Raw genomic sequence first — 94,936 nt, forward strand, 5'->3', positions numbered from 1 at the left:
TCCACCTGCTGTCGCTGTTGTCGATCGACCAACAAAAGCACAGGGCGCGGATATACCGGCCCAGTTGACGGAAAAAAGCGAAAAGTGGGACGTAATAAACAACCAAACTATTTCCAGTTTCCCGAGTCTGTTTTGGGAAATCAACAATTTATCTAAAATTTCCTATTCGCAATTGCTCGAAGTGCTCGCCAGAGGAGCCGACTCAGACAATACCGCGAGAGAAAATGCTGCACAACCCGAAGATATAGCACGTTTTGAAAAGATTGTACAGTATGCAAAACAACAAAATTTGCCCGATCGCGCGATCGGAGAAATCCTACAGGCGATCGCCGACAATTTCCTAGGAAAACCCTACGCCGAGAATTTGCTTGACAATTCCGGCGAAGAAAAGTTGATCGTAACTTTAAATAAATTTGATTGCGTTTTATTTGTAGAAACCGTTTTAGCGATTTCGCGAGGCTTATCCGTCAAAGATTACGACTATCAAAACTTTGTAAATCGCCTAGAACAACAGCGGTATGTAAACGGTAAAATAAACGGTTATTGCAGCCGCCTGCACTATTTTTCCGAGTGGATTAACGACAATCAAAAACGGAAAACAGTAGAAAACATCACCGCTCAATTAGGCGGAGTGCCCATGAATAAAACACTAAATTTCATGAGCCAGCACCGCAGCAGTTACCCGCAAATGGTGAAAGACGAAGCAACTTATCAGTGCATAGTCAACCAAGAAGCAGACTTAGCCAAAACGATTGTTAATTACATCCCGACAAATCGGATAAAAAGTATTTATTCTCAGTTAAAACCGGGGGATATTGTGGCGGTAGCCACGGGTATTAAAGGATTGGATGTCACCCATACGGGTTTTGTGTACAGGAATGCAGACGGGAATCTGGGTTTAATTCACGCTTCGCCGGCTGGGGCTGTGACAGTTGCTTACGACTTGCAAAGATATATTAGCAGAGTCGAAAGCGCGATCGGCATTGTAGTCGTTAGGGCGATCGATCCCAGATAAAGATGATAGGGAGCATCTCACTTTTGCAGCCAAGCTAGAAATTGGAGGTAGGAGGCAGGAGACAGGAGACAGGAGGAAAGAGGAAGAAAGAAGGAGTCAAAAGAAGTATTTTTACAAATATGAGATGCTCCCAGATGATATCTGAGGTTATCAACAGAAAAAACTAAAGCCCTTACTAAAAACCTGTTATAACTTTTGGTATTTTTGCATGATTTTATGCTTCAGACAAACCACCAAAACCCACTCCACAATACACCCCAAAATATAGCCGATAAAATTCTCGCAAGCAAAGCTGCTAAGCTGTCGCGCAAATAAACATTGCATATTCAGGGTGATGCTCAGAGCAACGGCCCACTCATTGTTTTATTGTTTTTTACATAAAATTTAAATACCGCAACAGCTTAATTGCCTCTTTCTTCTGAAAAGGAGATAATTTCATGCTTTGCAGCGATCGGCATTTCATGCTGATTTCATAATTGCGTGTAATTCTAGAGAAGTAAACCAATTTGGAGTATCTCAGGTAGCAACATTTTCTTTCGCTACTCTATCTCTAGTCTCAATGAAGTGAGCGTTCTTCAACTTCTTGGCAAAGAGAGGATTTTCATTTCTTCTATTTAAAGTCCTTGCTATTAGCCGGTTCCAAAAAGTTTTTTCGACCGCTCTTCAAAACTATGTAATTTGGTTCCACTGCTATGCTGCTGACGCAAGAATTATAAGTGAAGTCATCCATTCTCTAAACCACTATTCACAATTTCATCTAGTAAACGACATGGACAATACTTTCATTGCAACTTATTTTGATTGGGATCACCGGACTCCACGCAAACGCCATCGCTTGGCTAATCGGGTATTGAATAAATTGCAATTGAACGGTCAAGTTATTCCAAAAACGCCTGGTATGGCAAGTATAGAAGCTCGAATGAATATTTTTCATTTGGCGAGCCAAACAGCAGCATACAAAGTAGATGGTGATGTTGTCGAAGTGGGTTGTAATGCGGGCGAAAGCTCCATTGTGATCCAAAAAATTCTGAATGAGTATGCGCCGGAGAAACAATTTCATGTGTTTGACAGCTTTGAAGGGCTTCCAAAACTACAAGAAGACGATATAAAAGATGGAATATACGCTCAAGGTTCGATGACAGCTAAACTCGACAAATTCAAAAAGAATTTTTCCGATGTTGGACTGGATCTACCACATATTCATAAAGGATGGTTCGAGGATACTGTTCCTTCATGTCTTCCCGATCGGATAAGCTTTGCAATTGTGGACGGCGATATATATAGCTCTACTAAATATGTACTGCCCTATGTGTACGAGCGTCTAACGCCAGGAGCTATTTGCTTATTTGGCATTTATTATGATGAAAAGGTGTTTTCACGTCCATATACTGCTGAGCCATTCAAATCGCCTGGTGTAAAACGTGCTTGTGACGAGTTTTTTAAAGACAAGCCTGAAAAAGTCTCTGTACTCTATGCTTGTGAGTATTCCAACGGCTATTTTCGCAAGTTGTAGAGACAGAGCAGTTTTATGGGGATAATAATCGGGTGTTTCTATCGTTAGAGTGTTTCATCACCTTCGTGAATAGGGAACTCCTCGGAATTGGGCGATCGGTAATAAATCTGGTTTATTGCCGATCGCCAACACCTAATAATGACGCAAATCCGTCCATTGCATCCCTAAGCGGGCTAGGTGCTTGTGGCTAACCTTACGCTACTTAACAATCAAGGACGAAACTCCTGACTACAAACCAAATTAATTGATAATTTCGTTGCGAGATACCTTACTCTTTCTAGCAGGATTTGGCGTTAATTCCGCCGGTGAGGCTTGAACAGTTCCCCAATCCTTCAAAAAGCTTTTCAGCAAAACCTCTTGCTGAGTGCGGAATTCCTCGACATTTGCCCCTCGATTCATAATAACAAACCATACTGTTTCCTGTTTTTGAGTTGGCAGCGCTCCGCCCAAAGCGCTAACATTGTCCAACGTGCCAGATTTGACTACTGCTAATTTTGGCAACGGTCGTTCAGAAAGGATTCCTTCATCTTTTCCAACTACAGTTAAGACATCGGCAACTGTCATGCTGTAAGGTTTAAGATAGCCTTCTAAAGCTATAAACAATGCACAAGCAGCGCGGGGAGAAATACGGTTATCTTCGCTCAATCCCGAACCGTTGACGAGTTGAATTTCGGCGGGAGGAACTCCAGTTGCTGCTGCTGCTTTTTGTGCAACTATTTTCGCGCCGCCGACACTATCGGCGAGCATATCTGCCATGAGATTATTGCTGTACTGATTCATTTTTTTGATCAGTTCGGTGAGGGGCAAAGAATAATGTTTGACTAAAGGCACGCTGGTGGGAGGTGCTGGCACAACTTTGACAGTACCATCAATTACTATTTGAGGTTTTGGGGTATTTGGAGCTAGTGTTTGATACTGGACGGCGGCTTCGCTGGGCCAGTTTTGACTGTTGAATGCTTGTTTGAGCAATTCTCCTGATTTGAGGGGATTTAATTCAAAGTTCATGTAAAATTTATCGACAATTATCAAATTACCAGTGATGCGCTTGATGCCTTTTTGATTTAAGGTGTTACCGAGGGCGATCGCCTCTTCCCAAACAAACAAAGGATCTTCGCTACCCTGAATAATTAAATCGCCTTTTAATACGCCGTTTTCGATCGTCCCGTCGGTACTAATTAAAGTAATAAATTGATGTTCCGGCCCGAATTCTTGCAGGGCTACCAGAGATGTTGCTACTTTGGTAATGGAAGCTGCTGACAGAGGAACAGTACCTTGATGGTTGGCTAACAAAGTATTGCCAGATTGCATCCAGATTCCTTGGTCTTCTTTGGCAGAACCTTGGGCTGTCAATCCGTTGAGATATTGCTGAATTTTGGTATTTGTGGCGGTTTCAGGATTGTTGACAGAGACTGTTAACGGCTGACTCGGTTTAACCGGCGGCGGGGAAGATTCGGCTACAGGAGAGGGAGTTGCAAGTTGGGGTGATTCCGTAGCGGCGCATCCGGTAATAATTGTGAGAATGGCGATCGAACTTACAGCAGTCAAGTAGCGGTTTTTCAGCATTACCTTAATTTTTTCCATCAAATTGACCATTCATCTTGCGGCACACCCGATGGAAAGTTTAGCATTAGCTGCACCTCTTCCTTCTCTTATCTTCCTTCGCGCACTTCGCGTCTTCTTGCTTTCGTTAAATAGATATTCCCCCAATGCTTCGGGATTGGATATTCAGCGCCTGGGGCCTTCACCCCAGGCCGGGCAAATTCAAGGGTAAACTGGTTTATCCAGCCATACTTCCCATACTCAGCGGCACCATTTCCCCGTGCATCGTCAGGCCTAATAACATCGGCTCATTAACTCGGATTGCTTCTCCTGTAAGCGCGCAGCGTTCCTCTTGCTGTGCTGTGGCATTAATACTGGCTCGAATATCCTCTCTGCAAAACATCTGGCGATACTCTCCAGACTTCTGCTGGACGTAATTCCAGAGCAAATCTCGAATCAAAGCTTGATAGCCTTGATTCCCGGCGAGCTCTTTGAGTCTCTCCTTGAGTTCTCTTTCTAGTCGAATGCTGGTGACTTCCATTTCGGTGGTTGACGTTCTAGGTAAGGTATGCATTATTTTTCTCCGTGACAGGTAGACATATGTGTAATATCAGTGTAGTATGTTTAAAGCTAGATTTAAAGGTCTCCGATCGCTTTGTGCTTACTGTGATATTTCTCTCCACCAATTCCACCTATCAACCGCAGCGCGGCGATCGCCCTTGGGGTTGCAGCGACTCGTCACTGCGCGTCTTGATGGCGAGTTTTGTCACCGTCACAGCAATCTCGCGGGCCCGTATCAGCCCAATTAAACCCGGTTATAGTGGATTAAGACAAAATGCAGAAATTAATTACAACCAGGTAGACCGGGACGGTCTGGGAGTGGCACAGCCAGAGAAAGATACGCGAAGCGGGAGGTACAGCTAAAAAAACTGTACCGATACAGGATGAAAATTTGCATGAAAGCAGTTTTTTTGGCCCCCGCTTCTGTACGACAGAAGCGGGGGCATTTGATTGGATATTTGAGAAATTGGGAAAGGCTTGGGAAACTGGCAAAAAACCAGATTCAGCCAATGCTGGTGCAATACCCAAAATCCTAAATCTAAAACTTGTTTTGAGCGAAGTCGAAAAATTTTAAATTCTTCAATCTCACAATGCTGGTGAAACATCCACAAATCCCAAATCTAAAATCTAATCATGCTGGTAAAAAACCCAAAATCCCAAATCTAAAACTTGTTTTGAGCGAAGTCAAAAAAATTTAAATTCTTCAATCTAAAATCCTAATGAAGAGGAGGCAGCCGTGACCGTACTAACTGATGTATTGAGGCAATCTGTGGTGGTGTTTTCCCAGAATTACCTACCGATGAGCCGTGTCAACATCAAACGGGCGATCGTACTTTTGGTAACAGGCAAGGCCCAAGCTCTGGATTATAGCACCGGCAATGGCTGGCTGGTGCGATCGCCCACTACCAGCATCCACGTACCCGAACACATCCGCTTGACTTTTGCCAACAGCGAACGCCTTTGGAAAGTGCCACCGGTCAATCGCCGGGAAGTCCTGCGCCGCGACGCTCATTCTTGTCAATACTGCGGCAGCAACCGACAGTTGACGCTGGATCACGTCATGCCTCGCTCGAAGGGCGGGCTGCATACTTGGGACAACGTGGTGACTGCTTGCGAAGGATGCAACTCTCGTAAGGGCGATCGAACTCCCATAGAAGCTCAAATGCCTTTGCGAACTAAACCGAAGTCTCCTATGCACCCCACTGTGGCTTTTTCCGAAATGTTTTGGCACGAATACCAAATTGGGGAATAGGAAATTTGTCATTAGTCATTAGTCATTAGTCATTGGTCATTGGTCATTAGTCAATCAAAAACAACTGACAACTAACAACTGTATTTCGCGATCGCATTTGCGACCCCAGAAACGAGGTTTCTTAGTACATTGCTGGTGAGTCGTCCCAAAATTCGTGTATAAACCAGGTTTCTCACTGCCCATGCGTAATGCGCGAACCAATGACTAATGACTAATGACTAATGACTAACAACTAACAACTAATGACTAATGACTACTGACTACTGACTACTGACCAACTTTCAATTTCAAATTTAGGGCTGTCAATATGCTGAAGTTGACTTACACTGAAACGGGCTTTAATCTAGAGCGTTTGGCTCAATCTCCCGAACAGTTAGTGGCGCTGCGAGTTGTGCTGGCTATGCGAGTTGGTCAAAGCATCAGCGTCGAACCGAGCACTGCGGCATTTTTGCTGCCGGCGAATTTGCCGGCGCTGTCTCTGCTGGAATCTGAGGCCCGCCGAAATGATAGCGAGGCGATCGATCTTTGTGTTGCTGATGCTGATTTTGTGGAAGTGACTCTGCGCGGTACGTGGATTTATGACGCGTCTGAGGGGGCCCAGGGCGTGTTTGCGACTGTTTTGGGCGATCGGGCCGAGCGATTGCTGCTCAAACTCTGGCTGGAAACTCAGGCTGCTGCGGAGGTTGTCGGGGAAGTTGGCGATTAATATCGGATAGATGAAGTCATTAGTCATTAGTCATTAGTCATTAGTCATTAGTTATTAGTCATTAGTCATTGGTCATTAGTTATTAGTGATTTGTTATTAGTGATTGGTCAGATGATGAAGTCATTAGTCATTAGTCATTGGTCATTAGTCATTAGTCATTGGTCATTAGTGATTTGTTATTAGTGATTGGTGATTAGTGATTGGTCAGATGTTGATTGGTCAGATGTTGAAATCAATATTTTTGGAGCATCTGAATATTTGTAAAAACACTTCTTTTGACTCCTTCTTTCTTCCTCTTTCCTCCTGTCTCCTGTCTCCTCTTTCCTCCTGTCTCCTGTCTCCAATTTCTAGCTGGGCTGTTTTCCGACAGAGATGCTCCCGCTGCGATCATGGCGTATAAATTAGGTTGAAGTAAATGCCGTTATCTTGCAAATTGTCGCCTTTATCGCTAATTCTCACCAAAGGAAAAGCGTAATCTACGCGCAGGTTCACCTGCGGTATCGGTTGCCAAATTACCCCCAAACCCACACCACCTAAAAATCTCTGATTCGTTAATTTATTAGGATTGTTGGGATTATTCCACACCGTACCCGCATCCAAAAAAGGCGCTAATTGAAGTTTGGGATTTCCCGAAGCATCGCGCTGCAAAGCAATCCGATCCTCGACAGACACTCGGAAGCCGTTATCGCCAGAACGGGCATTTTGGCGGTAGCCGCGCAAAGATTGCCCGCCACCAATTACAAATTGCTGGGAAGGTAACAAACTATTAGCAGACAACTGTAAATCTGATTGCAAAATTAATAAATGTTTGTCGTTCAATCGCTGTACTCGCTGCACTTGACCAAGCCAACTCAAAAATTGTCCGTCAGGGACAGAACCTTCGTTTTGAGTAGCATCAAACAAGCTAGTGCCGATCGTAAATTGCGATCGCAAGGCCCAAGCACCCTGCGGGTCGCGCCGAATGTAGTCCTGTCCCAGCTTAATTGCAGTGGTAGTGCTGACACCCTTGGAGTCCGGGCCGATGCCAAAAGGAAACGGTTCGCCGGCGAGAAAAGTTCTGCTTGTCTGATAAGTAACACCGGCAGATAAGGCAAATTCTTCCCTCGGCGTTCTCCGCAGCGGCTGGCGGTAACTTAATTCAAATAAATGCGATTTTCCTGAAATATCAAAAGCGTCAAAAGGTGCTTGTACAATACTGTTGCGGTTCGGTGCCGCCCTCAGTTGCAAAGTGCCGTTCATGGCATTTAGCGGGATGCGGTAACTGAAATCGAACAAGTCTGAATCGCCTAGCGATCGGTAATAAGCCGCCGCCAGTTCGTCGCCATTTCCTGTGATATTGCGATGCCGCACACTTACCCCCAATCTTTCGGAACCGACGCTGGGAGGCGAGTAGTTGTCAAAGCTGAAACTAGATTGAAACGGATTAGCTTCGGTCACTCTGACGATCAGAATGCTCTCGGCTGCATTATCTCCAGCCCGCAGACTGGCTTCTACATTGTCGAATAAAGGATCGACTCGCAGCAGCCGGAGTTGGTTTTCTAATGAAGATGTGCTTAAAGGTATTCCGGCACCGAGTCGAATTCGGCTGCGGATGTAACTTTTATGCACTCTTTTATTTCCTTCTACCTCAATTCGGGCTAGCTTGCCTTCGATCGCTTGAATTTTGACTACCCCTGCGGTGATAGTTTGGGGTGGCAAGACTGCTCTGGAAGTGATGTACCCGCGACTGAGGTAAATTTCGGTAATTTTGTCGGCGATTTGTTGGATCTGTTCTAGGGTGGCAGAACGGCCCTCAAACGGCTTGATTAAGGCGTTAATTTCGTCTTCACTTAATATGGTGCTGCCAACTACTTCAATTTTCTGCACCTGAATTATCGTATTCGGCAGCGGCTGCGGAACTGGTGACGGGGGTTGGGGCGCAACTGTTGGTGGTGTTTGGGGAGGTTGTGGGGAAGGCTGCGGGACTGGTTGCAGAAATCGATCGCGATTTGGATCTGGTTGAGTCGGGGGCGGTGGCAGGTTTGGAGGTGTCTGGGGTTGGTTTTGGGCTAAAACATTGCAATCTAGGGGGTTATGACATTTTGGTTGGTTGTCTGCGAAATTTTTGGCTTCGGGCGACGGGCGCGTATCACAATCTGTTTGATTAATTGTAGAACAGCGATCGGGCTGATTCTCGATCGGGCTGCTTTCGGGAAAATCGGGGAGTTGATTTAAGTTGGTTGCAGTTTCATATTGTTGGATTTCCAGTTTTTGGAGTGCTAATGCTTCGTTGTCCGTATTTGCTGAGTTGTCAGTGGCCGAAAACTGAGAAATATCATTTATTTGGGATATAGCTTTATTGGCATAAAAGCAAGCGATAGGAAGGGCTGTTAGAAGTGAAATCCCCAACCGAAATATTGCAATATTTGCTCTCGGGCGCATAATTAATGTGTTTTGTAAAATAAGTTTGTCTTCTGCTTGACTCTGCAAGTTTACCATTTAGTATTGGGCGCAATTTTACTATAAAAATTTGAACAGTCCGGCTTTCAAGAGGCAAGCGAAGCTGAAATGCTCATGAACACAAAAATTTGAATTTATTCAGGACGATCGACAAACAAACCCCCAACACCCCCAAAATCATCTGTGGCGCTGGCAGATACCGCCCTCGAAACCGAGTTTTTGGTACGCCGCGCACAAATAGAATTATTTTTTGGTTATGGGTGTTAACTCACTGGCGACTAATGGTGCTTGGGCGATTTTGCCGAGTTCGACCGAGCTTAACACTTCTGACCACTTGGTGGCTAAACTGGTATCGCTGGGAGACTCTAGGCGCAGTTGAGCTAGAGTTGCCAGGTACTCGTACCAGAGACCTTGTTGGGCGAAGATGCTGAGCTTGGCGTGACTGTCGGGCGATCGATCCAACTGTGTTTTCACTGTTGGGGCGAGTGCGGTGCGGTTGATCCACCCGGACACGAGAACATCATCTGTATAGCTTTGCGGGCTACATTTGATAGTAAAGTACCATTGATAGTTTTTGCCCACTTCCAGGGCTGGCGAGTTGCCGTCGGAGCCGAGGCTGACGCTAACGATACCGCCACGGCTAGTTACCATCCGAAAACTTTTTTTGTATACTGTTTTGTCACTTTCGTCTGCTAACTCAAACTGAACTGTTTTGTCAACGGCTGCGGGAATGTAGTAGAAAAATGTCGGCTTTCCTGATATGGTTTGCCCCATAGTTGATTGGGGAATCAAGGCTGTTATCGGAGTGGGGCAGACTAAGCCCCTAGTTCCTCCCCCTTCCCGCCTTCCGGGTACTCCCTGTTCCGGCGGTTGAAAGTTATTCCAAGCGGCTCCGGGTTGCTTGCTGTTGGTTCTGTTTCCCGTCTGTCCGGGGGGTTGAGCTGTTTGCAAGTTGAGGGGTAGCTGCGGTGTTGAGGGGCGGTGGACGCTGTTTGCGGGGCTGTTGATAGCCTCGGCTGGTATAAAGAAACTACCGGTGCCAACTGCCTGTAAAGACAGAATTAAGGAAAGGGCGCTGGTGTTGAGAGCAGACTTCCAAGCCATGATGAACCTGCCTTCTGATGAACCTAAGAACTCGATCGCACATTTTTATTCTACCCAAGGTTTTGGCGGATATAGTAATCTGTTGTACTTAATTTATATCTTGAGCCAGATACGATTAGTTTGGCTGCTGTGACGGAAATAGAATTCTGTGTAGCGTTTTGGCGCGGTGGTTTAGTGGTTATACTTAGCTGCATTCACAGCAGCAAGTTGGGTTGACCTTGTTACGCCCAATTTTGACAATGACTAATATTCCGGGTTTGTTAACTGCGACGACAGGCTAAAACTCGTATTTTCGCAAACAAACCCGGTTGATGCGTTAGTTTTGGAGACCGGGAATCTCGGTAATGAAGATCGGTGGATCTCAAGCGATCGGCTACAAGTCAAAAGTCAAGTTTTCTGTACAATACCGACAAGAAATTTAGCATGAACCTCGATTCACCAGTTATCTCGGACAAACAGCCTTCGGGGCTGCGAATGGTCAGACCGATCGGTGTATCTGCACTGCACGGCATTGCTTTTTTGGGAAATCGGTTGTTCGGTGTCGATCGCGCCGAAGGGCTGCTATTGGAGATCGATCGAGAAACTGACAACACTACTGTTTTGAATCCTTATCAAACGGTTAAGTTTGCGGGCGCAACCGGGCTGGCTATTTGGGAAGATACTCTCTGGTTTGCGCGAGGTCAGGATATTTGTTGCTGTCCGGGTGCAATTCGCGATGGGGCGATCGCACAACTCAAACCGGAACATTTTGTTTCCCTTTCTTATCCAGTTGACGGGATTGCGATTTGGCAATCTACGCTTTACGTGACTTGCCAGAGATTGGGCTATATTCTGGTTTTTGACGGGAAAACTGGTCGGGAAATTACTCGATTTTTTGCTCCGGGTATCGGAGTAGAAAATATCACAATCCGGGATGAGGAAATTTGGATTTGCGACAAAACCGAGCAAACTGTTTACTGTTTGGAACGGGCCACAGGAGAAATTAAATTTAGCATTTTGACTCCCTTTGAATATCCTTCTGGCTTGGCTTTTCACAAGGATTCAGAGACGGGAGAAGAGGTTCTCTACGTGGCTTATGCGGGCGATGAGCTTTATATCCGGGATGACCCGAATTCGGAAGATCCTTTTCAGTTGACGAAGCGCGATCGCACTTTTATTCACCCTTTGTCTTTTCACTACAATGAGGCAGAATGCTACGCTTTGTCAAACGGTTTTTTGATAGAAATGTCCTATGTGGAGGAACTGTCTCCTCTGGATGAGGTAGAAATCGACAATTTGGAGTGGCGGATTGCTTTACCTTCGGAAACTCACCGGCAAAAGGTGAGGAAAATTACGCCAGTCGGGATGCCTTTTACTGAGGAAATTCAGGAAGGGGAACGGGTGGCGGTGTTTAAGTTCGATCGCCTGATGAAGGGGGAACGGCGAATTTTTGGCTGGAAGGCTTTGTTGGAAGTGCGATCGATTAAGTATCAATTGTCGCCTCGGGATGTGGAAAAAATTCCAAAACTGTCGCCGGAGTTTGAAGCTAAGTATTTGGTGGATAATGATAATTTGGCGATGGATACGGAGATTGTGCGATCGGCTGCGGTGGCCTCAATTGGCACAGAAACTAACATTCTCAGGCAATTGTTGAGCATTCGCAATTTTGTTTACGACCAACTTTCTTACGGAATCAGGCCTCACATAGACACACCCGATATTGTACTGCGGCGCGGCATCGGTTCTTGTGGCGAGTACGTAGGGTTGTTGTTGGCTTTGGCAAGGTTAAACGGGATTGCTTGCCGCACAATTGGGCGTTACAAGTGTCCGGCTTTTGCTGACAGAAAAGGTGTGCCGCTGGAACCAGATTTCAATCATGTTTGGCTGGAGTTTTACATTCCGGGCTTTGGCTGGGTACCGATGGAATCTAATCCCGATGATATTCAAGATAGAGGCCCTTATCCTTTGAGATTTTTTATGGGCTTAGCTTGGTACCACGTAGAAATTGGTAAGGGAATTCGGTTTCAAAGTCTCACCAGCGGGGGCGTTCCTCTGAAGAAGGAGGATGTTTCCGTGGGGACTTTGGCAATTAATCATGTCCGGTTTACAATTTTGGAAGAGTTGTTGTAAGGTTTGTACTGAGGAATGCGAGTCTGCAGAGTTTGATGAGGACTTATATTCCTCGTTACAAGCCAATTTGATTGCGGTTGTGCGATCGCACATAATCTCAAATCTAAGCCAAGCAGGAGGGGTTGTGGAATTTTCTATTGCTAATTTTCTCGTTTTAGTGGCCTTTGTACTGCTGGTGACTGTCACTGGCGGGGTTGCATATTTGACTTCGGTTGAGTGGCGCGATCGCAGGCGGTTAGATAAGGCTAAACGGAAAAAATAGTCGCTGTTTGCTATTGACAAATTGCATTTTTTATTAAATAAAATAAGACGACCCCAATAGGTCGTCTTGTTTTTTGGTTGAGGTATTTTTACCGCAGATTAACGGAGATTAACAGAGTTGATGCCGATCTATTGGTTAATTATCCATCCGCGAATCAGTTCGTTTACCTGTTCCGGTACTTCATCGTGGGGACAGTGACCGGCTTTGATAAAGTGTTCTGTCAACTGCGGATAGTGTTGGCGAAATTTGGCGCTTCTGTCTGCAGAATTCATCCACGGATCGCCTTCTCCCCACAGCATCAGCAGCGGAGAGGTTAATTGACTCAGCAATAGGTCGATTTTTTCGCCTTGGGGTGTTCGGAATACGGAGGCGAATACTTTGGGGGCACCGGGATCGCAGGAGGGAAGGTAAATTTCTTCTACTAATTGGTCTGTGACGGCGCTTTGGTCGAGATACACTTTTTCTAGGGTTTTCCGAATTGTCGATCGCTGGCGCGCGTACTGGAACAGCAGAAAACTTGCCCAATCTTGCTGAAATAAGGTTTTAGCTACCACAGATATAGCTTTTTGCACGGGCGGGGCTTCGGGTGCCGGTTGGGGTTCGCTGAAGGGGCCGGCGCTGTTGATTAAGATCAGTCCGGTGGCTGATTCGGGACGCTGGGCGGCGACACACAAGGCGGCGTAGCCTCCGAGGGAGTTGCCGGCGAGGACGGCGGGCCGGCCGATGACGTTGGTGATGAAGTCGTGGAGTTGGTCGCGCCAGAGGTCGCCGCTGTACTGGATTTCGGGTTTTGCCGATCGCCCAAATCCGATCAGGTCGATCGCCCAGACTTCAAAGTCTTTGCTCAGGCCGCTGATATTTTTGCGCCAATGGTCTGTGGACGCGCCAAAACCGTGAATTAACAGCAGGGGAGGGCGTTCGGGATGTCGATCGCCGGAGCGGACGTAGTATACTGAATGGCCCTGCCACTGCCAGTAAGTGCCGGCTATAGGGGCTGTGGTGATCGTTGGGGTCGTTTGCATAATGTAAAGAAATAATTATTTACTTTAACTATTGTATCGCGACGTTCAGATTTATAAAGTTCGGTAAACGCGCATGAGATTCGCCAGCAAAGGATTTGTCAATTTTGGCCGTCTGGGCGATCGCGGGCAATCTCACTCATTTGCCATAAGTTTTGTAACAAATATTGATTTAATCAAGATTACTGCAGTGCGATTTTTTTTCGCCGACCGGCATTGGAGAAATAGATCGGGTCTTGATGGCAACACACCTAGGTATGATGTTCGTGTCCTAAGGCGGCCCGATCGCTCTGTGGGGTGAGAGAGTCTGGCGCGATCGGCGATGGTTCTAGGGAGCGATGTTTTAATAGATATTTTAGATTGTTTATGGCTGGGGATCGTTTCGTGCCGCGACTGTTTACGGCTTGGGAGATGTCGCGGCGATCGCCCGCGAGTTGCCTCGCTCCGACATCAAAAATCTGGTGCAAGTGAAACTGATAAGTAAAAATTACTGAGGGTTGCCACTATTCGTTTCTGAGAATCCCAGAATATTTTGTGACGTTGTTTGCTTTGCTTAAATGCCTAAATACTCTAAGATAGAAATAGAGTGGCGCAGCTCAATTAATTAGCATTTTGAATACTAGGGAGCCAACTTATGCAGGGTGTGAAGTTCATCCACCTGAAAGTTAGGGAGTTTTCTGAGTGATTGCTATTTCAACCCGTCCGACCGGACGCAATTGGATTACGATTAGCTTCGCTTCTACCCTATACCTTTGTCCTGTTTTGGATCTGCTCCTAGCAGAGGTTCCACAGCGGTGGCAAGCGGAATTGCGGTTAGGGCTTCAAGAAGCTTTGGTAAATGCGGCTAAGCATGGAAACAAGTTAGACCCCGGTAAAACAGTTGGAGTCCGTTTTTCGATCGTCCAAAACCAATACTGGTGGGTGATATCCGATGAAGGTGCTGGCTTTAAAGCTCCTTGCGGTTGCGATCTTGATACCGATAATTTCGACAGTCTCATAGCAGAGGATGTTGCAGATAACTCTGCACTCCCCCATGTGGAACAAGAATGTGGTAGGGGGCTGTTTATTCTTTACCAAATATTCGATCGGGTAGAGTGGAATTCTCAAGGTACAGAGTTACGGCTGTGCAAAGAAGTTTCCAGTCGCTACCGGCTGCCTCGTTTGCACTAAAAATGATATTTTGCAGCAGTTTTAGGTTCGGCTAGACTGGCAAATTTTTTCGTTTCCCCGCTGAAGCAGGGATTGAAAATTTGGATTATCTGGCTATTGATACTAGATGATAATGCAAAATTTGAGTTTTGAGTTAGAAAAGTATAAAATCTTTTTTAACTCGCAATCGCGCTGCTCGATCGAGCGGCGCGATCGTCTGATTTTTTAGCAACAAATCCGCTGTTCACCTCAAGACTCAGCGACTCACAATTATTTGCCGTGGGTGGGACAGGGAGGAGCAGAGATCGATCGATCCAGCCATCCTGCGGCTTGTTGTAAGCGCGGGAGAGCTTCTTCTGGCTGTTTTTTGAGCAAAAACACCAAAGCGGCCGCAGCTTGCTCGCCCGCCCGCGCAGAACGGTTGGCTTTGAGACGGTGCCAATCTTTTTCGGAGATGGCGAGGCGCGCTGCTAGAGCTTGAGCTAGTTCTACCGTGCTAAGCTCGTTGAGGTTGACAGTTTGGGTTGTTTGTGCGGTTTCAAGCATAGGTGGCAATTATAGGGATTTGGCTAGGGTTTCTGAATTTTTTAAATAACTGCACATAATAATAACAATTTAATTGGGAATCGGTTTTTTTTATTCTCGTCAGGTTTGCAGATCGAAATGCCTCAACAGCCGTCAGAGTTAAGTCAAAAAGAGCAAGAAGACGAGTTTGTGCAGGCGATCGCAGCAGTGGAGCGATCGCTCGCAGCCGTCAAAGAGCGTTACACTCAAATTCAGGTCGATCGACAGCGCCAAGACGAACTCGGGCACCGGCGCGAAGACGTGCGCCAGTCTCTGCGCCAAAATCCATTGCCGCAACTCAAGCAAGAATTGCGGAAAATTGAGCAAGAATTGGAAACGATCGAGTTAAATTTAGAAAGCAGCCTGTTTTCTTGGGGAAGCATAAAACAACCTTTTTGGCAAGCAGTTCGCTTTGGGGGACTCGGCATTTTGATCGGTTGGATTTTGAAATCCTACGCGGGTTGAATTATGTTGGGATTTATGATTTTTTTTACCGCAGAGGGCGCAGAGGGCGCAGAGGAAGAGAAAAGAGAGAATTTTGGTGCAAAATATTAAATAAATAGGAGTGGATATTATGACAAGTCAACGAATTGCAGCAATTTTGCGCGGTGGTGAACCGGGCGAAACTGTCACTGTTCAAGGTTGGGTGCGTACTAAGCGCGAATTGAAAGAATTTGCCTTTGTGGAAGTTAACGACGGTTCGGCGATGGCTAATTTGCAGGTAGTCATCAATGCTGATTTGCCGGATTTTGAAAATATACTCAAACAACTTAATACAGGTGCATCTTTAGAGGTGTCGGGAGTGCTGGTAGCGTCACCTGCGAAAGGACAGCGAATTGAGTTAAAAGCCTCGCAAGTACAAGTTTACGGCGAAGCAGACCCGCAAACTTATCCGCTGCAAAAAAAGCGCCATTCCTTGGAATTTTTGCGGACAATCGCCCATTTGCGGCCGCGCACAAACACCCACGGCGCTGTGTTTAGAGTCCGCAATGCTTGTTCGGCGGCGGTACACCAATTTTTTCAGGAACGCGGCTTTTTGTGGGTTCACACTCCAATTCTCGCTGCTAGCGACTGCGAAGGTGCGGGGGAAATGTTCGCCGTTACTAACTTTGATTTAAAGAATGTGCCGCGCACGGATTCGCAAGAGGTTGATTATGCGAAGGACTTTTTTGGCAAGCGCGCTTATTTAACAGTTAGCGGCCAGTTGGAAGCGGAAGTTATGGCGATGGCTTTCGGCAATGTTTACACTTTTGGCCCGACTTTTCGAGCGGAAAATTCTAATACTTCGCGACATTTGGCTGAGTTTTGGATGATTGAACCGGAGATGGCTTTCTGCGATTTGCAGGGTGATATGGATTTGGCTGAGGCGTTTTTAAAGTACATTTTTAAGTACGTTTTGGAGCATTGCCCGGAGGATATGGAGTTTTTCAACGAGCGGATTGATAAGACGGTTTTGGCTACTGCTGAAAATATTATTAACAATCAGTTTGAGCGGATTACTTACACGGAGGCGATCGCACTTTTGGAAAAAGCCGACAAAAAATTTGATTTTCCCGTAAGCTGGGGCTTAGATTTGCAGTCGGAACACGAGCGCTATTTGGCTGAGGATTTGTTTAAGAAGCCGACAATTGTCAGCGATTATCCGGTCGGAATTAAAGCATTTTATATGCGTTTAAATGAAGACGAGAAAACCGTGCGAGCTATGGATGTTTTGGCTCCGAATATTGGGGAAATTATCGGCGGTTCCCAGCGGGAAGAACGGCTGGATGTGTTGGAGCGGCGCATGGAAGCGCAGGGGATGAATAAGGAGGAGTTGTGGTGGTATTTGGATTTGCGCCGCTACGGTACTGTGCCTCACGCTGGCTTTGGTTTGGGGTTTGAACGGTTGGTGCAATTCATGACGGGAATGGGGAATATTCGCGATGTAATTCCGTTTCCGAGAGCGCCTTTGACTATTGATTTTTAGTTGCAGACGGCGGTTGAAACCGCACCTACAAAAACAAAGTCCGCCTCTGCGGACTGAAGACAATAACATAATCTTCACAGCGTGTTCTTTAACCCGCAGAGGCGGGTTTGGTCTGTATAGACGCGGTTACTGGTTCCCAGGCTCCAGCCTGGGAACCTATATCCAGAGGCTCTGCCTCGCTTGGTAAAATGGAGGCAGAACCTCCCGGCGTTACCAGGCTGGAGCCTGGTAACGAGTAATCTAAAATATAAAATCTCAAATGGTATGAGTTAATGGTTCTTAAAATCTTATCAAGTTCCACAACACCAAATGTCACTTGGGAAGCCCTACCAGCCGACTTTGTATTACCGGACGATCCTGTGGAAAATATTCAACAACCGCCGCTTGCTGCTGCTCTCACCGATGCTCTGGGAGCCGCTGGACGCATTGAACAGATCGCCCTGATCGGTTCCAATTTTGGACTGGTAGCGACGGTAAATAAGCAGACTGTCGTTAAAGCACCGGATTGGTTTTTCGTGCCGCAAGTGCATGGAGTTGCAGAGGGCACGATTCGCCGCAGCTACACGCCGAATCTGGAGGGTGCGCCGGTATCGGTGGTGATGGAGTTTTTGTCTAATGAAGATTACAGCGAATTGTCCGTGCGATCGACTCCTCCCTACGGCAAGCTCTACTTCTACGAACAGATTCTGCAAGTGCCAACCTATGTGACTTACGACCCCTACGAACCCAAGCTGGAAGTGCGGTATTTGCTCAATGGAGCCTATGAAACGCAGGCTGCTGATGCGTCAGGGCGGGTGCGGATTCCAGAGTTTGATTTGTGGCTGGGGATTTGGTCGGGGGAACGGCTGGGCCAAACTATGAATTGGCTGCGCTGGTGGGATGAAGCTGGAAATTTGCTGCTGTGGAGTTCGGAACAGGCGGAATATGAACGGTTGCGGGCGGAACATGAACGTCTGCGGGCGGATTTATTGGCGGCTAAGTTGCGGGAGTTGGGTGTTGATATCGATCGGCTGGCCTGACTCGGGCGATCGGGGAAATCGCTACTCAATCCAAATTGACCATAGGGCGCTTCAAACCCAGCATTACTGCTTGAATGCGATCGGGTTCAAATTGGTATTATAGCGCGATCGCTTACCAACTAAGCATTAATTAGATCGGCCAGATCGGGGGAAAGAAAGAAGTGGGGAAATAGTAAAGTCTCTAAATAGTGAAAGTTTATTCCATAAAGTTTTTTAATTTCCTTAATCTGTCCAATAATCTGCTCCTTATTGATACTATGATTGCTTTTAATTCCCACAATCATTATATTTTTACTCGTATGTTCAGCAGCTATAAACTCAAAAACCTTAGTCTTATAGCCAGACAATTCAAGTAAAAGCGCTCTCAATCCATCAGTCACTATTTCCGATTGCCTCTCCAGCAAAATACCAGACTTTAGGAGATCCTTCAAAACCATATTCGGATGAATTTGTTTCCTAACTTGCTTGTGGCAGCATGGTGCTAGGATGATCAAAGAAGAATCAGACTGTATCCCTTTATAAATTGCATCATCTGTTGCAGTATCGCAGGCATGAAGTGCGATGGTTATGTCTGATTTTTCTGCGCTATAGTTACTGATGTTTCCTTGGTTAAAATATAACCTTTCAAAATTAACTGATTGGGCAACAGAGTTACAAAAATCCACTAAATGTATTCTGCTTTCTATACCAATCACCGATGCTTCCTTGTCTAAAATATTGTTCAGAAAATCATATATTGCGAAGGTTAAGTATCCCTTGCCTGAACCCATGTCAACTACAGAAATATGACTTTTTTCTGCCAATCCTGATGATTCAACTAAGCCATGTATGATTTCCACAAACTTATTTATCTGTCTGAACTTATCTTCCATCGTTCTTACGACATTACCTTGACTATTGGTAATGCCTAATGCTCTGAGATATACATTATTTTCTGATTCAATATACCGTTTCTTCCTGCGGTCGTGTTGCTGCGGAGTCGTATCAACAGGATTGGTAAAAGTGGGCTTGATAAAATTAATTTTAGGGTTTTTATTTTTGCCATACTCAAGTTGAACATCTTGCTCGATCGAGAATAATCTAATACTCATAAATTCACTGCCAATCAGGGTTTTGATTAAATCTAATCCCTCTTCGATTGGGTGATTTTTGACTATTTCCTTAGTTTTGTAACTATAGGTGAAAGAAAGCTTTATGCTTGCTTTTAATTGTACAATTCTCACAATAATTTTAGTTAAACCGTCTTCTCCTCCTCTATACTTTCCTAAAGTTAATCTGATGAATTCTTGACTTTCTATACTAGAACCTAGGATTAACTCGAATTGCTCTTGTGTGGTTATATTCATTATATTATTCATTAGCCGTAAGGTTCGCACTCGAAAATTTATATCAAATTCGTTAGCATCGGAATCGTAAATTCACAGTTAACAGTTAACAGTTAACAGTTAACAGCTAACAGTTAACATCATGTATGAGTGCAACCGGAATTGATATTACAAATTAGATTCACAATCTCACAGTGACGCACCACACAATAGTCTGGTGCGTCACAGGAATCATCGATTAAGTCGCGGACGGAATTGTGATATCAACAGATTGCACTTTTACCGCAGTTCCCAAACTCGATAGTGGCGGTTGAATTGCCGCAGTATTTCCCACTACTAATGTTACCAGATTCTCCGGTTTCAAGTAAGTCTTGGCTACGCGCTGCACGTCGGCAATTGTGGCTGCTTCGATGCTGCGGCGGTAGCTAAAAATGAAATCTTCGGGATAACCGTAGTATTCGTAGCGCATTAATCGCGACAATGTTTGACTCGGATTTTCAAATTTGAAGATGAAAGAATTGAGGGTGGAATCTTTAGCAAAAGCTAATTCTTCGGCGGTAATTGGTTCGGTGCGAATACGATCGATCTCAGCGCGAATTGCCTTGATAAACGGTACTGTCGCGTCCGATCGCGTTTGGCCACCAGCGACAAACACTCCCGGATAGTCATATCTCGGACTCCAAGCGGCGTAAACTGTGTAAGCTAAACCTTGGCGCGATCGCACATTATTGAACAAACGCCCGCCAAAACCGTTCAAAACCCCATTCATCACGTCCAAAGCACCGTAATCTGGACTGTTGAGCATTCCGCCCAAATGTCCCATCTGCACGTAACTTTGACTCAATTGTGGCTGGTTTACAAAAAATACGCCGCTCTCCTTTGCGGGCGATACCGTTGGTAGCGCTGGCACTTCTGCATTTTGAGTCGGTTGCCAATTCCCGAATTTTTGCTCCACGAGCGATCGCATTTTAGCAGTATCAAAGTCACCCGAAATACCCAAAATCATATTCTTGGGGTGGAAATACTTCTGGTAGAAACTCACCAAATCGTCGCGAGAAATATTTGCGATAGTCTTGTATTCTACCGTGCGGGCGTAGGGACTGCGATCGCCATAAATTAACTTTTCAAACTCGCGCCCGGTAATATCGTTAGGATCGTCATTGCGGCGGGCGATCGCACCTTGAGTTTGATTCTTCGCTAAATCCAACTTTTCCTCTTCAAAAATTGGCTCTTGAATCACCTCCGCAAACAAGTCAAACACCGATTCCAAATCTTCAGCTAAAGCACTAAAATTAGCGCTACCAGAAGTAACATCAATCCCCGTTTCTACCGCAGCCGCTTGCTGTTCTAGCAACTGATTTAATTCATCAGCCGTATGCCGGCCCGTGCCGCCAGTTCGCATCACTTCTCCCGTCAAACCTCCCAATCCAATTTTATCTGCAGGTTCAAAGCGATCGCCCGTGCGAAATAGCGCCGTTCCCCCGACTAACGGGAGTTCCCTGTCTTCCATCAGATAAACTCGGATGCCATTTTTTAGCTCGAAGCGAGTGTATTTAGGCAGTTTAATTTCTGGCACCGCCGGGAATGTTAATTCGTCATAGTGTTTGGGCCCTGCCGCGAAGGAAGGTAACAAATTAAACGTGCCCAATGAAACAGTAAAAATGCAAAGTGATAGCAGAAATAACTTTACTTTTTTTAGTTTCAATTTAGTCCTTTTCATTCTTTCTCCTAAGTTTAATCTGTTGACAATTCGACGAGGCAGAGCCTCGGGATCTGCATTTCCAGGCAGAGCCTGGAAACGAGTTTTTTTTACCTTTTTAACTGGTTTAACTGGTTCCCGGGCTATGCCTGGGAACCGATATCTAGAGGCTCTGCCTCGCTGATTTGAAATGAAGGATGTTGCTCGCTGATCTGCGTTTATCTGCGTTCCCAGGCAGAGCCTGAAAACGAGCTAATGACTGATGACTGATGACTGATGACTGATGACTGATGACTGATGACTAATGACTGATGACTAATGACTGATGACTGATGACTTCTTAAAGCGACAAAAGCTTACCAATCGTGCGGTTTTCCGGGCGGAAAGTTGCCTGAGAAACTCGCTGAATGTCAGCAGGCGAAACAGCCGCGATCGCATCCAATTCCTTAAACAAATTTTTCCACGAACCAGTTTTTACTTGATAGTCCAGCAGCGAAAAAGCCATGCCCATATTAGAATTGAGCGATCGCAATAAACCCGCTCTCGCCTGAGTTTTCACCCGCTCCAATTCCATAGCAGAAACCGGCTCATTTTTCAGGCGATCGATTTCCTTACTCAAAGCCGCAGCTACTTCATCAACCGTCTTGCCCGGAGCAGTTTGAGCATAAAATAACATCAAATTCGGGTACTTTTCCCCCGGATAGCCACTGAAACCTTGAGCCGCTAGCGCCAGTTGCTGCTGCTCTACCAAAGACTTGTAAAGCCTAGAAGTGCGGCCGTTGCTGAGCAAAGAACCAATAATTTCATAAATCGCATTGTCGGGATGATTCATCGCCGGCCTGTGATATCCTTCCAAATACCAAGGTTGAGTTTTTAACTTCAGCGTGACTTCCTTGGTTTGCGTTTGCGGAGGCTCCACAATTTCCAATTCAGAAGGCGCTGGTTTCGCTTTGTAGCGACCGAAATAAATTTGAGCGAGCCGCTTCACTTCCGAGGCTTTCACGTCTCCTACCACCGCTGCTGTTAGCTTGCTGGGGATGTAGTGAGTCTCAAAAAACTTCTGCACGTCTTCTCGTGTCAGGTTTTTAATGTCTTCGGTGTAGCCAATTACGGGGCGGCGGTAGGGATGAACCGAGAAGGCTGTGCTGGCAAAAGCTTCAACCATTTGTCCGATCGCAGAATTCTCAGTTCGCAGCCTCCGTTCTTCTAAAATTACCTGTTTTTCCTTGTAAAATTCCCGAAATACAGGTTCTAGAAATCGCTCTGATTCCAGCGACATCCACAGTTCTAATTTGTTAGCTGGGAGGCTGTAAAAATACATTGTCGAGTCGGTAGAAGTAGCGGCATTTAGTCCGACTCCGCCTGCTTGTTCGACTATTTTGCCGAATTCGTTGCGCTTGACAAATTGCCCTGCTTCTGCTTCAACTTTGTCCAATTCTGCTCTAAACTTGGCGACTTCTTCGGTTTTGCCGATCGCCTTGGCGGATTGCATTTGCTCGAAGAGTTCGTCTTGTTTTTCTAGCAGCGGCTTTTCGGCTTTGTAGTCGGTAGTGCCGATTTTTGGCGTACCCTTAAAAGCTAAATGTTCGAGATAGTGGGCGACTCCGGTTTGACCGTCGGGTTCGTTTGCGCCTCCTACGTCAGCGTGAATTAAAAACGATGCTACGGGCGATCGGGGCCTTTCGAGCACCACGAATGTCATGCCGTTGTCGAGCTTGAATTCGGTGACTTGCTCGATTACTCGATCGAGCGACGGTTGAACAGACATTGCTGGAGAGCCGTTAGCGGGCATCTCGCGGGCGGAGGCGATTTGAGGGCAAATTCCCCACCACAGCATTACAGCAGCCAGCAGGGAGGCGATGAATCGAGTTGGGCGGGGCGATTCCCTAGGGGATAGCTTCGCCGCGCGTGGTTTTTGGAACTGCGGGGTCATTCGATTTTAGATTTTAGATTGGGGATTTTGGATTGTCAAACAAATAAATGTTGGCGATCGATGCCAGGGATGCTTTTCTAAGGATAAAGATTTTTGGAGGCATAAGCGATCTGTTGCGCCGCAGATGTTAGGCTGATACAGCCAATCTCAAAAAGAATCTGGATCTCGGCGAGGAGTTTGAAGTTTAAGATTAAAGCCGCGCACAACTTAAAACTTAACATTATTTCGCCCGTCCGTCCCAAACCCGCAATTCCAAGTCACCAATTACCGATTAAGCCATGCGAATTTTTAATCAGTCTCCTCCTTCAGAAACAGAAACCAAAAAGCGGATTTTACAAGCGGCTGTGCGGTTGTTTGCCCGCAGCGGATACGACGGTACGACAACTCGCGATTTAGCAGCGGCGGCAGGGGTGGCGGAGGGTACGCTATTTCGGCATTTTGATAATAAAAAAGCAATTTTGATTCAGGTAGCGACGGAAGGATGGGTGGAAATATTGACGGATTTGCTGACAGAATTGAGCGAGATGGGCAGTTACAAAGCAGTGGCTCAGGTGATGCGCCGACGGATGCTGAATATCCGCGAAAATAGCGATATGATGCGGGTGTGTTTTTTGGAGGCTCAGTTTCACCCGGATTTGCGCGATCGCATTCAGTTAGAAGTCATCGGAAAAATGAGCGTTGTGGCTGAGGCTTTTTTTGAAACGGCGATGGAAAAAGGAGTTTATCGGAAGATGAATCCGAAGATTGTCGCTCAGGTATTTTTGGGAATGTTTGCAGTAGCGGGTTTCAGTCAAAATACGATTGGGGAACCAAATGCTTCTCCGCAAGAAATGCAGGAAATGGCCGAAGGATTAGCAGATATTTTTCTGAACGGCGTTTTAGTTAAAGATTAGTCAGTAGTCAGTAGTCAGTAGTCAGTAGTCCTATCAAATCCTCTCTTCATTGGAATAGTAAATTCACTGTTGACTGTTGACTGTTGACTGTTGACTGTTAACCGTTAACAGTTAACATCATGTATGAGTGCAACCGGAATTAATATCATTAGTCATTAGTCATTAGTCATTAGTCATTGAAGAGCGAATTTGTCGATCGCTCTTTGGGGACGCTCCCACTATATAATTCCGATGCTACCGGATTTAATATCAGGCGCTGGGGAGCGGGCATCTAAGTCAACACTAACCGAAATGCACACCTAAATGCTGAGATGCTCCCATAAGTTATTTAGTCCTATGCAAGAAGACTTTCGCTTTTAGACAGGGGTTTAAAACCCATACTAACAAAGCTCTACCTCGCTGACACTACTCGTCGTTAAACTCGTACACTTGCTGCACCCAATTCTCCCGAATATCCTGCCATTCATCGGACAATACTTCCCAAGTTGTATTGCTTTCTAGTTCCAGCAATAAACTTGATACTTCTTCCATAGTCGATGCTGAATGACAGTCTTCTACCCAACTTTTCCGGTAAATCTTCCAGTAATTTTGTACCGCTTCCCACTCGATTTCTGATTCCAATTCAATTAGATATTCTGCTAGCTGTGACGGTTCTACGGCTGCTTGCACTTTACTCTCCCAACTGTCGCGACGTTCTTTCCATTCTTTCGTCACAGCTTCCCATGTGAGGTTGCTTTCAAACTCTAACAGTAACTGGTTCAGTTCTACCATATTAAATGTTTTCTTGTTTGCAGTTTTTGCTATTTTATTACAAATTTTATTGATTTAGACTGTTTGTTTTTTATAATGAGCGATGTGGCTGAGGCTTTTTGGGAAACGGCGATGCAAAAACAAGTTTATCCAAAGATGAATCCGAAGATTATCGCTCAGGTATTTGTGGGAATGTTTGCAGTCGCGTGCTTCAGTCAAAATACGATGATGGAGCCGAATGCTTTAGTCATGAGTCCTTAGGAAAATTTAGAGCCTGAAAACGCATATTTACAGGCTCTGAATTGTCGAAACTACTCCTTAAACTTGTGCATTTGCTGTACCCAATTATCGCGATTATCCGGCCATTCATCAGCCATAGCTTCCGAATTTGTCTGGGTTTCTAGTTCCAGCAATAAACTTGATACTTCTTGAACAATGGATGCTCCCAGACATTCTTCTACCCAACTGTTCCGACGCTCTTTCCACTGAATATCAACCGATTCCCCCTGCAAGTTGGATTCAAATTCAACTAGCAATTTTGCTAGATATGTCAGGTTAACTGATGCTGCCACATCGCTAACCCAACTTTCCCGGCGCTCTTTCCATTCTTTTGTGACTTGTTCCGATTTGACGTTTCTTTCAAACTCTAACAGTAACTGATTTAGTTCTACCATCTTAAATGTTGGATTTTTTGTAGTTTATGCTACAATTATACCAAAATTTTCAATAAACAAAGTGTTAATTTTTTTTAAGATTGCGGTCGCAGTGAAACTACATAAGAAATAACTGAATATTGACACTCAAGCGGGCTTAAGCCACTGAGATTCTGCGGACAAAGCAGCTTTAGGTAACACCCAAAGTTTTACTCTCGCTACGGTAGTCAAACACCGTCTACACAGTCGATCAAGTTTTACACCTAACTTACTGGCTACTTTTCTTAGAATGTTGGCCGCGCCGTTCAGATCTGCATTGATTACAGTTCCATCGGCAGAGCGATACAAACCACGTTTAATTCGTTTTCCAGATGCTTTCCACCCTTCCGGCTTTTCACCGTACTTGGGTAGGGAGTCTCCATCAAGAAAACTACTCTTGGAAGTATATGCTTCTTCCGTTTCAGTGAACTTAACGCCGTGTAAGTTACACAGTTGTTTTAATCGGTCTTTCAATTTACCCAGAGGCATCTGAATAAACTTTTGATTGTTCAGTTTGCCCATATCAACATTAGATTTAAAACCTTGGTTCCATCCAATTACTAGATTACCGATACCGTGCTTCAAACAATGATCGACGATTAACTTTGCAGCTTTGTTGACACCATCGCGCATCTGGTGGTTGCGCTTACGGGTTACGCGGTCTAGCCAGCTATCCCAGTAACCTACGGGCTTTCCTTCCTTTCTAGTTGCTACTTTCTTGTTCCAAAGCTGATTCATCGCTTTTATGGTGCGAGCATCAATCAAGAAGGAATTTCCGAGCGTATCAACGCAAGCCGCTAAGTTGTCAGCAGTTCCCAAGTCAATTGATAGGGCTTGGGTACAATCTAAAACGTGTTGTTGACATTCTACTTCGTAAGACATCTCCAAATAGAAAGCGCCATTTTTTGGGAGAATAGTAAACTCTTTAACCTTTGAGCAGTCAAGATTTGACGGCATAGGCAAAAGAAATTCTGAAATTCCAAACCAGCGTCTAACTGTCAAGCCCAAAGAAAATCTCAACTGATTGCCAACTAATACTGGCTTTAATCCTCCAGAGTTTGGGTAAGCAACTTTGAACAGTTTCGATCCTTCTAAGTACCCCGGAGGCTTAGGTCTGAAAGGCAATTGACCTTCATTGTATAAGGCTCTTAATTCTTTAAAACTTTTAAAAGCCTCTGCAACCGACATCAAAGTTTGCTGCATGGGTGTTGAAGGCAGCGACTTAGCAACCATCGACTTTGCGATTGACGTTTCAAAAGACAAGTCAAACTTTCCGGTCAGCAACCTTCCTGTTTTGAAAAATGTCTGTCGAGCCAAATAGACAGCGCTGTTGTACAGCTTCCCAGATTGCCGACAAAGATAATTTAATACTGCCTCAACTTCTTTAGTGGGAGACAGCAATACTTGCTGTACTCCCATCGTTTTTTTGACCTTAGCCACCTCTTTTTCCTGTAAATTAAGTAAGTCGGTGGGGAAAAACACAACTGTGTTAAGAAAGATAAATGAGGCTCAAACCCCAATCCCTCCTGCATTCTGTCTCCTGACTCCTGCCTCATCCCAACTACAAATATTTACGCCTTTCTACTTAGTTGATTTATTTAGTTTAGATAAATATAGTGGAGAGGTCAAGTCATAACAACAAAACTTTATGTTGCCACTCCCGGAGTACAAAACCCACAACCACGTTAAATTATTGCTTAACTACCATTTTGTTTTCATTCCCAAACGTCGCAAGAAAGTTCTGGTAGGTAGTATAGCAACTAGACTGCGAGAGTTATTTTTAGCGCTTTCGACCGAGAAAGGTTGGGATATTCTGGCTTTATAAGTGGCCTCAGATCACGTACATTTATTTGTCGCGGTCAATCCGATGGATACTCCTGCGCTAGTCGTTAAGGCATTCAAAGGGCGTTCTAGCCATCATTTAAGGGCTGAATTTCCAGAACTAAAAAAGCTGCCATCCTTGTGAACGAGCAGCTATTTTGTTACTACCGCAGGTAATATTAGTAGTGAAGTTGTGAAGAAATACATAGAAGCTCCGCATCATTCGGCCAATTAAGAGGGAAAGAACACGGGGACTGAAGTCCCCCGTGTCGCTTACCTCTCAGGACTAAAGTCACTGAGTTTCCCGCATCCCGTATTAATTCTTATGAATGATGAATTTACGTTAGATATGTTAGACTTTCCCAGCGCTTGGAATCGGGGGGAAGGCGACTGGGCGGGAATAGCGGCAACTATGAAGAGAGGAGAAACTGTAGAAGTAATTCAAGAAGTTGGTTCTACTTTGTGGCAAAACAGTCTGCCAGACAATCATTCCTTATATTGGGAAGGGGAAAATCTGTCAACTATCAAAGGGCGAATTTGGATTAGTTTCACCCAGAGAAGATTTGCACCGGAATCTACTTTACCAAAGGTTCAGTTGCACCCGCGAGTGTTGTGGGTAGGGATAGGTTGCGAAGGCGGAACGCCACGGGAATTAATCGAAACTGCGATTCAAAATGTCTGTCGGGGCGCTCATTTGGCCGAAAGTGCGATCGCAGGTATTGCTACTGTTGATACTAAAGCAGGTGAAGTCGGTTTGCTGGAACTTTGTGCTGGGCGAAACTGGCCGCTAAAAACCTTTGCTGCTGATATTTTAAATTCTGTAGAAGTTCCGAATCCTTCCAATGTGGTAGCGCAAAAGGTCGGGACTAAAAGCGTAGCAGAAGCGGCTGCACTTTGTGCGATCGCCCAAATTGTAACCGCCCGCCAACATCAAGAAACGCAGATATCCATCAGTCATCCGCGTTTATCTGCGTTTGGGGGTGTTTCCCATCCCCTCTTAGTTCCCAAAAAAATCTTTCGATCGGAAAAAAAACTAGGCTCTGTTACAGTAGCGGTTGCTGTTTGCCCGATCGACTATCTGGGATAATATCTTCCTAATCCAAAGTGCCCGGATTCACAAAACGACCAATCAACCCAGAAACAAACGACAACACAATCGAACCAAACAAAGCAGGCCAAAAACCGTTAACCGCAAAACCAATATTGAATATACCCGCCAACCAGGAAGCCAAGGAAAGCGAAATTGCATTCACAACAAACAAAAACAAACCTAAAGTAATCACAGTCAAAGGAAGCGTCAGCAGTGTAATAATCGGCCTGACAACCGCATTCACTAATCCGATCACCACAGCAGCCACCATCGCCGCCGGAAAACTAACCACCGCAATACCTGGTACAATGTTAGCTGTAATCACCAGCGAAACTGCGGCTACTATCCAAGTTAAGAAAAAACTTAACATATCGCTTTTTTCATCTCCATCACTATTAATTGAGATTGTAACTGTTTGGTCGATCGACCAAAGTTCGGGATACACTACAAAATACCCACCTTGTGAGAATATCAGACTTATGAAACTCCGGCAACTAGCAGCATTCCTCTTAGCGCTAACTATCTTCATCCTCCCGCGGCCAGCCCTGGCTCAATCTAAATATTACGCCCCGCCGCTGTCCTTTAGCAACGCCGAACTCACAAGACGCGATTTTTCCGGTCAAATGCTGCGGGCTGCTGAGTTTTCTAACGCTAATATGGACTTAACTAATTTTTCTAATGCCGATTTGCGGGGAGCAATTATGAGCGCTTCGGTGATGACTGAGGCGAATTTGCACGGCGCAAATTTAACTAATGCCATGATCGATCAAATTAAATTTACTAAGGCTGATTTAAGCGATGCCATTTTAGTGGAAACAATTTTGTTGCGTTCTACTTTTGATGGAGTTGATATCACCGGTGCTGATTTTACTGACGCAATTATGGATGGCGCACAAGTTAAAGAATTGTGCGCGAAAGCCAGCGGAATTAATTCTCAAACAGGCATTTCTACTCGCGATTCCTTGGGATGTCGCTGATACCATCTCCGGTCAATTACTGATGATTGTTTGTTGGTGGGGGATAGTTTTTGAGAGTGTTTGGGGCGATTATGGTTGGTGAACTCGCCCCTAAAAAACCCTATTTTGTAGGCCAGGTTCACCCAAAATATATAACGATTAGCAACAATTTAGATAAACCCGCCCCCACACCACGAATAATTTACTTTGCTTTTTTCTGTGAAGCCTCATAATTATCGCTCATTAACTGATTAACTTCTGGATTGTAAATCCGCAGATAGTTCCAGTAATTCTCAAACACCGATTTTACGTATCCTTTCGTTTCAGGAAACGGAATTTTTTCCGCAAAAGCATCCGGATCGCTAAAGCTAAATCTCTTCAACCAATCTGCTACTGCATTCGGCCCGGCATTGTAACTCGCCACAGCTAACATCGAGTTATTCTTGTATTCGTCGTGAGTGTGATCCAAATACCAAGTTCCGAGTTTAATATTGTCGTCTATATTCTCCAATGAATATTTTTTGAGATTAATTTTCTCAGAAACCCAAGTTGCTGTCTCCGGCATTACTTGCATTAAACCTGTCGCGCCAACTACTGATTTAATACCAGGCATGAATCGCGATTCTTGCCGGATTAATGCTGTCACTAATAATGAATTTATTTGGCGCTCTTGAGACCATTTAACAATGGTTTCTAGGTACGGAAAAGGATATAATGCTTGCCAATAGGCCGACTGCTGTCTGAGGGCGAGGTATTCGGTTCTATCGTCTGGTTTTTCGCGCTGCCGCAAACTCCCAATCATCCACAAACCGTCTAAGTTGTCTCCTACTCCAATTCGCATTAAACCGTCGGTAAATTGTTCGGAAATACTCGGTTCGATGCGGTTGGTAAATTCTATTTGCCACAGCGTCCAAGCATCTCTATCTTGACCTAGTTGATAGAGTTCTTTTAATGCTGGAGAACCTGCGCTTGGTTCCGGGCGCTGAAGCGGCCGCACTACCTTGGGAGACAAATCTCGGACTGTGGTGAAGTCGCCTACTGGCCAGCCCAGAAGTACGGCCGACCGCCATGCAAAATATGATTCGGGATAGCGTAAAATCGTGTATTCAAATGATGTTTTTGCATCTTGGTTGCGGCCGAGTTGCTGCGCCCATTTCCCCACCCAAAATGCTGCTTCTGGCGCTGGTTCGCTGTCGGGATTGTTGGTGGTTAGTTCCCTCGCCCACTGCCAAGCTGATTTTAAATCTCCGGCTTTGGCATATTGTTGGGCGATCGCCCAACGTAACTCGCCGGCTTTATCAGAATTGCTGTATTTTGTCAATAGCAACTTGCGGGTATCTGAGGCGGATTTAGCACTGCTTGCTTTGTCGAGAAGTTTGGATTTGTCTAGCAAAGCTTCGGGGGCATAATTGGGAAATTTGCTAATCGCGCGATCGAGCAAAACCATCGCATCCTTGGGCTCATTCAGTCGCGACAGCCGAATTAAACCCAAACCAGTATCTTCGGAATCGGGAAAGGCCGCAATTAATTCTTGATAGGCAATTTTTGATTCGGGAATTTTGCCGTCAAGCCACAAACCGCGAGCTTTCCGGTAAAGATTTTTGGCGGTGCGGGGAGCTTTTCCGTAAGCAATTGCTCCTTTGCCGTAATCCTGTTTTTCCCAATACCCAAAGGCAATTTCTTCCCAATCTTCTGGTTTTAAACTAGCGCTGTTTTGCTGCACCAATTGTTCTAATAATGTACCGTAATCTTTGACATAATGACCGTGTTTTGCTACTAGCAGCATCAACTGCGGCTGGTTGGGATTTTCTTTTAACTTCTTCAGGGCAATTTCTATGCTGCGCGGATGAGCGGGAAATTCAGTAATTGCCTGCTGCCAATATTCCGGTTTTGACTTGCCTAAAACATATAAAGCTTCCGCTGCTACTGGGTCGTTGGGATAATTTTTTAGCAGTTCTTGCCAAGCTTTTTGTGCTTTGCCTTTGTCGCCACTTAATTCGTAAGCTTGGGCGCGTTTTTGGGCAATATGAGAGGCTAAAATAGGATATTGTTGCTCTAGTTTGTCCAATAATTCTAATGCTTTGGTGGCATCTCCTTGCTGGATTAAATCGCTCGCAAGCAGGTAGCGGGCGCGACTTTGAGGGGAGACTTCCTGCTGGGGATTGGTACTTGCAGGCTGCAGGGTGGCGAGTTCAACTAATTTCGCCGATCGCTCCTGGGGTGAGAGCGATACGAGCATCTTAACCGACGACGCTGCAGAATTCGCTGCATCTAGGGGCTGCTGAGCCTTCTGGAACGGGCCGACACCCATCAATTTTGCTGCAGCCACCAAAGAGCCGAGCACCATCACGCAAACTGAAACACTGATTAAAATAGAAAGTTGGGTTTTACGTTGCTTTAACATGGGAAAATTTCAGATAATTAAGAATAGAAAACCGATCTGTTGTCAAGAGGCATCACAGGCATCCTGGCTGTTCCATGCCATCGCTGGCATCGAGCCCGTTCCACGCTGATATAGTACCAGAATTTATTTTGATGTGGAGCGGGGAATTTGTGCGATCGATATATTTACGCGCACCAAGGAAAAACCACAAACCGCCCACAACAAAGTACAATCAAAAATCTCAAATCTAAACAGTAAATCAAAACATGGAATTTCTAGTCACCGATACGCCCCGTTCTGCTTGGACGGGAGATGCCCTAGCAATTGGTCTATTTGAGGACGCTTTGGAACTCACGGGCGATTTGGCACAATTAGACGAACAACTCGCAGGCACTTTAAAAGAGCTGATTCAGGAAGTAGATTTTAAGGGCAAAACCGGCACCAGCGCGATCGCCAGAGTCGGCGGCAACAATCCGATTCGCAAAATTGCGATCGTCGGTTTAGGAAAAGCCCCAGACTTAAAATTAGACACCGTGCGGCAAGCTGCAGGCGTTTGCGCCAAGTTAGCCAAAAAAGAGAAATGTAAAACCCTCGGAATTAGCTTTCCTCTCTGGAAAAACGCGCCGGACGCTACAGCAAGCGCCATCGTCGAAGGTGTAGAACTCTCCCTGCATCAAGACAACCGTTTCAAATCGGAACCAGACAATAAAACCCCGCAGGTCGAACAAATTCAGTTGCTCGGTTTTGCCGGTACCGAAAGTGCGATCGCCCGCGCCCGCCAAATCACTGCCGGAGTCATTTTAGCACGGGAATTAGTCGCAGCGCCTGCCAATTATGTCACCCCAATTACAATGGCCGAAACCGCTCAAAGTCTAGCTGCAGAATGCGGTTTAGAATTAGAAATATTAGAGCGGGAAGACTGTGAAAAACTAGGCATGGGAGCCTTTCTCGGCGTTGCCCTAGCATCGGATTTGCCGCCTAAATTTATCCATTTAACTTACAAACCCGCAGGCACACCGCGCCGTAAAATAGCAATTGTCGGCAAAGGATTGACCTTTGATTCCGGCGGTTTGAACATCAAAGGAGCCGGCAGCGGCATTGAAATGATGAAAGTAGACATGGGCGGCGCTGCGGCTACCCTGGGAGCGGCAAAGGCGATCGGACACATCAAACCAGATGTCGAAGTTCACTTTATCAGCGCCGTCACCGAAAACATGATTAGCGGTCGCGCCATGCGCCCTGGAGACATCCTCACAGCTTCCAACGGCAAAACAATAGAAGTCAACAATACCGACGCAGAAGGGCGTTTAACCCTGGCTGACGCTTTGGTATTTGCTGATAAATTGGGACTTGATGCAATTGTCGATTTAGCAACTCTGACAGGGGCTTGCGTAATTGCATTGGGCGAAGATATCGCCGGTTTGTGGAGTCCTCAAGATAGCGTCGCCGCCGAAATAGTCGCCGCCTCAGAATTGGCCGGCGAAAAGTTTTGGCGAATGCCGATGGAAGAGAAGTATTTTGATGGTTTAAAAGCATTGCACGCTGACATGAAAAACACAGGGCCCCGTCCCGGTGGTTCGATTACAGCGGCGCTCTTTTTGAAGCAGTTTGTCAAGGATACTCCTTGGGCGCATTTAGATATTGCCGGCCCGGTTTGGATCGAGAAAGAAAACGGCTACAACGGCCCCGGAGCTACAGGTTTTGGAGTTCGGACTTTGGTGCATTGGGTGCTTGGAGGCGCTTAATTAATTGTGGATTATAGAGCGCAAAAATTGATATTTGCGCTGCCTTAAAAGTCCGCTAATTGGGAGCATTTCCGGCTGGGGAAAAAGCATTTTTTCTGAAAATTGCTGTCGGGAGTATCTGGTGTTTTGCATTTATAGTGCGATCGTCCCTGCTCGCGAGTACAATACGCCTGCAGGGACGATCGCACGCTCAATAAAAAAATGCTTTTTACAAAACACCAGATGCTCCCAGTGCTGTCGGGAACTCTGGTGCTTTACAAAGCACGCGAGCGGGGACTATTGTCTACTGTTTGTTGTTTTCTGTTTGCTGTTGAAGCGCAGGGGCGAAAAACCCGGTTTCTACACAATTTACGTTTGATAGCGAGAAATATACGACGAAGAAACCCGGTTTCTGAATTCAGCGCGCATCAGCCAACTAAGTTTTTAGCTCGCAGTATGAAAACCTTGATTTTCAATCAGGCATATCCTGTGCCTCAAGCGCCCCCGAAACCATGATTATACGGTGGGATGTCCAAAAACTCTCCGAAGTGTTGTTTCAAACCAACTCAAAAAAGTATATAATTATCTAAATATTTCACTCCCAGAAATCAAATAATTGTATTTGAGCGGATTTGCATTGGTACAGATAAATTTTCTTGAACTTTATGCAAGAACAATTAACAATTTTTTTTTCCACACTTCCTGTATCTTCCGCCGTTGGCTGTGACGCGCTGCGGGAGTTGCGACTGTACGCTGTTTTTGACTCGCTGACGGCTCTGGCTTATTGCTCTGTCGCGCTATCTTTAGTCTATTTTACCCGCCAAGGTTCTCGCAGCAAGATTGGACGGCTGTTTGCTGTTGGTCTTTTTGCCTGCGGCGCTGCTCAATTGATGCAAGTTTGGATGCTTTGGCATTCTATTTATTGGTTGTCTGTAACTCTCAAAGCTGCAACTGCTGTAATTTTTTTATTGTTAGCCGCAGCGACGATGGCTCTGATGCCGAAAGCACTGACTCAATTAACCTTAAATAAAACAAAAGATCTTCAAAAAATGCTGTTCAAACAAGTAGAAGAAAATTACGAAAACCCAGATATCCATACAGGAGAATTTGCCAAACAATCGATCGCGCTTGCCGATCCCGAAACCATTGTCAATTCGCTTAACGAACAGTTAGAAAAAGAAATTGCCGATCGCCACCGGGTTGAGGAAAAGTGGCAGTTGGCTCAATTTGCGATCGACCGATCGGCAGATGCGGTATTCTGGATCGGAGCCGACGGTAAATTTGTATACGTCAACGACGCGGCTTGCTCTTCCTTGGGATATTCTGCCGAAGAATTGCTCGACCTAACTATACACGACATCAATCCCGATTTTCCAGAAACTGCTTGGAGTTTGCACTGGAAAGTCTTAAAAAGGTGCGGTTCCGTTAATATTGAAGTTCACCACCTTACTAAGTACGGTCGCATTTTTCCGGTGGAAATTACGATCGACCATTTGGAATTTAACGGTAAAGAATATCAGTGCGCCTTTGCTCGCGACATTAGCGAACGCAAGCGGATTGAGGCAGCTTTGCGCGAAAGGGAAGAAGAATTTAGATCCTTAGTTTCTAACATTCCCGGCGCAGTTTATCGTTGCAGTGCGGCAGGGCGATCGAGCCTAACGTTTATCAGCAGCGGCATAGAAGCTATTTCCGGCTACCCCGCAGCTAACTTTATGATTCAACCGGTGCAGGCTTTTCCTAGTATAGTTCATCCCGATGATGCGGAGGCGATCGAGCAATTTATCGATCGCGCGATTCAGACAAAGCAACCTTACGCGATCGAATATCGCCTGATTCACAGCGACGGAAATGTGCGGTGGGTTGCAGAAAAAGGTCAAGCCATTTTCCACACAGATGGTCAAATGTTATCCCTCAACGGCGCTATTTTTGACATCACAGAGCGCAAAGCAGCCGAGGACGCTTTGCGGCTGTCCGAGGCGATCGCCAACAACAGAGCCCAGCAGCTAGAAATCGCTCTCAAAGAACTCCGAGAAACCCAATCTCACCTAATTCATACCGAAAAAATGTCAAGTCTCGGTCAAATGGTAGCGGGAGTGGCTCACGAAATCAACAACCCAGTCAGTTTTATCTACGGCAATATTTCCTACGCCACCCAATACATGAAAGACTTGTTGCAGCTTGTGGAACTTTATCAAACACATTATCCTCAGCCAACGGTAGAAGTTCAAAAATATATTGAAAACATCGATTTAGAATTTCTGAGAGAAGATTTACTAAAAATATTATCTTCAATGAAAATGGGAGCCGATCGGATTCGCGAAATAGTTCTGAGTTTGCGAAACTTCTCGCGTTTAGACGACTCGGTAAAGAAGCCGGCCAACATTCATGAAGGGATAGATAACACGCTCCTAATTTTGCATAACAAACTGCGAGCCCGATCCGAATATCCCGAAATCACAATAATTAAAGATTACGGTGAATTACCATTAATTGAATGTTATTCAGGTCAGCTAAATCAGGTATTTATGAATCTGGCGAGCAACAGTATTGACGCGCTAGAAGATGCTTGCAACCACAAAAGGCGAGCGGGCGACAGCGACTGGACACCAACTATTAGTATTCGCACCGAAGCCCTTAACGAAAATAGTATTTGCATCAAAATTGCCGATAATGCGCTAGGCATGACAGAAGACGTTCGCAGCCAATTGTTTGACCCCTTTTTCACCACAAAACCCCTAGGAAAAGGCACAGGTTTAGGGTTATCCATCAGCTACCGAATTGTTGTTGAAAAACACGGCGGAACCTTGACCTGTAGTTCAGTTTTGGGTGAGGGGACGGAATTTGCGATCGAACTTCCTTTGTGAATTGGTCCGACGGAAGTATCAAGACTTTGGTCGAAGTTATCGGTGACTATAAAGCGGGCGGTATAACTATTAAGAAAGGAGAATTTGCTGGAGTAGGAAGTGATATCAAGTCCGGTTGCACCGTCACGTGACTGTTGACTGTTGACGGGCGGGTGGAAAAACTGAATGGTTGAGTGTTAACTGTTGATTCGATTTTATTATTCCGATGCAACCGGAAACGATAGGAAAATTAGCTCAAAATTAAGGTGGTTTCAGGCTTTAAGTTAACTGAAAAAAAAAACGCGCGACTTGCTAAATTTCGTGAAAAGTTTAACAGAAGTCTGATTTATCAAAAACCCCGCTTTGATAATTCCGAGTTTACGCTTGTTTTAACTCGCCTATCGGCAACTCAATCACCCATTTATATCGTTTCCGGTTGCATCGGAATAGTAAATTCGAGTTCATTGTTGACAGTTGACGGTTGACGGTTGACGGTTGACAGTGAACAGTGAACAGTCAACAGTCAACATCACCTGATGGTGTTACCGGAAATGATATTATTCCCCTCGCCGGGAGTAGAAAAACACCGCGCCGCTCAACATGGAAGTGAAATCGTAAATTCTGTACCTCGACCTAAAGTTGAGTTCACTTCTAGCATACCAGAGTGTTTCTCAACTACAATCTGCCGTGCGATCGCCAATCCCAACCCCGTGCCTTTCCCCACGCTTTTGGTTGTAAATAAGTGGTCAAATATCTTGTATTTGACCGATTCAGTCATCCCCATACCATTATCAGCAATAGTGATTTTAACTAGATTATGTTCGACTGAACTGGTAATGGTAATGCAATTAGGATTGACTTTGATTTCCGTAAAAGTCCGCCCAATATTTGACTCATCTAAAGCATCGATCGCATTGGCCAGAATGTTCATAAACACCTGGTTAAGCTGTCCAGGGAAACATTCGATCGCAGGAATATTCCCGTAGTCTTTCACTACAACGATTGCGGGTCGCCGATCGTTGGCTTTCAATCGATATTTGAGAATTAAGATCGTGCTGTCTATGCCAGAGTGGATATTGAAGGGCACTTTGTAGTCTTTGTCAGCACGGGAGAAAGTGCGGAGCGTCGTGCTGATACCTTTGATGCGATCGCAGCCCAATTGCATCGAGTCAATCATTTTGGGCAAATCTTCGATGATATAGTCTAAATCAATCTCGACCGCATGGTCGGCAATGTTAGCAGCAGATGCTTGGGTGCGATACAAAGCTAGATGTTCTGTTAAATCTTGAACTGTGCGCTTGGCTTCATTCAAATTGCCAGTTAGGAAGCCGACGGGGTTATTAATTTCATGAGCAACGCCAGCAACTAAGTTTCCCAATGCCGACATCTTTTCGCTTTGAATCATTTGCAATTGGGTTTGCTGTAAGTTTTGTAAGGCTTGTTCTAGCTGTTGGGCATAGGTTTGCGCTTGCTGATAAAGTCGGGCATTTTCTATAGAAATTGCCGCTTGAGCGCATAACAGATTGAGTAATTCGACGCGATCGCTCGTGAACGCCCCCGTTACTAAATTATTTTCTAGATATAAAATCCCCAGCAACTTCCCTTGATGCAAAATCGGGCTGCATAAAATACTCTTAGGCTGCTGACGAATAATATACGAGTCATTAGCTAAAGTCGGATCGGCGATCGCATCCAGCAGCACAACAGTCTGCCGATTGTGCTTGACTTTGTAAATCAGCTTCAGGGGAATGTCCTGGCTATCATCAACAGGAAGGCGTTGCAACACAACTGGCTGCGTCCCTATAGTAATTGACCCTTTAATCAGCAGGCGCGAGTCTCGCAAGAGCATTAACACACACTTATCTGCTCCCGCATTTTCGATGACTATAGAAAGTAACGATGCCAGCAGTTTTTCCAGTTCGATTTCACCTGAGATAGTTTGGGAAGCTTTGAGAATAGCAGCTAAATCTAGAGCAGTAGAGACACTGCTACTACTGGAAGTGGCGGAACTGGTAGAGGTGACACTCCCCAAGGCGAAGATAGTTTCGTGAGTGGAGAGGGGAGAACGGGTTTGCTGGAGGATGGGGGCGAGAAGTTGCCGATAGCGTCGTTCCAAGTCAGCGACTTTGGCTTTAGCTCCCCAACGGGCATAGCAGTAATATGCTTCTTGGATATATGCTTGGGCGACTTTTTCTTTCCCCCAATTGAGGTAAAATTTGGCGGCAAGTTCATTCCCTAGTGCTTCTTCTTGGATATATGCGTTTTCTTTTGCGGAGGCGATCGCACGATCGTAGTAATCCATTGCTTCATACATCTGCCCCAACACCCGATACTGCTCTGCTTCAACCAAATAAAATTTGTGTAAATGGTTTGTGGGTGCATGGTTTGCCCATTCTTTGAGCTTCTTCTGGTTGTCAATAACTTCCTGGGGGAGGCGATCGCATTCCCTACCTTGGGCGTTGGGTAACATAGCAAGATGGGTCAATGAATCGTAAAAGTGAAACACCGGAACCTTAAAACAGCCGGATACTCCACTCAAATATTGTTTGGCATCAACTGCCACTTTGATTGCTTGCTCCCACTCATTAAACAAGTAACAAAGAATTAATTTATTGATATACAATGCTCCCATTGCGTAAAGATCGTTGGCCTTCTGATGCAATGGCAACATCATTTGTTCGTCATAGATTACACCTTGAATTTCCCACGGACACTGGCTCTGACCGAGCAAATTTAATACAGATTGGTAAAAGACTCTAAGATAGTTATGAGCGACTTCCTGTTTGAGTTGAGCTAAGGCCTGATTGTAAACCTTCATCTCTGGTTCTAGGATTGACAAATCTTTTCCTAGAAAAAAGGACAGCGAACAGTAATTGTAGGCACAGTAGGCAGCATATTCTAAAGTACCCATCTCCAGACCGCTATGGTATCCGTCGAGCAAAGGAGCGAGTGAATCTTGAATATGATGTTTCCAGGGCTTCACGAAGGGATAAACCATATTAATCGTGCTGGCTTTAAATTCTCTACTCTCAAAGCGTGATAGTAGTCCCATTGCCATTTGACCAACGCGATCGCCTAAATCTATTTCTCCAATACCGCACAGAATTACTCCATACCAAGCATAAGCCTGTGCTGATACCGCAGCATTACCATATTCCACTGATAACCTAACCTGCTTGCACACGATTAACGGCAGTAATTCTGGAACCGCTTGATAGACTGCGGCTGTCACAGTCGCCAAAATTCGGATTGCTGCCAGAGCTTGGACGTCTTTCATCTCAGGCAGTTCCAACAAATCTTCTAAATCTTTTCCTTTTAATAGATATTGAGTCTGTTGCAAACTTTGAGTAATCTCTGCGTCAGTGGGCTGCTCAGGAAACAACACTCCAAATAATTTCAAAGCAGAAAGAGCAGTTTTAATGGCTTTGGGCTGTTGGCTCTGGGCCACGTCAGCCAAAATTGTCACTTCATAGACCTTAACTTTGTCTAGTAATTGACGAGCATTTTGTACTACCTCATCAACTATCTGCTCCATTTGCCTAAAGTCACCGCTCAGACAAGCTACTTCTGCGGCTAAATCGTACAGAGCCAAGGTTATGTCATAGCATTGCTGCCAACAACTTGCTGTGAGAAGTTGTATGCCTTGAGTGGCGTATTCAATTGCTGCGACGTAAGCGGTTGCAGATTTTGCCCTTTGTGCAGCAGCTAGATTTAGCTTTGCTAATTCCTCGCGTTCAGTTTCTGAGACAATTAAATCTGCTCCTTTATTTAATTGATTGACAATCTCAAAGATTTTTTCCTCTTTTTCCGTCTCGCTCATTACACTTAAAAGCAATTGCCCACTTTTTAAGTGCGTCAGTTGTTTTCGATCGTCGGGAATCAGCGAATAAGCAGCTTGTTGTACTCGATCGTGTAAAAATTTGTATGTAACAGTCTGAGATTTTTCTGTAGTAACTGCTTGACTTTCTTGCCAGACATAAAACTTATAAACATCGCTCAGCGGTAAAATTAGCCCTTCTTGTAACGCTTTCCATAAATCCGCAGCCGTTTCGATTTCCGATCGTTCTGAAACAATTGCCAAAGTTGCTAAATCAAACTGGTTGCCAATACAAGCAGCTAGCTGCAATATATTTTGAGTTGATGACGGTAGTTTTCGCAATTGCAATGCCATAAAAACCACAATGTCATTAGTTACCGCTTGCTGATGTACTTGAGCAATATCACATTGCCAAGAGCCTAATTCAAAATCAAATTGAATGAGATTCTCTTGATACAATGCCTTGAGAAACTGGGTTACAAAAAACGGATTTCCGTGAGTTTTTTGATAAATTAATTGAGAAAGAGTCCATGCCAAATTTTCTGAACATTTAAGTGTGTCAGCAACTAATTGATTTACTTTGACTTGACTCAGTGGCATCAAAGTAATCGTATTAATCGTTGCTTGTTTTTTTTGAATCTCACTCAAAGTCAACATCAATGGATGTGCTGGATTAACTTCGTTATCACGGTATGCACCAATTAACAAAAGATGACTTGTCTCAGTCATTAATAATTGTAGCAATTTCAGTGATGCTGAATCTGCCCATTGCAAATCATCTAAAAACATCACTAAAGGATGTTCAAAACTTGTAAAGACTTGGGTAAACTTTTGGAACAATAAATTAAATCTATTTTGTGCCGATGTTCCTGATAATTCTGGTGTGGGTGATTGCTTACCAATAATTCTTTCTAGTTCAGGGATGACTTCAATAATTACTTGTCCATTTTCTCCAACTGCTGATAATATTTTGTTCCTCCATTGCTGAATTTGTGCATCACTTTCGGTTAACAATTGTCCCATTAAATCTCGAAATGCCTGTACAAAAGCACTGAAGGGAATATTGCGCTGAAATTGGTCATATTTCCCTTTGATAAAATAACCGCGTTGGCGAACAATGGGTTTATGAACTTCGTTGACAACTGCTGTTTTACCAATTCCCGAAAAACCTGCTACTAGCATCATTTCTGTTGCACCAAGGCTGACTCTTTCAAATGCTTGCAGTAGGGTTGATACTGCGGTTTCTCGTCCATAGAGTTGGTCTGGGATCAGGAAGCGATCGCATACATCCCTTCGCGCAATTTCAAAACTCTCAATCTTACCAGTTGCTTGAAGTTGAGTTAAACATTTTTCTAAATCAAACTTTAATCCCAATGCACTTTGATATCTATCTTCGGCATTTTTAGACATCAATTTGATCGCAATATCTGAAATCACCTGCGGAATTTCTTCCCTGTTCGGTAAAAGTGGTGGTTGTTTGGCAATATGACAATGTACTAACTCCATTATGTCATTTGATTCAAAAGGTAATTTCCCGGTGAGTAATTCGTAGAAGGTCACACCTAAAGAATAGAAGTCAGTGCGATAGTCAATTCCCCGATTCATTCGGCCTGTTTGTTCTGGGGAAATATAAGCGAGTGTCCCTTCTAATATATTGATATTTATCAAAGCTTGCGTTTCTCGCGGTAGCAAGGAGGCGATACTAAAGTCAATTAATTTGACTTGGTTAGTTTCGGGATTAATTAAAATATTGCTGGGTTTAATATCTTTATGAATGATGCGATCGCGATACAATATATCTAAGGTGTTGCAGAGTGCGATCGCTATCACTAAAAACTCCCTCAAAGATAGTGCGTTCTTCCCTTTAATCGCCCATTCCTGAAGGGAAATCCCACCAAAATCTTCCATGATTAACGCATAGCCATTTTGGTAAGGTTCCAGGCTATAAGTTTGGACGATCAGAGGTGAGTTGAGATTTTTGGCAATGGTATATTGATTGCGAAACTGCACGAGTTCGCTAAAGGTAGGATAGTCATTTTTTAGCAGCTTGATGACGACAGGTAATCGATCGTGGTTACGGATGGCTCGATATACTAAGGTTCGACTTCCTGAATAAACTGTCTCGACAATTTGATAGTTGGGAATTTGAACGGTTGTGTGAGGTTTGCTGTTTTGATCAGAGTTATTAATGGTCATAGTTTTTTGAGGATTTATGAGTGAGCGATCGCTTACATGAGTCCGAATACTAGGGAAGAATTAACTTGTTTATACCGCCTTGATGGGTAAGGTGATGATAAATTCTGTTCCTTTTCCTAGTATAGAGTTAACCTTCAGGGAACCGCCATGTTTTTCCTCAACGATTTGACGCGCGATCGCCAACCCTAAACCAGTTCCTTTCCCTACACTCTTAGTAGTAAATAAATGGTCAAATACTTTTTGTTTGACTGATTCATTCATTCCCTTGCCATTATCAGCAATGGCAATTTTAACGACCTTATCTTCTACTGAAGTTGTAATTGTAATTCTGTTGGAATTTGCTTTAGCCTCAGCAAAACTCCGCCCTATATTTGATTCTTCTAAGGCATCGATCGCATTCGCCATAATATTCATAAATACCTGGTTAAGCTGTCCTGGGAAGCATTCGATCGCTGGAATATTCCCGTAGTCTTTGACTACTTCAATGGCGGGTCGCTCATCGTTAGCTTTCAATCGATATTTGAGAATTAAGATCGTGCTATCTATCCCCTCGTGGATATTAAAAGGAACTTTGTAGTCTTTGTCAGCCCTAGAAAAGGTGCGGAGGCTCGTGCTGATATCTTTGATGCGATCGCAACCCAATTGCATTGAGTCAATCATTTTGGGCAAGTCTGCGATAATATAGTCTAAATCGATATCTTCGGCATGGTCTGCAAGCTCTGTTTCCGGGGCGCGAGATCGATAGAGATTGAGATGCTCCACTAAGTCTTGAACTGTGGATTTAGCTTCATTCAAATTGCCAGAAATAAAGCCAACGGGGTTATTAATTTCGTGAGCCACGCCAGCAACTAAGTTTCCCAATGCCGACATCTTTTCGCTTTGAATCATTTGCAATTGGGTTTGCTGTAAGTCATGCAAGGCTTGCTCTAGCTGCTGAGCATAGGTTTGTGACTGTTCATAAAGTTGGGCATTTTCTAGGGAAATTGCAGCTTGAGCACAGAGTAAATTCAGGAGTTCCACGCGATCGCTCGTAAACGCTCCCTTGGCTAAATTATTTTCTAGATATAAAATGCCCAATAATTTACCTTGATGCAAAATCGGGTTGCACAAGATACTCTGAGGCTGTTGACGCACAATATACGGGTCATTCGCTAAAATCGGATCTGCTGTTGCATCAATCAACACAACAGTTTGATTACTGTGCTTGACTTTGTAAATGAGCTTGTGGGGGATGTCTTGACTCTCTTCAACCCCAAGGTTCTGCAACACAACTGGCTGTGTTGCCTGGGTAATTGAGCCTTTAATTAGCAAGTGACTGTCTCGCAACAGCATTAATACACATTTATCAGCCCCAGCATTTTCAATGACGATTCTCAGTAACGATGCAAGCAGTTTTTCGAGTTCGATTTCGCTTGAGAGAGTTTGAGAAGCTTTGAGAATCGCTTTTAAATCTAGAATATCTGAGACACTGGTGCTAGAACTGGAAGAAGTGGTAGATGTCACAGTTCCCAAAGTGAAGATAGTTTCGTGAGTAGAAAGAAGCGAACGGGTTTGCTTTAATATTGGCGCAAGCAATTGGGGATAGCGTTGTTCTAAGTCGGCGACTTTGGCTTTTGCTCCCCAACGGGCATAGCAGTAGTAAGCTTCTTGCATATATACTGCGGCAATTTTTTCTTTACCCCAATCGAGATAGAATTTAGCTGCAAGTTCATTTGCTAAGGCTTCGTCTTGGATAAAACCATTGGCTTTAGCGCCCGCAATGGCCCGCTCATAGCCATCAATTGCCTCTGAGATATTGCCCAAAACTCGACATCTTTCTGCTGCCAAGAGAGCCACCTTGTGCTGGTGATTCATAGGGGCATTCTCTGCCCAGGTTGATAGGCTAGCGTGATGCTGTTCCGCTAAAGCAAGTAGTTGTAACTGCTCATCCTCAGACTTACCTGCTACCACCGCTAAATAGGTTAACCCCCCATAGAAATGCAAGGCGGGAATATGCAGCATTCCGACAATACTACCTAAATATTGGCTAGCTTCATTGAGATATTCAAGGGCGCGGTTATAATCACCAAACAAATAAGCCAAGATCAGCTTGTAGGTGTAAGCAATCCCAAGACCTGTTAGTTGCTTATTTTGAAGGTACTGTGGAAATATTTTCGTCTCGTCATAAGCATCTCCAATCAACAGAGTTGGTTGATGGGTTTTTTCAAGCAAGCGCCCAAACAATGCTTGGTTCATTGTTAAGAAGGCTAGGGCATTATCCTGCTTTAGTGAAGCAATGACCGAACAAAACTGAGCGATTTCTGATTGAAGGGCAGATAATTCCTTTCCGGCATAGAAATAAGCGTAAAAATAGTGGGCCATACAATAGCTTAAATACAAAAAGTCACCGACTTCTATTCCTACTAAATATCCCTGCTTGAGCAAAGCAGCCATAGAAATCATAGATTCTTTTTGATGCTGGACACAGGCAGCAAAATGAAGTATTGTCAAACACTTGTACGCTTTTGTATTGAGCCGATCGATTAAAGTTAAAGCCATTTTCCCCAAGTGATAGCCCCGCTCGACTTGACCCAAGCCCGTCGTTAAGACCAAGCCATAGGTAGCATAGCCAACACTCGAAACAGGAGCATTGCCAAACTGGAGCGACAAGCTCACAATTTTTGCACAAACAAAGGGCAGAAATGTAGGTCGAGCTTGTAATACCATTGGCATGATCGTTCCCAGCAGTTCCATTGCAGCAATTGTCGTCGGGTCAGTCATTACAGGCAAGTTGACCAAATCCTCAATGACTTTCCCCTCTAGCTCGACTTCCACATTTTGTATGGTTTGTTCGCTTAGGCTCGGTGTGATGTCTGAGGGAAATTCTATCCCCAATTGAGTGACGGCTTGAGCAGCAATGGCGATCGCATCCGCCAATTGATTCTGAGCCGTCAACACCCTGATTTGCACCATATAAACAGGCACTTTATCCAACACCGTCTGAGCTTTATCCAAAACCTGTTGAACTTGGGCGATCGCTTCCTCAAAATCAGCCTTTAAACAGGCCACATCTGCGGCGATCCCATGGAGTTTTAAGCTCAACTCATACTGAGTTTGCCAACTATCTTCCGAGAGTAATTCCAGTCCCACCGTCACCAAGTCTCTCGCCACGCCATAAGCGGTTGCCTTTTTCGCTTTTTCGATCGCAGCTAGATTTAGTCGAATCAAAGACTCACGTTCGGCTTGATGACTTAGCAACCCACGACTTAGATTTAGATGACTGACAATATCAAATAACTTCTCCTCTCGCTCTGCTGCTGACAAACGAGTTTGGAGTAACTGACCCATTTTGAGGTGAGTGGCCTGTTTTTGGTCTTCAGGAATTAGTGAGTAGGCGGCCTGTTGCACGCGGTCATGGAAAAAGCGATAGTGAATTTGCTCCGAAATCTCTTCACTCAGGGATCGATGCTCCTGGGGTTGGTTATCATCCAAATAAAACTTATAGATTTTACCCTCCGGCACAATCAGCCCCTCTTTGAGCGCAGACCACAAAGTCAAGGCTACTTGAATTTCGTCTTGTTCTGAAACAATCGTCAAAGTCTTGAGGTCAAATTTTGCCCCAATACAAGCGGCAAATTTAAGCTGTTCTTGGGTGGTAACGGGCAGTTTTCGTAACTGCAAAGCCATGAATTCCACCACATCATCGGTTAAGGCTGCATCCTGTACCTGCACTAGGTCGCATTGCCAGTGACAAACCTCCCGGTCAAAAGTAATCAGACTATCTTGATGTAATGCCTTAAGAAATTGGGTCGCAAAGAACGGATTGCCCTGGGTCTTTTGTATGACCAGGTTGGTTAAGGGCTGCACAGCGCTTTGTGAGGCTTGAAAAGCATCAGCAATTAGGTGATTGAGGCTATCAGCACTCAAGGGACTGAGGGTGAGAGTTTCAAGGGTAACATCGGCATTTTCTAGGGTCTTAACTGTCATCAAAAAGGGATGACCGGGAAATACTTCATTATCTCGATAGGCTCCTAAGACCAAGAGACATTGAGAGTGAGATTGGGCTTCCGTCAACAAACTTTGCATGAGGTCCAAGGAGGCGGAGTCAGCCCATTGCAGGTCATCGATAAAGATGACTAGGGGATGTTCTACCTTCGCAAAAACCTGAATAAAGTTTTGGAACAGGAGGTTAAAGCGATTTTGGGCTGCCTCACCGGAAAGTTCTGGAGTGGGAGGTTGTGACCCAATAATCCATTCGAGTTCAGGAATCAAATCGATGAGGACTTGACCGCTATCTCCTAGTGCTTTGAGCAGCTTTTCTTTCCAGGTTTGTAACTGCCGATCGGATTCTGAGAGTAGTTGATTCATCAAATCTCGCAGTGCTTGGACAAAGGCTGACAGGGGAATGTTGCGGTTGAATTGGTCGAATTTGCCTTTGATGAAGTAGCCTTTTTGCTGGGTAATGGGTTTGTGGACTTCATTGACTACGGCGGTTTTGCCAATCCCAGAGAATCCCGCCACTAGCATGAGTTCTGAACTGCCTTGGGAAACGCGATCGAAGGCTTTAAGTAATGCTTGAACCTCAGTTTCTCGACCATAGAGTTTCTCAGGGATGAGGAAGCGATCGCATACATCCCTTCGCGCCATTTCAAAACTCTGAATTTCACCAGTTTCTTGAAGTTGAGTTAGACATTTTTCTAAGTCAAACTTCAATCCCAAAGCATTTTGATATCTATCTTCGGCATTTTTTGCCATCAATTTGCTGACAATTTTTGATAGTACAGAGGGAATTTCCGAGTTAATTTCATGTATTAATGGCGAGGATTTGGTAATATGAGAATGTACCAACTCCATTGGATCGTTGGATTCAAAAGGTAACTTTCCGGTTAGTAATTCAAAGAAGGTAACACCCAAAGAATAAAAGTCAGTCCGATAGTCAATTCCCCGATTCATTCGGCCTGTTTGCTCTGGGGAAATATAAGCAAGTGTCCCTTCTAACACATTGGGATTAATTAGTGTTAGGGTTTCCCTTGGTAGTAGAGATGCAATACTAAAGTCGATTAATTTGACTTGTTTAGTTTGGGGATTAATTAAAATATTACTGGGTTTAATATCTTTATGAATGACGCGATCGCGATACAATATATCTAAGGTATTGCAGAGTGCGATCCCTATTACTAAAAACTCCCTCAAAGATAGTGCGTTCTTCCCTTTAATCGCCCATTCCTGAAGGGAAATCCCACCAAAATCTTCCATGATTAACGCATAGCCATTTTGGTAAGGTTCCAGGCTATAAGTTTGGATGATTCCAGGTTTATGAAGATTTTTAGCAATGGTATATTGATTGCGAAACTGCACGAGTTCGCTAAAGGTAGGATAGTCATTTTTTAGCAGCTTGATGACGACAGGTAATCGATCGTGGTTACGGATGGCTCGATATACTAAGGTTCGACTTCCTGAATAAACTGTCTCGACAATTTGATAGTTGGGAATTTGAACGGTTGTGTGAGGTTTGCTGTTTTGGTCAGAGTTATTAATGGTCATAGTTTTTTGAGGATTTATGAGTGAGCGATCGCTTACATGAGTCCGAATACTAGGGAAGAATTAACTTGTTTATACCGCCTTGATGGGTAAGGTGATGATAAATTCTGTTCCTTTTCCTAGTATAGAGTTAACCTTCAGGGAACCGCCATGTTTTTCCTCAACGATTTGACGCGCGATCGCCAACCCTAAACCAGTTCCTTTCCCTACAATCTTAGTAGTAAATAAATTATCAAAAACTTTCTGCCGCACCGCTTCATTCATACCAATGCCATTGTCTGTAATCCGAATTACAACCTGTTTTCTATCTCCCGATAATTCTGTAGTGACAATAATTTGATTAGGATTGGCTTTAATCTCTGCATAACTACGTCCAATATTTAACTCATCCAAAGCATCGATCGCATTCCCCAAAATATTCATAAATACCTGATTTAATTGTCCGGCATAGCATTCAATTTTTGGGAGATCGCCATAGTCCTTAATAACTTGGATTTTGGGGCGAGTGTCGTTGGCTTTCAGACGATGTTTGAGGATCATAATTGTACTATCAATGCCTTCGTGGATATTGCAGGCAACGGGGCGATCGCTATCCGCACGCGAGAATGTCCGCAGACTAATACTAATGTCTTGAATTCGCTTCACGCCTTCTTGCATCGATTCAATTAACTTGGGTAAGTCTTCCCGGATGTAGTCAAGCTCAATAGTTTCAAGTTCCTCTTGAATTTCTGGATCTAGTTGGGGATATTTTTGTTGCACTAGATCGATCAATCCAAACAAATCGTTAATGTAATCTAAGGCTGGGGTAATATTACCAGTCAGGAAGCCGACAGGGTTGTTGATTTCGTGAGCAACGCCAGCTACTAAGTTACCCAATGCTGACATTTTTTCGCTTTGAATCATTTGCAATTGGGTTTGCTGCAAGTTTTGTAAGGCTTGCTCTAATTCTTGAGATTTTTGGATGATGGCGGCTTCAGCACGTTTGCGATCGCTAATATCTAACACATTACCAAGAATCACTGCTTTGCCATCGAGGATAATGCGGTTGAGCGTGACATCGACCTCAAAGACTGTATTAGAATCAATTTTTCTGACATTCCACTCAAATTGAATTGTTTCCCCAGCTAATACCCTTCTCCACCAGTCTTCTACCAGATGGAACGGATTATCCGGTGTAGAATAGTCATTCAAGATCGAGCATTGCAGCGCTTGCTCTCGCTCCACACCAAACATTTCTAATACTCTGTTATTAACATCTAGCACCTTGCCATCCAGATCGTGAATTATGATGGCACTACTAACGTTGTTGAAAATGGTACGGAGGTTCTGCTCGGAAATTTGTAGGGCAGTTTCCGCAGCTTTATATTCAGCTTCGCTGCGTTTACGATCGCTCACATCAAAGACAACACCATCCCATACAGTTAACCCATCGCCTCGTCGTTCTGGTTGGGATATCGCTTGCACCCATTTCATGGTGCCGGACGGGGTGACACTGCGCCATTCATGATTAAATGGGGTCAGGGTTTGGGCAGATTTGGTAATTGCTTGTTCAACATCAGCAAGATCGCCGGCATCAACTGGATCGAAGACATTGATGATTCCTGCCATCACCATTTCTGGCTCAGCTTCATACAGATTGATGCAACCAGAACTTGCGTAGGTTATAGACTTAGCACCATCCGCAGCCAACTGTAATTGAAAGACCATCCCTGGAATATTGTCAGCCATCTTATGGAAGCGGGCTTCGCTGGCACGGAGTTCTGTCAAAGCTTGTTGTGACTGTTGATAGAGGCGGGCATTTTCGATGGAAATTGCTGCTTGGGAGCAGAGCAGATTGAGCAGTTCGACGCGATCGCTCGTAAATGCTCCAATTGTCAGATTATTTTCCAAGTATAAAATTCCAATCAACTTACCTTGATTGAGAATTGGACTACAAAGCACACTTTTAGGCTGGTGTTTTTCAATATAGCGATCGCCAGAAAACTCAGGATATAACCTAGCATCAACCAGTACCAGAGGTTTCAAACTCCGCTTAACAGTATTCACCAAAGCGATCGCCACATTCTGACTTGATTCTAGCGGCATCGGCGGTAATAGCTGCGGTTCTTGTCCCTCTTCCACAAAGGCTGCTACCTGTAACTCAATATCTTGTTTAAGCAATAACACACACTTACTTGCCCCAGCATTTGTCATCACTATTTGTAACAGAGTAGTCAAGAGTTGATCGAGTTCAATTTCCCCTGAAATAGCTTGAGATACTTTAAGCAGAGTTGCCAAATCTAGAACTTCCGAGACGCTACTAGAGGTTTTGGTAGAAGCGATCGTTCCCAGTGCGATAGTTTCCTTGAAGGAGACAGAGGTATGAGGTTGCAGAAGGATGGGCGCGAGGAGTTGAGGATAAAGTTTTTCTAAATCAGTCACTTTAGCTTTGGCTCCCCATCGGGCATAACAGTAATAGGCTTCAATCATGTAGGCTTGGGCAATTTTTTCTTTACCCCAGTCAAGATAAAATTTGGCGGCAAGTTCATTACCTAGTGCTTCTTCGTTGAGAAATAGATGTTCTTTAGCGAGCGAAATGGCGCGATCGTACAAGTCTATGGCATCGGCTTTATTACCCAAAATCCGATATTTTTCTCCTTCAACTAAATACCATTTATGCTGATGATTCATGGGCGCATTTTGCGCCCACTGTTGCAGAATAGTTTGATGACTTTCCACCAGGGCGAGTATTTCAGATTGCTCCTGCTTTGGCTTTGTGGGGAAGATTGCCAGGTACGTCAAGGCTGCATATAAATGAAAAATAGGAACTTGAATTAATCCCGATATTGCCATCAAATACGGCTTCGCTTGGGCAATGTAATCTAGGGCAGACTTGTTGTTGCCATAACAGTAGGCAAGTAAAAGTTTGTAAACATAGACCTTAGCGAGCACCGTAAGTTCATTATTCTGATGATGCTTAGGAAGCATCACCGTTTCATCGTAGGCCTTGCCGATTAAGCAATCCGACGGAATACAGACTTTTCTCAAGTTATTCACAGTCTGCTGCATCATATCAAAATAAGTCTGAGCCGAATATTGTTTCGCCTGTGCCATCACAGCACTATAAATTGCTATTTCGGTCTCCCAAGTGTCTAGTTCCACCCCACCGAAAAAGTTGGATTCGAGATAATTGAGTATGCTATAGCCAGATTGTAAAAAATTTCCTGTTTCCATAGCAGCCGTATAGCTACCTTTCAGCGTCGGTATCGTTGCCCTTATAGCTTCTTGGCGATGCTGAATAAAGCTCCCAAAAAAAGCTGGAATTGTGGCTTCAAGTTCGCGGATATTGAACCTATCGAGCAAATTCATCGCCAATTTACCAAAGCTATAGCCTGTTTCCACCTCTCCCAAAAAGGCACATAATACCATTCCGTGAATTGCATACCCCACCGTCGATGTGGGTGCATTCCCAAAGTCCATCGATAAACTCACCATCATGGAGCTAAGGATGGGTAGCAATCCTGGCCTTGCCAGAAAAACGGGCGGAAATAAAGTTCCCAATAGTTGTATTGCTGCCTGAGTTGTGGCATCACTCATCACTGGTAGGTCAACCAGTTCTTCAATCAGTTTGTCACCTTGTTGGCTGCCAAGGATTTGTAGTGCTTTGCCAATTTTATTTTCATCAGTTTCGGTGGGGATTTTAACACCTAATTGCTCCAGTGCATCTCTCCCTACCGCGATCGCTTCTAACATCTTGCCTTGGGCTGTCTGGGAAGCGATTTTAAGTTCGTAAATTTTCACTTTGTCTAAAATTGTCTGAGTTGATTGCAACACCAGTGTGGCCATCTGTTCCAGGCCATCAAAGTCATGATTCAAATAGACAACTTCGGCAGCAGCAACATAGAGATTTAGAGTCAATTCATACTGATTAACCCAGCAGTTGCTTGTGAGTAAATCAATCCCTATTTGTAAATAAATCCTTGCTGCGGCGTAAGCTGTAGAATTTCTCGCCTTAACTCCAGCTTTCAAATTCAGTTGAGCTAATGTTTGGCGTTCGGTTGGTTTGCTGATTAATTCAATTCCTAAATTCAAATGCCCGACAATATCAAACAGTTTTTCCTCTTGCTCTATCTCTGAGGAATTTTGTAGGACTAATTGTCCGATTTTGAGATGAGTTGCTTGTTTGCGATCGTCAGGAATTAGGGAATAAGCAGCTTGTTGGACGCGATCGTGCAGAAACTTGTAGGAACAGGTATCAACCTTTTTTGATAATATTTGAACTGTGGCTGATTCCTCGGCTTGATAAAACTTGTATACCTCATTAATTGGAATTACAAATCCTTCTTGCAATGCTTTCCACAAGTCCGCAGCGGTTTCGATCTGAGACTTTTCATAGACGATCGCCAACGTCCCCAAATCAAACTGATTGCCAATACAGGCTGCCAGTTTCAAAATATCTTGAGTGTTGGGTGGCAATTTCTGAAGCTGTTGCGCCATAAATTCCACCACATCATCGGTGAGGGCAAGCGATCGCACTTGCGCTACATCACACTGCCAGGAGCCTGTATTCCAGTCAAACGCAATCAGCCCATCCTCATACAACGCCTTGAGAAACTGCGTCGTAAAAAACGGATTGCCCTTGGCTTTTTGATAGACTAACTCTGTTAACAGCATTGCCCGTTCGATCGCACAACTCAAAGTGTCTGCAATCATAAGATTCACGTCAGATTGGCTTAACGGAGTCAATGCGATCGTGTTGACAGTTGCCATTGTTTTTTGGATTTCTTCCAACGCCAGCATCAGCGGATGAGCTGGAAAAACTTCATTATCGCGGTAAGCACCAATAATGAATAGATAGCCCCCCTCTGCTTGACTCATCAACAACTTCATCAAACCCAAAGATGCTGAATCTGCCCACTGTAAATCGTCCAGAAACATCACCAATGGATGCTCTAACGTGGCAAACACCTCAATGAACTTCACAAACAGTAAATTGAAGCGATTCTGTGCCGCACTAGCAGCAAGTTCGATCGCAGATGGTTGTTTGCCAATAATTTCTTCTAGTTCAGGAATTACATCGATCAAGACTTGCCCGTTTTCACCCAAAGCAGACAAGATTTTGGCTTTCCACTGTTCTAACTGAGCATCGCTTTCACTCAGCAGTTGCCCCATCAGATCGCGGAATGTTTGTACTAATCCAGAAAACGGGATATTGCGTTGAAACTGATCGTACTTGCCTTTGATGAAGTAGCCTTTCGATCGCACGATTGGCTTATGCACTTCATTGACAATTGCCGTTTTGCCAATCCCCGAAAAGCCTGTCACTAGCATTAGCTCAGATGCGCCATTGGCGACTCGTCCAAATGCTTGGATTAAGGTTTCTATTTCCGCTTCTCGTCCAAAAAGTTTATCTGGTATTAAAAAGCGATCGCTTAAGTCTCTCTGTCCAATTTGAAAATATTCAATCTTTGCTGTTTCATTCAATTGCAACAGACATTGTTCTAAGTCATGTTTGAGTCCCAATGTACTGTGATAGCGGTCTTCGGCATTTTTGGCGATTAATTTCATCACAATATCGCAGAGAACTTGAGGAATACCTTTTCCTTTCCCCCTTGTTCTTAAATTGGGCGGTTGTTTGGCAATATGGCAATGCACCAACTCCATTGGATCGTCAGACTGAAACGGAAGTTTTCCAGTTAGTAATTCAAACCAGGTGATACCTAATGAGTAATAGTCACTGCGATAGTCTATACCTCGATTCATCCGTCCGGTTTGCTCTGGGGAGAGGTATGCTAGGGTTCCTTCTAAGGCATTAATGCTCTGAATTTGTTGGGTTTCTCTCGGTAGTAGAGTCGAGATGGAGAAGTCAATTAATTTAACTTGCTTTGTATCCGGGTGAATAAGGATATTGGCAGGCTTAATATCCTTGTGAATGACGCGCTGTTGATGTATGGAATGGAGGATATCTGTCAAGGACCAAGCAATAGGAAGAAACTCCTCTATTGTTAGTGGTTTTTTATGCGTAAATTGTTCTAAGGAAATGCCGCCAAAATCTTCCATTACCAGGGCATATCCGTTATGATACAGTTCCAAACTGTAGGGTTTGACAAGGCCGGGAATGTCTAAATTTTTGGCAATGCTATACTGATTGCGAAACTGCACCAGTTCGCTAAAAGTGGGATATTGCCGTTTCATCAGCTTGATAATTACAGGTAATTGGTCATCGGTACGGACTGCCCGATAAACTATTGTTCGACTCCCTGCATAAACTGTTTGGGTGATTTGATAGTTGGGAATTTGAATGCTTGTGGGAGAGTTGCTGTTTTTATGGGAGTTATTCATAGCCGTTTTTGTTTGACAATTGATGAGTGAATAGTGGGTCAAATGAGTCTGAGTGCCAGGTAAAAATTAACTTGTTTGTTTTGCTTGAATTGGTAAGGTGATAATAAATTTTGTTCCTCGACCTGGTGTCGATTTAACCTTAATTGAACCGCCATGTTTTTCAGCGATCGCTTGATAGCTAATTGACAGCCCCAACCCTGTTCCTTTACCCACGGGTTTAGTTGTGAAAAAAGGATCGAATATGCGCGATAGGATTTTCTTTGGAATACCGACTCCGTTATCGGCGATGATAATCTGCACTTGTTTTTGTTCTGTCTTGACTGTGCTAATCCAAATCCGATTCTGGTTGGTACTAATCTCTTGGAAACTACGCTTTCGATTGGTCTCTTCCAAGGCATCAATTGCATTCAGTATCAAATTCATAAACACTTGGTTAATTTCTCTGGCGTAGCATTCGACCAAGGGCAGATCGCCATAGTTTTTGACAATTTCAATCGCCGGATGTTCTGCCTGTCCTTTGAGTCGATGCTGCAAAATCATTAAGGTGTTATCAATACCTTCATGGAGATTCACTGCTTTGTATTCTGATTCATCCAAGCGCGAAAAGCTGCGTAAAGATAGAACAATTTGCCGAATTCGCTCAGAACCGAGTTGCATCGATTCAAGTATTTTATGTAAATCCTCTGTCAAGAAATTCAATTCAGCAGTTTCTAGCTCTGCTTGCAGGGATGCCGGTGGATTAGGATAGTGGGATTGATAGGAGCTTAATAACTGTAATAGCTGTTGTGTATATTGATGAATGTGATTTACGTTTCCATGAATAAAGTTAATCGGGTTGTTAATTTCATGGGCAATCCCTGCTACCAGTTGTCCCAAAGCCGACATTTTTTCACTTTGCACCATCTGGGTCTGGGTACGATGTAATTCTTTTAAGGTCGTTTGCAGTTGGTCATTTTTTTGGTTTAATGCTTTGGTGCGTTCTTGCACCTTGTCTTCTAGTTCGGTGTACAACCTAGCATTCTCTAAGGAAATTGCTGCTTGTGACATTAATAAATTCAAAACTTCGAGCCGCCCGCGCGTAAATGCTGCCACGGTAAGGTTATTTTCCAAATATAAAATGCCAATCAACTTACCTTGGTTAAGAATTGGCGCACACAGAATACTCTTGGGTGAATGGTGCAGAATATAGGGATCGGCCGCTAGGGTTGGCTCGATCGCTGCATTCTCGATCGCAGCCAAGCAGAGAGTATTTTTGACCCGATTGATGAGGCTAACAGGTACTGTTTGACCATCGTCCAAGGGCAGCGAACGCAAAACAATGGCAGGCTGTTCGAGTTGGGATAATGCCTCAATTACCCAGAGATTGCCTTTTGGCATCAGCAACGCACATTTATCGGCTCCCGCATTTTTGAGTACTACCTGAAGTAGGGTTGAGAGTAATTTCTCCAACTCAATTTCACTCGACAGAGATTGAGAGGCTTGGATAATAGTAGCTAGATCGAGGGCTTCTGAGAGGCTAGTTTTATTGAAGGTGGAACTTTGGATCGTTGGAGAAATCATCCTTTCGGTCGGATTGGCAGACTGTGGCTGTCTTGACAGTATAGGTGCGAGTAGTTGGGGATAGCGGGTTTCTAAATCAACAACTTTAGCTTTTGCTCCCCAGCGGCTGTAACAGTAATAGGCATCAGTCATGTAGGATTGAGCGATTTTTTCTTTGCCCCAATCGAGATAGAATTTGGCGACAACTTCGTTGGCTAAGGCTTCTTCGTTGAGGAATTGGTTTTCTTTGGCAAGTTGAATGGCGCGATCGTAATGTTCGATCGCCTCTGCTTTGTTGCCCAAAATCCGATACTTTTCTGCCTCAACTAAATGCCATTTATGCAAGTAATTCATTGGGGCATTTTGTGCCCACTGATGCAGAATCATTTGATGAGTTTCTGCATCAGCAAGCATGGAGGCTGGCTCTGGTTGATTTGTAGGAACAACTGCCAGGTGCGTCAGGGCAGCATAGAAATGGAAAACGGGAATCAAAACCATTCCTGATACTGCCATCAAACAGGACTTGGCTTGGGTGATATAGTCGAGGCAAGCCTGATAATTGCCATACCAGTAAGCAAGTTGCAGCTTGAAAATGTAGGTATAGGCGATCGCCGTGAGATTATTATCCTGCTGATGCTTCGGCAGCATCACCGTTTCATCGTAGGCAGTACCCCTTAAGCAATCTGGTTGGCTCACCGTTTCTGTCAACTGTTGCATCGTTTGTCGCACGAATGACATAAGAAGATGAGCCGAATCTTGTTTCATTTGAACCATAGCAGCACTGTAAGCAGCCAATTCGGATGACAACGTTTCCAGGTCTACACCTGCGAAAAAAGCAATATAGGCGTAAACTAACAAGTTGTAGCTAGCGTAGAGAAAATCGCCAGTTTCCATGCCAGTCCTGTAGCCCTCTTTCAGTGTCGGTAGCATTCTTAACAGCGCTTGCTGGTGATGTTGGATAAAACACCCAAACTGGGCTAGAATCATGGACTTCATTCCCGGAGCATTCAACCTCTCTAGCAACGAGAGTGCTAATTTACCAAACCCGTAGCCTGTTTCAACTTCGCCGAAAAAGGCACACAGCACCAAGCCATGAATCGTGTATCCGACCATCGAGGCGGGAGCATTGCCAAAGGAGAGCGACAACCGCACCATCGTCGCGCTCAAGAGGGGTACTAAACCTGGCCTTCCCATGTACACTGGGGCAAATAATATTCCTAACAGTTGTATTGCGTCTTGGGCGGTGCGATCGCTCATCACGGGCAGGTCAATCAGTTTGGCAATCTCTCTACCGCTTTGTAGGTGCTTAAGGTCTTGTAAGGCTTTGCCAATATTGGCTGCGTCTACTTCGGTAGGGAATTCTACCCCCAATTGCGCTAGAGCCTCTGTTCCCACCGCGATCGCCTCTAACATTTTGCCCTGAGCAGTTAGTGCCGAAATTTGAATCTCGTAGATTTTTACTTTGTCGAAAATGGTCTGTGCTTGCTGCAAAACTAATGCCGCTAGTTGTTCCATACCCGCAAAGTCAGCATTCAAATAGCTGGCTTCCGTTGCTGCCACATACAGATTGAGAATCAATTCATACTGATGTTGCCAGCATTTTGTCTGTAATAGGTTAATCCCTGTTTGCAAATAAACTCTTGCTGCGCTGTAAGCTGTAGAATTTCTCGCCTTCAATCCAGCTTGCAAATTCAGTTTAGCTAAGGTTTCGCGTTCCTCTGGTTGAGTAATTAACTCAATTCCTAAATTCAAATGCTCGACAATATCAAACAGTTTTTCTTCTCGTTCTATTCCTGAACACTTTTCTTGAAGTAACTGTCCAATTTTGAGATGAGTTGCTTGTTTTTGCTCGTCAGGAATCAGGGAGTAAGCTGCTTGTTGCACCCGGTCATGTAAAAATCGATAAATCGGATTAGCGGCTGCATCAAAAACTGAGGTACTGTTAGAATCAATAAAGAACTTATAGATTTCTGTATTCGGAATAATCAAACCTTCTTGTAGTGCTTTCCATAGATCGCTCGCTGTTGCTTCTAGGGATTTTTCTGAAACGATCGCCAGCGAATGCAAATCAAACTGCGCCCCAATACAAGCTGCTAGTTTAAGAATATCCTGAGTCTCGGTTGGCAATTTCTGCAATTGCAGGGCTAGAAACTCCACTACATCATCAGTAATTGCTAAAGCTTTGATTTGAGCGATATCGCACTGCCAAGAGCGTGTTACTGAGTCAAAAGTAATCTGTCCATCTTCATGCAATGCTTTAATAAATTGTGTGGCAAAAAAAGGGTTTCCCTTGGTTTTTTGGATCACCAATTTTGTTAGGGGTTGAGCTAGAGACAATTGGCAATTTAGCGTATCTGACACTAACTGATTCATATCTCCTAAACTCAATGGTGAAAGCGTAATTGTTTTCACCGTTATACCAGTTTTGACGATATCATCGATTGTCAATATCAACGGATGCACAGGCGAAACTTCATTATCCCGATACGCCCCCAAGATTAATAAATTTTCTGTCCCTTCCATTAATAATTGCAGCAATTTTAACGATGCGGAATCTGCCCACTGTAAGTCATCCAAAAACATCACTAAGGGATGTTCTTGGCGGCTAAAAACTTGCACAAATTTCTGCATTAGTAAATTAAAGCGATTTTGGGCAGCACTCCCCGACAGTTCTGTGGCTGGGGGTTGAGTTCCAATAATGCGTTCCAGTTCGGGAATCACCTCAATTAAGACTTGTCCGCTATCGCCAACGGCTTCGAGAATCTCGTTTTTCCAGGCTTGCAGTTGTGCATCTGATTCACCAAGCAATTGCCCCATTAAATCTCGGAAGGCTCCCACGAATGCAGCCAAGGGAATATTTCGCTGAAACTGGTTATATTTGCCTTTAATAAAATAGCCTCGTTGTTTGACAATGGGCTTGTGAACTTCATTAATGACGGCGGTTTTACCAATCCCTGAGAAACCCGCTACTAACATTAGTTTGGCTTTGTCTTGGCTGACCTGATTCTCTTGGGGGGATGCTACGCGAACGAAGGCATCCAGTAAACTTTGCACTTCGGTTTCTCTACCGTAGAGTTTTTCAGGGATGAGGAAGCGATCGCTAATATCTCTTTTTCCGAGTGCAAAAGATTCGATATTTCCGGTTGTTTGTAATTGACCTAGACACAATTCTAGATCGTGCTTGATTCCCAAGCTACTCTGATACCGTCCTTCGGCATTTTTCGCCATTAACTTACTAATTATTTTAGATAAAACTAACGGGATATTAGGCTCAATTTTAGAGACTGGGATGGCAGTTTGTGCTAAGTGACAATGCACCAATTCCATCGGATCGTTTGATTGAAATGGTAATTTCCCTGTCAGTAATTCATAGAAAGTTACACCTAAAGAATAAAAGTCACTCCGATAGTCAATTCCCCGATTCATTCGACCTGTTTGTTCTGGGGAAATATAAGCAAGTGTTCCTTCTAATACATTGAGATTCATCAAACTTGGCGTTTCTCGTGGTAGTAGAGAGGCGATACTAAAGTCAATTAATTTGACTTGTTTGGTCTCGGGATTTATTAAAATATTACTGGGTTTAATATCTTTATGAATAATGCGAGCGCGATACAATATATCTAAGGTATTGCAGAGGGCGATCGCGACATCTAAAAACTCCCTCAAATATATTTTTTTTTCTCCTTTCAGGGCCCATTCTTGAAGAGAAATACCTCCAAAGTCTTCCATCACTAACGCATAGCCATTTTGATAGGGTTCGAGACTATAGGTTTGGATGATTCCAGGTTGAAAAAGGTTTTTGGCAATGGTATATTGATTGCGGAACTCCACCAGTTCGCTAAAGCTCGGATAGTCACTTTTTAGGAGTTTGATGACAACAGGTAATCGATCGTTGATACGGATAGCTCGATATACCAAGGTGCGACTTCCTGAATAAACTGTGTCGAGAATTTCATAGTTGGGAATTTGAATGGTTGTGTGAGTGTTGCTATTTCTGTTAGAGTTATTCATAGCTGTTGTTGTTTGAGAATTGATGGGTGAGTAATGGGTTAGATTAGTCTGAATGCTAGGGAAAAATTAACTTATTCTGCCTTCAGGGGTAAGGTGATGAGAAATTCGGTCCCTTCTCCTAGTAGAGAGTTGACTTGAATGGAACCGCTATGTTTTTCGACGATAATTTGACGTGCGATCGCCAATCCTAATCCCGTGCCTTTTCCCACGCTTTTGGTTGTAAATAAGTGGTCAAAAATATTTGCTTTTACCTCATCTGCTATCCCTTGCCCGTTGTCAGAAATGCGAATAGTCACCCACTCCTTAGACTTCATTTCTGTCCGAATTGTGATGCAATTGGCTGGTGCTTTAATCTTCTCAAAACTCCCTTCCCGATTTGATTCTTCCAGTGCATCAATGGCATTCGCCAATATATTCATAAACACCTGATTTAATTGTCCGGGGAAGCACTCAACTGATGGCAAGTTCCCATACTCTTTGACAACTTCAATCGCTGGACGCTGTTCGTTGGCTTTCAATCGGTGTTTGAGAATCAAAATCGTACTGTCAATTCCGTCATGAATATTGAAAGGAATTTTGTAGTCTTTGTCGGCTCTGGAAAAGGTACGAAGACTGGTGCTGATACCTTGGATGCGATCGCACCCGACTTGCATAGAATTCAACATTTTGGGTAAATCTTCTAAGAGATATTCAATGTCCATCTCTTCTGCTTTTTCTTCGATTTCGTCACCCGGACTGGAAAATTTTTCTTGGTAGAGTTGCAGGTATTCTGTAATATCTTTGACGGCGGCGATCGCTTCATGAATATTACCAGAAATAAATCCGACTGGATTATTAATTTCATGGGCTACCCCCGCTACTAAATTGCCCAAGGCGGACATTTTTTCGCTCTGTACTAATTGCAGTTGTGATTGTTCCACCTGGTAGGCATAGTCCTGGGCTTGCTGATACAATCGCGCATTTTCTAGGGAAATGGCAGCCTGGGTGCAGAGGAAGTTGAGGACGAGGAGGCGATCGCGAGTAAACACTCCTTTTGTCGATCGATGTTCCAGATAAAGTATGCCAACTAAGTTCCCGCGATCGAGAATCGGAGTACATAGCATACTCTGAGACTGATACTGGAGCGTACAGTCATTCATTAAACCGGGAATATCGGTTTTGCCACCTTCAATAACCACAGTTTCCAGGGTATGTTTGACATAATAAACCAGCTTGAGCGGAATCACCGCCGAGCCATCTAGAGGTTGGGTTTGCAGTAGGGTTGTGGGTGGCTGGTTATCTAGATTGATGTGAGTTATTGCCCGGATTTGCCATTCATCCTGATGGGGAAGTAGCAAAGCACAAGTTTCGGCCCCAGAAGTTTTTAAAATAATTTGGTTGAGGGTGCTGAGCAATTCATCAATCTGAATTTTACTGGATAAAGCTTGAGCCGCTTGCACAATAGATGCGAAATCAAGGGCATCAGAAATACTGGTGCTGCTATTACTGGAAGTATGCGAAGAGCGGCTAATCGTTGCCAGCGTCTCTAGGGGATTAAAGCGAAGTTTGGGCTGATTCAGGATGGGATGAAGTAACTGCGGATAGCGTTGTTCTAAGTCTTCAACTTTCGCTTTAGCACCCCAACGAGCATAACAGTAATACGCTTCCTGCATATAGCTGGCGGCAACTTTTTCTTTGCCCCATTCCAAGTAGAATTTGGCTGCGAGTTCGTTGGCTAATGCTTCTTCTTGGGTATAACCGTTTTCTTTGGCTCCTTGAATTGCTAAATCGTAAAATTCTAGAGCTTCTGTTTTGCAATTGAGTAATTGATGCTTTTGGGCTTCAACTAAATGGTATTTGTGCAAGTAATTCATGGGAGCATAATGCGCCCATTCTTTTAACTTTGCTTGATTTTCTTGCATTCGCTGCCATCGAGGTTCCGACTCAGTTTTCGATTCACCAGGAGTGGCCAGCACGGTTAGAGAATCATAGAGGTACAAGATCGGTTCAACGATACTTCCCATCCCTCCAGCCAAATACTGTCGGGTTTGAGCAGCATCGTGTTCTGCTTTAGGAAAGTCTTCCAACCAGTAATTCAATGTGAATCGATACAGGTAAAAGTAGGATAATCGATAAAAATCGACTTTTGCCTGGGCCAGGACTTTTTCTTCATAGTCATCCTGGCGTAAGGGAATCTCGTCCTCTGACTGACCCAAGAGAATTTGAGCCGCCTGCAAGTACGCCAAAACACAGTTTGCTGCTGTGACTTGGTGGAGGTCGCACAACTGTTGGTAATAAGCGCGAATTTGGGGTTCGAGTTCACTTAGCGGTTGACCGCACCAGTAGGCATTCAAGCAGTACAACTGTGCGTCGTAGCCCAGAAATTCTAGATTCCCAGTTTCCAATCCTGCTTGATATCCATCGAGAAGAATTGGCAGCGTTTCTTGCAAATGGATAGTCCACAGACCAACATATCCCCCCATTAACAGGGCTGTTGCCGATCGAATATTTTTGGCATCTGGTTCTGAGGCGAGTTGGTATCCTAATTGCCCAAACTGAGGCACCTTTGTCATGTCTCCCCACAGAATTCTCAGTTGGAAGGCGTAACCAGCGTAGCAATAAGCCGAAACAGGACTGTTGCCAAATTGAATTGATAATTTGACTTGTAGCGCAACTATTAGGAAATAGAGCATTGAGCCTGTCATGTAACAGACGGGTGTAAGACGAGCCGCATTTTGCATAATGGCTAACTGCTGGGCATCAGTCATGTTTGGCAGATGAATGAATGTCTCAATTGACCGATCGCCAATTAAGGCATCGATTTCCTGCTTAAGCGGTCGAATATCCTCTAACGTTGGGCTGTCTGGCAGGTTCACTCCCAACATTTGGAAGACCGATTGACCGATCGCGATCGCCTCTAAAAATTTATTGAGGGCTACCAATGCCTGAATTTTGACTTGATAAACTTGTACCCGTTCTAAAGGCGTTTTCGCACGATCGATCACCGCTTCAATCCACTGGTGCATCTGCTCAAAATCGCCAGCCAAGAAAGCCACCTCGGCAGCTAAGTCGTGCAGGGATAGGGTGATTTCGTAATGCCGTTCCCAAGCGTCTGTTCCCAGCAGTTGCAGCCCCACTGTGGCATATTCGCGGGCTGCTTGATAGGCAGTTGCCGATCGGGCTTTGCGACAAGCAATGAGGTTGAGTTGTGCTAAATCGTCTCGTTCTGTTTGTTCTACAACCAGCGTCGTTCCGTAATTTAATTGATTGACTAATTCAAAAATGCGTTCTTCTCTAGCTTCTGGTGAAATCTGTTGCAGCAGCAGTTGCCCGATTTGATAATGGGCGATCGCGCGATCGGCTTGGGGAATCAAAGAATAAGCAGCTTGCTGGACGCGATCGTGCAAGAAGCGATAGGCAACCGTTTGAGAAGTAGATTGAGAAATATTTTCTACCCCAATATAAAATTTATAAACTTCACTCTGAGGTAAAACAAAACCTTCCTGTAAAGTTTTCCACAATGCGGTTGCTGCTTCTGTCTCCGAAATTTGCGAAACAATTGCTAATGTTGTCAGATCGAATTGATTGCCAATGCAAGCGGCTAATTTTAAAACTGACTGAGTTTCAACGGGCAATTTCTGTAACTGCTGTGCCATGAATTCAACTACATCATCCGTCTGTGCGGCTTCTGTAACTTTGCTAATATCGCACTGCCAATATCCAGCTTTGACATTGAAAGTAATCAATTCATCTTGATGCAATGCCTTGAGAAACTGCGTCGCAAAAAATGGGTTTCCTTTTGTCTTCCGAGCCACTAATTCCGTCAGCGGTTCTGCCAATTTAGGCAAACAAGTTAGCGTATCTGCCACCAATTGATTCAAACTGGTTCGATCGAGCGGTGCAAGTGTGATGGTATTGACAGTTGCCCCTGCTTTAGTGACTTCATCTAGGGTTAATATCAGGGGATGAGCGGGGGAAACTTCATTGTCTCGATAGGCTCCAATTAGTAGCAAGTGACTGGACTGCGATTCCCCTACGAGCAACTGCATCAACTTTAACGATGCCGAATCTACCCACTGCAAATCATCCATAAAAATCACTAAGGGATGCTCTTTTGTGGTAAAGACAGAGATAAATTTTTGGAATAGTAAATTGAAGAGATTTTGAGCGGCAATCCCCGACAATTCTTGGGCTGGGGGTTGTTGTCCGATAATCCATTCCAGTTCGGGAATTACTTCAATAATGACTTGTCCGTTGTCACCGAGGGCTGCTAAAATTTTGGTTTTCCATGCTTGGAGTTGGAGATCGCTTTCACTGAGCAATTGTGTCATTAAATCGCGGAATGCTTGCACAAATGCCGAAAAGGGAATATTGCGATTGAACTGGTCAAATTTACCTTTAATGAAATAGCCGTGCTGTCGGACAATGGGTTTGTGAACTTCATTGACCACAACGGTTTTTCCTATGCCGGAAAAGCCTGCAACGAGCATCATTTCGCTGTTCCCTTGTGCTACTCGTTCAAAGGCTGCTAAAAGTTGCTGTATTTCTCGTTCTCGACCATAAAGCTTTTCGGGAATTAGAAAGCGATCGCATACATCCCGCGTTCCTAAATCAAAAGTCTCAATGTTCCCAGTTTCTTGCCACTGCTGCAAACATCGTTCTAAGTCATTCTTCAATCCCAAGGCACTTTGATAGCGCTGTTCGGCATTTTTTGCCATCAACTTCATCACAATATCCGACACTACCTGCGGGATTTCTTTGCTGTTGATTGAAGGAGGTTTTTTGGCAATATGGCAGTGAACCAACTCCATCGGATCGTCACATTCAAATGGCAGTTTTCCTGTTAGCAGTTCATAAAATGTGGCTCCCAGAGAATAAAAGTCGGTGCGGTAGTCGATGCCTCGGTTCATGCGTCCGGTTTGTTCGGGAGAAATATAGGCGAGAGTTCCCTCTAAAACGTTGGGATTTTGAATTTCTTGAGTTTCTTTCGGCAGTAGGGAGGCGATGCTAAAGTCAATCAGTTTGACTTGTTTAGTTTCGGGATAAATCAGGACGTTAGCTGGCTTAATATCTTTGTGAATGACTCTGTTTCGGTACAGTCCGTCAAGAATGTCAGTTATTTGAATGGCAATTTCCAAGATTTCTGCTAGAGTCAGCTTCCGTTCTTGGGCATAGTCTCGCAGAGAAATGCCACCAAAATCCTCCATCACGAGGGCATAGCTGTGGCGATAGGACTCTAAATTGTAGGGTTCAACGACTCCCGGCATACGTAGATTTTTGGCGATGGTGTACTGGTTGCGGAATTGCAGCAGTTCGCTAAAGCTGGGATAGTCTCGATTTAATAGTTTAATGACAACCGGAAGCCGATCTGTTTCTCGAATGGCTCGATAAACTAGGGTTCTCGAACCACAGTATAATTGCTCAACTAGATGATATCCAGAAATTCGGTTTGTCAAATCCACTGCGGTACTCCTCTGGATTACTCCATCTCAGATGACATTGACTCTTGTCACTAAGTATACACTTTTATTGATCTAGTCTGAGGAAAATAAAACTGCGAAATCCCCAGCCTACAAACTATACCGCTTTTATGCTTTTTAACTTTTGAATAAAAAGATGGCGCTCTATCAAGATAGTCTGAGGGAGTATCTCAACGAAAGCAGCTAAGCTAGAAATTGGAGTTTTGAGACAGGAGACAGGAGACAGGAGGAAAGAGCAAGAAAGAAGGAGTCAAAAGAAGTGTTTTTATAAATATGAGATGCTCCCAGACAAATCCCCCCTAGCCCCCCGAATCAAGGTGCGGACAAGAAGTTGCTCTTTCATCCCCCGACAATCATGCAGATGCGAGGGCTATCTCCGGGAATTAACAGCTTAACAATCGCTTATTGAGTTATGATGGGGACGGTTTCAAGGGTCTAGCAAGTTCAACTTTCGTCAGCCGAAGATTGACTGGTCGATCGAGGGGTTCCAAAACCCAGGTTTGGTATCAATCAACTGTGAAACGGCACCGTCAACAAAGGTAAAAGTGTTAAAATTAGCCAAGCAAAAAACCACTTATTCACCTTTAAAACTAATTCAGGCTCTGCCAACAGCGCCTCTATTCTCTCTCCCAATCTATTTTGCGAACCGACAGCACCAACTACGCAATCTTCATCAAAATTTCGGTGCGGATAACTCGCTACTAACAGCAAAGCTTCTGCTAACAATAAACCATCCACTCCCGCCGCCGCCTTAGCATCAGCCCGCAATTCCCGCAGCGTTAATAACTCTTCCCACAAAGCTTGTGTATTCGGCAGCCACACAGTAATTTTTCGCAGCCATCCCAACCAAAAAAAACAGAACGTATCCCGATAATAGTAGTGCGCTTGTTCGTGAGCAATTACTGCTTGCAGGTGAGCTGAGTCTAGGGTTTTCAACAATCCCGTACTGACTGCAAATTCGGCTTGCCAAAAACCAATTATAGCAGAAAATAGAGCAGGGGTGTCGAGAATTCTGACATTTTTTCCGGCTATTCTTTTTTGAGGACAGGTGCGAATTCGCTTTAAAAATAGATGGCCATCTACCGCTAGCTTGATGCACAAGATTGCAGCAACAAGGGAAAAAATTACAGCTAACAAATAGCTCAACCATCCGTCCCACAATCTTACCATTTGTCCCTGAGTTCCCATGAAAATCACTGCGATAGCTGTCGCAAACAACAGCAGCGGGGGAAACAAGAAAAATAAGAGCGATCGCTGCCAGCGACGGGCCCAATTTCCTTGAGGAACAGACCATCTAATTCTCAAAGAACAAGCTGCAACCAAGGCGGTAACAATCAGGATTAAGTGCATTATTTTGGCTCCTCCCGGGCTTGGCGGACAGCTTGAATGCGAAGGGAAATTTCTTGTAATTGTTCGACTGTTGCTTGGTCGAGGCTGTCAGCAAATGCTGCTACAATATCGGGATTGCCAACTGCTAGGAACTTTTGTAGGCGATCGTAAGCAAAAAGCGATCGGGCTTCTTCGCCAGAAACTAAAGGTTGCCAAGTGAATGTCCTTTCGCTTTTGTTACAAACCAGCCAACCCTTGTCTGTCAGGCGGCGCAGCACTGTTGTTACTGAAGCGTAGGCTAATTCGCGATCCGGATCGGCTAAAATGCGATCGTGCACGTCTTTGACTGTAGCAATTTCTAGCTCCCAAACTATATTTAAAATCTCAGCCTCCAAAGGGCCGAGAGAAAGTTGCTTGGGGCGATAATTCGGCAGAGGATTCATGTAATTTTAGATTGGAGGTTTGAGATTTTAGGGATAATATAATTAATTAATTATCGATCGACAATACATCATTAAGGCTTTTTATCGACTGTTTCTTTAGAAAGGCTTAATCACTTTGCTATTTATAAGTTTGACAAGCCGTCATTTGACAGTTGCAGCAAAAAGTGTAAAAATCAGGCCGGAATTACCTGAGTTAGTATTTTAAGTATCCCTAAATGAAAAAACAACTAATCTGGGCTTCAACCTTGGCAGGCGCAGCTATTTTGGGTAGCTTTTTGGCGATTGACAGGGATCAAGCCACAGCCGCAGAAACTCAAGAAATCGAAATTAAATTTAGCGCAACGGTAGGCGAAAAATCCTTTAACTGTGGCGAAAGCTACAGCAATTTAGGCACTTCGGCTGCTACCGTTACACCTACAGATTTCCGCTTTTATGTATCCGAATTTGCTTTAATTGACGGTAGTGGCAAAGCTGTACCGCTGACTCTCAAACAAGACGGCAAATGGCAGCATCAAAATGTGGCTTTGCTAGACTTTGAAAATAAATCCGGTGATTGCGCTAACGGAACAGTCGAAATTCGCGATCGAGTAATCGGTACCATACCCAAAGGCAACTACAAAGGCCTGCAATTCACCCTCGGCGTACCTTTTACCCTCAATCACGAAGACGCAAGTCTAGCACCTTCTCCCCTCAATTTAACATCCCTGTGGTGGAACTGGCGCGGCGGCTACAAATTTCTGAGGATTGACATGAAAAATCACATGGCTGACAAAAACCCCGACGGTAAATCAGGCACAGAAAGCCGCCAAATTGCTCACAACGCAGGCAATCACGGCAGCAGTCACGGTGGCGGATTGCACGGTTTTATGATTCATTTAGGTAGCACGGGATGCAAAGCTGAAGGCAACAATCAAAAGCCGACTAGCTGTGCCAATCCTAACAAATCACAAGTAATTTTTAGCAACTTCGATTCAACTAAAAATACAGTTATTGCTGACTTGAACTCCCTAGTTTCTCAAACTAATTTAACAGCAAATCAACCCAATACTCCGCCCGGATGTATGTCGGAACCGAAGGATGGCGACTGCGCCGGAATCATGAAAAACTTAGGTTTGACATTTGGAGAAAAACCTGCTGGGGGACAAACTTTCTTTCAAGTTAAGTAATAAGCTGTCGCGCATTTAAATTGCGGCGTTGCTGAATACAAATATGAATTCAAGATTTCCCAATTGCTATAAGCCAAGTATGGTGAGCTTTGTAACATCAAGCGCAAAGTTGATTCATATTTAGAATCAGCAACGCCTTTTTTTTACCGCAGAGGGCGCTCTTAGCGCAGAGAGAAGAGGGAAGAGAGGTCTTGTGGTAATGTGAAATTGCTCGTTACCAGGCTCTGCCTAGTAATGCAGATCCGGAGGCTCTGCCTCTGTTTATGACACACCTCAATCTCTATGTAATTGTCAAACCGCCGGCTACCTACAAAACATCAAATGAAGCGGAAAAAATTATCAAATCTGACTATTATCTGCATTTTATCATGCTTCCTAGCAATGAGTTTGAGTGCAGTATTATCCTCCACAAATTCCAGTTTAGCAAATCCACCCGATCCTACTTACAATTGGAACATTCCCGCTGGAATACCAAAACCAATTGTACCAGCCGACAACCCAATCAGCCAAGAAAAAGTTGAATTAGGCAGGCATCTTTTCTACGAAAAACGCCTGTCAGTCACCGGTGAATTTTCCTGCGCTTCCTGTCACATTCAAGCCAAAGCTTTTACCGACGGAAAAACGCTAGGAGTCGGCGCAACCGGAGAAAAACATCCGCGCAATGCTATGAGTTTAGCCAACATTGGCTACAATTCCGTGCTGACTTGGGCAAACCCGCTACAAAATAAACTCGAATCTCAGCTATTAGTACCTTTGTTTGGCGAACATCCCGTAGAAATGGGAATGGTTGGTAAAGAAGAGGAACTTTTGCTAATATTGCGATCGGATTCGCAATACCAAAAAATGTTTGCGGCAGCTTTTACTCAACAACCCAATCCTATTAATATTAGCAATTTAGCAAGGGCGATCGCCTCTTTTGAACGCACTTTAATTTCCCTCAGTTCTCCCTACGATCGATACCGCTACAGCGGCGACTCCGGCGCGATTTCAGCTTCAGCCAAGCGGGGCGAAGAATTATTTAACAGCGAACGTTTAGAATGCTTTCACTGTCACGGCGGACTAAACTTCTCAGATTCGATCGCGCACGATCGCCTAGCTTTCAAAGAAATAGCCTTTCACAATACAGGATTGTACAATATTGATGGAAAAGGCGCTTATCCGCCCAACAATACTGGAGTATACGAAATCACCAGCGAACCCTCAGACATGGGCAAATTCAAAGCACCAACCCTGCGAAATATTGCTTTGACAGCACCTTATATGCACGACGGAAGTATCAAAACCTTGCCCGAAGTTATCGGCCACTACAAAGCGGGCGGTAGAACTATTAAAAAAGGAGAATTGGCGGGAATAGGTAGCGAAAATCCGCTCAAAAGTAACTTTGTTTCTGGCTTCAAACTCAACGTACAAGAACAGCGGGATTTGTTGGCTTTTTTGCACAGTTTAACAGATGAAAAATTTATCACAAAATCTGCTTTTAGCGACCCATTCGTTCGCAGTGAAGACTTTAGTCCTTAAATTTTTAGGAGGAGGATCGTCCTCACTACGAACCTATTTTATTCGCCGTAGCCGCCAGTAACCTTACCCCGAAATACAATGTAATTGTAGATGTTGTAAAAAATCATGATCGGGATCAAAAAGCCAATAAACACAATCATAAACACCAGGGCGCTGGGGGAAGCTGCGGCTTGGTAAATCGTAATTTTGGTCGGAATAATGTAGGGAAAAACAATCAATCCCAAGCCGATAAAACTTAGCAAAAAAATTAATATTGTCCACACAAACGGCGTTTTTTCTTCTTTTTTTGCTAAACTTTTTAGGAGCATTCCTACCAGCAGCAATCCCAGCAAAGGAATCGCCACAAACACATAAACTAGCGGTTTTTCAAACAATCTCGCCCTGATACTTTCGTAAAAAACCGGAGTGGCGATCGTAATTAAAACTGCTCCGATTAAAGTCGTCACCGCCGCAATTTTAGCAGTGCGATAGTGATTTGTTTGCAGTTCTCCGTCAGTCTTCATAATTAGATAGGTGGAACCGATCAAAACATAGCCTTGAACCAGCGTCAAAGCCACCAAGATCGATCGCCAATCCAGCCAATCCCAAGTTGTCCCCACAAAATGCCCAGCCTCATCCACCGCAATGCCTTCAAGCACCGCACCGAGGGCAAATCCTTGAGCTAAAGCAGCCAAAAAACTGCCGACCCCAAAAGCATAATTCCAAAATTTTTTCCGGTTAGAATGCTCGCGAAATTCAAAGGCGACAGCCCGAAATATCAAACCAAAAAGCATCATGCAAATCGGTATGTACAAAGCAGTCAAAATCGTGCCGTAAGCGAGGGGAAATGCGCCAAACAGAGCGCCTCCCATCAACACCAGCCACGTTTCGTTAGCATCCCAAACGTTGCCCAGACTGGTCATTAAAATGCCCCTGCGTTCCTCGTCAGAAGCAGTCAAAGACAAGATTCCAACTCCCAAATCAAAACCGTCTAGCATGACGTAGAGGAGTAGAAATAGAGCCAAGACTACAAACCAAACTTGCGGGAGAAAATGCTCCAAAGCTTGCATAAAATCTCCTATTGTTGTGCTTCGGCTGGACGTTGATTGGGAATATGTTCTGCGGGTTGAGTTTCGATGGCGGGTTCATTCTCTAATCCCGGCACCGGTAGATTTAAATTCGGCCCTTTGCGGATAATTCTGCTGCCGAAATACATCGCACAAACAAACAAAAAGCTGTAGATAACGGCAAAGCAGATGAGGGAAGTTAAAACATTGCTAGCGGGGATGTTCGATACACCATCAGCAGTGCGAATTTGCCCGTATAAAACCCACGGTTGTCGGCCGACACAGCGCACTATCCAACCCGATTCTACGGCAATATATCCCAGCGGTGCAGCTAATACCCAAGCCCGCAGCAGCCAAGGTTGATTGCTGATATTTTCGGGCGAAAGTTTGCCTCGCAGCCACTGAATTATACTGAATAACATCAATCCTAGAAAAAAGAATCCAATGCCGGACATGATGCGGAAAGAATAGTAGATTAAACCCACCATTCTTGGTCTATCTTCGGGCTTCCATTCTTTTAATCCGAGAACTGGTTCGGATAGTTTTTGCTTGAATTCTAGAACGTATCCTAAGCCATTGGGAATCTTAATTTCCCAGTCATTTTTTTGAGCTTTTTCGTTAGGTAAAGCCATTAAAGTCCAATCGGCTGACTCTCCGGCTGGGGAGGTTTCCCACTTAGCTTCAATCGCAGCTAATTTAGTGGGTTGATAGCGATAAACTTGTTCGGCGCTCAAATGTCCGATGAATATCTGCAAAGGTGCAACGGCGATTGCTGTGGCTATGGCAATTTTTAATGATTTGGAAAAAAAGGCTTGGTTGCGCTTGTTAAGAATGTACCAAGCGCTAATGCCGCCAATTACAAACAGTGAAGTTTCTAACGTCGCAAAAAACATATGCAGAATGCTGTTTAATGCGAAGGGGTTGAGAATTGCTTGAAAGTAATCGCTGACAATAAATTTGCCGTTGACCATTTCTCCGCCCGCTGGAGTTTGCAGCCAAGAGTTGGCGACTAAAATCCAGACTGTGGAAAGGTTTGCGCCGAAGGCTACCATGATTGTAGCGAAATAATGGACGATCGGGTGAACGCGCTCCCAACCGAATAGCATAATTCCTAAAAAGCCTGCTTCTAGCATAAATGCCATTGAAGCTTCAAAGCCTAAAATGCTGCCAAAAAAGTCACCAACAGCTTCCGAAAATGGGGCCCAATTCGTGCCAAATTGAAATTCCATGGGAATTCCTGAAGCTACACCAATCCCAAAATTGAGGACGTAGAGTTTCGACCAAAAACGAGCGTGGTGGTAGTAGTCAGGATTGCGAGTTTTCAGCCACATTCCTTCAACAATTACTAGATAAATCCCCATTCCGGTAGTCAGAACTGGCCACAGCATATGGAATATTGCCGTTAGCGCAAATTGCATCCGCGATAGCGCGACGGTGTTTGATAAGATATCCATTGTTATATCCTTTAGTCAGTTCAAGAGAGGTTAGTTTGAACAATTTCCAGAATTGACACTGGTTATAATGTAATGTAAAAATTTGTGATATTTTGTAGGGTTGGGAATTTTTAAGGTTTTATACAGATTTGATCGGAATGATTTAACCGCAGAGAACGCAGAGAACGCAGAGAAAGAGAAGAGAGAGATGAATGATTCTGATGAAGAGCGTATATGATATTACCGAAGGTTGGGTGGGGGCGGGTTTATGAGGTTGTGGGTTTTAGGCATTTATTGGCAGGTTTACCCGCCTCTATACTAATTTCATAAAGTAGTGCTAGATATTACCCCCCCCAACCCCCCCCTTATTAAGGGGGGGCTAAGATTTCATCCATAGCACATCTTTAGAAAAATGGTATTACAATATTTATGTTCGGTGATGGAAAGATGATCTTAGCGAACCGTGACAGTATAATTCAATTCAAATGGTTTAAAATTAGCTTTGTTTTTGGCTGTTCCGCTCAATTCAAGTTCGTAAATGCCAGCTTTGGGAAATACGATATCAGCGCCCGGAATGCCTTGATATTTCTCCGCAGATATGGCTTTGAGAGGCGGCTGCATCAGGGGCTTATCCCCCTCTTTGTGCTGTTTGGGATAAACCGCTAATTGGCAGTTACACTGCTCTAGGGGGATTATTTGACCGCCCCTGCGAGTCAGGGCAAACCAAACTCTGGCGGTTTCTCCGGCGCGGGGGTTGTGGTTGGGTTCTAGGTGAAAGGTAGCGGCTACATCGCCGGAAACTTCGATTTCGTGGGCAAAAACTGAAATCGAGTTTAAGTGCGGCGCATTGGGAATTGCTGCTTCAATGAGCAATCCTAAAAAAACTAATATTCCCAAAATTTTATTTTGGTTTGACAGGCGCAACATAGAAATTCTCCAGTGATAAAATTGACCAAAATAAGCGCGATCGCACTGCGAGAACTAATACTGCAACTACGGCTAAAACGGCGGTCAGCAGTTGATTGTGCAACTTCCATTCAAAGCCGCCGAGATAGTGGGAACCGATGAGGGCTGCGTGGATGGCGGACAGCAAAAAAGCGGGGACGGTTAACAGGTGAATTCGCCGCCACAGTTTGCCTAAATAATGTTGAATGCGATCGACACTTGTTACCGCTGCAGGTACCATCAACAGCAGCGCCGTCATCCCAGCTAGGATTCCCAACTGATGTTGCGGCAACATGAAAGACACGGCATCAAAATTCCATTTCAGCGTATGATCCAACATATGAAAGGTGTGGGCAAGGGCGATCGCGATCGCACCCACACCCAAAGCGCGCCGGTAACGCAGCAGTGCCGGTAAAAACTTGCTAACGGGACGCGCCAACAGTGCTAGCATCAAGCACAGCAGCGCTGCGTGGCCTGTAAAATCGACCATTTCGTCGGTTCGCAGCAAGGTAAGAATCCCGATCGAAATTGTCACCCACCCGCCCATCCGAAACAGTTGACTTTGTTTGTCAGCGCTCAACCTGCCGGCAAAAAAACCTACTCCCAGCATGGTTGGTAGGGTTCCCAGTCCAAAAGCCAACATCGTCGCCGCACCCAAAACCGGATTTCCCGTTTGGGCGGCTTTAATCTGGGCGGCGTAGAGGAAACCGCAGGGAATTAAACCCCAAAGCAAGCCCAAAGCCACGGGCACCCACCATTTTTTTTGCGTCGAAAGCTTGTTCATGGCTTGTGCGACTCGATCGTGCGACATTGGGTGCAACAGTGGTAATCTGGGCAGCAAACCCGGTTTGATTTGGACTACTCCGAACCAAACCAGCATTGTACCTGTCAGAAGTGCGATCGCCCGCCGGAATTCGCTACCCGTACCAGCCATTTGTCCGCCAGCAATTAACGCCGAACCCAGTCCGCCAATGGCGGCACCAACCACAGCGTAGGCCGCAATTCTCCCTAAATTCAGCAGCAAATGAAAGCGGAAAGTCGCTAATTTTTCCTTGCGGGAATTGGAGAGAGAAAACGCCACTGTCAGCGGGCCGCACATTCCCGCGCAGTGACCGAAACTGCCGAGAAATCCCAAAGTGCTAATTAGCAGCAGGTCTAGCATTTTGCTGGTTTTTCCCCAAATAAGGCGATCGAGATATTGACAATATTTCTTGACCTCGTACAAATTTTGCTCTCAGTCGATCGCTTTTGTCAAAAGACAGGCTGTCAAACTTCTAATACCAATTTCATAAAGTAGCGCTAGATATTACACCCCCCAATCCCCCCGATGCTTTGGGGGACTAAGACTTCATCAGCACATCTTTAGAAAAATGTTATAACTGTACTTTTGTGATAACCGCTATATTGACTAATCACTAATCACTAGCCTTCAACTTCGCTCAGGCTAAAATGACTAACAACCAATAACCAATAACCAATAACCAATAACCAATAACCAATAACTAATAACCAATAACCAATAACCAATAACCAATAACCAATAACCAATAACCAATAACTAATAACTACTGACTACTGACTACTGACTATTTACTAATAATTATTTTTGTTCTGGATGCGCGGCCGCCGGCGAAGCTGAACCCATTTGATTGATAGCAGCAATTAGCTGATAAAGCCGCCCCAAATTCCGCTGGTTGAAATGCAAAGTCAGGCGCGGTAGATCGAAAGTTGGATCTCCTATTTCTGGAGCCAAAGCTTGACTTTTTGCGATTTTTCCGGTGACAACAATATCGCTAAAATCAGTATTTAGCCGATCGACATTTTCCTCAGAAAGCTCTGTTTTCAAGCGAATTACCAGTTGTTCGCGCACGTAGCGGCAGGAGTGATAAACTTGATAAAAACTCGCGATCGCCTCGCAAGCTACATTTACATCGTCTGTAATCGTGTAGAGACTGCGATCGTCAGCAGAAATCAAACCCCGGCCACCCAATTGTTTTTGCACAAAATTATTCCAATCAAGCCAATAATCTCCTCCGGGTCGATCGATCAATACCAAAGGAGCAGGCCCGAATTTGCCGGTTTGAGTCAAAGTCAGACACTCAAAAGCCTCGTCGAGAGTGCCAAAACCGCCCGGAAACAAAGCCAAAGCATCGCTTTCCCGCAGAAAAAATAACTTGCGAGTGAAGAAATATTTAAAATTGAGCAACTTGGAGTCGCCGGCAATGAAAGGATTGGAATCTTGCTCGAAAGGTAACTGAATGTTGAGCCCGAAAGAACGTTCAGCAGTCGCCCCCTCATTCGCCGCCTGCATGATTCCGCCGCCGCCACCAGTAATCACCATAAATCCCTGCTGGGCGATCGCCCGTGCAAAATCTCTCGCTATCAAATATTCCGGCGATTTTGGGGATACCCGCGCCGAACCAAAAATCGCGATTTTGCGAACGTGGAGGTAAGGATAAAACAGGGAGAAAGCTTTTTCCATATCTCGCAGAGACGACGAGATAATTTTCCAGTCCAGGCGATCGAGCTCCTCTCCTGCCATTTGCACTATAGTCGAGAGCGATCGTTCGATCCACTCTGAGTGCTTCAACATTGGTAGGCGATCGATCAAATCGAGCGCATCAGCTTGGAGGGACTCAAAACCTTGACTTGAAGGAACCATGAACTTTTCTGAAATGGTAACAATTTATTGCTAAAAAAATTAAGGGGCAAGCCAAATTTAGAAGTTAATAGCCACCAGCAAATTGCCCTGCTGACAACTAATAACTTTTCTACTAGCTTTGCCCCCGTTCTGAAGCTGCGGCTTTCGCTGCCCAAAAAAAAACAGTGCCACACTGCTGGCAGTTGGGCGAAACTTACTTACTTTTTGCACCATTCTCGCTTAACAGGCTGTAGGCCCTGTTAAGCCAGATATCGAATTTCTTGTGGGTGGGCAGTTTCAGCAACCCGCTCTTGAAAAACTTATGGCAATGGTGCAATATGTTGGGTTAAATGTACTTTTCCAGAGTGTTGGCCAGAGTAGTTTTCGGAACTGCCCCAACCACCATATCAACCCGCTGACCGCCCTTAAATATCATCAGCGTCGGAATGCTGCGGATACCGTATTGGCTGGCGACGTTAGGGTTTTCATCGGTATTAACTTTTACTACCTTCACTTGCCCTTCATATTGGTTGGCAATTTCCTCTACGACGGGTGCCACCATGCGACAGGGCCCGCACCAAGGAGCCCAAAAATCCACTAGAACTGGAACTTCGCTATCGAGCACTTCCTGCTTAAAGGTAGAGTCGGTTACTTGCGCGGCTGCTGACATCCCTAGCCATCCTTGTAAATACTATTTCTTGGTTAACAAGTTTAGCAAATAGTGTTACCACTTGCATGACCGATTTTAACAGAACGAAGTTTGGCAACGAATGTTGTAACGGATGTAACCGATTGAACGGATTGATGTTAAGGGCGCAAGACATTCGTGCTGGGGCGATCGAGCAAAACCGAGCATGAGAAATACTTTTTTCGCTCAAAACTGAAAAGTCATCAAATCCCGTAGCATCCCAATTACGAGGGTGGCTGCGCCTCCGGCTACCATTTTTGTGATGGTAATCCATCGGACATCAGAACAGCCCTCCCTAATCTCCCCCAAAATTGGGAGCAAACAGCCTTAACCCCTTAGCCAGTAAGCAAACAAGAGCGCCGGCACTCAAAAAGGAACCGCCCGAACAGTAGTCCGGGCGGAGTGTGGTGTGAGGAGTGAACGGAAACTTTTGTCTCCGCTTCCTCTATTGTGACATCTCCTTTTGGATAATTCCACAAAAATTCTGTAAATTTTGAGACTCTTGAACAAATTTTGTCAAGATATCCTGGAATTCGATCGGTAAATCTACTTACCCATGCCCAACTGCTGAGCTTTTTGATAGACTTTACCCTCAGTCAGCAGAGAAGGAGCAATCACAACTTCCACTTGCTGCATCTCCTTAATATTTTTCGCACCCAGAGTTCCCATGCTAGTTTTCAGAGCTCCGAGCAAGTTGTGCGTACCGTCATCTAGCAGGGCCGGCCCCCGCAAAATTTGCTCCGCAGTACCCGTAGTCCCGACACGAATCCGAGTACCCCGCGGCAAAACAGGGCTCGGAGTCGCCATCCCCCAGTGGAAGCCCCGGCCTGGAGCTTCAGCAGCCCTAGCAAAGGGCGAACCAATCATCACTCCATCGGCACCGCAAGCAATGCACTTGCAGATATCGCCGCCGGTAATTAAACCACCGTCAGCAATCACCGACACGTATTTGCCAGTTTCGCGATAGTAGTCGTCCCGCGCGGCGGCGCAGTCTGCTACCGCTGTGGCTTGAGGAACGCCGACACCCAATACGCCCCGAGACGTGCAAGCAGCTCCCGGCCCGATGCCCACGAGAATGCCTGCAGCGCCAGTTTTCATTAAATTCATGGCGACTTCGTAGGTCACGCAGTTGCCCAAAATTACGGGTATTGGCATCTCTTGACAGAACTGGGTCAAGTCTAAGGATGCGATCGACTCAGGGGAAAGAAAAGCTGTCGAAACTACAGTTGCTTGCACAAAAAATATATCCGCTCCGGCTGCGGCAACTGTTAAGCCGTATTTGCTCGCGCCGGCTGGTGTACCGCTGACAGCAGCAATCCCTCCTCCAGCTTTAATTTCTTTAATTCTGAGCTCGATTAATTCGGGCTTAATGGGTTCTGCATAGAGTTGCTGCATCAGGGAAACAAATTCGTGGTTCCCCACAGAAGCGATCCGCTCTAAAATTGGTTGGGGGTCGGCATAGCGGGTTTGAATTCCTTCTAGGTTGAGGACGCCCATTGCTCCCAATTCCGACAGCAAAATGGCCATCCGCACATCGACTACTCCATCCATTGCGCTAGCGATGATCGGGATTTCTCGATCGATCCCGCCAATCTGCCACTTGGTATCTGCCAAACTCGGATCGAGAGTGCGCTGTCCGGGTACCAGCGCGATTTCATCTATGCCGTAAGCTCGGCGAGCGCTTTTGCCCCGCCCAATTTCAATATTCACGCTGTTTCACTTCCACAATGTATTTAAATTAGATTAACAAAATCGTAGCCTGCTTGAGGGTAGCGATCGCGCGAGTGTGTTAAAAAAAGTTCGGCACTAATTCTGACTCTATGGAATCCCAGGAAATACTTTTTATCAGCAACGGCCACGGAGAAGATGCGATCAACTGTCAAATAGTCCAAGCTTTGAGAGCATCGGGCGCGGATGTTGACGTGGCTGCGATACCGATTGTAGGCGACGGGGCTGCTTACGGGCGATCGGGCGTACCAATTATCGGGCCCACAAGTCCCATGCCATCTGGCGGAGTTTTTTACATGAATCCCCTGTTTTTCCTCAAAGATGTGAGGGCGGGGCTAGTTCGTTTGACTTTACAGCAACTCAAGGCTATTAGGAAGCATTCTCCGCGCTGCGATTTGGTGGTGACGACTGGAGATATTGTCGCGGCGGGGTTCGCCCATGCCACAGGTCGGCCCTATATAATTTTTCTGTCAGCTCATTCTACTTATTACGAAGGGCTAGCCGATTTGGGTTTCCTCTTGAATTATTTGCTTTCCTCCGAGCAATGTCTAGCCATTTTCACGAGGGACGCATTGACTGCTGCGGACTTAAACCGACAGGGTTTCGAGAAAGCTATATTTGTCGGCAATCCTGTCATGGACAACCTCAGTCCTACAGGCAAAGATTTGCAGTTAAAAGCCGGAGTTAGGACGATCGCCCTTCTCCCCGGTTCTCGCCTCCCCGAAGCCAGCGACAACCTGATTTTGCTGCTGGAATTAGTCAAAGAAATTGCAGCCACTGCTTCGCAATCAGTGCAGTTTCGGACCGCATTAGTTCCGAGTCTAATGCTCGAATTAGATAATATTACAGCACAAGCCGGATGGCTGCACCGAGGAGGAAAGCTAACTTTTCCAGGAATCAAACAGCCAGGTAGCGAAGAAGCAGAAACCGTGGAAGTAATTTGTTATTCAGACGCTTTCGCCGACATTGTGCAGCAGTCGAATTTAGTAATCGGGATGACAGGAAGTGCGATCGAACAAGCAGTAGGCTTAGGGAAACCCGTAATTACCATCCCCGGAAACGGCCCATCATTTACCTATCGGTTTGCAGAGGCTCAAAGTCGGCTTTTAGGTGGTTCCGTACAAGTTATTGGCACAGAAACAGCAACACTTGACATTATTAAAGAAGCTGCTTTAGCAGTCGAACACACATTGCAAGACAAAAAATATTTAGAAACTTGCGTTAAAAATGGCTTAGAAAGAATGGGCGCACCAGGAGGCAGCCTCAAAATTGCTAATTACATCGCAAAATATCTAAAATAAATTGTTACCACAATCCTGCACGCATAAAACCTCCACAACCCAATTTTTGTCATTTCTGCCAACTGTGACAAATGTTCTCGCCTGAGACGATTCGGCGGTTAAAACCGCGTCTGCACTTTGGTATCAATTAGCATCAGCATCATTCAATTCTCTTTTCTTTCTCAGCGTCCTCAGCGTCCTCTGCGGTTTAATCAAATCCTCTATTATTTCAGCAACTCCGAAACAGTCTTAAACGAGTAACCTTTTGACTGCAAAGTCTTGACAATTATCTCAGTTGCTGCTACGGTTTTCGAGCGATCGCCCCCGCCATCGTGCATCACCACAATCGAACCCGGTCGCACATTATTAATCACCTGATTTGCAATATCATCTACCGTGTGAGTTTCCTCATAATCTTGAGAATCCACATCCCACATAATCAATTTTTTGTGCATTTGGGAAACCAAATAAGACAAACCTATAAATCTCCGTCCCCAAGGTGGCCGAAAATTAATACTGTCCTGCTTCACCCCATTTTTCTGCAAAAGGTTGTCAGTTTTTTCGATCTCAGAAACCAAATGTGGCTGGGGTTTAAACATCATATCTTTGTGAGAGTAGGAATGGTTTCCCAACTCATTTCCCCTCGCCACAATCATTGGCACGATTTCTGGATGTTTCTCAATATTGCGACCGACTTCAAAAAAAGTTGCTTTAATTTGATAGCGGTCTAAAATATCTAAAAGCTGATTTGTATAGGGAGGATAGGGGCCGTCATCGTAGGTAAGCGCCACAACTTTCTGTTCAGTATCAGCGCGGTTGAAACCGAAATAATTGTGAAAGTTAGTAACATTGATTAACAGTGTCGCTGCGAAAAATAACGCTATTGTGAAAAGCAGAAACTTTTGTAAATTTTTACCGATTCGCATAGTTGCACGCACTCGATTTAGAATGACATCGATTAGGACTTACGCATCACAACCTGCATAAACCCGGTTTTAGGCTGTTTCTGCGGACTTTAACGAAGTATTTTCAAAAAAACCCGGTTTCTGACTGCCCGTGCGTAAGTCCTAATCGATGTCAGATTATAGCACGATCGGGGGCAGATTAGTCTTGACATTCTCCTGAATAAAAATGTTATACTCGCAGTCAGGGTTATCTACTCAGGGAGCATCTCATATTTGTAAAAAGACTTCTTTTGACTCCTTCTTTCTTCCTCTTTCCTCCTGTCTCCTGTCTCCTGCCTCCTACCTCCAATTTCTAGCTTGGCTGCAAAAGTGAGATGCTCCCTCTACTCATCATTCGACCTTTGGGACTTTCGACAAAAAAAAGCTGTAATTCACAAGTACGAAAGCTAACTATAAATAAAATTAATTGAACAATACTCAAGTTTTTTTTCAGCAACAGTAATTCCCAACATGATTTCACTGCCAGATATCACAATTGTCAGCCAAATCTATGAAAGTGCTAATTCCCTCCTATACCGAGGCATCCTCAAATCAAATCAGCAACCTTTGATTTTGAAACTCCTCAAAGAGGATTACCCCACACCTGCCGAACTCTATCGCTATCAGCAGGAATACGAAATCACTCGCCGTCTCAACCTAGAGGAAACGATTAAAGCCTACGAACTGCGAAAATACGAGAACACACAAGTCATGTTGTTGGAGGATTTTGGAGGAGAGTCATTAAAAATTCTGCTGGAAAATCGTACCTTTTCAGTATTAGAGTTTCTCCACCTTGCCATCCAAATCACAGATGCTTTAGCCAAAATTCATCAAAAAAATGTCATTCACAAAGATATCAATCCGTCCAATATTGTCTTGAATCCTCAAACGGGACAATTAAAAATTATTGACTTTGGCTTATCTACCATCCTATCCCAAGAGAATCCCAGCCTCAAAAGTCCTAACCTTCTAGAAGGAACATTGGCTTATATATCTCCCGAACAAACAGGGAGAATGAATCGAGTAATCGACTACCGCACCGACTTTTATTCTCTGGGCGTTACTTTCTATGAACTGCTAACCAACCAGTTGCCTTTTGCATCCGTCGATGCCCTTGAATTAGTCCATTGCCATATTGCCAAACAACCGACTCCACCTCATGAAATCAATCCCGAAATTCCCTTGAATCTCTCAGAAATTGTCAGGAAGTTAATGGCAAAAATGGCAGAATATAGATATCAGAGTGCTTGGGGAATCAAGGCAGATTTAAAAACTTGTCTCACTCAATCTATAACTGGTCAAATTAAAGCTTTTTCCTTGGGATACCAAGACATTTATCCTCAATTACAACTCCCTCAAAAACTGTACGGAAGAGAATCACAGATTGAATCATTATTGGCTGCTTTTGTTCGCGTAGCTTCGGGAGAAGAGAAACAACTAGGTGCGAGCAACCCAACGACAACTGAGTCACAAAATTGTCAGCGACAAGGACAAACTGAACTCATGCTAATTTCTGGATACTCTGGTATTGGAAAATCAGCTTTAGTTCAGGAATTGTATAAACTCATTACTCAAAAACGCGGCTACTTTATTGCAGGTAAATTTGACCAGTTGCAACGCGATATTCCCTATCAAGCTTTAGTCGCGGCCTTCCAAGAATTGGTGCGGCAACTGCTCACGGAAACTCAAGCGCAATTAGAACAGTGGCAAGAGAAGATTCGAGGCGCATTAGGCAGCAATGGACAAATTATTATTGATGTCATCCCCGAAGTTGAACTGATTATTGGCAAACAGAATCCTGTCCCAGAATTGCCACCAACAGAAGCAAAAAATCGGTTTAATTTAGCTTTTCAAAACTTGATTCAGGTCTTTTGCCAAAAAGAGCATCCTCTCGTCTTATTTCTAGACGACCTTCAATGGACAGACAGCGCTACGCTGCAATTAATCCAGTTGATAATGACCGATTTTACTACTCAATATCTGTTTGTAATCGGAGCTTATCGAGATAACGAAGTCAGTGCAACTCATCCTACTATGCTGACTTTATCTGAGATGGAAAAACAGGGAGTAGTAATTAATTATCTTTCCCTTTCACCCTTAAATTTAAACCAGGTTAATGAATTCATTGCGGATACGCTGAAAACTGAGTGCGTCCCTACGCAAAGATTAGCAGAGTTGGTTTGGAAAAAAACACAGGGAAATCCCTTTTTTATCAAAGAGTTTCTCAAGTCACTTTATACAGAGCAATTGCTAAAATTTGATACTAATGCTGGGGGTTGGGATTGGGATTTAGAGCAAATTATAACTAGGAATATTACTGATAACGTTATTGAGTTCATGGCAGATAAAATTCAAACCTTATCAGAGTCAGCACAAAAAGTTTTACGATTAGCCGCTTGTATTGGCAACAAATTTGATTTACAAACCCTTTCCATTATTAATGAAACTTCTCAAAAAGCAGCGGCAAATGAATTGTGGGATGCCATTCAATCGGGATTGATATTACCCATTGGGGATGATTACAAATTCCTGAAAACAAACCGAGAAGCGAAGGAATTAAAAATTACCTATAAATTTGCTCACGATCGCATCCAGCAAGCCGCCTATTCCCTAATTCCCCCAGACGACAAGCAAGCCGTTCACTGGAAGATTGGGCAACTTTTATTGCAAAACACTTCGCCACAGAACCTCCAACAAAAGATTTTTGATATTGTCAATCAACTCAACTTCGGTATAGAAGCAATTGACGTTCAGTTAGAAAGAGATAAACTGGCTCAATTAAATCTGATTGCTGGCAAAAAAGCGAAGGCATCAGCAGCTTGGAAACCCGCCTGCAATTACTTAATAATTGGTATAAATTGCCTGAGTGCAGATAGTTGGCTTCGTCAGTATGACTTAACTCTGGCACTGTACGTGGAAACAGTAGAAGCTGCTATCTTGAGTGGCCACGTTGAGGAAATGGAAAAATTCGCTGACCTTGTGCTTCAACAAGCTACTTCATTGCTGGACAAAGTGAAAGTCTATGAAGTCAAAATTCAAGCCTATACAGCACAAAATAAACCTCTGGAAGCTATAGATACGGCACTTTCAGTATTGAAAATGTTAGGGATTCGCTTTCCTAAAAAAACAACTAAATTAAATATTTTCCTTGAACTGTTGAAGACTAAGTTAAGTTTAGGATGGAAGCGAATCGAGGATTTAATCGACCTACCAGTGATGACTAATCCTGATAAGCTGGCAGCAATGCGTATCCTATCAACTGTCGTTTCTGCTGCCCATTTAGCCACACCTGACTTGGTGCCGATAATTGCGTTTAAACAGGTAAATTTATCCATTAAATACGGGAATACTTCTGTGTCTTCTTGTGCCTATGCTACTTACGCACTAATTCTGTCGGGAGAAACCGTAGGAGACATTGAGACAGGTTATCAGTTTGGACAACTTGCTCTCTTATTACTCGATAAGTTTAATACTAAAGAACTCAAAGCCCGAACCCTATTTATTGTTAATTACTTTGTCAACCATTGGAAAGAGCATCTTAGGGAAACTTTAAACCCTTTGCAAAAGGCTTACTCGATCGCTCTAGAAACAGGAGACTTAGAATATGCAGCTTATTCAGTTTGCGTATACTGCTACCATTCCTATGTATTGGGGAAGGAATTGGCAACAGTCGAGGGAGAGATGGCCATGTACAGTAATACCCTCAGCCAACTGAATCAAGAAACATCATATTACTACAACCAACTGACTCGACAGGTTGTATTGAACTTGATGGGACGGGCTGAAGATAAGTGCCGTTTAATCGGTGAAAGCTATGACGAAACAAAAATGTTGCCTCTGCATATAGAGGCGAATGCTCAAAATCTTTGTCGATCCCTCTATTTTTTTAAGTTAGTTCTCTGCTATATTTTTCAAGACTATCAGCAAGCTATAGAAAATGCTAACTCAGCCGAAAAATATAGCGATAGCGCTGTAGGTACTATTCCTCTCTACCATTTCTACAATTCTTTACTTTATCTCGCTATCTATTGTGACGCACCTAAATCCGAGCAAAAACTCATCCTCCAGAAGGTGAAAGGCAACCAGAAAAAGATCAGAAAATGGGCGCATTTTGCTCCGATGACTCACCTCCATAAATTCTATCTAGTGGAGGCAGAGCGATATCGAGTTTTGGGTGAAAATGTTAGGGCGATCGACTACTACGATCGCGCCATTGCCTTAGCCAAAGAACATGACTACATCAACGAAGAGGCTTTGGCTAATGAACTCGCTGCCAAGTTTTACCTCGCTTGGGGAAAAGAGCAAGTTGCCCAAGCCTATATGACAAATGCTTACTACTGCTATTTACGTTGGGGTGCCACAGCTAAAATGACAGATTTGAAACGACAGTATCCAAAACTTTTAAAGCGTTTTACGACAGCCAATACGTCCATAGATTCGCGCAACAGCCTGTCTAATACCTCTGGCAGCACTTCAGGTGAAACCCTGGATTTGGCCGCATTGATGAAAGCATCTCAGGCGATCGCCAGTGAAATTGAGTTGGATAAACTCCTCACTACTTTGATGAGAATCCTGCTGGAAAGCTGCGGGGCACAAATTGGCTATCTAATTTTAGAGTCTCAAGGACAACTAAGAGTCGAAGCGTCAGGTGAGGCTAACTCAAATCAGGTGATGGTTTTGCAATCGACTCCCATAGAAACCTGCCTGCCTTTGTCGATTATTCAGTATGTTGAAAGGACTCAGGAAGGACTGATTGAAACCAATGTGGCCCGTGAAGGCAGGTTTACCCAAGATGCTTATATCAAAGCACACCAGCCCAAGTCTATTCTTTGCGCCCCTCTGCTCAATCAGGGGCAATTAATTGGAATTGTTTACTTGGAAAATAATTTAGCAGAGGGCGTTTTTACACCCGATCGCCTGGAAGTGATTCAACTATTATCAAGTCAGGCGGCGATCGCCCTTACCAACGCCAGACTCTATACTCAAGTACGATCGACGCAAAATCGCCTGAATAAATTCCTCAATGCTATACCTTTAGGCATCTCCGTTCACGACGCCAAAGGACAAATCATCTACACCAATCAAGTTGCACAGCAATTACTGAATATTCAAGATTTACCCAAAGCCGAAACCGAAAAATTATCACAAACCTATGGCGTTTATCGTGCAGGCACTGGGGAGATGTATCCAGTCGAACAGCTACCCCTAGTGCGATCGCTTGGCGGTGAAAAAGCTCAGGCTGATGATTTGGAACTGCATCACAGCGACGGGAGCATTTTTGTAGAAGCAACGAGTACGCCAATTTTCGATGATACGGGTAATGTAGAGTATGCGATCGCAGCCTTTCAAGATATTAGCGATCGCAAACAAGCCGAAAAAACTCTCATCGAAAATATCCGCTTAGAACAAGAAATTAGCGATCGCAAAAAAACAGAAGCAGAACTCGAACAAGCAAAAGAAGCAGCCGAATCAGCCAACAAAGCTAAAAGCACTTTCCTCGCCAACATGAGCCACGAATTGCGAACTCCCCTGAACGCTATTCTAGGCTTTTCTCAACTGATGAATCAGGATACAAATCTGTTAAGTGAACAAACAGAAAACCTCAAGATTATTCATCGCAGTGGAGAGCATTTATTATCTCTAATCAATCAGATCCTTGACCTTTCCAAAGTAGAAGCCGGACGCATGACGCTATCGGAAACTAACTTTGACATTCATCAGTTCCTAGCCGATATCGAGGAGATGTTTGCGTTGCCAGCAAAATATCAAGGCTTACAATTACGATTTAAATATGCTGCTGATGTTCCTAAATATATCTACGCTGATGAAGTTAAGTTGCGACAAGTGCTGATGAATTTAATCAGTAATGCTATTAAGTTTACCTCTTCTGGAAGCGTGTCTGTAGAAGTAAAAAGTAAACAGGCAAAACCCCAAAGTGAAGCCGAAACACACATCACCAAAAACCAACAACAAACAACCATTATCTTTGAAATAAAAGATACAGGACTTGGCATCGCTGCAGACGAACTAGAGAAACTATTCAAACCCTTCGTACAAACAGCATCAGGTCAAAAAGTACAGCAAGGAACAGGATTGGGACTGACGATTAGCCGTCAATTTATCCGCTTGATGGGAGGTGAAATAACAGTGATTAGTGGTGGCAAAGCTTTCACTCCCGGAATCCCTCTGGGGGAATTATCTGATGATACGACGCCTATACCAATATCTGGTACAACATTTCAATTTGAGATTTCTGTGAGTATTGCTGATGGAAACCAAATTCAAAACCAACCCTACCATCGTCGCGTTGTTACTTTAGCACCCAACCAACCCCAATATCGTATCCTAGTAGTCGATGATAAAGATGACAATCGGCAACTGTTAATTAAACTCCTCAAACCTCTGGGTTTTAAAGTGCAAGAAGCGAGTAACGGTATTGAAGCACTTGAAATTTGGGATTCATACTCACCACACCTGATCTGGATGGATATGAGAATGCCCGTTATGGATGGTTACGAAGCAACAAGACAGATTAAAAGTACAACTAAAGGGCAAGCTACTGCTGTTATTGCTTTGACAGCTAGCGTGTGGGAAGAAGAAAAGGCAATTATTTTATCGGCTGGCTGCGATGATTTTGTGCGAAAACCCTTCCCCACAGAAGCTATCTTTGACATTATGGCTAAACATTTGGGAGTCAGTTATATTTATGAGGAGCAAGAGCTATCGTCTTCGGCTGATAATGTGAAGGGAGAACCCTTAAATTTAACAGATTTATTAGCAACCATGTCACCAATATGGATTGTAAAATTGCATGAAGCAGCTCTTGACGCGGATTCCGAATTAGTGTCTGAACTCCTTGAGGAAATTCCTGATTTCCAAGTTCTAGAACTTCAGACTCTCAGAGGTTGGCTGAATAAATTTCAGTTTGAGAATATTCTCGATTTAACTGAACCTTTGGTTGGTGAATCTTGATGCAGCAGATTGCAGTTGTATCAAGTAAATTATCGATATATCCCCCCTAACCGCCCTTAATAAGGGGGGGACAAGAGTATTCAAAGTCCCCCGACTATCCGGGGGATTTAGGGGGATCTAAACTCACCTAAAAATAGTAGCGGTTGAAACCGCCGAACGATTTTGGGGGTGACTTAATTCACTTCAATCATTGAGTTTAGGGGAGACTGTTTTAACTTGGTAAGGTCGCGGATGGTAATTGAGCAGCCGTCTCCCAATTTCACAGCAGTTACATAACAGCATTTGCCAATGTCATCGCTTTCTAGATGCACCTCTCCTGCAAGTGATTCTCCAGTCTCCACAACCTCTACTAATAAATCAAATAATTTTGGAATCAATCTATCGAGCAGTTTTTTTAGAACGGGTTCGCCCGCTAGTTCTGTGCGTTTTTTCCCTAAGAGTCTGGCAAAGACAGGGTTAACTACCAAGCAGCGAAAATCTTCAATTTCTCCACCAATATCCCCTCTCACCGCCTGCACTGCGGCTATTGCATCCAGAGAGGAGTTTAGCAAATTGGCCAGCAGGGTGCGAGATTGGTAGGCAATTTCTGCGGTTTGCTGGTGTCGCTCGATTGCTTCTTTAAGCTGGCGTTTTTGGTGCCCGATAGTGACCTGAGTTTCGAGGCGAACTAGCACTTCTTCCGGCTCAAAAGGTTTAGAGATGTAGTCAACTCCCCCTACCTTAAAAGCTTTGACTTTATCAAAAATTTGGTCAAGTGCGCTTAAGAAAATAATCGGAATTTCTGAGGTGTTTTCATCGGATTTGAGGGCTTGGCAGACTTGATAGCCGTCCATGTCTGGCATTTTAATATCCAGCAATATAGCATCGGGGGGATGATTGCGAACTGTTCTCAAGGCCATCGCACCATTGGTGACGCAGCGAACTTTATAGCCATTCTTATTGAGAATTTCTGTGAGAAAACGCAGATTTTCTGGAAGGTCATCAACAATTAAAATGTTGCCTTTGCAAGTTTCTAATTCATTGATGTCACTTCCTTGGGCCGCAGTCATCGTCATAGGTTCGCCTTTTGCATTGGCGATCGCAGTTGCAGTTGTGGTGTTTTGCTTCTCTACCAGAGAGCGAAAGTTATTCTTAGTAACTTTTTCCCCCATTACGTCTGAAAGGCGCTGCCACAGGATGGCTGCTAAATCTTTGATATGTCCTATGCTCAGGTACAAGCTGTCAGCAATGACACTATAAGTTGCGTTTTCCCAAGCAGCTTTTAAGATTTCTTTTTCAAGCAAACTTAAGGTTTTACTGGTTTTGGACTCTAAGGCTGATTCGATAAATTCTAGGGCTTCTTCAAAAGTCATATACACATCCATCTCATCGGGTAAAGTTTTTAAGTTTTGAACCCTAGCTTTGAGTTATACACCGTAGTAAGTCGGTGGGGAAATTCCTAATAGCTATTATGACAGACTTATTGACAATTACGCTCTGGGCGATCGCCCCCGATCCTCATTTTACCTTGTCGAAGCAAAAGTAGCGATCGCCCGCTTAATTCTTTTTGAGGGCGATCGGCTTAAATCCTTGTCAGCACAAGGCTTTTAAGTTGATTGTCACCCCCGTCAGCTCTTTGAGTTTGTTCGCATACATTTTTGCCCACCTCTTTCTTCACCAGTCCTGGACGCACTCCCACCAAAGAAACCGGGTTTTTTACCGAATCTGCGGGCTGCAACCTCTGTATTTTCGTAAAAAAACCCGGTTTCTGGGCCCCCATGCGTAAGCCCTATTCACATAACGATCCGAATGATCCGACTTTTCCGACTTTTCGATCCGACTTTTCCGACTTGCTTTAGGCCGATCGTCCAAACATACTATTGAATAGCATCCACCAAAAGACAGAGAAAAGTATCAGTCATGCTGTCGATCTGCTCTATCTAAAGATAGATAGTAAAACCAGGGCGTCCGACTTTTCCGACTTTACGATCCGACTTTTCCGACTGACAGGGGCGGGGGAGGGGAACCCTGATACAGACATGGAAAGGATGCAGCCTCAAAAAAAGAGCAACTGAATCCAATCTTTATCCGCATAAATACTGAGACCACACTCAGCTAGATGTTGGCGGGATTGGGGTGCAACGAAAAAAGCAACAGAGGAATGTTCCTTCACATCTATCTTTCACCACTTTTAAAATCATGTCAAATTCTCAATCCGTTATTGCAACAGACATTCGGTGTTGTCCAGAAGATATAGAGAAAGCATTTTGGCAGTTATGGCAGCAGAACCGAGATGATCTTTACCGTTGCTGTCTCAGGTGGATGGGGGGGAATCCTGCTGATGCCGAAGAGGTGCTCAGTCGCGCCATGCTCAAAGCTTGGGATAAATTGCCAGACTATGCCGAAAAAATCACCAACCTCCGAGCTTGGATCACCCGCTTAACCCATAATCTATGTATAGATATACATCGAGAACGTCGCCGGAAGGCAATGCAGATCGAGGATATTGAAGAAGTAGCTGCTACAGGAAATTCAGCAGTTATTTCTGGTTTGAACTCTCCTGAAGAAGCACTTCTACATCATGAGTTGGGACAGTACATTCGCCGCGCTATTGATACTCTTCCTTCTCGATTACGCAATCCGTTTATCCTGCGTTACTGCCACCAGATTGCCTATCAAGATATTGCCCAAAAACTTGCTCTCTCGCTCAATAACGTTTACAAGCGCATCCAACAGGCACGAGAAATTCTGCAAAAGCGTTTGAGCGGGTATTTGTCAGGGTTGGATGATGCTTTGTCAGATTCCTCCGAGTCGTCTCAAAAGGGGGACGTTGCCTTTAGCAGCGATGATTTTGCTGTAGGGGTTGTGCCCCAGTGCCTACCCCGTCAAGATTGTGGGGCGATTCCCTACGGGATAGCTTCGCTTGACGCGGGGGAATTGCCCCTACAATCCGCTGAAACGATCGCATCCGACTCGATCGCCCCCATCCCTCAAAACATTGGCGAAACAATTAATTATCAGGTAACAGCAATATGTCTAGAAACACTACATTCCGGGTGGTATCCCTCACTCAGTCCTCTGGGGTGGAGTTGAATGCTTACCTGGTTGGAGACTCCAAGCCAACCAGACAAGAGCAGAAGCTGAAAACATTAAGTGAGTACGTGCAGCAGTATCCATCTGGGTGGAAGAAGCGGTTGGAATTGGCGAATCTGCTGTATGCAATGGGTCGTATCGAGCAGGCGGTTGAGGAATATCGCCAAGCGATCGATCTGCAGCAACCACCATCGATCGGCGTGCGGTTGCAATGGGGGAAACTTTTGCAGCTTATGGGACAAGAGGTTGAGGCCGTAGCGGTTTATGAAAGTGCCTTGGCCAATGCACGCCATGAGGCGACTCGGCAGCATATCAGCGGATCGATCGCACTCTGTAGAGGTGACACTCCGGCAGCGATACTGGCTTTTGAGTCGGCGGCTTCCCTAGAACCAAATAATGCGGCTCACTGGCTGGCCTTGGGGCAGGTGCAAAGGGGCAGAGGGGATGCGGTTGCAGCTTTGCGAGCCTTTGATACGGTTTTGTCACTGAACCCGGATGATGTTGTAGCGCTGATTGACAGCTACGACGCTAGTCAGGCGGTGGGGAATGTGCGCCAAGCGCAGCGCAGGTTGAGCAAAGCGCTAGAGGTGGCTCCGGGTGATTTTGGGGTACTCAAACGACTGGCGGATACTCGTTGCCGGATGAGATTGGTATCCGGTGAGGAGGGGAAGCAGACTAAACAGATGATTGGTTCTGTGCTGCAACTGGCTCCCGATGCGGCGGATGCCCGCGAGTTGCTGGCATATTATCACGTTTTCCGGGGCGAGTCAGCTAACGGGATTGGGGTGTTGGAACGGTTTACTGAGGAACACCCGAATCATCCGAGGGGTTGGTATTCCTATGGGCGTTACTTGTTCCATACGGGGGAATATCAGAAAGCGGCTGAGGCGATGCTGAAGGCTTATCGTCTGTATCCCCAGGATTGTGAAATTTATCGGGCGTTGTGCGAGATTTTGCCTGTGGCCTCTCCCCCAGTTCCTCTCGATCCCCCCTCCGCCCCTCTTAAAAAGGGGGGAACCAGTCTCAAAGTCGCCCTTGATAAGGGGGATTTAGGGCGATCGAACAATCAAGTAACCCTTGCATCAATAGTAGAAGAGATGCTCGATCGTTTAGATGTAGGGTGAGCATTGCCAACCCTACATCTTTTGTTGCTGACCTTAATTCAATGACACAATCTGGTGCAATGGGTGGAAATTAGAGTTTTCGTGTTTGAGGCAGGTTTCATGGGTGGATTGAGTTAGGGAAAAACTGCGGCTAACTCGAAAAATTCAGAAATTGACCTCTGGAATCGTCTTATAGGTGTAGAAGCTAAAAAGCAAAAAAAGGAGAAACAAAATCGCGCAACTATTTAAGGTACGATCACTTTATTTTATGTTCCAATAAAATTATGCGCCGATTAGCGCAGACAATTCGATTAATTTTAAGTATTATTACCGATGTCTTTCAGCGCGTCATATTACAGTCACTCAGAAATATCTCAATTAGGCAAAGATCCGACTTTTCCGACTTTACGCTCCGACTTTTCCGACTGACAGGAGCAAGGTAGGAAAGTCATGATAGAGATATGGAAAGGATGCAGCCTCAAAAAAAGAGCAACTGAATCCAATCCAAAGCTGGATAAATGCTACCTCAAAGTATAAATCGTGCCTGTAGACAAACTCCCCTAACTCATGGAACTGATTTGGTTCTTTAAAACCCTCAACAAATACATTGCCTCCTACAAATGGCAATTCATTTTACTCTTCACCTGCCTAATATTCGACGCAGCATTTGATTCAGTCTTCCGAGCCAGCTTAAAATTTATCATCGATGCCGCCATCGTTCCCCAAAACTATAGTCTTCTGGTTCTAATCCTGTCATTGCTAGTTGTCGGAGCAATTCTATATGCCTGCATCGGTTTGCTAGGAATTTTCCTAGGAGCGCGTTTAGGCATTTTAATCACCAACAATATCCGACACTCTCTATTCGAGCATCTCCAAAGCCTTTCAATGGAGTTTTTTGGACGGCGTTCAGCCGGAGATATAGTCAATTGTCTCATCGCCGATGTCCAAAAGGTGGAAAATGGTGTAATTACAATGGGGCTGACAGTTGTTGTTTTACAACTGTCTAACTTCCTATTTTCTCTGGTTTTCCTCTTCTTCCTCAACTGGCAATTAGCCCTGCTGAGTTTAATCGGTTTAACCCTCTGCACCATTGCCCCAGCAAAAATTGCCAGCCTTGCCACCGAAGTCGGCTATAAGTTGCTGCAAAAAGAAGGACAAATTGCCAGCGTTATCGAAGAGAATATGCTCTCGCAAACCGTTGTCAAGATATTCGGGCTGGAAAACCAAATGACTGAGGATTTTTCCAGGGATTTAAATGACTTAAAACAGGTTTATGTCCGCGCAACCTTTCTCTCCTACTTAGTGCAGAAAGTTCCCATGATTGGTTTTGTCATGACGCAGCTTATCGTTTTAAGTATCGGTGCTGTCATGACATACCAGAATATCATTTCCGTAGGCACCCTTGCCTCCTTTCAAGTTTTAATGCTAGGATTGAATCTCAATATCCTCGGTTTAACTTCGTCACTGCCTGCATTGATCGATGGAGTAGCAGGGCTGCAACGCATCAGCGATATCTTATCAGAAACTCCGGCGATTCAGGATGCACCAGGTGCGATCGATTTACCTCACTTTTTCAGTGAAATTTACTTTGACGATGTTACCTTTAGCTACTCCCAAGATAGAGGTGGAGTTAAAAATCTATCCCTAAAAATTCGCCAAGGAGACTTCGCGGTATTTGTCGGTCAAAGTGGAGCAGGAAAAAGTACAATTGTCAACTTGCTGACGCGATTTTATGACCCGGATAAAGGACGCATTCTGTTTGATGGAGTTGATTTACGTCATGCAACAGTACGCTCCCTCCGTTCTCAAATTGGACTGGTTTCTCAGGATGTAATTCTCTTTAATTCCTCGGTGCGAGAAAACATCCGCATGGGCTATCTAGAAGCCACTGACGAACAAGTCGAAGCCGCAGCCAAAGCCGCCGAGATTCACAAATTTATTTTGTCCTTACCCCAAGGCTACGACACACCTGTTGGTGACAGGGGCGGACAGTTATCAGGGGGACAACGGCAAAGAATTGCTTTAGCTAGAGCCTTGGTGAGAAATCCAGCAATTCTGATTCTGGATGAAGCCACATCCGCCCTCGACCCCGCCACAGAAGCCGAAATCCTCGCCACCATCGAGCGCATCACCAAAGAACGCACGGTGATTTTGATTACCCACCGCATGGCCCATGCCTTGCGTGCGGATGTCATGTACGTGCTGGAAAACGGCAGCTTGGTTGTTAGCGGTTGACACACAGATTTGACCTGTACTGAACATTTTGGAGTTAAAAATTATGACCGACACAAATGATTACAAATGGCTAATCCCCTCTTCTCATAACCTAGGCTCGAAATCTCTTGAAGAAGAGAAAGATATCTGGGATAAAAACCACGAAGATTATACCAACACCTCTTTCAGCCTCACCCATGACCCCAAAATCTGCAAAAACTTAATCCGTCCAGAGCGTTCTCCCGGCTACGATATTCCCAACTCGCCTGACATCAAAGTCCTAATTCCCGGTTGTGGCTCGGAAATTTATCTTCAGAAAACCTTACTAGAATTTTGCCCCCAAATTGGACAAATCTACTGTACCGATTTTTCCAAAACAGCGATTGAAAAAGCACAAGCAGACTGGAAAACAGCAGATGGAGATTCCCGACTCAACAATCAGCAAATCGTGTTTGAGCAAGTAGACTCCACGCGAATCACCGAACAAAAACCGGAGTGGAACGATAAATTTGATTACGTCCTCCTTGTAAATTCTGTGGTTTCCAGTGAGGATAAAACCAACCGCGAGATGATTCGGGAATTTGGAAAAGTTCTCAAGCCAGGTGGCAAGATATACGGATATTTTCCAACCACCTTATGCTTCTTAGAAATTGCCTATTTTAGTCGCAAACACGCTCACTGTGTTACAGAGGGATTTATCGATGTCTACGGCAATAAAGTTTGGGACGCTGAGTGGCAAACTGCCCAGATTTATTACACTCCCTTGCGGTTAAATCGCATCTTTAAAGAAGCGGGATTAAAACAACTCTGTTTGGAGATGGAGTTTTTGGACTATGAGCCTTTTGTTTCCATGTTTAAAGAGATGATAGCTCATGACGACCCGGATATCTTTCTCTGGCATCTTCTAGTTCGTTATGAAAAATAGGACTTAGGGATTTGGGCGAAGCATCGAGCGAGATGCTTGGTTTCACTCAGCATGACACATAGGCTTTGCGTAAGTAGGGACACGGCATTGCTTTGCGTAACGGACACGGCATTGCCGTGTCCCTACTTTGCGTAACGGACACGGCATTGCCGTGTCCCTACTTTGCGTAACGGACACGGCATTGCCGTGTCCCTACTGAAAAAAACCTGCCGACAAAACTGTCAGCCCTGACGGGGTGACAACCCCGTTAAAACCCATAGCTAACAAAGGTTTGACCGATTTATGGTAAAAAAAGATGGG

The 94,936-nt window shown here is 44.5% G+C and carries 58 protein-coding genes and 1 pseudogene (1 of these 59 running past the window's edge); 27 read left to right on the forward strand and 32 right to left on the reverse strand.

The genetic code is table 11. The annotated features are described in order from the left end of the window. Together QUA97_RS04255 and QUA97_RS04260 are read left to right on the forward strand one after the other, a co-directional pair. Window positions 1-1,015 carry the 3' portion of an N-acetylmuramoyl-L-alanine amidase-like domain-containing protein gene (locus QUA97_RS04255; RefSeq protein ID WP_333193304.1) on the forward strand. It extends 89 nt beyond the left edge of the window, so only the last 1,015 of its 1,104 coding nucleotides appear in the window; the start codon falls outside the window, past its left edge; the stop codon is at window positions 1,013-1,015. A gap of 769 nt (window positions 1,016-1,784) precedes the next feature. After that, on the forward strand, window positions 1,785-2,528 hold the full coding sequence (locus QUA97_RS04260) for a TylF/MycF/NovP-related O-methyltransferase (RefSeq protein ID WP_194066357.1): 744 nt from the start codon (window positions 1,785-1,787) through the stop codon (window positions 2,526-2,528). 240 nt (window positions 2,529-2,768) lie between these two features. Here QUA97_RS04260 and QUA97_RS04265 read toward each other — a convergent pair whose 3' ends face one another. Together QUA97_RS04265 and QUA97_RS04270 are read right to left on the reverse strand one after the other, a co-directional pair. After that, entirely contained in the window at window positions 2,769-4,121 is a 1,353-nt protein-coding gene (locus tag QUA97_RS04265) for a D-alanyl-D-alanine carboxypeptidase (protein WP_333193310.1), read from the reverse strand. A gap of 184 nt (window positions 4,122-4,305) precedes the next feature. Continuing rightward, window positions 4,306-4,641: a hypothetical protein gene (locus tag QUA97_RS04270; protein ID WP_194012344.1), complete on the reverse strand. Its 336-nt coding sequence runs from the start codon at window positions 4,639-4,641 to the stop codon at window positions 4,306-4,308. A gap of 26 nt (window positions 4,642-4,667) precedes the next feature. Here QUA97_RS04270 and QUA97_RS04275 point away from each other — a divergent pair, with 26 nt between their 5' ends. From QUA97_RS04275 to QUA97_RS04290, 4 genes are all read left to right on the forward strand, one after another. Further along, window positions 4,668-4,991, forward strand: coding sequence for a hypothetical protein (locus QUA97_RS04275; RefSeq protein ID WP_194066358.1), 324 nt, complete (start codon window positions 4,668-4,670; stop codon window positions 4,989-4,991). A 28-nt stretch (window positions 4,992-5,019) separates the two neighbouring features. Then, complete coding sequence (locus tag QUA97_RS04280; RefSeq protein WP_194066359.1) at window positions 5,020-5,202, forward strand: hypothetical protein; 183 nt, start codon at window positions 5,020-5,022, stop codon at window positions 5,200-5,202. A gap of 162 nt (window positions 5,203-5,364) precedes the next feature. Continuing rightward, on the forward strand, window positions 5,365-5,880 hold the full coding sequence (locus QUA97_RS04285) for an HNH endonuclease (RefSeq protein ID WP_194066360.1): 516 nt from the start codon (window positions 5,365-5,367) through the stop codon (window positions 5,878-5,880). Between the two features lie 307 nt (window positions 5,881-6,187). Next, a complete protein-coding gene (locus tag QUA97_RS04290) occupies window positions 6,188-6,586 on the forward strand; it encodes an alr0857 family protein (protein WP_194066361.1) in 399 nt (132 codons plus the stop codon). Between the two features lie 387 nt (window positions 6,587-6,973). Here QUA97_RS04290 and QUA97_RS04295 read toward each other — a convergent pair whose 3' ends face one another. Then, complete coding sequence (locus QUA97_RS04295) at window positions 6,974-9,064, reverse strand: ShlB/FhaC/HecB family hemolysin secretion/activation protein (protein ID WP_333193317.1); 2,091 nt, start codon at window positions 9,062-9,064, stop codon at window positions 6,974-6,976. 204 nt (window positions 9,065-9,268) lie between these two features. Next, window positions 9,269-10,129, reverse strand: coding sequence for a DUF928 domain-containing protein (locus tag QUA97_RS04300; RefSeq protein ID WP_333193320.1), 861 nt, complete (start codon window positions 10,127-10,129; stop codon window positions 9,269-9,271). Between the two features lie 423 nt (window positions 10,130-10,552). Here QUA97_RS04300 and QUA97_RS04305 point away from each other — a divergent pair, with 423 nt between their 5' ends. Next, the gene (locus tag QUA97_RS04305; RefSeq protein ID WP_194066364.1) at window positions 10,553-12,238 is read left to right on the forward strand and encodes a transglutaminase-like domain-containing protein; all 1,686 of its coding nucleotides are present in this window, start codon (window positions 10,553-10,555) and stop codon (window positions 12,236-12,238) included. A 124-nt stretch (window positions 12,239-12,362) separates the two neighbouring features. Further along, window positions 12,363-12,500, forward strand: coding sequence for a hypothetical protein (locus QUA97_RS04310; RefSeq protein ID WP_194010119.1), 138 nt, complete (start codon window positions 12,363-12,365; stop codon window positions 12,498-12,500). Between the two features lie 128 nt (window positions 12,501-12,628). Here QUA97_RS04310 and QUA97_RS04315 read toward each other — a convergent pair whose 3' ends face one another. Both QUA97_RS04315 and QUA97_RS04320 read right to left on the reverse strand, forming a co-directional pair. After that, window positions 12,629-13,522, reverse strand: a complete 894-nt coding sequence (locus QUA97_RS04315; protein ID WP_333193325.1) for an alpha/beta fold hydrolase — start codon at window positions 13,520-13,522, stop codon at window positions 12,629-12,631. 248 nt (window positions 13,523-13,770) lie between these two features. Then, the gene (locus tag QUA97_RS04320; RefSeq protein WP_333193328.1) at window positions 13,771-13,986 is read right to left on the reverse strand and encodes a hypothetical protein; all 216 of its coding nucleotides are present in this window, start codon (window positions 13,984-13,986) and stop codon (window positions 13,771-13,773) included. Window positions 13,987-14,200: 214 nt separating this feature from the next. Here QUA97_RS04320 and QUA97_RS04325 point away from each other — a divergent pair, with 214 nt between their 5' ends. Beyond that, the gene (locus QUA97_RS04325) at window positions 14,201-14,689 is read left to right on the forward strand and encodes an ATP-binding protein (protein ID WP_333193330.1); all 489 of its coding nucleotides are present in this window, start codon (window positions 14,201-14,203) and stop codon (window positions 14,687-14,689) included. A 249-nt stretch (window positions 14,690-14,938) separates the two neighbouring features. Here QUA97_RS04325 and QUA97_RS04330 read toward each other — a convergent pair whose 3' ends face one another. Continuing rightward, complete coding sequence (locus QUA97_RS04330; RefSeq protein ID WP_194010122.1) at window positions 14,939-15,214, reverse strand: DUF6439 family protein; 276 nt, start codon at window positions 15,212-15,214, stop codon at window positions 14,939-14,941. Between the two features lie 117 nt (window positions 15,215-15,331). On the opposite strand from QUA97_RS04330, the gene QUA97_RS04335 reads away from it, so the two are divergent. The 3 genes from QUA97_RS04335 to QUA97_RS04345 all read left to right on the forward strand — a co-directional run bounded on the left by QUA97_RS04335 (window position 15,332) and on the right by QUA97_RS04345 (window position 18,217). Then, entirely contained in the window at window positions 15,332-15,697 is a 366-nt protein-coding gene (locus tag QUA97_RS04335) for a DUF2203 domain-containing protein (protein WP_194066367.1), read from the forward strand. A gap of 109 nt (window positions 15,698-15,806) precedes the next feature. Beyond that, the gene (gene asnS, locus QUA97_RS04340; protein WP_194066368.1) at window positions 15,807-17,198 is read left to right on the forward strand and encodes an asparagine--tRNA ligase; all 1,392 of its coding nucleotides are present in this window, start codon (window positions 15,807-15,809) and stop codon (window positions 17,196-17,198) included. A 272-nt stretch (window positions 17,199-17,470) separates the two neighbouring features. Continuing rightward, window positions 17,471-18,217 (forward strand): Uma2 family endonuclease, encoded by a 747-nt coding sequence (locus QUA97_RS04345; RefSeq protein WP_333193334.1) that lies wholly within the window; start codon window positions 17,471-17,473, stop codon window positions 18,215-18,217. A gap of 119 nt (window positions 18,218-18,336) precedes the next feature. Here QUA97_RS04345 and QUA97_RS04350 read toward each other — a convergent pair whose 3' ends face one another. The 3 genes from QUA97_RS04350 to QUA97_RS04360 form a co-directional block, all read right to left on the reverse strand. Continuing rightward, the gene (locus QUA97_RS04350; protein WP_194066370.1) at window positions 18,337-19,575 is read right to left on the reverse strand and encodes a class I SAM-dependent methyltransferase; all 1,239 of its coding nucleotides are present in this window, start codon (window positions 19,573-19,575) and stop codon (window positions 18,337-18,339) included. A gap of 205 nt (window positions 19,576-19,780) precedes the next feature. Then, on the reverse strand, window positions 19,781-21,262 hold the full coding sequence (locus QUA97_RS04355) for a M16 family metallopeptidase (RefSeq protein ID WP_333193337.1): 1,482 nt from the start codon (window positions 21,260-21,262) through the stop codon (window positions 19,781-19,783). 319 nt (window positions 21,263-21,581) lie between these two features. Then, a complete protein-coding gene (locus tag QUA97_RS04360) occupies window positions 21,582-23,174 on the reverse strand; it encodes a M16 family metallopeptidase (RefSeq protein ID WP_333193340.1) in 1,593 nt (530 codons plus the stop codon). 278 nt (window positions 23,175-23,452) lie between these two features. Here QUA97_RS04360 and QUA97_RS04365 point away from each other — a divergent pair, with 278 nt between their 5' ends. Beyond that, a complete protein-coding gene (locus QUA97_RS04365; protein ID WP_333193343.1) occupies window positions 23,453-24,067 on the forward strand; it encodes a TetR/AcrR family transcriptional regulator in 615 nt (204 codons plus the stop codon). Between the two features lie 405 nt (window positions 24,068-24,472). Here the strand turns inward: QUA97_RS04365 and QUA97_RS04370 are convergent, their stop codons facing one another. Continuing rightward, window positions 24,473-24,838, reverse strand: coding sequence for a hypothetical protein (locus QUA97_RS04370; protein ID WP_194066374.1), 366 nt, complete (start codon window positions 24,836-24,838; stop codon window positions 24,473-24,475). A gap of 75 nt (window positions 24,839-24,913) precedes the next feature. Between QUA97_RS04370 and QUA97_RS04375 the strand changes: the two genes are divergently transcribed. Beyond that, a complete protein-coding gene (locus QUA97_RS04375; protein ID WP_442922478.1) occupies window positions 24,914-25,078 on the forward strand; it encodes a hypothetical protein in 165 nt (54 codons plus the stop codon). Window positions 25,079-25,128: 50 nt separating this feature from the next. Here the strand turns inward: QUA97_RS04375 and QUA97_RS04380 are convergent, their stop codons facing one another. Together QUA97_RS04380 and QUA97_RS04385 are read right to left on the reverse strand one after the other, a co-directional pair. Beyond that, window positions 25,129-25,491 (reverse strand): hypothetical protein, encoded by a 363-nt coding sequence (locus QUA97_RS04380; RefSeq protein ID WP_194066375.1) that lies wholly within the window; start codon window positions 25,489-25,491, stop codon window positions 25,129-25,131. 126 nt (window positions 25,492-25,617) lie between these two features. Continuing rightward, window positions 25,618-26,949 (reverse strand): RNA-guided endonuclease InsQ/TnpB family protein, encoded by a 1,332-nt coding sequence (locus QUA97_RS04385; protein WP_333193346.1) that lies wholly within the window; start codon window positions 26,947-26,949, stop codon window positions 25,618-25,620. A 208-nt stretch (window positions 26,950-27,157) separates the two neighbouring features. Between QUA97_RS04385 and tnpA the strand changes: the two are divergent. Both tnpA and QUA97_RS04395 read left to right on the forward strand, forming a co-directional pair. Next, window positions 27,158-27,565, forward strand: a pseudogene (gene tnpA / locus QUA97_RS04390) (IS200/IS605 family transposase). 90 nt (window positions 27,566-27,655) lie between these two features. Further along, window positions 27,656-28,417 carry a cobalamin biosynthesis protein gene (locus QUA97_RS04395; protein WP_333193348.1) on the forward strand — a complete coding sequence of 254 codons (762 nt, stop codon included), beginning with the start codon at window positions 27,656-27,658 and terminating at the stop codon, window positions 28,415-28,417. 7 nt (window positions 28,418-28,424) lie between these two features. Here QUA97_RS04395 and QUA97_RS04400 read toward each other — a convergent pair whose 3' ends face one another. Continuing rightward, window positions 28,425-28,790, reverse strand: a complete 366-nt coding sequence (locus QUA97_RS04400) for a phage holin family protein (protein ID WP_194066400.1) — start codon at window positions 28,788-28,790, stop codon at window positions 28,425-28,427. A gap of 109 nt (window positions 28,791-28,899) precedes the next feature. On the opposite strand from QUA97_RS04400, the gene QUA97_RS04405 reads away from it, so the two are divergent. Continuing rightward, window positions 28,900-29,397 carry a pentapeptide repeat-containing protein gene (locus tag QUA97_RS04405; protein ID WP_194066377.1) on the forward strand — a complete coding sequence of 166 codons (498 nt, stop codon included), beginning with the start codon at window positions 28,900-28,902 and terminating at the stop codon, window positions 29,395-29,397. A 181-nt stretch (window positions 29,398-29,578) separates the two neighbouring features. On the opposite strand, the gene QUA97_RS04410 is transcribed toward QUA97_RS04405, so the two are convergent. Both QUA97_RS04410 and QUA97_RS04415 read right to left on the reverse strand, forming a co-directional pair. Continuing rightward, window positions 29,579-31,780 (reverse strand): lytic transglycosylase domain-containing protein, encoded by a 2,202-nt coding sequence (locus QUA97_RS04410; protein ID WP_194066378.1) that lies wholly within the window; start codon window positions 31,778-31,780, stop codon window positions 29,579-29,581. Window positions 31,781-31,832: 52 nt separating this feature from the next. After that, window positions 31,833-31,991, reverse strand: a complete 159-nt coding sequence (locus tag QUA97_RS04415; protein WP_194066379.1) for a hypothetical protein — start codon at window positions 31,989-31,991, stop codon at window positions 31,833-31,835. A 34-nt stretch (window positions 31,992-32,025) separates the two neighbouring features. Between QUA97_RS04415 and QUA97_RS04420 the strand changes: the two genes are divergently transcribed. Both QUA97_RS04420 and QUA97_RS04425 read left to right on the forward strand, forming a co-directional pair. Beyond that, window positions 32,026-33,504, forward strand: coding sequence for a leucyl aminopeptidase (locus QUA97_RS04420; RefSeq protein WP_194066380.1), 1,479 nt, complete (start codon window positions 32,026-32,028; stop codon window positions 33,502-33,504). A 644-nt stretch (window positions 33,505-34,148) separates the two neighbouring features. Further along, window positions 34,149-36,347, forward strand: a complete 2,199-nt coding sequence (locus QUA97_RS04425) for a PAS domain-containing sensor histidine kinase (protein ID WP_194066381.1) — start codon at window positions 34,149-34,151, stop codon at window positions 36,345-36,347. A 574-nt stretch (window positions 36,348-36,921) separates the two neighbouring features. Here QUA97_RS04425 and QUA97_RS04430 read toward each other — a convergent pair. From QUA97_RS04430 to QUA97_RS04460, 7 genes are all read right to left on the reverse strand, one after another. Further along, entirely contained in the window at window positions 36,922-42,339 is a 5,418-nt protein-coding gene (locus QUA97_RS04430; RefSeq protein ID WP_333193358.1) for a trifunctional serine/threonine-protein kinase/ATP-binding protein/sensor histidine kinase, read from the reverse strand. Window positions 42,340-42,408: 69 nt separating this feature from the next. Continuing rightward, window positions 42,409-47,862 (reverse strand): trifunctional serine/threonine-protein kinase/ATP-binding protein/sensor histidine kinase, encoded by a 5,454-nt coding sequence (locus QUA97_RS04435; protein ID WP_194066383.1) that lies wholly within the window; start codon window positions 47,860-47,862, stop codon window positions 42,409-42,411. Between the two features lie 69 nt (window positions 47,863-47,931). Continuing rightward, the gene (locus QUA97_RS04440; RefSeq protein ID WP_333193362.1) at window positions 47,932-54,180 is read right to left on the reverse strand and encodes an ATP-binding sensor histidine kinase; all 6,249 of its coding nucleotides are present in this window, start codon (window positions 54,178-54,180) and stop codon (window positions 47,932-47,934) included. Window positions 54,181-54,246: 66 nt separating this feature from the next. Further along, window positions 54,247-59,730, reverse strand: coding sequence for a trifunctional serine/threonine-protein kinase/ATP-binding protein/sensor histidine kinase (locus tag QUA97_RS04445; protein WP_333193364.1), 5,484 nt, complete (start codon window positions 59,728-59,730; stop codon window positions 54,247-54,249). Window positions 59,731-59,801: 71 nt separating this feature from the next. Continuing rightward, complete coding sequence (locus QUA97_RS04450; protein ID WP_194066386.1) at window positions 59,802-65,171, reverse strand: trifunctional serine/threonine-protein kinase/ATP-binding protein/sensor histidine kinase; 5,370 nt, start codon at window positions 65,169-65,171, stop codon at window positions 59,802-59,804. A gap of 528 nt (window positions 65,172-65,699) precedes the next feature. Beyond that, window positions 65,700-66,539, reverse strand: a complete 840-nt coding sequence (locus QUA97_RS04455) for a M56 family metallopeptidase (RefSeq protein WP_333193368.1) — start codon at window positions 66,537-66,539, stop codon at window positions 65,700-65,702. Further along, entirely contained in the window at window positions 66,539-66,961 is a 423-nt protein-coding gene (locus tag QUA97_RS04460) for a BlaI/MecI/CopY family transcriptional regulator (protein WP_194066388.1), read from the reverse strand. Before QUA97_RS04460 ends, QUA97_RS04455 begins: the two co-directional genes overlap by 1 nt. Window positions 66,962-67,176: 215 nt before the next feature. Between QUA97_RS04460 and QUA97_RS04465 the strand changes: the two genes are divergently transcribed. Further along, window positions 67,177-68,127, forward strand: a complete 951-nt coding sequence (locus tag QUA97_RS04465) for an MbnP family copper-binding protein (protein ID WP_194066389.1) — start codon at window positions 67,177-67,179, stop codon at window positions 68,125-68,127. Window positions 68,128-68,448: 321 nt separating this feature from the next. After that, entirely contained in the window at window positions 68,449-69,645 is a 1,197-nt protein-coding gene (locus QUA97_RS04470; protein ID WP_194066390.1) for a methanobactin export MATE transporter MbnM, read from the forward strand. Between the two features lie 38 nt (window positions 69,646-69,683). Here QUA97_RS04470 and cydB read toward each other — a convergent pair whose 3' ends face one another. From cydB to QUA97_RS04505, 7 genes are all read right to left on the reverse strand, one after another. Beyond that, window positions 69,684-70,694 carry a cytochrome d ubiquinol oxidase subunit II gene (gene cydB, locus QUA97_RS04475; protein WP_333193372.1) on the reverse strand — a complete coding sequence of 337 codons (1,011 nt, stop codon included), beginning with the start codon at window positions 70,692-70,694 and terminating at the stop codon, window positions 69,684-69,686. An 8-nt stretch (window positions 70,695-70,702) separates the two neighbouring features. Then, on the reverse strand, window positions 70,703-72,145 hold the full coding sequence (locus QUA97_RS04480) for a cytochrome ubiquinol oxidase subunit I (protein ID WP_194066392.1): 1,443 nt from the start codon (window positions 72,143-72,145) through the stop codon (window positions 70,703-70,705). Between the two features lie 432 nt (window positions 72,146-72,577). Continuing rightward, window positions 72,578-73,051 (reverse strand): hypothetical protein, encoded by a 474-nt coding sequence (locus tag QUA97_RS04485; RefSeq protein WP_194013137.1) that lies wholly within the window; start codon window positions 73,049-73,051, stop codon window positions 72,578-72,580. Further along, the gene (locus QUA97_RS04490; RefSeq protein ID WP_333193376.1) at window positions 73,026-74,294 is read right to left on the reverse strand and encodes an urease accessory protein UreH domain-containing protein; all 1,269 of its coding nucleotides are present in this window, start codon (window positions 74,292-74,294) and stop codon (window positions 73,026-73,028) included. The genes QUA97_RS04485 and QUA97_RS04490 overlap by 26 nt, the downstream gene beginning before the upstream one ends. Window positions 74,295-74,669: 375 nt before the next feature. After that, a complete protein-coding gene (locus QUA97_RS04495; RefSeq protein WP_194066393.1) occupies window positions 74,670-75,731 on the reverse strand; it encodes an LOG family protein in 1,062 nt (353 codons plus the stop codon). Window positions 75,732-76,056: 325 nt separating this feature from the next. Then, window positions 76,057-76,380, reverse strand: a complete 324-nt coding sequence (trxA, locus tag QUA97_RS04500) for a thioredoxin (RefSeq protein WP_194011591.1) — start codon at window positions 76,378-76,380, stop codon at window positions 76,057-76,059. 564 nt (window positions 76,381-76,944) lie between these two features. Continuing rightward, window positions 76,945-78,108 (reverse strand): GuaB3 family IMP dehydrogenase-related protein, encoded by a 1,164-nt coding sequence (locus QUA97_RS04505; RefSeq protein ID WP_194066394.1) that lies wholly within the window; start codon window positions 78,106-78,108, stop codon window positions 76,945-76,947. Between the two features lie 110 nt (window positions 78,109-78,218). Here QUA97_RS04505 and QUA97_RS04510 point away from each other — a divergent pair, with 110 nt between their 5' ends. Further along, window positions 78,219-79,427, forward strand: coding sequence for a lipid-A-disaccharide synthase-related protein (locus tag QUA97_RS04510; protein ID WP_194066395.1), 1,209 nt, complete (start codon window positions 78,219-78,221; stop codon window positions 79,425-79,427). A 203-nt stretch (window positions 79,428-79,630) separates the two neighbouring features. Here the strand turns inward: QUA97_RS04510 and QUA97_RS04515 are convergent, their stop codons facing one another. Then, complete coding sequence (locus QUA97_RS04515; RefSeq protein WP_333193383.1) at window positions 79,631-80,332, reverse strand: polysaccharide deacetylase family protein; 702 nt, start codon at window positions 80,330-80,332, stop codon at window positions 79,631-79,633. A gap of 489 nt (window positions 80,333-80,821) precedes the next feature. Here QUA97_RS04515 and QUA97_RS04520 point away from each other — a divergent pair, with 489 nt between their 5' ends. Beyond that, a complete protein-coding gene (locus QUA97_RS04520; protein WP_333193385.1) occupies window positions 80,822-87,322 on the forward strand; it encodes an AAA family ATPase in 6,501 nt (2,166 codons plus the stop codon). 173 nt (window positions 87,323-87,495) lie between these two features. Here QUA97_RS04520 and QUA97_RS04525 read toward each other — a convergent pair whose 3' ends face one another. Further along, window positions 87,496-88,674 carry a response regulator gene (locus QUA97_RS04525; RefSeq protein WP_228049788.1) on the reverse strand — a complete coding sequence of 393 codons (1,179 nt, stop codon included), beginning with the start codon at window positions 88,672-88,674 and terminating at the stop codon, window positions 87,496-87,498. An 826-nt stretch (window positions 88,675-89,500) separates the two neighbouring features. Between QUA97_RS04525 and QUA97_RS04530 the strand changes: the two genes are divergently transcribed. The 4 genes from QUA97_RS04530 to QUA97_RS04545 all read left to right on the forward strand — a co-directional run bounded on the left by QUA97_RS04530 (window position 89,501) and on the right by QUA97_RS04545 (window position 94,636). Further along, window positions 89,501-90,394 (forward strand): RNA polymerase sigma factor, encoded by an 894-nt coding sequence (locus tag QUA97_RS04530; RefSeq protein WP_333193389.1) that lies wholly within the window; start codon window positions 89,501-89,503, stop codon window positions 90,392-90,394. Then, window positions 90,334-91,518, forward strand: a complete 1,185-nt coding sequence (locus QUA97_RS04535) for a tetratricopeptide repeat protein (protein ID WP_333193392.1) — start codon at window positions 90,334-90,336, stop codon at window positions 91,516-91,518. Before QUA97_RS04530 ends, QUA97_RS04535 begins: the two co-directional genes overlap by 61 nt. 546 nt (window positions 91,519-92,064) lie before the next feature. Then, the gene (locus tag QUA97_RS04540) at window positions 92,065-93,732 is read left to right on the forward strand and encodes an ABC transporter ATP-binding protein (RefSeq protein ID WP_333193395.1); all 1,668 of its coding nucleotides are present in this window, start codon (window positions 92,065-92,067) and stop codon (window positions 93,730-93,732) included. A 43-nt stretch (window positions 93,733-93,775) separates the two neighbouring features. Further along, on the forward strand, window positions 93,776-94,636 hold the full coding sequence (locus QUA97_RS04545) for a class I SAM-dependent methyltransferase (RefSeq protein ID WP_333193397.1): 861 nt from the start codon (window positions 93,776-93,778) through the stop codon (window positions 94,634-94,636). The last annotated feature ends 300 nt before the right edge of the window (window positions 94,637-94,936 follow it).

Origin of the sequence: Microcoleus sp. CZ3-B2 (genome assembly GCF_036705055.1) — a bacterium.
Lineage (GTDB): Bacteria > Cyanobacteriota > Cyanobacteriia > Cyanobacteriales > Microcoleaceae > Microcoleus.

What these genes read in the sequence shown, in the direction of transcription:
- QUA97_RS04510 (WP_194066395.1), top strand. Translation starts at nt 78,219, where the DNA reads ATGGAATCCCAGGAAATACTTTTTATCAGCAACGGCCACGGAGAAGAT.
- QUA97_RS04400 (WP_194066400.1), bottom strand. Translation starts at nt 28,790, where the DNA reads ATGTTAAGTTTTTTCTTAACTTGGATAGTAGCCGCAGTTTCGCTGGTG.
- QUA97_RS04465 (WP_194066389.1), top strand. Translation starts at nt 67,177, where the DNA reads ATGAAAAAACAACTAATCTGGGCTTCAACCTTGGCAGGCGCAGCTATT.
- QUA97_RS04350 (WP_194066370.1), bottom strand. Translation starts at nt 19,575, where the DNA reads ATGAATAATATAATGAATATAACCACACAAGAGCAATTCGAGTTAATC.
- QUA97_RS04275 (WP_194066358.1), top strand. Translation starts at nt 4,668, where the DNA reads ATGTGTAATATCAGTGTAGTATGTTTAAAGCTAGATTTAAAGGTCTCC.
- QUA97_RS04365 (WP_333193343.1), top strand. Translation starts at nt 23,453, where the DNA reads ATGCGAATTTTTAATCAGTCTCCTCCTTCAGAAACAGAAACCAAAAAG.
- QUA97_RS04370 (WP_194066374.1), bottom strand. Translation starts at nt 24,838, where the DNA reads ATGGTAGAACTGAACCAGTTACTGTTAGAGTTTGAAAGCAACCTCACA.
- QUA97_RS04315 (WP_333193325.1), bottom strand. Translation starts at nt 13,522, where the DNA reads ATGCAAACGACCCCAACGATCACCACAGCCCCTATAGCCGGCACTTAC.
- QUA97_RS04440 (WP_333193362.1), bottom strand. Translation starts at nt 54,180, where the DNA reads ATGAATAACTCCCATAAAAACAGCAACTCTCCCACAAGCATTCAAATT.
- QUA97_RS04525 (WP_228049788.1), bottom strand. Translation starts at nt 88,674, where the DNA reads ATGACTTTTGAAGAAGCCCTAGAATTTATCGAATCAGCCTTAGAGTCC.
- QUA97_RS04265 (WP_333193310.1), bottom strand. Translation starts at nt 4,121, where the DNA reads ATGGTCAATTTGATGGAAAAAATTAAGGTAATGCTGAAAAACCGCTAC.
- QUA97_RS04355 (WP_333193337.1), bottom strand. Translation starts at nt 21,262, where the DNA reads ATGAAAAGGACTAAATTGAAACTAAAAAAAGTAAAGTTATTTCTGCTA.
- QUA97_RS04410 (WP_194066378.1), bottom strand. Translation starts at nt 31,780, where the DNA reads ATGTTAAAGCAACGTAAAACCCAACTTTCTATTTTAATCAGTGTTTCA.
- QUA97_RS04545 (WP_333193397.1), top strand. Translation starts at nt 93,776, where the DNA reads ATGACCGACACAAATGATTACAAATGGCTAATCCCCTCTTCTCATAAC.
- QUA97_RS04485 (WP_194013137.1), bottom strand. Translation starts at nt 73,051, where the DNA reads ATGTTGCGCCTGTCAAACCAAAATAAAATTTTGGGAATATTAGTTTTT.
- QUA97_RS04260 (WP_194066357.1), top strand. Translation starts at nt 1,785, where the DNA reads ATGGACAATACTTTCATTGCAACTTATTTTGATTGGGATCACCGGACT.
- QUA97_RS04295 (WP_333193317.1), bottom strand. Translation starts at nt 9,064, where the DNA reads ATGGTAAACTTGCAGAGTCAAGCAGAAGACAAACTTATTTTACAAAAC.
- QUA97_RS04445 (WP_333193364.1), bottom strand. Translation starts at nt 59,730, where the DNA reads ATGAATAACTCTAACAGAAATAGCAACACTCACACAACCATTCAAATT.
- QUA97_RS04495 (WP_194066393.1), bottom strand. Translation starts at nt 75,731, where the DNA reads ATGGTTCCTTCAAGTCAAGGTTTTGAGTCCCTCCAAGCTGATGCGCTC.
- cydB (WP_333193372.1), bottom strand. Translation starts at nt 70,694, where the DNA reads ATGCAAGCTTTGGAGCATTTTCTCCCGCAAGTTTGGTTTGTAGTCTTG.
- QUA97_RS04535 (WP_333193392.1), top strand. Translation starts at nt 90,334, where the DNA reads ATGTCTAGAAACACTACATTCCGGGTGGTATCCCTCACTCAGTCCTCT.
- QUA97_RS04345 (WP_333193334.1), top strand. Translation starts at nt 17,471, where the DNA reads ATGGTTCTTAAAATCTTATCAAGTTCCACAACACCAAATGTCACTTGG.
- QUA97_RS04330 (WP_194010122.1), bottom strand. Translation starts at nt 15,214, where the DNA reads ATGCTTGAAACCGCACAAACAACCCAAACTGTCAACCTCAACGAGCTT.
- QUA97_RS04305 (WP_194066364.1), top strand. Translation starts at nt 10,553, where the DNA reads ATGAACCTCGATTCACCAGTTATCTCGGACAAACAGCCTTCGGGGCTG.
- QUA97_RS04460 (WP_194066388.1), bottom strand. Translation starts at nt 66,961, where the DNA reads ATGAATCCTCTGCCGAATTATCGCCCCAAGCAACTTTCTCTCGGCCCT.
- QUA97_RS04470 (WP_194066390.1), top strand. Translation starts at nt 68,449, where the DNA reads ATGAAGCGGAAAAAATTATCAAATCTGACTATTATCTGCATTTTATCA.
- QUA97_RS04375 (WP_442922478.1), top strand. Translation starts at nt 24,914, where the DNA reads ATGAGCGATGTGGCTGAGGCTTTTTGGGAAACGGCGATGCAAAAACAA.
- QUA97_RS04405 (WP_194066377.1), top strand. Translation starts at nt 28,900, where the DNA reads ATGAAACTCCGGCAACTAGCAGCATTCCTCTTAGCGCTAACTATCTTC.
- QUA97_RS04430 (WP_333193358.1), bottom strand. Translation starts at nt 42,339, where the DNA reads ATGACCATTAATAACTCTGATCAAAACAGCAAACCTCACACAACCGTT.
- QUA97_RS04360 (WP_333193340.1), bottom strand. Translation starts at nt 23,174, where the DNA reads ATGACCCCGCAGTTCCAAAAACCACGCGCGGCGAAGCTATCCCCTAGG.
- QUA97_RS04520 (WP_333193385.1), top strand. Translation starts at nt 80,822, where the DNA reads ATGATTTCACTGCCAGATATCACAATTGTCAGCCAAATCTATGAAAGT.
- QUA97_RS04395 (WP_333193348.1), top strand. Translation starts at nt 27,656, where the DNA reads ATGAATGATGAATTTACGTTAGATATGTTAGACTTTCCCAGCGCTTGG.
- QUA97_RS04420 (WP_194066380.1), top strand. Translation starts at nt 32,026, where the DNA reads ATGGAATTTCTAGTCACCGATACGCCCCGTTCTGCTTGGACGGGAGAT.
- QUA97_RS04435 (WP_194066383.1), bottom strand. Translation starts at nt 47,862, where the DNA reads ATGACCATTAATAACTCTGACCAAAACAGCAAACCTCACACAACCGTT.
- QUA97_RS04270 (WP_194012344.1), bottom strand. Translation starts at nt 4,641, where the DNA reads ATGCATACCTTACCTAGAACGTCAACCACCGAAATGGAAGTCACCAGC.
- QUA97_RS04335 (WP_194066367.1), top strand. Translation starts at nt 15,332, where the DNA reads ATGCCTCAACAGCCGTCAGAGTTAAGTCAAAAAGAGCAAGAAGACGAG.
- QUA97_RS04540 (WP_333193395.1), top strand. Translation starts at nt 92,065, where the DNA reads ATGGAACTGATTTGGTTCTTTAAAACCCTCAACAAATACATTGCCTCC.
- QUA97_RS04455 (WP_333193368.1), bottom strand. Translation starts at nt 66,539, where the DNA reads ATGCACTTAATCCTGATTGTTACCGCCTTGGTTGCAGCTTGTTCTTTG.
- QUA97_RS04380 (WP_194066375.1), bottom strand. Translation starts at nt 25,491, where the DNA reads ATGGTAGAACTAAATCAGTTACTGTTAGAGTTTGAAAGAAACGTCAAA.
- trxA (WP_194011591.1), bottom strand. Translation starts at nt 76,380, where the DNA reads ATGTCAGCAGCCGCGCAAGTAACCGACTCTACCTTTAAGCAGGAAGTG.
- QUA97_RS04480 (WP_194066392.1), bottom strand. Translation starts at nt 72,145, where the DNA reads ATGGATATCTTATCAAACACCGTCGCGCTATCGCGGATGCAATTTGCG.
- QUA97_RS04425 (WP_194066381.1), top strand. Translation starts at nt 34,149, where the DNA reads ATGCAAGAACAATTAACAATTTTTTTTTCCACACTTCCTGTATCTTCC.
- QUA97_RS04290 (WP_194066361.1), top strand. Translation starts at nt 6,188, where the DNA reads ATGCTGAAGTTGACTTACACTGAAACGGGCTTTAATCTAGAGCGTTTG.
- QUA97_RS04530 (WP_333193389.1), top strand. Translation starts at nt 89,501, where the DNA reads ATGTCAAATTCTCAATCCGTTATTGCAACAGACATTCGGTGTTGTCCA.
- QUA97_RS04515 (WP_333193383.1), bottom strand. Translation starts at nt 80,332, where the DNA reads ATGCGAATCGGTAAAAATTTACAAAAGTTTCTGCTTTTCACAATAGCG.
- QUA97_RS04300 (WP_333193320.1), bottom strand. Translation starts at nt 10,129, where the DNA reads ATGGCTTGGAAGTCTGCTCTCAACACCAGCGCCCTTTCCTTAATTCTG.
- asnS (WP_194066368.1), top strand. Translation starts at nt 15,807, where the DNA reads ATGACAAGTCAACGAATTGCAGCAATTTTGCGCGGTGGTGAACCGGGC.